General features: G+C 70.9%; 95 protein-coding genes and 2 pseudogenes. 43 read left to right on the top strand and 54 right to left on the bottom strand.

Annotated features, from left to right (window positions below; translation table 11 throughout):
- Positions 1 to 751 precede the first annotated feature (751 nt).
- Genes AB0B33_RS34215 through AB0B33_RS34205 form a run of 3 tightly spaced genes read right to left on the bottom strand, consistent with a single transcriptional unit; the run spans position 752 to position 4,036 of the window.
- Complete coding sequence (locus AB0B33_RS34215) at positions 752 to 2,359, bottom strand: ATP-binding cassette domain-containing protein (protein ID WP_360779488.1); 1,608 nt, start codon at positions 2,357 to 2,359, stop codon at positions 752 to 754.
- Positions 2,356 to 3,426 carry a CbiQ family ECF transporter T component gene (locus tag AB0B33_RS34210; RefSeq protein ID WP_360779485.1) on the bottom strand — a complete coding sequence of 357 codons (1,071 nt, stop codon included), beginning with the start codon at positions 3,424 to 3,426 and terminating at the stop codon, positions 2,356 to 2,358. Before AB0B33_RS34210 ends, AB0B33_RS34215 begins: the two co-directional genes overlap by 4 nt.
- A complete protein-coding gene (locus AB0B33_RS34205; protein ID WP_360779482.1) occupies positions 3,416 to 4,036 on the bottom strand; it encodes a hypothetical protein in 621 nt (206 codons plus the stop codon). Before AB0B33_RS34205 ends, AB0B33_RS34210 begins: the two co-directional genes overlap by 11 nt.
- A 77-nt stretch (positions 4,037 to 4,113) precedes the next feature.
- On the opposite strand from AB0B33_RS34205, the gene AB0B33_RS34200 reads away from it, so the two are divergent.
- The 3 genes from AB0B33_RS34200 (at position 4,114) to AB0B33_RS34190 (ending at position 6,836) form a co-directional block, all read left to right on the top strand.
- Positions 4,114 to 5,019: a Gfo/Idh/MocA family oxidoreductase gene (locus AB0B33_RS34200; protein ID WP_360779479.1), complete on the top strand. Its 906-nt coding sequence runs from the start codon at positions 4,114 to 4,116 to the stop codon at positions 5,017 to 5,019.
- A gap of 239 nt (positions 5,020 to 5,258) precedes the next feature.
- Positions 5,259 to 5,915 (top strand): VanZ family protein, encoded by a 657-nt coding sequence (locus AB0B33_RS34195; protein ID WP_360779476.1) that lies wholly within the window; start codon positions 5,259 to 5,261, stop codon positions 5,913 to 5,915.
- 174 nt (positions 5,916 to 6,089) lie between these two features.
- A complete protein-coding gene (locus AB0B33_RS34190; RefSeq protein ID WP_360779473.1) occupies positions 6,090 to 6,836 on the top strand; it encodes a GNAT family N-acetyltransferase in 747 nt (248 codons plus the stop codon).
- Here AB0B33_RS34190 and arfB read toward each other — a convergent pair.
- The 6 genes from arfB to AB0B33_RS34160 form a co-directional block, all read right to left on the bottom strand.
- Positions 6,833 to 7,264: an alternative ribosome rescue aminoacyl-tRNA hydrolase ArfB gene (arfB, locus tag AB0B33_RS34185; RefSeq protein ID WP_247016902.1), complete on the bottom strand. Its 432-nt coding sequence runs from the start codon at positions 7,262 to 7,264 to the stop codon at positions 6,833 to 6,835. The genes AB0B33_RS34190 and arfB overlap by 4 nt on opposite strands.
- Positions 7,265 to 7,266: 2 nt before the next feature.
- Positions 7,267 to 8,337 carry a phosphoribosylformylglycinamidine cyclo-ligase gene (gene purM / locus AB0B33_RS34180; RefSeq protein ID WP_247016901.1) on the bottom strand — a complete coding sequence of 357 codons (1,071 nt, stop codon included), beginning with the start codon at positions 8,335 to 8,337 and terminating at the stop codon, positions 7,267 to 7,269.
- A gap of 30 nt (positions 8,338 to 8,367) precedes the next feature.
- Positions 8,368 to 9,894 carry an amidophosphoribosyltransferase gene (gene purF, locus AB0B33_RS34175; RefSeq protein WP_247016899.1) on the bottom strand — a complete coding sequence of 509 codons (1,527 nt, stop codon included), beginning with the start codon at positions 9,892 to 9,894 and terminating at the stop codon, positions 8,368 to 8,370.
- Between the two features lie 120 nt (positions 9,895 to 10,014).
- On the bottom strand, positions 10,015 to 10,320 hold the full coding sequence (locus tag AB0B33_RS34170; RefSeq protein WP_247016896.1) for a hypothetical protein: 306 nt from the start codon (positions 10,318 to 10,320) through the stop codon (positions 10,015 to 10,017).
- A complete protein-coding gene (locus tag AB0B33_RS34165) occupies positions 10,307 to 10,546 on the bottom strand; it encodes a DUF397 domain-containing protein (protein WP_247016894.1) in 240 nt (79 codons plus the stop codon). Before AB0B33_RS34165 ends, AB0B33_RS34170 begins: the two co-directional genes overlap by 14 nt.
- 384 nt (positions 10,547 to 10,930) lie before the next feature.
- Positions 10,931 to 11,809, bottom strand: coding sequence for a helix-turn-helix transcriptional regulator (locus AB0B33_RS34160; protein ID WP_247016892.1), 879 nt, complete (start codon positions 11,807 to 11,809; stop codon positions 10,931 to 10,933).
- 200 nt (positions 11,810 to 12,009) lie between these two features.
- On the opposite strand from AB0B33_RS34160, the gene AB0B33_RS34155 reads away from it, so the two are divergent.
- On the top strand, positions 12,010 to 12,807 hold the full coding sequence (locus AB0B33_RS34155) for an SAM-dependent methyltransferase (protein WP_360779467.1): 798 nt from the start codon (positions 12,010 to 12,012) through the stop codon (positions 12,805 to 12,807).
- A 12-nt stretch (positions 12,808 to 12,819) separates the two neighbouring features.
- On the opposite strand, the gene AB0B33_RS34150 is transcribed toward AB0B33_RS34155, so the two are convergent.
- Positions 12,820 to 13,200, bottom strand: coding sequence for a sterol carrier family protein (locus AB0B33_RS34150; protein ID WP_360779464.1), 381 nt, complete (start codon positions 13,198 to 13,200; stop codon positions 12,820 to 12,822).
- A 61-nt stretch (positions 13,201 to 13,261) separates the two neighbouring features.
- Between AB0B33_RS34150 and AB0B33_RS34145 the strand changes: the two genes are divergently transcribed.
- The 5 genes from AB0B33_RS34145 to AB0B33_RS34125 all read left to right on the top strand — a co-directional run bounded on the left by AB0B33_RS34145 (position 13,262) and on the right by AB0B33_RS34125 (position 18,108).
- Complete coding sequence (locus AB0B33_RS34145) at positions 13,262 to 13,951, top strand: type VII secretion system-associated protein (protein ID WP_247016887.1); 690 nt, start codon at positions 13,262 to 13,264, stop codon at positions 13,949 to 13,951.
- 99 nt (positions 13,952 to 14,050) lie between these two features.
- On the top strand, positions 14,051 to 14,866 hold the full coding sequence (locus tag AB0B33_RS34140) for a lysozyme (RefSeq protein ID WP_360779460.1): 816 nt from the start codon (positions 14,051 to 14,053) through the stop codon (positions 14,864 to 14,866).
- A 193-nt stretch (positions 14,867 to 15,059) separates the two neighbouring features.
- Positions 15,060 to 15,929: a lysozyme gene (locus AB0B33_RS34135; protein ID WP_360779457.1), complete on the top strand. Its 870-nt coding sequence runs from the start codon at positions 15,060 to 15,062 to the stop codon at positions 15,927 to 15,929.
- 174 nt (positions 15,930 to 16,103) lie between these two features.
- Entirely contained in the window at positions 16,104 to 17,030 is a 927-nt protein-coding gene (locus AB0B33_RS34130) for a hypothetical protein (protein ID WP_360779454.1), read from the top strand.
- Between the two features lie 4 nt (positions 17,031 to 17,034).
- Positions 17,035 to 18,108 (top strand): pentapeptide repeat-containing protein, encoded by a 1,074-nt coding sequence (locus tag AB0B33_RS34125; protein WP_360779451.1) that lies wholly within the window; start codon positions 17,035 to 17,037, stop codon positions 18,106 to 18,108.
- Between the two features lie 37 nt (positions 18,109 to 18,145).
- Here AB0B33_RS34125 and purL read toward each other — a convergent pair whose 3' ends face one another.
- Positions 18,146 to 20,428 carry a phosphoribosylformylglycinamidine synthase subunit PurL gene (gene purL / locus AB0B33_RS34120; protein ID WP_360779750.1) on the bottom strand — a complete coding sequence of 761 codons (2,283 nt, stop codon included), beginning with the start codon at positions 20,426 to 20,428 and terminating at the stop codon, positions 18,146 to 18,148.
- A 266-nt stretch (positions 20,429 to 20,694) separates the two neighbouring features.
- Here purL and AB0B33_RS34115 point away from each other — a divergent pair, with 266 nt between their 5' ends.
- From AB0B33_RS34115 to AB0B33_RS34105, 3 genes are all read left to right on the top strand, one after another.
- Positions 20,695 to 22,329, top strand: coding sequence for an ABC transporter ATP-binding protein (locus AB0B33_RS34115; protein WP_360779448.1), 1,635 nt, complete (start codon positions 20,695 to 20,697; stop codon positions 22,327 to 22,329).
- The gene (locus AB0B33_RS34110) at positions 22,326 to 24,071 is read left to right on the top strand and encodes an ABC transporter ATP-binding protein (RefSeq protein ID WP_247016875.1); all 1,746 of its coding nucleotides are present in this window, start codon (positions 22,326 to 22,328) and stop codon (positions 24,069 to 24,071) included. The genes AB0B33_RS34115 and AB0B33_RS34110 overlap by 4 nt, the downstream gene beginning before the upstream one ends.
- 84 nt (positions 24,072 to 24,155) lie before the next feature.
- Entirely contained in the window at positions 24,156 to 24,608 is a 453-nt protein-coding gene (locus AB0B33_RS34105; protein WP_360779445.1) for a hypothetical protein, read from the top strand.
- 46 nt (positions 24,609 to 24,654) lie between these two features.
- On the opposite strand, the gene purQ is transcribed toward AB0B33_RS34105, so the two are convergent.
- Together purQ and purS are read right to left on the bottom strand one after the other, a co-directional pair.
- Positions 24,655 to 25,332, bottom strand: a complete 678-nt coding sequence (gene purQ / locus AB0B33_RS34100) for a phosphoribosylformylglycinamidine synthase subunit PurQ (RefSeq protein ID WP_360779442.1) — start codon at positions 25,330 to 25,332, stop codon at positions 24,655 to 24,657.
- Positions 25,329 to 25,568, bottom strand: coding sequence for a phosphoribosylformylglycinamidine synthase subunit PurS (gene purS / locus AB0B33_RS34095; RefSeq protein WP_086861396.1), 240 nt, complete (start codon positions 25,566 to 25,568; stop codon positions 25,329 to 25,331). The genes purQ and purS overlap by 4 nt, the downstream gene beginning before the upstream one ends.
- A gap of 167 nt (positions 25,569 to 25,735) precedes the next feature.
- On the opposite strand from purS, the gene AB0B33_RS34090 reads away from it, so the two are divergent.
- Positions 25,736 to 27,304, top strand: coding sequence for a GMC family oxidoreductase N-terminal domain-containing protein (locus tag AB0B33_RS34090; protein ID WP_360779439.1), 1,569 nt, complete (start codon positions 25,736 to 25,738; stop codon positions 27,302 to 27,304).
- Here AB0B33_RS34090 and AB0B33_RS34085 read toward each other — a convergent pair.
- Together AB0B33_RS34085 and AB0B33_RS34080 are read right to left on the bottom strand one after the other, a co-directional pair.
- Complete coding sequence (locus AB0B33_RS34085) at positions 27,301 to 28,797, bottom strand: aldehyde dehydrogenase family protein (RefSeq protein ID WP_360779436.1); 1,497 nt, start codon at positions 28,795 to 28,797, stop codon at positions 27,301 to 27,303. The genes AB0B33_RS34090 and AB0B33_RS34085 overlap by 4 nt on opposite strands.
- Before the next feature lie 33 nt (positions 28,798 to 28,830).
- Positions 28,831 to 29,976 (bottom strand): MFS transporter, encoded by a 1,146-nt coding sequence (locus AB0B33_RS34080; RefSeq protein ID WP_360779433.1) that lies wholly within the window; start codon positions 29,974 to 29,976, stop codon positions 28,831 to 28,833.
- Between the two features lie 61 nt (positions 29,977 to 30,037).
- Between AB0B33_RS34080 and AB0B33_RS34075 the strand changes: the two genes are divergently transcribed.
- Positions 30,038 to 30,976, top strand: coding sequence for a DUF5937 family protein (locus AB0B33_RS34075; protein WP_360779429.1), 939 nt, complete (start codon positions 30,038 to 30,040; stop codon positions 30,974 to 30,976).
- Positions 30,977 to 30,989: 13 nt separating this feature from the next.
- On the opposite strand, the gene AB0B33_RS34070 is transcribed toward AB0B33_RS34075, so the two are convergent.
- Positions 30,990 to 31,889 (bottom strand): hypothetical protein, encoded by a 900-nt coding sequence (locus tag AB0B33_RS34070; protein ID WP_360779427.1) that lies wholly within the window; start codon positions 31,887 to 31,889, stop codon positions 30,990 to 30,992.
- Positions 31,890 to 32,108: 219 nt separating this feature from the next.
- On the opposite strand from AB0B33_RS34070, the gene AB0B33_RS34065 reads away from it, so the two are divergent.
- Complete coding sequence (locus AB0B33_RS34065) at positions 32,109 to 32,744, top strand: MBL fold metallo-hydrolase (protein ID WP_360779425.1); 636 nt, start codon at positions 32,109 to 32,111, stop codon at positions 32,742 to 32,744.
- Here AB0B33_RS34065 and AB0B33_RS34060 read toward each other — a convergent pair.
- From AB0B33_RS34060 to AB0B33_RS34050, 3 genes are all read right to left on the bottom strand, one after another.
- Positions 32,741 to 33,445 (bottom strand): DUF2334 domain-containing protein, encoded by a 705-nt coding sequence (locus AB0B33_RS34060; RefSeq protein ID WP_360779422.1) that lies wholly within the window; start codon positions 33,443 to 33,445, stop codon positions 32,741 to 32,743. The genes AB0B33_RS34065 and AB0B33_RS34060 overlap by 4 nt on opposite strands.
- Before the next feature lie 66 nt (positions 33,446 to 33,511).
- Positions 33,512 to 33,976 (bottom strand): NAD(P)H-dependent oxidoreductase, encoded by a 465-nt coding sequence (locus tag AB0B33_RS34055; RefSeq protein WP_247016856.1) that lies wholly within the window; start codon positions 33,974 to 33,976, stop codon positions 33,512 to 33,514.
- Positions 33,897 to 34,901, bottom strand: a complete 1,005-nt coding sequence (locus tag AB0B33_RS34050; protein WP_247016854.1) for a phosphoribosylaminoimidazolesuccinocarboxamide synthase — start codon at positions 34,899 to 34,901, stop codon at positions 33,897 to 33,899. Before AB0B33_RS34050 ends, AB0B33_RS34055 begins: the two co-directional genes overlap by 80 nt.
- 47 nt (positions 34,902 to 34,948) lie before the next feature.
- Here AB0B33_RS34050 and AB0B33_RS34045 point away from each other — a divergent pair, with 47 nt between their 5' ends.
- A complete protein-coding gene (locus AB0B33_RS34045) occupies positions 34,949 to 35,755 on the top strand; it encodes an SAM-dependent chlorinase/fluorinase (RefSeq protein ID WP_360779418.1) in 807 nt (268 codons plus the stop codon).
- Here the strand turns inward: AB0B33_RS34045 and AB0B33_RS34040 are convergent.
- The 11 genes from AB0B33_RS34040 to AB0B33_RS33990 form a co-directional block, all read right to left on the bottom strand.
- Positions 35,638 to 36,519 carry an MOSC N-terminal beta barrel domain-containing protein gene (locus tag AB0B33_RS34040; protein ID WP_360779415.1) on the bottom strand — a complete coding sequence of 294 codons (882 nt, stop codon included), beginning with the start codon at positions 36,517 to 36,519 and terminating at the stop codon, positions 35,638 to 35,640. The two genes, AB0B33_RS34045 and AB0B33_RS34040, sit on opposite strands and share 118 nt — an antisense overlap.
- Before the next feature lie 43 nt (positions 36,520 to 36,562).
- The gene (locus tag AB0B33_RS34035; protein WP_281506206.1) at positions 36,563 to 37,306 is read right to left on the bottom strand and encodes an amino acid ABC transporter ATP-binding protein; all 744 of its coding nucleotides are present in this window, start codon (positions 37,304 to 37,306) and stop codon (positions 36,563 to 36,565) included.
- Entirely contained in the window at positions 37,303 to 38,064 is a 762-nt protein-coding gene (locus tag AB0B33_RS34030; protein ID WP_360779411.1) for an amino acid ABC transporter permease, read from the bottom strand. Before AB0B33_RS34030 ends, AB0B33_RS34035 begins: the two co-directional genes overlap by 4 nt.
- A 6-nt stretch (positions 38,065 to 38,070) precedes the next feature.
- Positions 38,071 to 38,850 (bottom strand): ABC transporter substrate-binding protein, encoded by a 780-nt coding sequence (locus AB0B33_RS34025; protein WP_360779408.1) that lies wholly within the window; start codon positions 38,848 to 38,850, stop codon positions 38,071 to 38,073.
- Between the two features lie 7 nt (positions 38,851 to 38,857).
- Entirely contained in the window at positions 38,858 to 39,625 is a 768-nt protein-coding gene (locus tag AB0B33_RS34020) for an ABC transporter substrate-binding protein (protein WP_247016846.1), read from the bottom strand.
- A 1-nt stretch (position 39,626) separates the two neighbouring features.
- Positions 39,627 to 40,445 carry a transporter substrate-binding domain-containing protein gene (locus tag AB0B33_RS34015; protein WP_247016844.1) on the bottom strand — a complete coding sequence of 273 codons (819 nt, stop codon included), beginning with the start codon at positions 40,443 to 40,445 and terminating at the stop codon, positions 39,627 to 39,629.
- A 116-nt stretch (positions 40,446 to 40,561) separates the two neighbouring features.
- Positions 40,562 to 41,989, bottom strand: coding sequence for an adenylosuccinate lyase (purB, locus tag AB0B33_RS34010; RefSeq protein WP_360779404.1), 1,428 nt, complete (start codon positions 41,987 to 41,989; stop codon positions 40,562 to 40,564).
- Positions 41,986 to 42,828, bottom strand: coding sequence for a DUF4380 domain-containing protein (locus tag AB0B33_RS34005; protein ID WP_360779401.1), 843 nt, complete (start codon positions 42,826 to 42,828; stop codon positions 41,986 to 41,988). The genes purB and AB0B33_RS34005 overlap by 4 nt, the downstream gene beginning before the upstream one ends.
- On the bottom strand, positions 42,822 to 43,967 hold the full coding sequence (gene dgoD / locus AB0B33_RS34000; protein ID WP_360779396.1) for a galactonate dehydratase: 1,146 nt from the start codon (positions 43,965 to 43,967) through the stop codon (positions 42,822 to 42,824). Before dgoD ends, AB0B33_RS34005 begins: the two co-directional genes overlap by 7 nt.
- A 13-nt stretch (positions 43,968 to 43,980) precedes the next feature.
- Positions 43,981 to 44,664 (bottom strand): SDR family oxidoreductase, encoded by a 684-nt coding sequence (locus tag AB0B33_RS33995; protein WP_360779393.1) that lies wholly within the window; start codon positions 44,662 to 44,664, stop codon positions 43,981 to 43,983.
- Positions 44,665 to 44,678: 14 nt separating this feature from the next.
- Positions 44,679 to 46,718 (bottom strand): hypothetical protein, encoded by a 2,040-nt coding sequence (locus AB0B33_RS33990; protein WP_360779390.1) that lies wholly within the window; start codon positions 46,716 to 46,718, stop codon positions 44,679 to 44,681.
- 112 nt (positions 46,719 to 46,830) lie between these two features.
- On the opposite strand from AB0B33_RS33990, the gene AB0B33_RS33985 reads away from it, so the two are divergent.
- The gene (locus AB0B33_RS33985; RefSeq protein WP_360779387.1) at positions 46,831 to 47,448 is read left to right on the top strand and encodes a bifunctional 4-hydroxy-2-oxoglutarate aldolase/2-dehydro-3-deoxy-phosphogluconate aldolase; all 618 of its coding nucleotides are present in this window, start codon (positions 46,831 to 46,833) and stop codon (positions 47,446 to 47,448) included.
- Positions 47,441 to 48,442: a beta-propeller fold lactonase family protein gene (locus AB0B33_RS33980; protein ID WP_360779384.1), complete on the top strand. Its 1,002-nt coding sequence runs from the start codon at positions 47,441 to 47,443 to the stop codon at positions 48,440 to 48,442. Before AB0B33_RS33985 ends, AB0B33_RS33980 begins: the two co-directional genes overlap by 8 nt.
- Here AB0B33_RS33980 and AB0B33_RS33975 read toward each other — a convergent pair.
- Genes AB0B33_RS33975 through AB0B33_RS33960 form a run of 4 tightly spaced genes read right to left on the bottom strand, consistent with a single transcriptional unit; the run spans position 48,394 to position 53,474 of the window.
- Entirely contained in the window at positions 48,394 to 50,445 is a 2,052-nt protein-coding gene (locus tag AB0B33_RS33975) for an alpha-galactosidase (RefSeq protein WP_360779381.1), read from the bottom strand. The two genes, AB0B33_RS33980 and AB0B33_RS33975, sit on opposite strands and share 49 nt — an antisense overlap.
- Positions 50,442 to 51,260: a carbohydrate ABC transporter permease gene (locus tag AB0B33_RS33970; RefSeq protein ID WP_360779378.1), complete on the bottom strand. Its 819-nt coding sequence runs from the start codon at positions 51,258 to 51,260 to the stop codon at positions 50,442 to 50,444. The genes AB0B33_RS33975 and AB0B33_RS33970 overlap by 4 nt, the downstream gene beginning before the upstream one ends.
- Positions 51,257 to 52,174 (bottom strand): sugar ABC transporter permease, encoded by a 918-nt coding sequence (locus AB0B33_RS33965; protein WP_360779375.1) that lies wholly within the window; start codon positions 52,172 to 52,174, stop codon positions 51,257 to 51,259. Before AB0B33_RS33965 ends, AB0B33_RS33970 begins: the two co-directional genes overlap by 4 nt.
- A 1-nt stretch (position 52,175) precedes the next feature.
- Positions 52,176 to 53,474 (bottom strand): extracellular solute-binding protein, encoded by a 1,299-nt coding sequence (locus AB0B33_RS33960; RefSeq protein ID WP_360779373.1) that lies wholly within the window; start codon positions 53,472 to 53,474, stop codon positions 52,176 to 52,178.
- 147 nt (positions 53,475 to 53,621) lie between these two features.
- On the opposite strand from AB0B33_RS33960, the gene AB0B33_RS33955 reads away from it, so the two are divergent.
- Positions 53,622 to 54,320, top strand: coding sequence for a FadR/GntR family transcriptional regulator (locus AB0B33_RS33955; RefSeq protein WP_247016822.1), 699 nt, complete (start codon positions 53,622 to 53,624; stop codon positions 54,318 to 54,320).
- A 4-nt stretch (positions 54,321 to 54,324) separates the two neighbouring features.
- On the opposite strand, the gene AB0B33_RS33950 is transcribed toward AB0B33_RS33955, so the two are convergent.
- From AB0B33_RS33950 to AB0B33_RS33940, 3 genes are read right to left on the bottom strand one after another with little or no spacing between them, the layout of a single operon-like run.
- Entirely contained in the window at positions 54,325 to 54,915 is a 591-nt protein-coding gene (locus AB0B33_RS33950) for a TetR family transcriptional regulator (protein ID WP_247016820.1), read from the bottom strand.
- Between the two features lie 34 nt (positions 54,916 to 54,949).
- Positions 54,950 to 55,666, bottom strand: coding sequence for a hypothetical protein (locus AB0B33_RS33945; RefSeq protein WP_247016818.1), 717 nt, complete (start codon positions 55,664 to 55,666; stop codon positions 54,950 to 54,952).
- Complete coding sequence (locus tag AB0B33_RS33940) at positions 55,659 to 56,168, bottom strand: SigE family RNA polymerase sigma factor (protein WP_247016816.1); 510 nt, start codon at positions 56,166 to 56,168, stop codon at positions 55,659 to 55,661. Before AB0B33_RS33940 ends, AB0B33_RS33945 begins: the two co-directional genes overlap by 8 nt.
- Before the next feature lie 136 nt (positions 56,169 to 56,304).
- Between AB0B33_RS33940 and AB0B33_RS33935 the strand changes: the two genes are divergently transcribed.
- The 3 genes from AB0B33_RS33935 (at position 56,305) to AB0B33_RS33925 (ending at position 58,830) form a co-directional block, all read left to right on the top strand.
- On the top strand, positions 56,305 to 57,327 hold the full coding sequence (locus tag AB0B33_RS33935; protein ID WP_360779369.1) for a GntG family PLP-dependent aldolase: 1,023 nt from the start codon (positions 56,305 to 56,307) through the stop codon (positions 57,325 to 57,327).
- 16 nt (positions 57,328 to 57,343) lie between these two features.
- Complete coding sequence (locus tag AB0B33_RS33930) at positions 57,344 to 57,922, top strand: HAD family phosphatase (protein WP_360779366.1); 579 nt, start codon at positions 57,344 to 57,346, stop codon at positions 57,920 to 57,922.
- 92 nt (positions 57,923 to 58,014) lie between these two features.
- The gene (locus AB0B33_RS33925) at positions 58,015 to 58,830 is read left to right on the top strand and encodes an SAM-dependent methyltransferase (RefSeq protein ID WP_360779363.1); all 816 of its coding nucleotides are present in this window, start codon (positions 58,015 to 58,017) and stop codon (positions 58,828 to 58,830) included.
- A 4-nt stretch (positions 58,831 to 58,834) separates the two neighbouring features.
- Here AB0B33_RS33925 and AB0B33_RS33920 read toward each other — a convergent pair whose 3' ends face one another.
- The 5 genes and pseudogenes from AB0B33_RS33920 to AB0B33_RS33900 form a co-directional block, all read right to left on the bottom strand.
- Positions 58,835 to 59,023 carry a hypothetical protein gene (locus AB0B33_RS33920; RefSeq protein WP_247016808.1) on the bottom strand — a complete coding sequence of 63 codons (189 nt, stop codon included), beginning with the start codon at positions 59,021 to 59,023 and terminating at the stop codon, positions 58,835 to 58,837.
- A gap of 101 nt (positions 59,024 to 59,124) precedes the next feature.
- On the bottom strand, positions 59,125 to 60,303 hold the full coding sequence (locus AB0B33_RS33915; protein WP_360779359.1) for a pyridoxal phosphate-dependent aminotransferase: 1,179 nt from the start codon (positions 60,301 to 60,303) through the stop codon (positions 59,125 to 59,127).
- A gap of 15 nt (positions 60,304 to 60,318) precedes the next feature.
- Positions 60,319 to 60,534: pseudogene (locus tag AB0B33_RS33910) on the bottom strand (transglycosylase SLT domain-containing protein); the annotation flags it as partial.
- 1,770 nt (positions 60,535 to 62,304) lie between these two features.
- Positions 62,305 to 62,556, bottom strand: a pseudogene (locus AB0B33_RS33905) (WXG100 family type VII secretion target); the annotation flags it as partial.
- 46 nt (positions 62,557 to 62,602) lie between these two features.
- Positions 62,603 to 62,920 (bottom strand): hypothetical protein, encoded by a 318-nt coding sequence (locus tag AB0B33_RS33900; protein ID WP_360779356.1) that lies wholly within the window; start codon positions 62,918 to 62,920, stop codon positions 62,603 to 62,605.
- Between the two features lie 178 nt (positions 62,921 to 63,098).
- On the opposite strand from AB0B33_RS33900, the gene AB0B33_RS33895 reads away from it, so the two are divergent.
- On the top strand, positions 63,099 to 64,997 hold the full coding sequence (locus tag AB0B33_RS33895; protein WP_360779354.1) for a serine/threonine-protein kinase: 1,899 nt from the start codon (positions 63,099 to 63,101) through the stop codon (positions 64,995 to 64,997).
- Between the two features lies 1 nt (position 64,998).
- Here the strand turns inward: AB0B33_RS33895 and AB0B33_RS33890 are convergent, their stop codons facing one another.
- From AB0B33_RS33890 to purD, 5 genes are all read right to left on the bottom strand, one after another.
- Entirely contained in the window at positions 64,999 to 65,757 is a 759-nt protein-coding gene (locus tag AB0B33_RS33890) for an ESX secretion-associated protein EspG (RefSeq protein ID WP_247016800.1), read from the bottom strand.
- 2 nt (positions 65,758 to 65,759) lie between these two features.
- On the bottom strand, positions 65,760 to 67,343 hold the full coding sequence (locus AB0B33_RS33885; protein ID WP_360779351.1) for a hypothetical protein: 1,584 nt from the start codon (positions 67,341 to 67,343) through the stop codon (positions 65,760 to 65,762).
- Between the two features lie 9 nt (positions 67,344 to 67,352).
- Positions 67,353 to 67,970, bottom strand: a complete 618-nt coding sequence (locus tag AB0B33_RS33880; protein ID WP_360779348.1) for a DUF3558 domain-containing protein — start codon at positions 67,968 to 67,970, stop codon at positions 67,353 to 67,355.
- A complete protein-coding gene (locus AB0B33_RS33875) occupies positions 67,945 to 68,325 on the bottom strand; it encodes a hypothetical protein (RefSeq protein WP_247016793.1) in 381 nt (126 codons plus the stop codon). The genes AB0B33_RS33880 and AB0B33_RS33875 overlap by 26 nt, the downstream gene beginning before the upstream one ends.
- Positions 68,326 to 68,449: 124 nt before the next feature.
- Positions 68,450 to 69,724 (bottom strand): phosphoribosylamine--glycine ligase, encoded by a 1,275-nt coding sequence (purD, locus tag AB0B33_RS33870; protein WP_360779345.1) that lies wholly within the window; start codon positions 69,722 to 69,724, stop codon positions 68,450 to 68,452.
- A gap of 443 nt (positions 69,725 to 70,167) precedes the next feature.
- Here purD and AB0B33_RS33865 point away from each other — a divergent pair, with 443 nt between their 5' ends.
- The 3 genes from AB0B33_RS33865 to AB0B33_RS33855 all read left to right on the top strand — a co-directional run bounded on the left by AB0B33_RS33865 (position 70,168) and on the right by AB0B33_RS33855 (position 73,871).
- Positions 70,168 to 71,304, top strand: a complete 1,137-nt coding sequence (locus tag AB0B33_RS33865; RefSeq protein WP_360779342.1) for a glycerophosphodiester phosphodiesterase — start codon at positions 70,168 to 70,170, stop codon at positions 71,302 to 71,304.
- A gap of 25 nt (positions 71,305 to 71,329) precedes the next feature.
- A complete protein-coding gene (locus tag AB0B33_RS33860) occupies positions 71,330 to 72,259 on the top strand; it encodes a serine hydrolase domain-containing protein (protein ID WP_360779339.1) in 930 nt (309 codons plus the stop codon).
- A gap of 70 nt (positions 72,260 to 72,329) precedes the next feature.
- The gene (locus AB0B33_RS33855; protein ID WP_360779336.1) at positions 72,330 to 73,871 is read left to right on the top strand and encodes an amino acid permease; all 1,542 of its coding nucleotides are present in this window, start codon (positions 72,330 to 72,332) and stop codon (positions 73,869 to 73,871) included.
- A gap of 68 nt (positions 73,872 to 73,939) precedes the next feature.
- Here AB0B33_RS33855 and AB0B33_RS33850 read toward each other — a convergent pair whose 3' ends face one another.
- Positions 73,940 to 75,175 carry an aromatic acid/H+ symport family MFS transporter gene (locus AB0B33_RS33850; protein ID WP_360779333.1) on the bottom strand — a complete coding sequence of 412 codons (1,236 nt, stop codon included), beginning with the start codon at positions 75,173 to 75,175 and terminating at the stop codon, positions 73,940 to 73,942.
- Positions 75,176 to 75,324: 149 nt separating this feature from the next.
- Here AB0B33_RS33850 and AB0B33_RS33845 point away from each other — a divergent pair, with 149 nt between their 5' ends.
- The gene (locus AB0B33_RS33845) at positions 75,325 to 76,959 is read left to right on the top strand and encodes a Na+/H+ antiporter (protein ID WP_360779330.1); all 1,635 of its coding nucleotides are present in this window, start codon (positions 75,325 to 75,327) and stop codon (positions 76,957 to 76,959) included.
- Here AB0B33_RS33845 and AB0B33_RS33840 read toward each other — a convergent pair.
- Complete coding sequence (locus AB0B33_RS33840) at positions 76,940 to 77,842, bottom strand: TIGR03564 family F420-dependent LLM class oxidoreductase (protein WP_360779328.1); 903 nt, start codon at positions 77,840 to 77,842, stop codon at positions 76,940 to 76,942. The two genes, AB0B33_RS33845 and AB0B33_RS33840, sit on opposite strands and share 20 nt — an antisense overlap.
- Before the next feature lie 120 nt (positions 77,843 to 77,962).
- Between AB0B33_RS33840 and AB0B33_RS33835 the strand changes: the two genes are divergently transcribed.
- Entirely contained in the window at positions 77,963 to 78,460 is a 498-nt protein-coding gene (locus AB0B33_RS33835; protein ID WP_360779324.1) for an OsmC family protein, read from the top strand.
- Here the strand turns inward: AB0B33_RS33835 and AB0B33_RS33830 are convergent.
- Complete coding sequence (locus AB0B33_RS33830) at positions 78,457 to 79,743, bottom strand: adenylosuccinate synthase (RefSeq protein WP_247016776.1); 1,287 nt, start codon at positions 79,741 to 79,743, stop codon at positions 78,457 to 78,459. The genes AB0B33_RS33835 and AB0B33_RS33830 overlap by 4 nt on opposite strands.
- Before the next feature lie 112 nt (positions 79,744 to 79,855).
- Here AB0B33_RS33830 and AB0B33_RS33825 point away from each other — a divergent pair, with 112 nt between their 5' ends.
- The 8 genes from AB0B33_RS33825 (at position 79,856) to AB0B33_RS33790 (ending at position 88,805) form a co-directional block, all read left to right on the top strand.
- Positions 79,856 to 80,500: a hypothetical protein gene (locus AB0B33_RS33825; protein WP_360779748.1), complete on the top strand. Its 645-nt coding sequence runs from the start codon at positions 79,856 to 79,858 to the stop codon at positions 80,498 to 80,500.
- 140 nt (positions 80,501 to 80,640) lie between these two features.
- A complete protein-coding gene (locus AB0B33_RS33820; protein WP_247016774.1) occupies positions 80,641 to 81,279 on the top strand; it encodes an HNH endonuclease family protein in 639 nt (212 codons plus the stop codon).
- Between the two features lie 162 nt (positions 81,280 to 81,441).
- On the top strand, positions 81,442 to 83,013 hold the full coding sequence (locus tag AB0B33_RS33815) for an ABC transporter substrate-binding protein (RefSeq protein ID WP_360779321.1): 1,572 nt from the start codon (positions 81,442 to 81,444) through the stop codon (positions 83,011 to 83,013).
- On the top strand, positions 83,010 to 83,963 hold the full coding sequence (locus AB0B33_RS33810) for an ABC transporter permease (protein WP_247025452.1): 954 nt from the start codon (positions 83,010 to 83,012) through the stop codon (positions 83,961 to 83,963). Before AB0B33_RS33815 ends, AB0B33_RS33810 begins: the two co-directional genes overlap by 4 nt.
- Before the next feature lie 43 nt (positions 83,964 to 84,006).
- Positions 84,007 to 84,795 carry an ABC transporter permease gene (locus AB0B33_RS33805; protein WP_360779744.1) on the top strand — a complete coding sequence of 263 codons (789 nt, stop codon included), beginning with the start codon at positions 84,007 to 84,009 and terminating at the stop codon, positions 84,793 to 84,795.
- Positions 84,792 to 86,342 carry an ABC transporter ATP-binding protein gene (locus AB0B33_RS33800; protein WP_360779318.1) on the top strand — a complete coding sequence of 517 codons (1,551 nt, stop codon included), beginning with the start codon at positions 84,792 to 84,794 and terminating at the stop codon, positions 86,340 to 86,342. The genes AB0B33_RS33805 and AB0B33_RS33800 overlap by 4 nt, the downstream gene beginning before the upstream one ends.
- 444 nt (positions 86,343 to 86,786) lie before the next feature.
- Positions 86,787 to 87,680 (top strand): glycosyl hydrolase family 18 protein, encoded by an 894-nt coding sequence (locus tag AB0B33_RS33795; RefSeq protein WP_360779315.1) that lies wholly within the window; start codon positions 86,787 to 86,789, stop codon positions 87,678 to 87,680.
- 18 nt (positions 87,681 to 87,698) lie between these two features.
- A complete protein-coding gene (locus tag AB0B33_RS33790; protein ID WP_360779312.1) occupies positions 87,699 to 88,805 on the top strand; it encodes a glycosyltransferase in 1,107 nt (368 codons plus the stop codon).
- On the opposite strand, the gene AB0B33_RS33785 is transcribed toward AB0B33_RS33790, so the two are convergent.
- Entirely contained in the window at positions 88,789 to 90,675 is a 1,887-nt protein-coding gene (locus tag AB0B33_RS33785) for an FAD/NAD(P)-binding protein (protein WP_360779309.1), read from the bottom strand. The genes AB0B33_RS33790 and AB0B33_RS33785 overlap by 17 nt on opposite strands.
- A gap of 249 nt (positions 90,676 to 90,924) precedes the next feature.
- On the opposite strand from AB0B33_RS33785, the gene AB0B33_RS33780 reads away from it, so the two are divergent.
- The 3 genes from AB0B33_RS33780 (at position 90,925) to AB0B33_RS33770 (ending at position 95,135) form a co-directional block, all read left to right on the top strand.
- On the top strand, positions 90,925 to 92,070 hold the full coding sequence (locus tag AB0B33_RS33780; RefSeq protein ID WP_360779306.1) for an LLM class flavin-dependent oxidoreductase: 1,146 nt from the start codon (positions 90,925 to 90,927) through the stop codon (positions 92,068 to 92,070).
- A 317-nt stretch (positions 92,071 to 92,387) separates the two neighbouring features.
- Positions 92,388 to 93,647: an MFS transporter gene (locus AB0B33_RS33775; RefSeq protein ID WP_360779303.1), complete on the top strand. Its 1,260-nt coding sequence runs from the start codon at positions 92,388 to 92,390 to the stop codon at positions 93,645 to 93,647.
- 321 nt (positions 93,648 to 93,968) lie between these two features.
- On the top strand, positions 93,969 to 95,135 hold the full coding sequence (locus tag AB0B33_RS33770) for a GGDEF domain-containing protein (protein ID WP_360779741.1): 1,167 nt from the start codon (positions 93,969 to 93,971) through the stop codon (positions 95,133 to 95,135).
- Positions 95,136 to 95,147: 12 nt separating this feature from the next.
- Here the strand turns inward: AB0B33_RS33770 and AB0B33_RS33765 are convergent, their stop codons facing one another.
- Positions 95,148 to 95,792: a TetR/AcrR family transcriptional regulator gene (locus AB0B33_RS33765; RefSeq protein WP_360779300.1), complete on the bottom strand. Its 645-nt coding sequence runs from the start codon at positions 95,790 to 95,792 to the stop codon at positions 95,148 to 95,150.
- An 87-nt stretch (positions 95,793 to 95,879) separates the two neighbouring features.
- Between AB0B33_RS33765 and AB0B33_RS33760 the strand changes: the two genes are divergently transcribed.
- A complete protein-coding gene (locus AB0B33_RS33760) occupies positions 95,880 to 97,103 on the top strand; it encodes a lipase family protein (RefSeq protein ID WP_360779296.1) in 1,224 nt (407 codons plus the stop codon).
- A 63-nt stretch (positions 97,104 to 97,166) separates the two neighbouring features.
- Here the strand turns inward: AB0B33_RS33760 and AB0B33_RS33755 are convergent, their stop codons facing one another.
- On the bottom strand, positions 97,167 to 97,577 hold the full coding sequence (locus AB0B33_RS33755; RefSeq protein ID WP_247016754.1) for a DUF3151 domain-containing protein: 411 nt from the start codon (positions 97,575 to 97,577) through the stop codon (positions 97,167 to 97,169).
- Positions 97,578 to 97,797: 220 nt separating this feature from the next.
- On the opposite strand from AB0B33_RS33755, the gene AB0B33_RS33750 reads away from it, so the two are divergent.
- The 3 genes from AB0B33_RS33750 to AB0B33_RS33740 are packed head-to-tail and all read left to right on the top strand — an operon-like array spanning position 97,798 to position 99,668.
- Complete coding sequence (locus AB0B33_RS33750; protein WP_360779292.1) at positions 97,798 to 98,970, top strand: hypothetical protein; 1,173 nt, start codon at positions 97,798 to 97,800, stop codon at positions 98,968 to 98,970.
- Between the two features lie 22 nt (positions 98,971 to 98,992).
- Entirely contained in the window at positions 98,993 to 99,271 is a 279-nt protein-coding gene (locus tag AB0B33_RS33745) for a type II toxin-antitoxin system prevent-host-death family antitoxin (protein WP_360779289.1), read from the top strand.
- Positions 99,264 to 99,668: a type II toxin-antitoxin system VapC family toxin gene (locus AB0B33_RS33740; RefSeq protein ID WP_360779286.1), complete on the top strand. Its 405-nt coding sequence runs from the start codon at positions 99,264 to 99,266 to the stop codon at positions 99,666 to 99,668. Before AB0B33_RS33745 ends, AB0B33_RS33740 begins: the two co-directional genes overlap by 8 nt.
- Before the next feature lie 58 nt (positions 99,669 to 99,726).
- On the opposite strand, the gene AB0B33_RS33735 is transcribed toward AB0B33_RS33740, so the two are convergent.
- A partial coding sequence (locus AB0B33_RS33735) for a class II fructose-bisphosphate aldolase (RefSeq protein ID WP_360779283.1) occupies positions 99,727 to 99,963 on the bottom strand: 237 nt, incomplete at its 5' end.

The following is a 99,963-nucleotide window of genomic DNA, read 5'->3' as shown; positions in this document are numbered from 1 at the left end:
GGCCGCGTTGCCGCGCCGGGCACACGTGGTCGACCCGCCGCGCTCGATCCGCCGGATGGCGCGGGCAACTCCGCGGCAACCCGCACCACAGCACCCGGCCGCGTTGCCGCGCCGGGCACACGTGGTCGACCCGCCGCGCTCGATCCGCCGGATGGCGCGGGCAACTCCGCGGCAACCCGCACCACAGCACCGGCCCGCGTTGCCGCGCCGGGCACACGTGGTCGACCCGCCGCGCTCGATCCGCCGGATGGCGCGGCCAACTCCGCGGCAACCCGCACCACAGCACCGGCCCACGTTGCCGCACCAGGCCCACCCGGACGACCCGCCGCACTCGATCCGCCGGATGGCGCGGCCAACTCCGCGGCAACCCGCACCACAGCACCGGCCCGCGTTGCCGCGCCGAGCCCGCCGGGGTGGCCAGCCGCGCTGAATCGCGCGGGGGTCGGCTGCAGGCCGCCGCTCGGTGCACCGGATGGCGCGGGCCACTCCGCAGGAGTCCGCGCGACGGCACCGGGCCGCGTTGCCGCGCCGAGCACACCTGGATGGGCCGCCGCGCTCCGTCCGCCGGGCGGCGCGGGCCGCGCTGCGGCCCTCGCGGCAGCAGCGAGCCACGTTGTCGCGCCGGATGGCAGGGACCGCTTCGAAGCGACCCTCGGGACCCACCCGAGCCGGGCGGCGGCACCGGGTCGTGCGGGCGGGCGCGAGGCGACCCGCGCGGCTCCGTCAGCCGGCCTCGAAGGTTCGTGTCTCCTCATGCCAGCGCTTCCGCGACCTCGTCCACCGTCAGCCATTGCTCCGGGGCCAGGATCTTCGCCACCTGGGGCGCGAACGCCGGGGAGGCGACGATCACCTCCTTCGTCGGGCCGTCCGCGACTATCTCGCCCTCGGCCATGACCACCACCCGGCTCGCCACCGTTGCCACGAACTCGACGTCGTGCGTGGCCAGCAGCACCGCTCGACCCTGTGAGGCCAGCTCTCGCAGGATCGCCGCGAAGCGTCGTTTTGCGTGGTAGTCCAGGCCGCGGGTGGGCTCGTCGAGGAGGACGACCGGGGGTGCCGCCGCCAGCTGGATCGCCAGGACCAGGGCCAGGCGCTGGCCCTCCGAGAGGTCGCCGGGGTGCGCTTCGCCGGCTATTCCCGGGGCCAGGCGGTCCAGCAGGGCACGTGCCGTCCCCGCCGGTACCTGCGATTCGGTGTCCGCCTGTGCGCACTCGGCTTCCACCGAATCGAGGTACAGCAGGTCCGCCGGTGTCTGCGGGACCAGCCCCACGCGCTGACGGGCCGCTCGTGGCTTGAGCGATGCCGGGTCCGCGCCGCCGACGTCGACCTTCCCCGCCGACCTCGAGCCGCTGCCCTGCACCGCCCAGAGAAGCGACGACTTGCCGGAGCCGTTGCGTCCCATCAGCGCGATCACTTCCCCCGGCCCGGCCCGCAGGTCCACCCCGCGCACCGCCGAGACATCTCCGTAGCGGACCACCACCCCTCTCACGTCCAGTGCTCGACCGGTCACCGAGAGACTAGAACCCACCACCGACAATTTCGGGATCGACGACAGGCGGGACCGCAGCGGACCCGCGACCCGCCGCGCGTCCCGGACCGACAACGGCAGCGGTGACCAGCCCGCGAGCCGGCCCAGCTCGGCGATCGGGGGTGCGATCGGCGACGTCGCCAGGATCTCCGCGGGCGTCCCCGACCGCACCGAGCCGTCGCCCGGCAGGTACAGCAGCCGGTCCGCGTACTGCGCGACGCGCTCCATCCGGTGCTCCGCCACGACCACCGTCGTCCCCAGGTCGTGCACCAGCCGGGTGATCGCCGCGAGGACGTCCTCGGCCGCGGTCGGGTCGAGGGCCGACGTCGGCTCGTCGAGCACCACCACGGACGGGTGGGCCGTCAGCACCGAGCCGATCGCCACCCGCTGCTGCTGGCCGCCGGAAAGTGTCCGGAGTGGACGGTTGCGCAGTTCCGCGATGCCCAGCAGGTCCAGCGTTTCCTCGACCCGCTTGCGCATGACGTCCGGCGGCACCGCCAGCTGCTCCATCGCGTACGCGAGCTCCTCCTCGACGGTGTCCGTCACGAACCCCGCCAGCGGGTCCTGCCCGACGACGCCGACGACCGAAGCCAGTTCACGCGGGGGGTGCGCGGACGTGTCCAGGCCGGCGACGACCACGCGCCCCGCCAGGCGGCCGCCGGTGAAGTGCGGGACGAGCCCGTTCAGCGCACCGAGCAACGTCGACTTCCCCGCCCCGGTCGGCCCCGCGACCAGGCACAACTCGCCTTCCTCGACCTCCAGCGAGACGTCCGAAAGCACCGGCCGCGAGGCGTCCGGGTAGGTCACCGTGACCCTCGAGAACTCGATCACCGGACGACCTCCGACAACGACGGCGGTGGCGGCGCGACGAACGCCGGCAGCACCGCGACCAGCACGGACAACGCGTGCACCCAGGAAACCTCCGGCCAGCGCAACGGGCTCAGCGACGGGAACAGCCGGCCCGGGTCGATCCGCGCGGTCGCGAACAGCAGCGCGCACGACCCGGCCCCGGCCACGACGACCAGCGTCTCCGGCCAGCCCCACGGGTCCGGCCGGTACGCCGTCCGCCGCACGCGCCGCCCGCCGAGGACGAACCCCACGACCGCCGCCGCCAGCCCGGCGGCCAGCAGCGGGACGCCGAGCCACGTCGACGTCCCGTCGAGCACGCCGTAGACGCCGACGCACACCCCGACCAAGCCGGCCAGCACGCAGGTGGCGATCAGCGCGCGCAGGCCAAGGCTCAGGTAGGCCCGGCGCCCGTAGCCCCGGGAATCCATCGCCGCCGCCAGCCGCAGCGAGCGGTCCATCGCGTCCTCCAGCACCGGCACCACGATGCCCTTGACCGCCCGCAGCCCGCGAGTCCGGCCCGCCCGGAGCCGCCGTGCGCGCCGCACGCGTTGCACGCTCTCGACCAGCTGGGGCGCGACCGTCAGCGCCACCGTCACCGCCGTGCCGACCTCGTACAGCGCCCCCGGAACGGCCTTGAGCAGGCGTTTCGGGTTGGCCAGCGCGTTCGCCGCGCCGACGCAGACCACCATCGTCGCCAGCCGCAGGCCGTCGTAGAAGCCGCCGAGCAGCTCCTCCGCCGACGTCGGCCCGAGCAGGGACAAGCCGGCGGCGAGCGGGATCCTCGGCAGCGAGAACAGCACGTGCCCGCCGTCTTCGCCGCCGACCAGGATCCGGAAGAGCACCCGCGAGGCGACGATCAACGCGCCGACGTACGCGTACAGCCGGAACGCCAGCGCCCAGGGCGCGTCACTCCGCCGGTTCGCGACCACGAACCCGGCGACGGCGATGATCAGGCCGAGCAGCAGCGGGTTCGTCGTGCGGCTGGCCGCGACGGCCAGTGCGAGCGCCCACGCCCACCAGGCGCCGGGGTGCAGCGCCCTACTGCGCACGCCGACGGCGGGCGACGACGATCCCGGCGCCGCCGACCACCACGATCACGACCGCGCCGATCACCAGGCCCCACGGGAACGAGCTGCCCTCCTCGGCGGGCGCGGGGGCGTTGGTGGCGGCCTGCCGCACCGGCGCCACCTTCGGCGGCGTCGGCAGGTCGTTCGCCGTCTTCGGCCGCGCGAACGCCCAGCCCTCGAACCCGCCGGCGACCGGCTTCGCGGTCTGCGCGCCCTCCTGGCTCGACGTCCAGCTGCCCCCGGCGGAAGCGTGCCAGTAGCTCCAGTACGCCGTCGCCGACGGCATCCCCGCGCACGACTCGACGTCGGGCCCGGGCTGCCCCGCGATCCGGCAGGCCACGGCCAAGCCGTACTTCTGCGAACCGGCGACCTCGACGCCGGCGTCCTGCAGGGCCGCGATGCCGTTCGCCGGCGTTCCGGGGGCGCAGCGGATCAGCGGCTGCGGGCCCAGGTCGCCGAAGTCGACGACCACCGTGACGCCGCCGCCTTCCGGGCAGGTCCCGGCCGTGCCCGCCGCCGACGCGGGCGCGGCGCCCACGAAGGCGGCGCCGAACAGGAGAGCGCAGACGACGGCGAAACGGGAAGCGATCATGCAGGCACTTTAGCCAGGACGGCACCCGCCGAAGGTGCGGTTCCGGCGCGACGAGCACCACACCTAGACTGCGGGCCGTGGGACAGCTCATCGCGGACGGACAGCTGCGCGTCGGCCTGATCGGTGCCGGCCCGTGGGCGAAAACGGTGCACGCGCCGGGCCTCGCGGATCACCCCGGCACGGCGCTGACCGCGGTCTGGGCCCGGCGGCCGGAGGCGGCGCAAGCGCTTGCGGAGACGCACTGCGCGAACACCGCGGGCAGCGTCCAGGAGCTGTTCGAGCAGGTGGACGCGGTCGCGCTGGCCGTCCCGCCGTCGATCCAGGCCGAACTGGGCGTGCGCGCGGCCGAAGCCGGGAAGCACCTGATCCTCGAGAAGCCGATCGCCGCCGACCTCGAAGGCGCGCGACGGCTGGCCGACGCGGTCGCCGCCGCCGACGTGGCCGCGCTCGTCGTCCTGACGCTGCGGTACTCGGCGCAGACGCAGGAGTGGCTCGCCGGCCTCGCCCAGGCGGGCGGCTGGACGGGCGGCGGCGCGCGCTGGCTCTCCGGTGCCCTGCTCGGCGGCCAGTACGCGGCTTCGGAGTGGCGCCAGGACGACGGCGGCGCGCTGTTCGACATCGGCCCGCACGCGCTCGACCTCCTCGACGCCGCGCTCGGCCCGATCACCGGCGTCGTCGCCGCGCGGCGCAGCCCCGGCGACCTCTGGCACCTGATGCTGGCCCACGACGGCGGCGTTTTCAGCACCGCCACGCTCTCGTTGCGGCTCCCGGTGCAGCCGACCGTCGTCGAACTCGCCGTCTGGGGTCAGCACGGCTACCGGACGCTCGGGCGCAAACCGGGCTCGGCGCAGGAGTCCTACACCGCACTCCTGGACGACTTCGCGGCGATGATCGCCAGCGGTACGACGACCCACCCGTGCGACGTCCGGCGCGGCCTGCACCTGCAGACGCTGCTCGAACAGGCCCGGCAGCTCGCCGAGTAGTACACAGGCCCCTCTCGCGAGTTTCCGTTGTCCGACAACGGTTTCCGTCGGTGTCCCCCATTTCTTCCACAGGGTTGTCCACAATCTCCACTGTGGACAGTGCGCCTCCTGACCGAACCACGGCGGGACAAACTCCGCCACCGGAAAGATCACCGAATAGTGCGGCTCGCTCGGACTGCCGAGTCGATCTTGCGATGCGAAGGTGATTTCGAGTGGAGGGGTTCCGAGAGAGGAGGCGCATGGAAGCCCTGCTTCGCGCCTTCTGGGGGATGATTCCGATTTCGGCGATCGCGCTGCCGTACGCGCTGCTCGGCTGGCCGCTGCTCGCGGCCCGGCGCCGCCGAAGACTCCCAGTCCGCTTCGCGACCGCGACAGCCGGCGTCGACTGCGCCGCGCTGCTCGTTGCCTTTCTGGTGTTCTGCCTGGTCATCATGCCGGTCGGCGGCTCTTCCGAGAGCACGCTCGACCTCGTGCCCGGCTCCGACATCACCGCGGCTTTCGCCGACGGCGGGTCACTCTGGCAGGTGATCGGCAACGTCCTGCTGCTCTGCCCGCTCGGTGCCCTGCTACCGCTTCGGCTGCGCCGGCTGCGCACGCTCTTCCGCATCGCACTGGCCGCGCTGCTCGCGTCCCTACTGGTGGAAGGTACGCAATATCTGATCCACTCCGGCCGGGTCACCTCGGCCGACGACGTCTTGCTGAACACCGTCGGCGCGACGCTCGGCGCGGCCTTGAGCCGCCGCGGGTGGGGTGCGCTCGACCCGCCACCACCGGCGCCGGTGGCCATCCCGGCGCAACGGCGCCGGATCTGCGAGTCGCCCACGCTCCGGATGCGCGTGCCGCGTTCGGTGTGGGACACGCGCTACGCCGCGATCGCCCACCCGGAGCGCCGGTAAACCGGTTGCGGCCGGTGCGAAACTGGGGGCGAAGAGCCCTTCGAGTCGAGGAATGACCGCCTATGCCTGGCGCCGCGTTCGGCGTCGGCCCCCGCTAGGCCCGACGCCCGGCGATCTGCCCGCGTGCCCCGTTCGGCGGCCGCGGTTCCTCGGCGTGCTCTTCGAAAGGCTCGAATGTCTGCCATCCAGACCTATGTCCGCAAGACGGCACCGCACGGCCGTGAGACCGAGCGGGTCGGCCCGTTCCTGGCGACCTACTCGCCCGGTACGGCGCACCCGATGCTCAACTACGCGATCCCGGACGACGGCGCGAAGCCGGCCGCGGCTGAGATCGACGCGCTCACCAGCGCATACCGGCGGCGGGACCTGCTCCCGCGGCTGGAGTACTTCACCGACGTCGCCCCCGACCTGGAGAAACTGCTGGTCGGGGCGGGGTACGCGCTCGAACGACGGGTGCCGCTGATGACCTGCGGCCCGGACGAGCGGGTCGACCGGCCCGTCCCGGCGGGGATCCGGCTGCGCGCGCCGGAGTCGGACGACGACTTCCGGCGGATGCGATCGGCGCAGAACACGGCGTTCGGCGAACCCGCGGAGATCGGCGACGCCGAGGTCGAGCGGCTCAAGGCCGGCACCGGCGTGCGGCACCTCCTGGCGGAGGACGTCGCCACCGGAGCGGTCGTCGGCGGCGGCCTTGCGCTCGCGGTCGTCGACGGCACCACCGAGGTGGCCGGGATCGCCGTGCTCGAGCCGTACCGCGGGCGCGGGATCGCCGCGGCGCTCACCGCGCGGCTGACCGGGGAAGTCCACGAGGCCGGTGCCCACACGGCGTTCCTCACCCCCGGTGACCTGGGGATCGGGAACGTCTACGCCCGGGTCGGCTACCGGCCGGCCGGGGAGTGCGTGCACCTCTCCTTGGGTTAATCGTCGAAGCGGCCGGAGCGGCCTCGTTTCACGTCGCTCCGGCGCTTCTTCGACGCCAGGCGGCGCTCCTTGGAACCGCGGGACGGTTTCGTGGCGCGCCGCTTGGCCGGCGGCGGCGCCGACGCGTCGAGCAGCAGGTTCGCCAGCCGCCCGCGCGCCGCTTCGCGGTTCTGCAGCTGCGAGCGGTGCTCACTCGCCGCGATGGTCAGGACGCCGTCGACCAGCCGGGGACCGAGCGCGGCCAGCACGCGGTCACGCAGGTGCTCCGGGATCGACGGCGACGCGGCGACGTCGAACGACAGCTCGACGCGCGAGTCCGTCGTGTTGACGCCTTGCCCGCCGGGGCCCGACGAGCGCGAAAAGCGTTCGCTGAGCTCGGCTTCCGGGACGACGAACCGGGAGCCGACCACGACGTCCCCGGTCGCCACCGTCAGAACCGCGGGTGGTCGCCCGAGAGCACCGCGCGCGGGCCGTCGACGTCGCCGGCCGGCTGCACGTCGCCCAGGATCCACGCCGGGACGTGCCGCGCGGTCAGCATGGCCAGCGCCCGGTCGACGTCCTCGGCACCGACGATCGCGACCATGCCGACGCCCATGTTGAACGTCTTCTCCAGCTCGGCCCGCTCGACCTTGCCGCGCTGCCCGATCAGGGCGAACACCGGCGCCGGCGTCCAGGTGCCGCGCTCGAGGCGGGCGACCAGGCCGCGCGGCATGACGCGGGCGAGGTTCGCCTCCAGGCCACCGCCGGTGATGTGCGCGAACGTCCGGACCTCGGTCTCGGCGGCGAGCGCCAGGCAGTCCTTCGCGTAGATCCGCGTCGGCTCCAGCATCTCCTCGCCGAGGGTGCGGCCGAACTCCTCGACGTGCCCGTCGAGCGGCATCCGGGCGATGTCCAGCAGCACGTGGCGGGCCAAGGAGTACCCGTTCGAGTGCAATCCGGACGAGCCGAGGGCCAGAACGACGTCACCCGGACGGACCTTTTCCGGCGAAAGCAGTTGCGAAGCCTCGACGACGCCGACGCCGGTAGCCGACATGTCGTAGTCGTGCTCGCCCATCAGGCCCGGGTGCTCCGCGGTTTCGCCGCCGAGCAGGGCGCAGCCGGCCTGCACGCAGCCTTCGGCGATGCCGCCGACCAGCGCGGCGATCTTCTCCGGGTGCACCTTGCCGACGGCGATGTAGTCCTGCAGGAACAGCGGCTCGGCACCGGTCACGACCAGGTCGTCGACCACCATGGCGACCAGGTCGATGCCGACCGTGTCGTGCTTGTCGAGCGCCTGCGCGACCGCGATCTTGGTGCCGACGCCGTCGGTCGAGGACGCGAGCACCGGCTCCTTCCACTTGTCGAGCTTCAGGGAGAAGAGCCCGGCGAAGCCGCCGACACCGCCCATGACCTCGGGCCGCGTGGCCCGTTCGGCGTGCGGCTTGAGCAGCTCGACGGCTTGGTCACCGGCATCGATGCTGACACCGGCGGCGGCGTACGTGGCGCTCGTGGACTCGCTCACGGTGGAAGGACTCCCTACTGGAAGGAACTGCTAGGGACGCCGGACGGCGTCTTCGGCACCGTACCCGGCGGGGCTGACCGGGGTCGCCGCGCCATTGACCGAGTCGAGGCTTTCGAGCAGGTGCTTCCCGATCAGCGCGTCCTCCGGGAGCGCGATCGGGTACTCGCCGGAGAAGCACGCCGTGCACAGCCGCGACTTCGGCTGTTCCGTCGCCGCGACCAGGCCGTCCAGGGAAATGTAGCCCAGGGAGTCGGCGCCGATCGAGCGCCGGATGCCGTCGGTGTCGACGCCGTTCGCGACCAGTTCGGCCCGCGACGCGAAGTCGATGCCGTAGAAGCACGGCCAGCGCACGGGCGGTGACGCGATCCGGACGTGCACCTCGAGCGCGCCGGCCTCCCGCAGCATCCGGACGAGCGCTCGCTGGGTGTTGCCGCGGACGATCGAGTCGTCCACGACGACCAGGCGCTTGCCGCGGATGACGTCGCGCAGCGGGTTCAGCTTGAGGCGGATGCCCAGCTGGCGGATGGTCTGCGACGGCTGGATGAACGTGCGCCCGACGTAGGCGTTCTTCACCAGGCCGGTGCCGTAGGGGATGCCGGAACCCTGCGCGTAACCGATCGCGGCCGGCGTGCCCGACTCCGGCACCGGCATCACGAGGTCGGCCTCGACCGGCTGCTCACCGGCGAGCCGCCGCCCGATCTCGACGCGGGTGGCGTGCACGCCGCGGCCGGCGATCGTGGTGTCGGGGCGCGCGAGGTAGACGTACTCGAAGACGCAGCCCTTGGGGTCGGGGTTCGCGAACCGGGAGGACCGCAGGCCGGCGGCGTCGATCGCGATGAGCTCGCCGGGCTCGACCTCGCGGACGAAGGACGCGCCGACGATGTCGAGGCCCGCCGTCTCGCTGGAGACGACCCAGCCGCGTTCGAGCCGGCCGAGCACCAGCGGGTGCACGCCGTGCGGGTCGCGGGCCGCGTAAAGGGTGTTCTCATCGGCGAACACCAGGCAGAACGCGCCCTTGAGCGTGGGCAGCAGTTCCATCGCCGCGGCCTCGATGCCCTTGTCGGCGGCGTTCGCCGCGAGCAGGCCGCAGACGAGGTCGGAGTCGCTCGACGAGCCGGTCAGCCCCGCGTGCGGCTTGAGCCCGGCGGCGATGGTGCGTTCGCGCAGTTCGGCGGTGTTGACGAGGTTGCCGTTGTGCGCGAAGGAGAGGCCGCTGCCGGTGTCGGTGGTGCGGAAGATCGGCTGCGCGTTCTCCCAGATGGTCGCGCCGGTGGTCGAGTACCGGCAGTGCCCGACGGCGATGTGGCCCTGCAGCGACTGCAGGATCTGCTCGTCGAACACCTGGCTGACCAGGCCGAGGTCCTTGAAGACCACGATCTGCGAGCCGTCGGACACGGAAATACCGGCGGCCTCCTGGCCCCGGTGCTGCAGGGCGTAGAGGCCGTAGTAGGTCAGCTTCGCGACTTCTTCCCCAGGAGCCCAGACGCCGAAGACGCCACACTCCTCACGGGGTTCCGGTTCGGGCTGGTCGGGCACGAGCTGCGGGTCGGAAACCACCGAGTAGCTCCAGGGAAGACGTGGTCAGGCCGGTTTCAGTGTAGACGGTGCGAACATGAGTCAGGCCCCGCCCGGAGTGGTTCTGACCACTTCGGACGGGGCCCGCAAGCTTGGGGTTCTTCAGCACGCATCCGGCAACGCGAGGATCTCGGAGAGCACCTGTGCGCCTTCGCCGCGGCGGCGCCAAAGCCACCGCTCCGGCTCGAAGATGTTGTCTTCGGTGCCGGGCATCCGGGTTGCCACCACGTCGTCCTCGGCGTTGAGCCGGACCACGTCCACCACGTCGTCGTGCACCCGCACGCCGACGACGGCGAGGACCTCGCCACGCTCGTCGGCGGGGTGGACGAACTGGTAACCGCGAGCCACCAGCTCCTGCAGTCCGGTCTCGATGTCGAAGACGGAGGCGACGGCCTCAGCCGAGGACATCGTCGAACTCACCGTCCTTGGCGCCGGCCAGGAAGGCCGCCATCTCCGCGCGCGTGTAGACGAGCGCCGGGCCGGTCGGGAAGCGCGAGTTGCGCATGGCGATCTCGCCGCTGGACAGCGGCGCCACCTCGACACAGTTGCCGTAAGCGCCGCTGTAACTGGCCTTGCGCCACTGCGCACCGGTCAGCAAGGTCGCCGGGATACCGTTTTCGAATCGCTCAGCCACGTTCCCACCTCTCGAAGCGGAATATGCCCCGGGCGCCGCGTCTGCATGTGCATTTGCCCGCGTGTCGAAGGCTAGCACGTGTGCCTGCAATGGTAAATGCACGTGCAGAAGTTCTTGCAAAGTTTTCGGACGGTAAAGAACCACTGGGGGTGGGTTCACCTATCGGGTGGTCGGTAAGTGCTCTTTCGGGTTAACCACTACGAGTAGTTACCGGTGAGAGGGACGGGAATCGGCGGGCGGCTTCGAAGAGTGACGGTGGCGGGCGGCGGATGGGGCGTGCGGGCGATGTCATGAACGAGTCGTTCACCGCGCTGGACGTCATGAACGAGTCGTTCATGACGTGGGCGGGCGCAGGTGAGGCGCGACCGAGGGTGCGCAGCGGCGTCAGATCTCCGCGCGGCGCTTGGCCAGCAGGGCCCGGCTTCGCTCCGGGGTCTCCGAATCGACCGCGAGCATGTCGAGCGCGCGGCTGTACTTTTCGATCTCTTCGCGCTTCTCGATGTAGTGCGCGCCGGTCATGTACTCGACGTACGCGATGTTCGGCAGTTCCGGCTCGCCGAACCGCAGCAGGGAAAACGCGTGTTCCGCGGACAGGCCGCTGCGCGTGTACGGCAGGACCTGGACCGATACGTGCGGCAGTGCGCTCATCTCGAGCAGGAATTCGATCTGCTGCTTGAGGACCTTCACGCCGCCGATCGGCCGGTGCAGGACCGACTCGTCGAGGACCATCCACACGCGGGGCGCGTCCGGCCTGCTGAACATCTTCTGGCGCCGCATCCGCAGCGCGACCAGCTGGTCGACGCGCTCGTCGGCCATCTCCGACCGGCCGTGGCTGAAGATCGCTCGCGCGTACGGCTCGATCTGGAGCAGGCCCGACACGTAGATCGGCTCCCAGATCTGGATTCGCGCGGCGGCTTCTTCGAGGCCGACGAGGTCGGTGAACCAGTTCGGCATCGTGTCGCCGAAGCGGCGCCACCAGCCCGGCTCGTTCGACTGCTTGACCATGTCGAGGAACGTCTGGCGTTCCGTCGAGTCCTCGACGCCGTACATCGTCAGCAGGTCGGTGACGTCGCGTTCCTTGAAACCGACCCGGCCGAGTTCCAGCCGGCTGATCTTCGATTCGGACCCGCGGATGTTGTACCCGGCCTGCTGCCGGGTGATGCCGGCCTCTTCACGGAGCCGCCGCAGCTGGGAGCCCAGGATCATGCGGCGCGCCGTGGGGCCGATGTTCTGTTCTCCTGCGGACGCGTTCACCGCGTTCATTCCCGGACCTTCCGCGCTCACGTCACCAGGGGGTTCTAGCCCGACTACCGAAAGTACACGTTAACCCGTCCTGCGCAAAGAGGTGACCCGGTTTACCCCATGCGCGCGTCGGCCTACTCTACGTAGAGTACGAGACTTTCGACACAGAACTTGCGAGGTTCAAGATGCCCGACGCCGCGACCCGGACCGAACGAGTTCCCGTGGGGGTCGACCCGACCCGAGCGAGCATCGCGCGCGTGTACGACGCCTTCCTGCTCGGGAAGGACAACTACGAGATCGACCGGGAAGTCCTCGGCCAGGTGCAGAAGGCCGCCCCGGAAGCTCAGGACCTGGCGTTCGAGAACCGCGGCTTCCTCATCCGCGCCTGCCGCTTCCTCGCGAGCCAGACCGGCATCACCCAGTTCCTGGACCTCGGATCCGGCCTGCCGACCGCGGAGAACACCCACCAGGTCGTCCAGCGGATCAACCCGGAGACCAAGGTCGTCTACGTCGACGACGACCCCGTGGTCCTCGCCCACGGCCGCGCGTTGCTCGAAGAGAACGAGCACACCCACTTCGTCGCCGAAGACATCTTCGAGCCGGAGCGGATCCTCGAGAACGAGGTCGTCCGCGAGCACATCGACTTCAGCCAGCCGCTCGTGCTGCTGCAGATGGGCACCCTGCACCACTTCAAGGGCGACAAGGACCGGCCGAAGGCGATCATGAAGGAGTACGTCGACGCGCTGCCGTCCGGCTCCTTCGTGGGACTCAGCCACTTCTTCGACCCGCAGAACGAAGACTCCGAGACCGCGCGCCGCATGGAAGACTTCTTCGTGCACAGCCCGATGGGTTCCGGCACCTTCCGGACGCAGCAGGAGATCGAAGAGCTGTTCCCGGGGCTCGAAATGGTCAAGCCCGGCGTGACGCTGTGCGCCGACTGGTGGCCGGACGGCCCGCGGCTCAAGGAGCTCAACGTCGCGCAGCGGACGATCGCCGGCGGCGTCGGCCGCAAGCTCTGAACGCCCCGTCCGTCAGAGGCGGACGAGGGGGAGCCAGTGGGAAAGGTCGGCCCGGGTGCCCGATGCGGACACCCGGCCGTCCGCCACCGCAGTGGTCCAGTCCAGTACCCCGGTGGCCAGTTCGAGCCACGTGCGCGGGTCCGTCTCGATCACGTTCGGCGGCGTGCCGCGGGTGTGCCGCGGCCCTTCCACGCACTGCACCGCCGCGAACGGCGGCACGCGGACTTCGACCGTGCGGCCCGGCGCGTCGGCCGCCAGCGCGCGCAGGCTGAGCCGCACCGCCGCCGCGAGCTCGGGCCGCGCCGGGTCCGGCGCATCGCCCTGCAGCCAAGGGAAAACCGCCACCACCGCCGCACGTAACTGTCCGGGGTCGACCGAACGCGAAGAGGCCATGGGCAAACAGTAGAGTGGCGCACCAAGAGTTTTCAGAGACACCCGAGAACGTGGGGATGAGATGGCGCAGCGGGACGAGGCGGATCGGATGGTTTCGCAGCAGCCCACCGGAAGCGGGCCCGATCGCCCCGGCAAGCACAGCCGCGCGGCGCGGCGCAGCGGCCAGCAGGCCCGGCGTTCCGGGAAGCACGGCACGCCCGAGATCACCGCGGAGATGCGGGCGAACGCCCGCGCCAACCCCGACAGCTGGCTCTACGTCATCGACGAAGCCTTCGACCCCAACGGGCCGGTCCCGTCGTGGGCGGTCGTCGGGGCCTACCCGGTGAACGGCGTCGGCGACGTGGTCGCGGACTTCCACCCCAACGACCGCTACCGGCCTTCGCCGAAGGCGCTGGGTTTCCCGGAGCCGTCGAACGACCTCGAGCAGCTGCTGCAGCTCGTCCGCACCGAGCACCGGCCGCCGTCGGACCTGCCGAAGGTCGTCCTCGACTCGACGCTGTTCGTCTACGCGATGTCGCCGGTGCAGCGCACGGTCATCGGGTTCCACAACACCGACGGCCGCGTGATGGTGCCGGCGTACACCCGCAAGGCGCTGGTGCCGGGCGAGTGGCCGCACGCCCGCGCCGTGCTCGGCCGCGACATCGTCAGCCTGCTCGGCGGTCACCCGGTCGCGATCAACCCGCACGACCTGATCACCGCCGTCGTGCCGGCCGAACACCTCCTGAAGGCGATCGCCGACGAACAGCGCTGACCTGCGGGTTTAACCCCATCGAGTGACCACCCGAGTCGCCGGATCGGCGACTCGGGTGCATCGTGAGGCTGGATGAGACTCACGAGATCGGTGGGGAGCATGAGGGTGCTGCGTCGTTCACCGGAAGTTCGCTCCCTGCTACCCCTCGCCGTCGCGATCTTGCTCCTCGCGGGCCAGACGCCGGCGACGGCCCAGGACGGCTACGCCGGAGCCGAGGAGCACTACGCGGGTTCGCAGATCGCCAAGGTCGAAGGCGTCGGTGCGGTACCCGGCGTGCTCTACGGATCCGACGACCAGCAGCTCGGCCACGACGTCAGCGGGCACCAGGGCCCGGTCGACTGGCGGGGCGCGGCGAGCTCCGGCGCCAAGTTCGTCTACGTCAAGGCGACCGAGGGCACCGGCTTCGTCAACCCGCAGTTCGCCCAGCAGTACACCGGCTCGTACGACGCCGGGCTAATCCGCGGCGCCTACCACTTCGCTCGGCCGGACATCTCCGACGGCGCGTCGCAAGCGCGGTACTTCCTCGCCCACGGCGGCGGCTGGTCGGCCGACGGCCGGACCCTGCCCGGTGCGCTCGACGCGGAGTACAACCCGTACGGCGAAACCTGCTACGGCAAGGACGCCGCCGGGATGGTCCGCTGGATCAGCGACTTCTCCGAGACCTACCGCGCGGCGACCGGCCGCTACCCGACGATCTACACGTCGACGAGCTGGTGGAAGCGCTGCACCGCGAACAACGGCGGGTTCGGCGGCAACCCGCTCTGGATCGCCCGCTACAACACCTACATCGGCGAGCTGCCCGCCGGCTGGGGCGTCCACACGATCTGGCAGTTCGCCGACCGCGGCACGCTACCCGGCGACCAGAACTGGTTCAACGGCTCGGCCGACCGGCTGCGCGCGCTCGCACTGGGCTGAACGGCGCAACACCCACGGTAATAGGTGTTAACCAGTCACCAATTGAAGATCGACTCCCCGAGAAAATCACCCACGCGTATACCCAATTTCACGGAACTGAGTGACAAACCGCCATCTCGTCCTCAACAATCGTGCCCGGGCGGCTACCTGCACATAGCCGCCCTCAGCGAGGGTTCTGTGAAGGGATTCGATCATGTCCACTTCCCGAAGAAGGCGGCTTTTCGCTGCCCTGGTCGTCCCGGCCACGCTGCTCCTGCTCGGCAGCACGGCGCAGGCGGCGACGTTCTCCCCCGAGGCCGACCCGGTCGCCGCGATCAACGCGGACATCGCCCAGCACAACCACGAACTGGGGTCGCAGATCCGGCGAGTCGAAGGCGACAAGTCGACACCGGACACGCAGAAGGCGGCGCAGCAACCGCAGCCCGCCCAGGCGATCCCCAACCAGGTGCTGGCCACCGTCGCCGGCATCGACGTCGCCAGCTACCAGGGCAACGTCGACTGGGCGAGCTGGTGGAACCAGGGCAAGCGGTTCGTCTGGACCAAGGCCACCGAGAGCACCAGCTACACCAACCCGTACTTCGCGCAGCAGTACAACGGGTCGTTCAACCAGGGCTTCATCCGCGGCGCCTACCACTTCGCCACCCCGAACACGGCGAGCGGCGCGGCGCAGGCCCGGTACTTCGTCGCCCACGGCGGCGGCTGGTCGAAGGACGGCAAGACCCTGCCCGGCGCGCTCGACATGGAGTACAACCCGTACGGCGCGACCTGCTACGGGCTGAGCAAGGCCGGGATGACGTCGTGGATCCTCGACTTCCACGACACCTACCACGCGCTGACCGGCCGGTACCCGGTGATCTACACGTCGACGAGCTGGTGGAGCAGCTGCGTGAGCGGTGACTTCTCCAGCACGGCCCCGCTGTGGGTCGCGCGGTACGCGTCGTCGGTGGGCACCCTGCCCTACAACTGGAGCTACTACACCGTCTGGCAGTACACCTCGAGCCCGCTCGACCAGGACACCTTCAACGGTGCCTACGACCGGCTCCAGGCGCTCGCCACCGGCTGACCCGCACCACCCGGCTCCCGGATCGTGACGACTTCGCGTCGGCCCGGCCGGGAGCCGGTTTCATGCCGTACCGTCCGAGCTTGCAGAATGCTGCTCACCACGTCCTGGGGGAACCGCACGGGCCTTGCGGACGTCGGAAGCGCACGAACACCCAGCGCCCGGAAGGCATGAAAGATGACGTACCCGCCTCAGCCGGGCCAGCCCGGTCAGCCCGACCCGTACGGCCAGCAGCCCCAGTCCGGTGGCTTCCAGCAGCCGTACCCGCAGCAGGGTGGGTGGGACCCCAACCAGCAGCAACAGCCGTACCCGACGCAGCAGTACCCGCAGGGCTGGGACCCGAGCCAGCAGCAACAGCAGCAGGGCTGGGACCCGAACCAGCAGCAGCAGGGGTACCCGGCGAGCCCGCAGCCGCAGTGGGGCGACCCGAACGCCCAGCAGCAGCAGTCCGCGTGGGCCGACCCGAACGCGCAGCAGTACGGCCAGCAGGCCTGGGACCCGAACCAGGGTGGCCAGATGTCCGGCTGGGACCCGGCGACCGGCGGGTACGCGCAGGGCTTCGGCGGGCCGCCGGCGCCGCCGAAGAAGAGCAAGACCGGGATGTGGATCGCCGTCGGCGCCACCGTGGTCGTCGTGCTGGCGGCGCTGGGCGTCACCGGCTTCGTCGCGCCCGGGTTCTTCCTTTCCAAGGACGACAACACGAACGTCGCGGCCCCGCCGTCGTCGAGCACGTCCGCGAAGCCGACTTCGCCGAAGACGACCACGCCCAAGAAGTCGACGACGCCGACCTCCAAGGCCCCGACGGGTTCCGGTGCGTCGGACGCCAAGGCGGTCCTGCAGGGCTTCATCGACAAGCTGAACTCCGGCGACAAGACCGGCGCGATCGCGCTGGGCTGCGCCGACTCGAAGGACCTGCTCGGCTCGTGGCTCGACACGTTCCTCAAGCCGCCGCTGAAGCTGGAGCTCGGCGAGGTGCCGGACGACGAGTACCTGGTCGAGGGCCAGGTCACCGGGACATCCGCCGGCAAGAACGTCAAGGGCACGCTGAGCGCGACGAACTTCGACGACAAGGGTTTCTGCGTCAGCACCATGCTGGTTTCCTGAGCGGGTGAAGCTGTGGCGATCACCGCTGGCGTGGACGTTCTTCGCGTCGCTGGTGCTACTGGTGGGGGTCGGCGGCTGGCTGCTGACCGACCCCGCCACCAGCCGCAGTGACGCGCTGAAGACGGGCGGCCTCGCCGGCGGCGCGATCGTGGCGCTGTACGCGCTGTGGCTCAACGACCGGCGCCGCCGGGTCGAGGAACGCCGCCAGGACATCGAGCGACGGCGGCACGAACTCGAGGCGCAACGCGCCGAACAGGACCGCGAGCGGGTGGCGGACGAGCGGTTCGCGAAGGCGGTCGAGCTGCTCGGCCACGCGGCGGACCAGGTGCGGGTGGGCGCGCTGCACGCGTTGGCGGGGCTGGCGCGAAGCCGCCCGGAGTACACGCAGACGGTGCTGGACGTCCTGTGCTCGTACCTGCGGCGGCCGTTTTCCCGCACCCGGCCCACGGGCGCCGATCCCGACCCGGAGCAGGAACGCGAACTCACGGTCCGGCTCACCGCGCAACGGCTGGTCACCGATCTGCTCCCGGCGCGCGACGACGAAGCCCCGGCCTACGACCTGGACCTGACCGGCGCCCGGCTGGAGTACCTCGACCTCTCGGGCAAGCTGATCGGCGGCCTGCTGCTCCGGTACGCGTCGCTGCACAGCAGCACGAACCTGAGCGGCTGCCGCTTCAAAGGCCGGGTGTACTTGACCGCCGCCGGTACCGAAACCGGCCGCCTGGTGGGGTACTTCCGGTGCCGCGGCGCCGTTTTCGAAAGTCACGCGTGGTTCAGCGGAACGGCTTTCGCCGAGGACGCGGACTTCACGGACACGACGTTCGCCGGACCGACCACGTTCAAGGAGGCGGAGTTCGCCAAGGACGCGGTGTTCGCCGGGGCCGTCAGTTCGGGCTCGCTCGACCTGCGGCGGGCTTCCTTCGCCGGGCAGACCGACCTGCGGTTCGCGTCGCTGCCGGAGTCGGTTTCGCTGTACAACACGCGGGTCCAGGCGGAGAAGGACGTGCAGCTGCCGGACGTTTGGGACGTCGAGCAGCTCCGCGACGGGGACCTGCGGATCGTCGCGAAGCACGGCTGAGCGGAGGGCACCGGCCGGAGCCGGCGCCCTCCGGTGCTCAGTCGAACAGCGCCGGCAGGGCGCCTTCCCAGGCTCCGCGCAGCTCGTCCAGCGAGAACTCCGTGATGCCCTGCAGTTCGAGCGTGCCCGATTCCGGGTCCACCACGCCGGTCTTGCGCCACGGGAGGCCGCGCGCGGTCAGCATCTCCGTGAAGCGCAGCTCTTCCGTGCGCGGGACCGCCACCAGGACGCGGCCGGCCGACTCGGAGAAGAGCTGGACGAACGGGTCCTGGTCGCTGTCCAGGAAGACCCGGGCGCCGCACTGTCCGATGAGGACGGTCTCGACCAGGGTCTGGATCAGGCCGCCGTCCGAAAGGTCGTGCGCCGCCGAGATCATGCCGTCGCGGGAGCCCGCCACCAGGATCTCGCCCAGCAGCTTCTCGCGGGCCAGGTCGACCTTCGGGGGCACGCCGCCGAGGTGGCCGTGGAGCTCGCGGGCCCAGGCCGAACCGTCCAGTTCGTCGTGCGTTTCGCCCAGCAGCAGCAGGGTTTCGCCCGCTTCCGCGCCGATGCCGGTCGGGATGCGGCGGGTGACGTCGTCGATCACGCCGAGGACGCCGATCACCGGGGTCGGCAGGATCGCCGTCGAACCGGTCTGGTTGAAGAAGCTCACGTTGCCGCCCGTCACCGGGATGCCGAGCTCGACGCAGCCGTCCGCGAGGCCGTGGACCGCCTGCTCGAACTGCCACATCACGCCCGGGTCGGTGGGAGCGCCGAAGTTCAGGCAGTCCGACACCGCGACCGGGGTCGCGCCGCCCGTGGCCACGTTGCGGTACGCCTCCGCCAGCGCCAGCTGCGCGCCGCGGTACGGGTCGAGGTAGACGAACTTGCTGTTGCAGTCCGTCGCGACCGAGACGCCACGGCCACTCGACTCGTCGATCCGGATCATGCCGGAGTCCGACGGCTGCGAGAGCACGGAGTTGCCGCGCACGTACCGGTCGTACTGCGAGGTCACCCATTCCTTCGACGCCTGGTTCGGCGACGAGATCAGCCGCAGCACGTCCGCGCGCAGTTCGTCCGGAGTGGACGGACGCGGCAGCTTCGCCGACGTGTCCGCGATCAGCGCGTCCTGATCCGACGGTCGCTCGATCGGCCGGTCGTACACCGGGCCCTGGTGGGCGACCGTGTGCGCCGGGACGTCGACGACGACCTCGTCGTTCCAGGTGATCACCAGGTGCTCGCCGTCGGTGACCTCGCCGATGTCGGTGGCGATGACGTCCCACTTGCGGCAGACCGCCATGAACGCCTCGACGTTCTCCGGCGAGACGACCGCGCACATGCGCTCCTGCGACTCGCTCGAGAGCACCTCGGCGGGGGTCATCCCGGTGGCGCGCAACGGAACGCGGTCGAGGTAGATGTGCATGCCGCCGTCGCCGGCCGCGGCCAGCTCGGACGTCGCGCAGGACAGGCCGGCGCCGCCGAGGTCCTGGATGCCGACGACGAGCTTCTGCGCGAACAGCTCGAGGCAGCACTCGATGAGCACCTTCTCGGTGAACGGGTCGCCGACCTGGACGCTCGGCAGCTTCTTGCGGCCGCCCGAGGACTCGTCACCCGAAAAGGTGTCACTCGCCAGGACGGAAACGCCGCCGATGCCGTCGAGGCCGGTGCGCGCGCCGAACAGGATGATCTTGTTGCCGGTGCCGGACGCGAACGCCAGGTGCAGGTCTTCGACGCGCATCGCGCCGACGCACAGGGCGTTCACCAGCGGGTTGCCGGCGTAGGACGGGTCGAAGACGAGCTCGCCGCCGATGTTGGGCAGGCCGAGGCAGTTGCCGTAGCCGCCGACGCCGGCGACGACCCCGGGCAGCACGCGCTTGGTGTCGGGGGCGTCGGCCGGGCCGAAGCGCAGCGCGTCGGCGACCGCGAGCGGCCGCGCGCCCATCGCCATGATGTCGCGGACGATGCCGCCGACGCCGGTCGCGGCGCCCTGGTACGGCTCCACATAGGACGGGTGGTTGTGGCTCTCCACCTTGAAGGTGACCGCCCAGCCCTCGCCGATGTCGACGACGCCCGCGTTTTCGCCGATGCCGGCCAGCATCTTGGCCTTCATCTCGTCGGTGGCGGTCTCCCCGAAGTACCGCAGGTGCTTCTTCGACGACTTGTAGGAGCAGTGCTCGCTCCACATCACCGAGTACATCGCCAGCTCGGCATCGGTGGGCCGGCGGCCGAGGATCTCCCGGATGCGGGCGTACTCGTCGTCGGCGAGGCCCAATTCGCGATACGGCTGGGTGTGCTCCGGGGTCGCCCCGGCGCGCTCGGTGGTGTCAACGGTGCTGGTCACGGTGTCCGTGTCAGGGTTCGCCACGGCCGCCAGGATACGGGCAGGCCGGTGGCGCCCCGGACGGTGGGCCACCGAAATCGGACGGCCCCCGGCGGGTGTGAGCGGCGCGACACCGCGGCCCGGCACGGGGACAACCCGGGGCGCCCCCGAGTGCGCGGGCCCGGAATTGTCGGACCCCGCGAGTAACGTTGAAACCGGGGGCCCCCGAGCCGCGCGGCGCGAAAATCGGTCGCCTTCGCCCGGGTGTCGGCTTACCGTCGACAATCGTGCTTTCCGCCACATACCCCCTTCCGCCGCTGCGGCTTCCCGCACGGCCGAGCGCGAGCCGCTTCCTGCTCGCCGTCTTCCGGGCCCGGCTCGGGACGGTGCTGGGCGCCGCCGCGATCGGTGTCGTCTGGGCGCTTCCCGGCGCGCTGCTGCCGCTGGTCGTCGGCCAGGGCATCGGCGCGATCACCGCGCACGACGGTGCCGCGGTCGGGCGCTGGGCGCTCGTCGCGGCCGTGCTCGGCCTGGTGCAGACGGTCTTCGGGACCTGGCTGCACTTCCTCAACTACGGCCTGTGGCTGCACGGCGCGGGCACCACCCAGCGGACCGTGTCGGCGCACACCACCCGCGTCGGCGCCGGGCTGCGCGAGCAGACGACGACCGGCAACCTGGTCGCCGTCAGCACCACCGACATCAACCACATCGGGAACACGGTCGAGATGACCGGGCGGGCGTTCGGCTCGCTGCTGGCGTTCGTCGTGGTCGCGGTCTGGCTGGTCACGACGTCGCCGCTGCTGGGCGTGGTCGCGCTGGTCGGCGTGCCGGTCGCGGTGCTCGGCATCGGCCCGCTGCTCGCCCCGCTGCAGAAGCGCAAGGCGAAGCAGCGTGAGCAGCGCGGGGACGTCAACGCGCTGGGCGCGGACATCGTGTCCGGCCTGCGGATCCTGCGGGGCATCGGCGGCGAACGGCGGTTCTTCGCCCGCTTCCGGGAGACGAGCCAGCGGGTGCGGCGGGCCGGTATCGAGGTCGGCAAGGCCGAGGCGTGGCTGGCCGCGGCGGAGATCGCGCTGCCCGGCCTGGTCACCGTGGTGATCACCTGGCTGGGCGCGCGGCTGGCCGTGGCCGGCTCGATCGGCGTCGGGCAGCTGGTGGCGTTCTACGGCGTTTCGGCGTTCCTGATCTGGCCGGTCACCGCCGCGACGGAGGCGGTCGGCTCGATCACGTCCGGGCTGGTCGCGTCGCGGAAGGTCGTGGCGCTGCTGGCGATCCACCCGAAGCTGGCGGACCCGGAGACGCCGGAGCCGCTGCCCGACGGGCCGCTGGAGCTGGTGGACACCGAGTCCGGGGTGCGGGTCGCGCCCGGCAGGCTGACGGTCGTCGACTTCGGCGCCGACGGCGAAGCGGTCGCCGACCGGCTGGCCCGGTTCGCCGACCCGGCCGAGGGCGAAGCGGTGCTGGTCGGCGGCGTCCGGGCGGAGCGGGTCGCGCTCGCGGAGCTGCGGCGGCGGATCGTCTACGCGCACAACCAGGACATCTGGTTCTCCGGCGTGCTGCGCGAGCAGCTGGCGCCGGCGCGGACGTCCGGCGTCGACATCACCGAAGCGCTGTACGCGGCCGACGCCGACGACATCGTGGAGGCGCTGCCGGAAGGCGTCGACGAGGTGATCGGCGAACGCGGCCGCGAAGTGTCCGGCGGCCAGCGGCAGCGGCTCAACCTGGCCCGCGCGCTGGCGACCGACGCCGACGTCCTGGTGCTGGACGAGCCGACGTCGGCGGTCGACGCGCACACCGAGGCCCGCATCACCGAGCGCGTCGCGGCACTGCGCCGCGGCCGGACGACGGTGGTGTTCAGTCAGAGTCCGTTGTGGACACATGTGGCGGACGAAGTCTTCACGGCGAAAGTAGTGACGGTATGAAACGGCTTCCCACGGCGTCCCGGCGGGACGTCCGCCGCTGGGCGCGGCGCACGGTGGTGGTCAACAAACGCGAGTTCGGCCTGCTGCTGGGCGCGCTGGCGGTGGCCACGGTGATCGGGCTGGCCGGACCGCAGCTGCTCGGCTCGCTCGTCGACGACGTCGCGGCCGGCACCACCACCGGCCACGTCGACCTGCTCGCGGTGGCGTTCGTCGCGATCATGGCGCTGCAGGCGCTGGCCAGGAAGATCGCGCGGATGCGCGGCGCGGTGTTCGGCGAGCAGGTGCTGGCCAACACCCGCGAGGAGTTCGTCGGGACGGCGCTGCGGCTGCCGCTCGGCACCGTCGAGGCGGCGGGCACCGGCGACCTGCTCAGCCGCGCCACCACCGACCTCGGCCGGATCGACCACGCGGCGCGGTTCGCGGCGCCGGAGATCCTGGTCGCGGCGGTGACCGTGGTGTTCACGGTGATCGCGATGGTGCTCACGTCGCCGCTGCTCTCGCTCGGCCTGCTGGTCGCGGTGCCGCTGCTGGTGCCGGTCAACGTCTGGTACCAGCGGCGGATCCCGGCGGTCATGCAGTGGATGCTGGACCGCTGGGCGGACCTGACCACCAGCGTCCACGAGACGGCGGAGGGCGCGCGCACGGTCGAGGCGCTCGGGCTGACCGAGCGGCGGGTCGGCGCGGCGTACGACGCGCTGGACCGCAGCATCCACGGCGAGCGCCGGATGCGCGCGCTGCAGCTGCGCTGGCTGCCGTCGCTAGAGATCAGCTACGTCGTCCCGCTGGCGGTCATGCTGCCGCTCGGGCTGCTCGCGTACACGCGGGGCTGGGCCGGGCTCGGCGAGATCACCACGATGCTGCTGTACATGCAGGCGATGGCGGCGCCGCTGAACGAGGCGCTGTTCTGGCTGGAGGACCTGCAGGTCGCGGCGGCCGCGGCGCGCCGGATCCTCGGCGTCCACGCGGTGGCCTCCGAGGAGGCGCCGAAGGTGCAGGAGGTGCCGCGCGGGCGCGACATCGACGTGCACGACGTCCGGTTCGCCTACACCGCGGACCGCGAGGTGCTGCACGGCATCGACCTGCGCGTCCCGCGGGGCGAGCGGCTGGCGATCGTCGGCCCGTCCGGCGCGGGCAAGTCGACGCTCGGCCGGCTGCTGGCGGGCATCGCGGCGCCGTCGTCGGGCTCGGTGCGCATCGGCGGCCAGGACGTCTCGGCACTGGCCGACGACGTCCTGCGCGGCGAGGTGCTGCTGCTGACCCAGGAGCACCACGTCTTCTCGGGAACGCTGCGGCAGAACCTGGCGCTGCCGGCCCGTCGCGCGGGTGGCGACTGGACCGACGAGGAGCTGCTGGCGGCGCTGACGTCGGCGGGCGCGTCGGACTGGGTCGCCACGCTGCCGTCCGGGCTGGACACGAAGCTGGGTTCCGGCGAGCACCCGGTGCCGGCGGCGATCGCGCAACAGCTGGCGCTGGCCCGGGTGGTGCTGGCCGACCCGCACACGCTGGTGCTCGACGAGGCGACGTCGCTGCTGGACACGGGCTCGGCGCGAGACCTGGAGCGGTCGTTGAACAGCGTGCTGTCCGGGCGCACGGTGATCGCGATCGCCCACCGCCTGCACACAGCGGCGGCGGCCGACCGGGTGGCGGTGGTCGAGGACGGCCGCATCACGGAGCTCGGCCCGCACTCGGCCCTGCTGGCGGCGGGCGGCTCGTACGCCCGGCTGGTGGCGGCGGCTTCGTAGCCCGGAAGCCGCCTCAACCGCGAGGCCGGGTCGGGCGTGTCCACGGTGCCGGGCACCCCCGGCCCGACCCTGAGGAGAAGCCCGATGACGTCGACAAGCCGAGCCCCACGAGCCGGGGCGGCCGCCGCCGGGATCGCGATCACCGCCGCTGCGATGGCGGCCACGCCGGCCGCGGCGGCGACCTGGCCGAACGACAGCTTCGACCTGTGTCCCACCACTTGCGCCGTCGGCGGCACCCTGGGCGGTGTCGCGTGGGGCAACCGGACCGCGACCGTGCAGGGCACCATGACCGACATCGAGGGGTCCGGCACCACCGTCTACTTCGAGGCCTACGCCGGCTCGGTGAAGATCGACAGCACGACCCGGAGCACGCCCGCCGACAAGACCGAGCCGTTCCACTTCACCATCGGGGACCCGGACCGCGTCGGCGGCTTCGACCGCCTCAAGATCCAGGTGTGCCAAGGCGGGCCCGACTGGTGCAGCAGGCCGGTCAACGCGGACCGCGACGGGGTGGCCGAGGCGCTGTCCAGCCTCTGAACGCTACCAGCCGGGACACCTCAGGAGGTGTCCCGGCTGCTTCGCGTCAGGCCTTGACCAGCGCGTCCACCGCGCTGAAGAACATCCCGAGCCCGTCGTCCGACGGGCCGGTCAGCGCGTCGATCGCGTGCTCCGGGTGCGGCATCAGGCCGACCACGCGGCCGTTTTCGCTGCGGATGCCCGCGATGTCGTTGCGGGAGCCGTTCGGGTTGCCGCCGACGTAGCGGAACACGACGCGGCCCTCGCCCTCCAGCTCGTCCAAAGTGGACTGCTCGGCCATGTAGCAGCCGTCGATGTTCTTCATCGGGATGAGGATCTCGGCGCCCTCTTCGTAGCGCGTGGTCCACGCCGTCGAGGTGTTCTCCACCCGGAGCCACTGGTCGCGGCAGATGAAGTGGAGGCCCTGGTTGCGGATCATCGCGCCCGGCAGGAGCCCCGCCTCGCACAGGATCTGGAAGCCGTTGCAGATGCCGAGGACCGGCATGCCGGCGCGGGCCGCCTCGATCACCGGGGTCATCACCGGGGCGAAGCGGGCGATCACGCCCGCGCGCAGGTAGTCACCGTACGAAAACCCGCCCGGGACGACGACCGCGTCGACGTCGTGAAGGTTCTCGTCCGCGTGCCACAGCGGGACCGCCTCGCCGCCGGCGTAGCGGACCGCGCGGGCCGCGTCGCCGTCGTCCAGGGTGCCCGGGAAGGTGATGACGCCGATGCGGACGCTCACGCCTCCACCCGCTTGATGGTCCACTGCTCGATCACCGGGTTCGCGAGGAAGCCCTCGGCGATCTTCTCGAGCGTCGCGTCGTCGACCGTGTCGTCGACCTCGATCTCGAAGTGCTTGCCCTGGCGGATCTCCTTGATCCCGGTGAAGCCGAGGCGGCCGGCGGCGCCGAGCGCGGCCTGCCCCTGCGGGTCGAGGATTTCGGGCTTCGGCATGACGTCGACGACGACTCGGGCCACGGCAGGCTGCTCCTTATTCACGCAGGTCGTGGGTACCGGGCCAGCATAGTTGACCCCGTTCGCCGCCCTCGCGCCCAGGTGGCGAGGGCCACCGGAAAACCTAGACTGGCCGAGGGCGCGGCGCTGCGCCATGATGAGTCGTTGACATCTCGCCAACAGGAGGCACCGTGGCCGTCCAGGAGTCCTTCGACTACGTCATCGTCGGCGCCGGCAGCGCGGGCTGCGTGCTCGCCAACCGGCTCACCGAGGACCCGTCGGCGCAGGTCCTGCTGCTCGAGGCGGGCGGCGAGGACACCGCGGACGAGATCCACATCCCCGCCGCGTTCCCCTCGCTGTTCAAGACCAAGTGGGACTGGAACTACGAGACCGTCGAGCAGAAGCACACCGGCAAGACGTCCTACTGGCCGCGCGGGAAGGTGCTCGGCGGCTGCTCGTCGATCAACGCGATGATCTACATCCGCGGCAACCGCGCCGACTACGACGGCTGGCGCGATTCCCACGGCGCCGAAGGCTGGGGCTGGGACGACGTCCTGCCCTACTTCAAGCGCGCCGAGGGCAACCAGCGGCTCGGTGACCCGCTGCACGGCACCGACGGCCCGCTGCACGTCGAGGACCGGCGGTTCACCCACGAGCTGTCGCACGCCTGGGTCGACTCCGCCGTCTCGTGGGGCCTCAAGCGCACCGACGACTTCAACGGCGAGAGCCAGGAAGGCGCCGGCGTCTACCAGGTGACCTGCAAGAAGGGCCGCCGCTGGTCCACCGCGGACGCCTACCTGCGCCCGGCGCTCGAGCGGCCGAACCTCACCGTGAAGACGTCCTCGCCCGCGACCCGGATCGTCTTCGAAGGCACCCGCGCGGCCGGGGTGTCCTATTTGGACAACGGTGTCGAGCGCACCGCGCACGCGTCCACCGAGGTGATCCTGAGCGGCGGCGCGGTCAATTCGCCGCAGCTGCTGATGGTCTCCGGCGTCGGCCCGGCCGAGCACCTGCGCGAGCACGGCATCGACGTCGTCGCCGCGCTGCCCGGCGTCGGCGAGAACCTGCACGACCACCCGGCCTGCGGGATCATCTGGTCCACCCGCGGCACGACCGACCTGGTCGACGCGGCGACCCCGCGCGGTCTCGTCCGCTACCAGCTGACCAAGCGCGGCCCGCTGGCGTCGAACATCGGCGAGGCGGGCGCGTTCTTCCCGACCACGGACGGCCTGCCCGCGCCGGACATGCAGATCCACGTGGCGCCGACGTTGTTCTACGACAACGGCATGCGCGAACCGACGGTCCCCGGCTTCACGTCGGCGGCGACGCTGGTGGACGTCGCGAGCCGCGGCCGGCTGCGGCTGAAGTCGGCGAATCCCCTGTGGAAGCCGGAAATCGACCCGGCGTACTACTCGGAGTCGCGGGACATGGAGACGATGATCGCCGGGCTGCGCGCGCTGATCGACATCGGGAAGTCGGGGCCGCTCAAGCGGTTCCTCGACCAGCCCTTCCTGCCCGCGCGGCACGACCTGAGCGACTCCGAGCTGGCCGAGCACGTCCGCGAGAACACGCAGACGCTCTACCACCCGGTCGGGACTTGCTCGATCGGGTCGGTCGTCGACCCGAAGCTGCGCGTGAATGGCGTCGAAGGCCTGCGCGTGGTCGACGCGTCCGTGATGCCCGTGGTGCCGCGGGGCAACACGAACGCGCCGACCATCATGGTCGCGGAAAAGGCGGCGGACCTGATCCGGGGCCGCTAGCGCTTGCCGTGCAGGATGGTCACCAGCTTGGCGACCAGCGCGTCCGTCGAGTCCTTGCGGGTGAACGACGTCAGCGTCAGCGGGGCCGTGAAGCGCTGACGCGCGATCGCCTTCGTGCGGGCGAACTCGCGCAGCCCCTCCGGGCCGTGGATGCGGCCGAAGCCCGAGTCGCCGACGCCGCCGAACGGCAGGGACGCGATGCCCGCGAACGACAGCGGCGCGTTGATCGCCGTCATGCCCGTGCGGAGCTTCTCGGCCAGCTCGACACCGCGGGACTTCGAGAAGACCGTCGAGCCCAGGCCGTACTTCGTGCTGTTCGCCAGCTCGACCGCTTCGTCCATGTCGCGGACCCTCGCGATCGTCACCGTCGGGCCGAAGGTCTCCTCGGTGACCGCTTCGGAGTCCTCCGGGACGTCGATCAGCACCGTCGGCTGCGCGTAGCGGTCGCCGACCGCGTCCTCGCCGCCGAGGACCGCCTTTCCGCCGCGGGCCAGCGCGTCCTGGATGTGGCGCTTGATCACGCCGAGCTGCGAGGGCATCGTCACCGGGCCGTACTGCGCGGCCTCGTCCGAGCCCGCGCGGACGTCCTTCGACTTCTCGACGACCTTCGCGACGAACGCGTCGTGCACCTTCTCGTGGACGTACACGCGCTCGACGCCGATGCAGGTCTGGCCGGAGTTGGAGAACGCGCCCCACACCGTGGCGTCGGCCGCGGCGTCGAGGTCGGCGTCCGCGTCGACGAGCACCGGGTCCTTGCCGCCGGCCTCGATGACCACCGGGGTGAGCGTCTCGGCGGCCGCGGCCATGATGCGCTTGCCCGTCGCGGTCGAGCCGGTGAACGCGATCTTGTCGACGCCGGCGCCGACCAGCGCCGCGCCGGTCTCGCCGAAGCCGGTGATCAGCTGCAGCACCGGCTGCTCCGGGACGATCTCGGCGAACGCGTCGACCAGCCACTTCCCGACGCCGGGGGTGTACTCGCTGGGCTTGAAGACGACGGCGTTGCCCGCGGCGAGCGCGTACGCGATCGAGCCGAGCGGCGTGAAGACCGGGTAGTTCCACGGGCCGATCACGCCGACCACGCCCAGCGGCTGGTACTCGACGGTGGCGGCCTGGTTCGACATCAGCAGCCCGGCCGAGCGCTTCTGCTTGCCGAGGATCTTCTTCGCGTTCTTGCCCGCCCAGGCGATGTGCTCGATGGCCAGGACGCTCTCGAGCTGCGCGTCGGCGATCGGCTTGCCCGTCTCGTCGCGGACCACCTGGCACAGCTGCGGCAGCCGCCGCGTCAGCACGCCCTTCCAGCTCTTCAGCCGCTCCGCGCGCCCGGCGAAGCCGAGGCCTTCCCACCACTTCGCGGCGACGCGCGCCCGCTCGACGGCCGCCTTGACGTCGTCCGCCGAGTGGATCGGGTAGGTTCCGACCACCTCGTCGGTCGCCGGGCTGAGCGAGTCGAAGGTTTCGCCGACCGACGTCGGCTTCGGCTGGACGGCAGTCATCGGCGTCTCCCGTGGGTCGAGGTTCAGCCCAGGTTACGACGTTACTGACACTGTGCCAATAGCTCGCGCGGGCTTCACCACCAGCATTCCACCGGCGATCGCCGCGGCAAAGACACCGAACAGCGGGGCGAGCCACAACGGCAGCACGCCGACCGCCAGCGAGCCCAGCCCGAAGCCGCACGCCTGCACGGTGAAGCTCAGCGAGAACCCCGCTGACCTGCGGTTCTTCGGTAAGAGGCGCTGGAGGTTGACCGACGTCGCGGCGACCAGCGGGCCGGTGCACCCGCCGATGAGCGCGATCGACGCGATCAGCCCCGGCCAGCCGAGGTCGGCGGCGAGCGCGAGCCCGCCGGCGACGAACCCGCCGAGGAACAGCCGCGGGTCGCCGGTCTTGCCGCGCCACGCGTAGAGCGCGCTGCCCAGGATGCTCGCCCCGCTCAGCACGGCGATGACCACCGGCGCGGCCGTTTCCGGCGCGCCGAGGCGCTGCACGAGCGGCAGCGGCGCGACCTCGATCGTCGAGAGCAGCAGCCCGACGGTGAACGCGCAGCACAACCACGGCAGGTAGGTGAAGAGCGTCGCGGGCGGGACGTCGTCAGCGGATTCCACCCGATCGAGCTCACCCGCGCGGCGCGGGACGAGCGCGGCGGCGGCCACGCAGGCCACGGCCATCGCGGCGATCGGGACGAACGTGCCGGCCAGGTCGAGCAGCGCGACCAGCGCCGGACCGCCGATCAGCACGCCTTCGAGGATCATCGCGTCGACGGAGATGGCGCGCGGCAGCAGCTCGTCGTCCACCGCGTCGGCCAGGAGCGTCCGGAAACCGCCGGACAGCGCGCCGGCCGAGATCCCGGGCAGCAGGACCAGGGCGAGCAGCACGGCGTTCGGCGCCCCGCTCGCCGCGGCCGTCGCGAGGGCCGCGAACCCGGCGGCGGTCAGGAGCAGCAGCGCGGGGAGCCCCCTGGCCGGCCCGACGCGGTCGAGCAGCCGCCCGACCGGCACGGCCCCGGCCATCTCGGCCACGACGAAGACCGACATGAGCACGCCACCCAGCCGGTACGACCCGGTCGTGGCCGTCGTGAGCAGGGTGAACGCGAGCGGCGCCATGGTCGCGGGGAGCCGGGCGAACTGAACGCCCGCCGACCAGCGCCAGTAGGCGCGATGGGTGAACAACGACATGCCCACACGCTCTCCTGGCCGGTTCGTGCGGCACACTCATTCGGGTGAGAGCGAATCACCGATGATCGAGCTGGTCCTGACCGCGGCCGGGAGCCAGCGCGTCCGGTTCGCGATTTCGCCGTTGGAGGAGGTGCTCGGCGCCGTCCGGACGCTGCTCGGCGTCCGCACGCACCCGGCGCACCTGCCGTGGCTGTCCGGCGCGCCCGCCGTCGACGTGCCGGAGCTGGCCGCGGTGCTGAGCGCGCGGCACTACATCACCGAGTTCCTGAGCCCGCCGCCCGACGGCCCGGAGACGACGGCGGCGGCCCAGCTGCGGGCCGTGCGCGCGACGCCACCGTCGCAGGTGGCGCTGGAGCTGGGGATGGTCGACGCGGACCTGTCGCTGCTGCCGGCCGATCCGGCGACCGCCCGCGACCTGCTGGCCGACCAGCTGGAGACGGTCTGGCACACGCTGCTCGCCCCGGAGTGGCCCCGCCTGCGCGAACTGCTGGCGGCGGACATCGCGTTCCGCACGCGCCGGCTGGGTTCGGGCGGCATCGCGGCGATGTTCGCGGAGCTGCACCCGCGGGTCCGGCTCGCGGGGACGTCGGTGCTGATCGACGTCCCCGCCCGGGAGCGGCTGTCGATCGACTCACGCGGATTGCTCCTGATCCCCGCGGTGTTCGTGTGGCCCGGGGTCGGCGTGGTGACGGTGCCGCCGTGGCAGATTTCGGTGCTGTACCCGGCACGAGGGGTCGCTTCGCTGTGGACGTCCGAGGTGGCGCTGCCGGAGGCTTTGGCGGAGGTGCTCGGCCGGACGCGGGCGTTGTTGCTGGCTGCGTTGGACCGGCCGGCTGCGACTACTGAGCTGGCCCGGCGGTGTGACTTGGCGCCGGCGACGGTGTCGGCGCACTTGACGGCGCTGCGCGGGGCGGGGTTGCTGGCTTCGGAGCGGCGGGGGCACCGGGTGCTGTACCGGCGGACGGAACTCGGGGACGCCTTGCTCGCCGGGAAGCTTTGAGCAACGGCTGAAGTCAAACCACTCGCACGAGATGGTTTGTTTTACTCTCGAGCTTCAGGACCATGCCCACTCGTTGCCGTTCAGCGATCGAGCGGGCAATCAGCCGCGCCTCGACTTGTTCGACACCGAATCTCTTGACATCGACAACGTAGTCGTCGACACCGTCCCGCAGCCCGACGAGATCACAATGAACGCGATAGCCGACCGGAAGGACAACCGAGCATTCGATTAATTCAATCGGACTCGCGAATGTAACAGCACAAGTGTCGGAGCGACCTTCCTTCATCAGCGGAGCCCATTTACCCGGCCAGCTCTTGTCAAGCGCCAAGCGCATGATGGCTCCACGTCGCAGCGGACGGGCAAAGTGGATGATCACTTCAAGCCTGCCATCGTTGAGCCAGTTGAATGTGGCATCCCACTGCGAAGATCCCAAACCCTCCCCCTCGAACGAACTGACTCCGACCTTCACGCGTCGGCGCCCCACCGCAGCTTGGTCACGCCCCGGACCTGTTCGAATGGCGAAGAAGTCCAGGAAATCCGAATCCACGACCGCCGTCACGACGATCCGCTCGTCAGCATCACCGTTCGGCTTCAACACCGCCGACTCTCGCCATGCGAGGATCTTCCAATCCTGCTCACCGCGAGCCCTCAACGAGACGCAGTACCTGACCAACAGGCGCCGATCCAGTTCCCGCATCCGACGGAATTCGGAACGGCCCGCGAGCAGGGTTCCCAATACGCCCAGCACAGCCAGGATTCCCCCGACGAGAAATCCTGTCTTGATCGCCAGGCTGCCGAGCAACCCACTCAGAAGCGCGCCGAATCCAAGGATGCCCAGAATCCCACGCACAAGATCGACGAGCCCGAGTCGCACAAGTCGACCTTGGAGCCAGCCCAGGAATTCGTCGAACACGCAGACCGACCACCTTCCGGAAGCGGGTGCCGAGAACCAAGGTTAACCACCTATCGGCACCCCGACCGCAGGTCGTTTCGGTCAGCAAGTACAAATGTGACATTTTCGAGATTTTCGAGCACCTACCACGGCCTCACCCGGTCGACTACCAAGCGTGTTGGCGAGGTGACGAGGACCCGGACTAGGCTGGAATCGTCCACGTGTGAAGGAGAACCATCGATGCGTATCGTCCATTTCGGACACGCCTGCCTGCTCCTGGAGACCGGCTCCGAGCGGATCCTGATCGACCCCGGCGCGTTCTCCACCGGGTTCGAGGGCGAGCGGGAGCTGTCCGCCGTGCTGGTGACGCACCAGCACTTCGACCACCTCGACGTCGAGAAGCTGCCGAAGGTCCTGGAAGCGAACCCCGAGGCGAAGCTGATCGTCGATCCCGGGTCCGCCGAAGCCGTCCAGAAGCTCGGCGTGCAGTTCGACGTCGCCAACGTCGGGGATGCCTTCGCCGTCGGGGACACGTCCGTCAAGGCCGTCGGTGGGGAACACGCGGTCATCCACTCCGACATCCCGGTCATCCCGAACATCGGGTACGTCTTCGACGACGGCGCGTTCTTCCACCCCGGCGACTCGTTCTTCGTGCCGGAGCAGAAGATCGACGTGCTGGGGCTGCCGACCGGGGCGCCGTGGCTGAAGGCCGGCGAAGCCGTCGACTACCTGCGGGCCGTCGCGCCGCGGGTGGCCGTGCCGATCCACGAAGCCGTGCTCGCCAACCCCGCCATGCACTACGGGCTGTTCGGGAACCTCGCGCCCGAAGGGACCGAGGTCAAGGTGCTCGAACGGGCCGAACCCGCGAAGTTCTAGGCCGCGACCGTGCGCAGCGAGCCGTAAGTCGCGCCGAACGCGCGGTTCTCCAACGACACGTCGACCGCGTCCAGGAGGGCCTGGCGGAGGCCGGGGCGGGTGAGGTCCGTGGCTTCCACCCCCAGCCGGACCAACCCGCCCCGGCGGGCCGTGCGGGCCGCTGCCAGCACCAAGGCGAAGCAGCGCACCGTTTCCGTGCGGTGTGACTGGCTCGTGAACTCACTCACGCGGGCGCGGCGCACCTCGCCGGTCACGAGGTCGCGCACCGCGCCGAGGTCCGCGCACAGGCGGAAGCCGTGCTCGGCCAGGGCCTGCAGTGTGCCCTGGGACGCGACCCAGCGCGGCGGGGCGAAGCCGTCGACGGCGAGGCCGGCGGTGTCCAGCAACGCCTTCGCCGCGATCAGCCGGAGGCGGGCCTCGTGTGCCGGCAGGGTCGCGAACTCCGCCTTCTTGCCCAGGTACACCGTGCGGTGGGTGGGTGTGACCGTGTGGTCGTAGCCGTGCAGCAGCACCGAATCACCGCGGCGGGCGCGGTTGCGGACCCACTCCGTCACCGGCCCGTCGCCGGTGCGGGCCGCGTACAGCAGCGACAACGGCACCCTGCGGCGGTCGAGTTCGGCCGCGAGGTCGGCGCACCGGTGCAGCGTGCGCGGGGTGATTCCCGACAGCGAAACCAGCAAGCGAGCGTCCACACCACCCATTGGGACGCACGCGTCTGACGTCGTCGTGAACTGCGCAGAACGGGTGGGCGTCCGTTGCCGGAAGGGTCAGACGCCTTCACGCAGGAGCTGCACGGCCATCGCGATCCGGCCACGCAGGTCGGGGTCGGCGACCTGGCCGTCGGCGACGTCCGCGCGCGAGACCGGGATGCGGGCGCACGCCTCGTCGACGATCTTCGCGCCCGCGTACGTCAGCACCTTGCGCAGCGAGTCGTGCGCGTCGCGGCCGCCGGTCGGCGCGGCGATCGAGGACGCGTTGATCCAGGCCACCGGCTTGCCGTAGATCTCGCCGCCGCCGACCGTCCAGTCCAGGAGGTTCTTGAACGAGCCCGGCAGGCCGCCCGCGTACTCCGGGGTGCAGATCAGGATCGCGTCGGCCGCCTTGATCGCTTCCCGGAGCGACGCGACCGCGGGGTGCAGCGGGTCGCGGTCGTCATCGGGGTTGAAGTGCGGCAGTTCGCCGAGACCGGTGTACGTCGTGCTCGTGGTGAGCGTCGCGACGGTCCCCAGCACCGCCGCATTGCCCGAGCCTGCTCGCAGGCTGCCGCAGATCAGCAGGATCACGCGGCCAGTCTGCCAGGGAAAGCCCGGTCACGCGGTGGTACGCCTCGATGTACCGGTCGCGCGTCGCGGTCACCACCGCCGGGGGCAGTGCCGGCAGCGGGGCCACGCAGTTCCAGCCGGACGACGGGCCGACCAGCCAGTCGCGCACGTGCTGCTTGTCGAACGACGGCCGCGGGCGGCCGGGCCGGTGGTCGCCGTCGAGCCAGTAACGCGCCGAGTCCGGGGTCAGCAGCTCGTCCGCGAGGACCAGCCCGCCGTTCGCCCCGATGCCGAACTCGAACTTCGTGTCCGCGAGCAGCAGGCCCTGCTCCGCGGCCCGCGCGGCACCCCGCCGGTACAGCTCCAGCGACGCCTCGCGGACCTCCTCGGCGAGCGCGCGCCCGAGGACCGCCGCGAAGGTGTCGAAGTCGATGTTCTCGTCCGGTTCGCCGGGCCGCGCCTTGGTGGACGGCGTGAAGATCGGCTCGGGCAGCCGGGCCGACTCGGGCAGCCCGGCCGGCAGCGCGAGCCCGCAGACCGCGCCGGAGCGGCGGTAGTCGGCGTACCCGCGCCCGGACAGGTACCCGCGGACGACCGCCTCCACCGGCAGCATGTCGAGCCGCTCGACCAGCAGCCCGCGGCCGCGGAAGGACGCGGGGATCAGCGGCCCTTCGCAGGCCACCAGGTGGTTCGGGAGGACGTCGGCGAGCTCGCGGAACCAGAACGCGCTCATCGCGGTGAGCACCCGGCCCTTGTCCGGGACGGGGGTGGGGAACACGCGCTCGAAGGCGGAAATGCGGTCGGACGCGACGATCAGCAAGTGGTCGTCGCCCACGGCGTAGAGGTCGCGGACCTTGCCGGAGGCGAGCCGCTCGGGGGTGGGGAGGGGTGTCACGCACTGAACCCTAACCGGCACCCTCCGCCACCATGGATGATGCTGGCATGGCGTACGACTGGATCTCGGTGACCACCGACTACGGCCTGCGCGACGGCTTCGTGGCGGCCTGCCACGGCGTGATCGCGCGGCTCGCGCCCGCGGTGCGCGTGCTCGACGTGACGCACGAGGTGCCGCCCCAGGACATCCGGCACGGGGCCATGGCACTGGCCCAGACGGCACCGTTCCTGCCGGAGTCGGTGCACGTCGCCGTCGTCGACCCCGGCGTGGGCACGACCCGGCTCGGCGTGGTCGTCGTCGCCGGGGACGGGCTGCTGGTCGGGCCGGACAACGGCCTCCTGCTGCCGGCCGCGCAGGCGCTGGGCGGGGTCCGGGCGGCGTACGAGCTGGCCGAGCCGTCGCTGCGGCTGCCGGTCACGTCGGCGACGTTCCACGGCCGGGACGTCTTCGCGCCCGCGGCCGCGCACCTGGCGCTGGGGGTCGCGCCCTCGGCGTTCGGCGACCCGGTCACCGACCTGGTGTCGATGCCGGAGCCGTTCGTCGCGGCCTTCCCCGGGAAGCTGGTGTCGGAGGTGCTGACGGTCGACCACTTCGGCAACGTCCAGCTGGCCGCGACGCCGGCCGACCTCGAGCTGTCCGGGCTGACCGGCGCGGTTTCCGTGCACAGCGAGCGGGTCGCGGTGACGACGGTGGTCGGCCGGACGTTCGCGGACGTCCCGGCCGGGGCCAGCGTCCTCTACACGGACTCGGCCGGGCGGCTCGCGGTCGCCGTCAACGGCGGTTCGGCGTCGGCGGTGCTGGGGCTCGGGCCCGCCCAGGAGTGCACGATCACCTCGTCGCCGACCGCCACCTGACCCGGGCGCAGCACGGCGGCCTTCATCCCGAAGACCACACCGCCGTCGGGGTGCCGCCGGTAGGACGCCAGCGTGCGGATCGGCTCGGGGCCGGCCTTTTCGCCGGTCTCCTGGTCGACCATCGGCACGGTGCAGCGCACGCACTGCTTGGCGTAGCCGAATTCCGCGGTGCCTGCCCGCATCTCGCGGACCTCGTCTTCGGTGTGCGCTTCCGGCCAGCCGGAGATGACGACGTTGGGGCGGAAGCGATCCATCGGCACGGGCTCGCCGCCGCGTTCGAGGATGCGCGCGTTCAGGGCGTCCAAAGAGGACTCCGAGGCGACGAGCAGCGCGTGCCCGTCGGCGAAGGCGGCCGTGCCCGGGTGCTCGCCGCCGGTGACGCGTTCGTGGTCCGGCGCGACCCGGATCAGCACCGACGGCAGGCCGAGCAGGTCCGAGAACCACTCGGCGGCGGCTTCTCCTTGGTGGACGCCTTCGCCGTGCCAGGAGAACGTCGAGCCGGGGTGGCGGGGGCCGTCGCGGCGGACGTCGATCGTGCGGTCGTCCCGGCCGGGCGCGGACAGCGTGAGCGTTCCGTCCAGCACCCGCGGCCGGACGGCGGCCAGCGCCGGGTAACGGCGCTGGCTGCGGAAGTCACCGTCCGGCGCGACGACCTGGAAGACCCGGTCGTGCGCCAGCCCGGCGGGCCCGACCTCGGCGGCCGGTACCGAAGTGCCGGCACACCCCTTGACCGGGTAGTACGTCAGCCGCGCGATCCTCGCCATGCCCGCAGGTTACCCGCGGGCACGGCGAGCACGCGTGCCGTTTTCAGAGCACCTGTGACAGGAATCGCTGCAGGCGTGGGCTCTGCGGCTCGTCGAAGACCCGGGCCGGTGGGCCCTGCTCCACGATCTTCCCCGCGTCCATGAACGCGACCTCGTCGGCGACGCTGCGGGCGAACCCCATCTCGTGCGTCACCACGATCAGCGTGAGTCCTCGCGAAGCCAGCCCGGCCATCAGGTCCAGCACGCCCTTGACCAGCTCGGGGTCGAGCGCGCTGGTGGCCTCGTCGAAGAGCATCACCTCGGGGTCCATGGCCAGCGCCCGTGCGATCGCGACGCGCTGCTGCTGACCGCCCGAAAGCGCGCTCGGCCGGTACGGCGCCTTGTCCGCCAGGCCGACCTCGGCGAGCCGGGCGCGGGCGATCTCCGCCGCTTCCTCCTTGCCGATCTTCTTCACGCTGCGCAAGGGCAGCACGATGTTGTCCAGCACGCTCCGGTGACCGAAGAGGTTGAAGTGCTGGAACACCATGCCGACCCGCTGGCGCAGCGCGTCCGGGTCGGACCTGATCACCGACTCGCCGTCGAGCAGGAGGTCGCCGGAATCGGGCTCCTGCAAGCGGTTCACGCAGCGCAGGAGCGTCGACTTGCCCGAACCGGACGGCCCGATCACGCACGTCGTCCTGCCGCTTTCGACCTTGAGGTCGACGCCGCGGAGGACTTCGAGCGTGCCGAAGCTGACGTGGATGTCGCGCAGCTCCACACTGGACGAACGCACCCGGGTCGCGGTCACGACGTCACCTTCCCGCTGGCGACCAGGTCCAGCTCGTCGTCACCCGGCTCGTCCGCGCGCACCTTGCGCCCGGTCCGGAGCTTCTTGTCGATGTAGTTGACCAGGTGCGTCAGCGGCACGGTGATCACCAGGAAGAACACGCCCGCGGCGACCAGCGGCGAGAGGTTCCCGGTGTTGGCCGCGAGGTCCTGGCCGATCCGGAACAGCTCGCGCTGGCCGGACAGCAGCCCGAGGACGTAGACGAGGCTGGAGTCCTTGACCAGCGCGATGAACTGGTTCACCAGCGCGGGCAGCACCCGACGGACGCCCTGCGGGATGATCACCAGCAGCATCGACCTGGTGTAGCTCATCCCGAGCGCCCGGCTGGCCTCCATCTGCCCCTTGTCGACGCTCTGGATGCCGGACCGGAAGATCTCGCCGATGTACGCGGCCGCGATCAGCGACAGCGCCAGGATCCCCATCGGGTACGGGTTCGTCCCGACGACGTCCCGCGCGAGCGTGCCGAGCCCCTGGCCGATCAGCAGGATCGTCAGGATGGCCGGCAGCCCGCGGAAGACGTCGGTGTAGATCCGGGCCGGCCAGCGCAGCCACCACTTCGTGGACAGGCCCATGACGGCGAGCAGCATGCCGAGCACGGTGCCGATCAGCGCCGAGGACACCGATAGGACGAGCGTGTTCAGCAGACCGGTCTTCAGCAGGTCGGGCAGGACCTGGGAGATGTAGTCCCAGTCCAGAAAAGTGTTGACGAAGTCGTCCATTGTGGACTACTGCCCCGCCTTGAATTCCGCCGGCACCGGCGCGGTGGGCTCGAACTGGTCGTGCACCTTGACCCAGGTGCCGTCCGCGATGACCTTCTTCAGGCCGTCGTTGATCTTGCCGATCAGGTCGGTGTTGCCCTTCTTGAAGGCGAACCCGTGCGGGATGGTCGTGGTGATCGCCTTGGTCACCTTGAGCTTCGCGTCGGCGTTGTTCTTCGCGTAGTCCTCGGCCGTGGCCTGGTCGAACACCGCGCCGTCGATCGCGCCGGTCTTGAGGGCGTTGAGGGTGGCCGCGTCGTTCGGGAAGCGGACGGCCTGCGCGGTCGGTGCGTTCGAGCCGAGCCAGGTGTCGGAGACCGTGCCCTGGACGACGCCGATCCGCTTGCCCGCCAACGAGTTCTCGTCGGTGATGCCGGCGGTCTCCTTGGCCTCGATGCCGAGGGACTGGTAGTTGTACGGCGCGGAGAAGTCGACGGTCTTCTTGCGGGCGTCGGTCTGGGAGATCGCCGAGCTGCCGATGTCGAAGGTGCCGTTCGCGACCTGGCCGAGCAGCGCCGAGAACTCCGTCGCGGCGAACTCCAGCTTCAGGCCCTCCTTGGCCGCGATGGCCTTGAGCAGCTCGTTGTCGAAGCCCGTGTAGTTGCCGTTCTCCTGGTAGGCGTTCGGCTTCGAGTCGCTCAGCGTGCCGACCCGGAGGGTCTTGCCGTCGCCGCTGTCCGAGCCGCCGCACGCGGTGAGCGCCGCCAGCAAGGTCGCGGTGAGCGCCGTGACCAGTGACTTCTTCATGCTTCTCCTAACCCTGGAACCCGGCCGGCACCGGAGCGGTCGGCAGGAACTGCTGGTGCAGCTTAAGCCAGGTCCCGTCGGAGATCACCTGCTTGAGCCCGTCGTCGACCTTCTTGAGCAGATCGGCGTTGCCCTTCTTGACGGCGAAGCCGTGCGGCACGTCGGTGACGAAGCTCTTCACGACGACGAGCTTGGCGTCGGCGTTGTCGGTGACGTTCTTCTCCGCGATGCTCTGGTCGAGGATGTACGCGTCGACCGAGCCGGTCTTCAACGCGGTCAGCGCGGCGGCGTAGTCGGGGAAGCGCACGGCCTGCGCGGTCGGAACGGTGCTGGTCAGCCAGTGGTCGCCGACGGTCGCCTGGATCACGGCGACCCGCTTGCCCGCCAAGCCCTTCTCGTCGGTCACCGGAGTGCCCTGCTTGGCCTGGATGCTCATCGTTTCGAAGTCGTAGGCCGCGGAGAAGTCGACCGTCTTCTTGCGCTCGTCGGTCTGCGCGATCGCCGAGCTGGCGATGTCGAAGCGGCCGGACGCGACCTGCCCGAGCAGCGCCGAGAAGTCGGTCGCGGCGAACTCCAGCTTCAGGTTCTGCTTGGCCGCGATGGCCTTGAGCAGCTCGTTGTCGAAGCCGGTGTAGTTGCCGTCCTTCAGGTAGATGTTGGGCGGCGCGTCGCTCAGCGTCCCGACGCGCAACGTCGAGGAAGCGCTCTCGGAACCCCCGCCGCACGCGGTGAGCGTGAGGGCCGCGGCCAGCACGGTGACGATCAGCTTCTTCATGTCACGCACCCACGTTCTTGACCGGCAGCCCGGGGCCGCCCTGCTGGAGTTCCTTCGACAGCGGCGTGTTCTTGTAGAACTGCCCGTAGATCCGGGCGACCGTACCGTCGGCGACGGCCTTCCGCAGCCCGTCGTTGAGCTTGTTCAGCAGATCGGTGTTCGTCTTGGCGACGGCGAACGCCGACGGGGTGTCCTTGTCCTCGACCGTGTAGCCGAGCTCCAGCGGCACGCCCGGGTTCTGGTCCAGGTACTTCTGCCCGATGTCCTGCGGCACGACCCAGCCGTCGAGGGTGCCGTTCTTCAGCTGCGCGAAGCCCGCGTTGTAGTCGGGGAAGCGAACGACCTGCGCACCGGCGGTCTTGCCGGCGAGCTCGTCCTGCACCGAACCCTGGACCACGCCGAGGCGCTTGCCCGACAGCGCGGCGACGTCCTTGAGGTTGGCGCCCTTCGCCGTGACGACGGTGGTGAAGCCGGTGTTGTAGCCGTTGGAGAAGGCGACCGTCTTCTTGCGCGCCTCGGTGCTCGAGATCGTCGAGCTGCCGATGTCGAACTTGCCGGTCGCGACGCCGGCCAGCAGGCTGGAGAACTCGGTGCCGACGAACTCGACCTCGAAGCCCTCACGCTTGGCGATGTCGCGCAGCAGTTCGTTGTCGTAGCCGGTGAACCGGCCGTTCTCCAGGTAGATGGACGGCGGGGCGTCGCTGAGCGTCCCGACGCGCAGGGTGGTCGTCCCCGCGTCGGAACCACCGCAGGCGGCGAGGGTCAACGTCAGCGCGCCCGCGGTCAGGGCGGCGGCGATCTTGGACAGCGTGGATCTCATCGCTTCTTCCATGGTGAGGACCGGCGCTTCGCAGCGCCGGCGTGGGTCAGCGATCGAGATTAGGGATTTCGCCCGTTCGAGTGGATTCGTTCCATTCTGTGGACGGGTGCGTCAGCTCACAAGATCGGCTGCGGCGCGTAGCCCGCCGCTTCGGGGAACCGCTCGAGCAGCTGCGTGACGCGCTCGGCCACCTGTGCCACCTGGCGCCCGGCCGTCCCGGTGAACGAGATCCGGTCGGCGAGGAGTTTGTCCAGCTCACCGCGGTCGAGCGGGATGCGCTCGTCCGCGGCGAAGCGGTCGAGGAGGTCGTTGTCGGCGCGGCCTTCGCGCATCTCGAGCGCGACGGCGACCGCGTGCTCCTTGATCGCTTCGTGGGCCGTCTCACGTCCGACGCCGCCGCGGACCGCCGCCATCAGCACCTTCGTCGTGGTCAGGAACGGCAGGTAGCGATCCAGCTCACGCTCGATCACCGCCGGGAAGGCGCCGAACTCGGTGAGCACCGTGAGGAACGTCTCGAGCAGGCCGTCGAGCGCGAAGAACGCGTCCGGCAGCGCCACGCGGCGGACGACCGAGTCGGAGACGTCGCCCTCGTTCCACTGGTCGCCGGCCAGCTCGCCGATCATCGACAGGTAGCCGCGCAGCACGACGGCGAGGCCGTTCACGCGCTCGCACGAGCGGGTGTTCATCTTGTGCGGCATGGCCGACGAGCCGACCTGGCCGGGCTTGAAGCCCTCGGTGACCAGCTCGTGGCCCGCCATCAGCCGGATCGTCTTGGCCAGGCTGGACGGCGCCGCGGCGAGCTGGACCACGGTGGACAGCACGTCGAAGTCGAGCGAGCGCGGGTAGACCTGGCCGACGCTGGTGAACCGGCGGTTGAAGCCGAGGTGCTGCATCACGCGGTCTTCGAGCTGGTCCAAAGTAGACTCGTCGCCGAGCAGGTCGAGCATGTCCTGCGCGGTGCCGACCGGGCCCTTGATGCCGCGCAGCGGGTACCGCTCGATGAGGTTGTCGAGCCGCTCGAAGGCGACCAGCAGCTCGTCGGCCGTGGTCGCGAACCGCTTGCCCAGCGTGGTGGCCTGCGCGGCGACGTTGTGCGAGCGCCCGGCCATGACGGTGTCCGCGTGCTCGACGGCCAGCGCGGCCAGCCGCGCCAGCACCGCGGCGACGCGCGTGCGGACCAGCTCGAGCGAACGGAGCAGCTGCAGCTGCTCGACGTTCTCGGTGAGGTCGCGCGAGGTCATGCCCTTGTGGACGTGTTCCTGGCCGGCGAGGTCGCTGAACTCCTCGATCCGCGCCTTGACGTCGTGGCGGGTAACGCGCTCCCGCTCGGCGATCGAGTCCAGGTCAACGGTGTCGACGACCCGCTCGTACGCCTCGACCACGCCGTCCGGCACCTCGACGCCTAGGTCCTTCTGCGCCTTGAGCACGGCGAGCCAGAGCTGCCGCTCCAGCACGACCTTCTGCTCCGGCGACCAGAGCGAGACCAGCTCCGCCGAGGCGTAGCGGGCGGCGAGCACGTTCGGAATGCGGGGCTTGTCCGTCACGCCCTCACGATACCTGTGCAGGTCAGGGACATCGACGCGCCCGGGTCCAGCGTGGTCAGCGGGCCGAGCACCTCCAGCTCGACGATCCGCGCGGGCGGGTCCAGGTCGCCCAGCTCCGCGAGCGGCGAGGGCAGCGGGTGCTCCAGCCAGATCTCCAGCGGCGAGCCCTCGTCCGGGTACTCCCCGGCCGGATCCACGGCGAAGGAGAGCGTCAACGCCCCGTACGTCACCCACCCCGCCGAGCCCGGCACGCCCAGCTTGCCGACGACGTCCTGCGCGGGGACGACCAGCCGGTCACCGTCCACTGTGTACATCGGCGAGCCGGTACCCGCCACCAGCGCGACGACCTCGGGACGGCGGAGCCCGGCGGTGACCGAGCCACCGCCGGGAAGCTGGGTCACGTTCCACAGCGCCCAGCGCACCGGCCGCTCGGACACGTTCTCCGCGCGCAGGTCCAGCCGGTAGCCGTCGTCGAGGATCGTGATCGCGCGCGTGAACCGAAGGCCGGTGCGCGGGTCCGGCGCGCTGGTCATGGTGGCCGTGTCGCCGTCGAGGACCAGGGCGTACGGGCCGGAGTCGAGGACCGGGTCGGGCGGCCCGGGCCACTGGTCCGGACCAGCCCAGCCCTGCGGTGCGGGCCACGTCTTGTCGCCGCCGTAGTTGACCCAGTCGCCCATCCGGCCGGCGTTCGGGGCGTACTCGCCGCGCAGGTCGTCGTCGAGCAGCGCCGGGTTGCGCCAGAGCAGTTCGGCGCCACGGTGGCGCACCGACAGGAGCCGGCCGCCCAGCTCCGGGACCAGGCCGAGCCGCAGGTCGCCGCGCTCGAGCCAGGTCACCATTCGGCGAGGCTCCCGTCGTCGTGGCGCCACACCGGCGAGCGCCACGCGTGCCCGGTTTCGTCGGCGCGGCGGACGGCTTCTTCGTCGACCTCGATGCCGAGACCGGGCTTCGGCGGCCGGCTCGCGTAGCCGTCCCGGAAAGCGAAGAGCGACGCGTCCACGAGGTACTGGTGTTCGCGGCCTTCGTGGTAGTGCATGCCCACGCTTTGTTCCTGGATCAGGAAGTTCGGCGTCGCGAACGCCACCTGCAGCGACGCCGCCAGCGAGATCGGGCCGAGCGGGCAGTGCGGCGCGAGCGAAGCGCCGTACACCTCCGCGAGCGCGCCGATCCGCCGCAGCTCGGAGATGCCGCCCGCGTGCGAGGGGTCCGGCTGGACCACGGCGACGCCGGCGTCGAGCACCGGCTTGAACTCCCAGCGCGAGTAGAGCCGTTCGCCGACCGCGATGGGCACGGTGGACGCCTCGACGACCGAGCGCAGCGCGTCGCCCTGGGTCTCCGGCAGGATCGGCTCCTCGACGAACATCGGCTGGACGTCTTCGAGCAGCTTGACCAGCCGCCGCGCCATCGCGGGCGAGACGCGGCCGTGGAAGTCGATCGCGAGGTCGCGGTGCGGGCCGAGCACCTCCCGCGCCTCCCACGCGCGCGCCACGGCGGCGTCGGCTTCGGCGGGGGACGCGATCGCCGCCAGCGGGCCGGCGACGTTCATCTTCACCGCGGTGAACCCGGCTTCGACCTGCGCGGACACGGCTTCGCGGATGCCGGACGGCCGGTCGCCGCCGACCCAGCTGTAGACGCGGACGCGGTCGCGGACCGGGCCGCCGAGCAGCTCGTGCACCGGCGCGTCGCGGACCTTGCCCGCGATGTCCCACAGCGCGTGGTCGTAGCCGGCGAGCGCGCTGGAGAGCACCGGCCCGCCGCGGTAGAAGCCGCCGCGGCGCAGCACCTGCCAGTGGTCCTCGATGCGCAGCGGGTCCTGGCCGATCAGCAGCTCGGACAGCTCGTGCACGGCCGCGCGCACGGTCTCCGCGCGGCCCTCGACCACGGGCTCGCCCCAGCCGCAGACGCCCTCGTCCGTGCTGAGCTTGAGGAACAGCCAGCGCGGCGCGACCAGAAACGTTTCAACCCCGGTGATCTTCACCCGTGTCCCCCATCTACGCGGAATCCTTGGCGGCGGACCAGCCGCCGTCGACGGTCAGCTCGGCGCCGGTGACGAACGACGCGGCGGCCGAGAGCAGGAAGGCGATCACGTTCGCCACTTCGGCCGGGTCGCCGAGGCGGCCCGCCGGCGTCGCCTGTGCGCTGCGTTCGCGGTCTTCCGGCGAGATGCGGTCCCAGGCTTCGGTGCGGACCGGTCCGGGCAGCACGGAGTTGACGCGCACGTCGGGGGCGTATTCCACGGCCAGCTGGCGGGCCAGCGCGACGAGCGCGCCCTTGCTCGCGGCGTACGCGGGGTGGCCCGGCAGCCCGAAGTGCGCGTGCACCGAGGAGACCAGCACGACCGCGCCACGCCGTTCCCGCAGCGACGGCAAGCAGGCCTTCAGGCCGAGGTAGGTCCCGGTCAGGTTGACGTCGAGCTGCCGCTGCCACTCGGCGCGGTCGATCTCGTGCAGCGGCCCGGTGCTGGGGACGTAGGCGTTGCTGACCAGGGCGTCCACCTCACCGATGGCGGCCCAGGTCGTTTCGTCGGTGACGCTGCCCCGGATCGGGACGACGCCGTCGGGGAGTTCGGCGATGTCCACGCCCAGCACGCGGTAGCCGTCTTCCAGGAGCTTCCGGGCGGTCGCTTTCCCGATCCCGGACGCCGCTCCCGTCACCACCGCCGTGCGCGTGGACATCGCCTACCCCTTCGTCAGAACTTCGCTACGTGGACATGGTCGTCCGGACCGCGCGCCGCGAACCACAGCGACGCGCCGTCGGATGCCGCGCCCAGGGTGCCCACGATGCTCCCGCTCGGGTACTCCGGCCGGTTGAACCAGCCGGCCCAGGAGCCGGACCACGTGTCGGCCCACAGCGAGTAGTCGCTCGCGGACGCGGTGAGCGCGACCTTCGCACCGACCGCGACCAGCGTCGGGCTGCTGCTGACCGTGCCGCCGAGGGACGTCCAGTCCGACCAGGTGTCCCCGGTCCTGGTGCGGGCCCAGACGCTGTCGTCGGCGGTCCGGACGGCGACGACCGTGCCGCTGGTGGCCGTCGCGGCGCCGGGCCGGCCGTAGATCGGCTTGCCACCGGGTGCGCCGAGACCGGACCACTGACCGGCACCGGTCCGCTGCCAGACCTGGCCGTCGGCACCGCGCACGAAGACCGTTCCGTCGCCGGTGACGGACGGCGAATCGGTGAGCGTCCCGCCGAGCCGTTTCCAGTCGCCCCACTTCGTCGTGAAACTGCGCTGGTAGAGGGCGTTGTCGACGCCGCGGGCGTAGACGTCGATGCCCTTGGTGGTCGCGACCGCGGCCGGCTGGCCGAGGAACTTCCCGCCGACCTGGCGCGGCCCGTCGAGGCCGGTCTGCTGGAGGTTCCCCGCGCGGTCGCGGAAGAACGTGACGGTCTTCCCGCCGGCGCGGACCACCGCGGGACTGGCCGACGCGGGCCCGGCGACGTCGTCGCCCGGGACGAGGTCGGTGCCGTGCAGGCGCAGGAACGCCGTCCCGTGCGCGGGCACGGTGACCGAGTACGCCCCGGTGGCGCTGCCGCGGTCGGCGCGGGCGCGGAGATCGCGAACGGACACCCGCCCCTTCAGGCCTGCGTCGGCGAAGTCCAGCGTCATCTGCGTCGGAGTCTCACCGCGGTTGAGCAGCACGACCGCGCGGTCGCCGGTGCGGGAGAGGACCTTGCTGTAGGTGTCGGTGGTGCCGGTCGTCGCGACGCGGACGCCCTGGGTGCCGAGGCGGTCCTGGTTGACCCCGACGATCTCCGGGTTCTTCAGCGTCTTCAGCATCGACGCGGGCAGCGTGCGCGGGTCGGAGCCGAGGATCAGCGGGGAGGCCATCTCCGCCCACATGACGAACTGGGTGGTCGACTCCTCCTCGTTCAGCTCGTAGGTGCCCTGCTCGGTCTTGCGCATCGGGATGAGGTAGTCGGGGTCGTTGTAGTGCCCGGGCCCGTTCGCCTCGGGGTGCGCGGCGTTGGCGTCCATGTTGCGCAGGACGTCTTTCCAGATGCCCTCGTACGGCGTGCCGAACGCGATGTCGGTGCTGGTGCGCCAGGAGTCGGCGACGAGCGGGCCGTAGCTGTAGGCGATGCCGGCGACCTGGTCCGGGCCGTGCGGCACGCCCCACTCGTCGGTGACCGGGTTGCAGATGTTCAGCACCATCGGGCGGCCCGCCTTGGCGAGGGCCTTGCTGAACTGCGTGAACGCGTCGGCGGGCTTGAGGTTCTGGGCGATGCCGCAGAGGAAGTCGACCTTGACGGCGTCGAACTTCCAGCTCGCGAAGCGCTTGGTGTCCTGCTCGTAGTACCCGCCGGAGCCGGCCGCGCAGTTCTTGCCGTCGGAGGCGCCCGCGTCGGTGTAGATGCCGGCCTCGAGGCCCTTGCCGTGCAGGTAGCCGACCAAAGTGGACAGTCCACTGGGGAACTTGGCGGGGTCCTCGTGGAGGTTGCCGGCCTGGTCACGGGGATCGGGCGCGGTCCAGCCGCCGTCGATCCAGACGTAGCGGTAGCCGGCGTCGCGCAGGCCGCTGGAGACGAGGAAGTCCGCGACGGACTTGACCGACGCCTCGCTGGGCGCGCCGAGGCCGTAGTAGGTGTTCCAGCCCATGTACGGGGTCTTCGCGACGCCGCTGTCGTAGTAGTCGGGAGCGCCTTGATCTGCCGCCGGGGTCGCGTAAGCGGGTACCGCCGTGAGGGTGGCGGCGACCGCGGCGGCCACCGCGAGGGTTCTCTTCAGGAGCATGTGCCGGACGCCTTTCTCCGGTGAACTGCGAGCCGGGAGCAGCATGCCGGGACGCGTCGGGACACGTCAAGAATAAATCCTAAATTAAGATTTCACGGGGTAGGCTCGGGTGATGAGCTATCGATGGGAGATCACCGCGAACGCACTGCGCCAGGGCGTCGTCGGGATCGTGCGCACGCGTGACGCGGAGTCGGCGGTCGCCGCGGCCCGCGCGGTGCTGGAGGCCGGGCTGCGGTCGGTCGAACTGCCGCTCACCAACCCGGGCGCGCTGGACGCGATCTCGGGTCTCTCGGCGGCCTACCCGGACGCGACGATCGGCGCCGGCACCGTCCTCGACGAGGCTTCGGCGGTGCTCGCGATCCGCGCGGGGGCGCGGTTCCTGGTGTCGCCCTCGGTGGACGCGGCGGTGATCCGCACCGCTCACCGGTACGGCGCGGCGGCCTTCCCCGGCGCCGGTTCGGTGACCGAAATCGTGCGCGCGCTGGAGGAAGGCGCCGACGCGGTGAAGGTGTTCCCGGCTTCCGCGCTGACGCCGTCGTGGATCGCCGACGTGCGGGCCGCGCTGCCGCAGGCGCCGCTGGTACCCACCGGCGGCATCGCGCCGGAAGACGTGCCAGGCTGGCTCTCGGCGGGTGCGGTGGCGTGCGGGGTCGGTTCGGCGCTGACCCGCGGCACCGCGGCGGAGATCGCCGTCCGGGTCGAGACGCTGTTGAGGAGCGCGCATGGCTGAACTGGTCTTCGTCGGGTGCTACACCGGGGAAGCGGGGAACGGCACGGGGATCACGACGTTCTCCCGGTCCGCCTCCGGTTCGCTGACGGAAGTGGCTTCGCTGCCACTGGAGTGTCCTTCGTGGCTGGTGCGGCACCCGTCGCTGCCGGTGCTGTACGCGGTGAACGAGACCGCGACCGGGTCCGTGACGGCGTTGTCCTTCGACGCTTCCGGCTCGTTGTCCGTGCTGGGCACCCTGGAGACGGGCGGCGCACACCCGTGCCACCTGGCGGTGACCCCGGACGGCCGGTTCCTGCTGTGCGCCAACTACACCGGCGGCAGCCTCGCGGTGTTCTCGCTGTCTTCGTCCGGTGCGCTGGAATCCCGGACCGCGCTGGCGCAGCACTCCGGCAGCGGACCGCACACCGACCGCCAGGAGGCGGCACACGTCCACATGGCGGTCCCCGGCCCGGGCATCGTGAGCGCGGTCGACCTGGGAACGGACGAAATCCGCAGCTACACACTCACGCCGTCAGGCGGCTTGGAGCCGTTGGCGGTGTCTTCGCTGCCGCCGGGCACGGGCCCGCGCCAGCTGGTCCGCCGGCCGGGGACGGACCTCGCGTACGTCGTCGGGGAGCTGGCCGGAACGCTCGTGACGGTCCGGGAGACGTCCCCGGGCGCGTTTTCGGTGGTCGCTTCGACGGCGTCCACGGTGACCCCGCCGTCGGTGCCGAACCTGGTGGCGCACGTGGAGCTGACCGGAACGCGCTTGTACCTGTCGAACCGCGGCCCGGACTGCGTGACGGAGTTCGCCCTCGACGAGGCAGCCGCGGTGGCGGACCAGCCGTGCGGCGCGAACCCGCGGCACTTCGCTTTGGTGGACGGGACCTGTTACGTGGCGGCGCAGTCGGAGGACGCGATCACGGCGTTCACGCTGACCGCGTCCGGGGAGTCGGAACTGCGGTACTACCCGACGGGGTCGCCGACGTTCGTGCTGCCGGTTTCCCTGCCCTGACGCCGCAGGACCACGACGTCGGCGTCGTGGTCCGCCGTCCAGTCGAACGGGAGGCCCGCGTACTTCAGGTGCGCACCCGAGTACCGGGCCCCTTCCCCGTCCACGTAGGACGAATCCGGGTGCACGTCGAGGCGCACTCGCGACGAGCGGCCCGGTACCAGCGGTGCGCCCGTCAGCTCGCCGGTGTTCCACGCCAGCACCACCACGGTGTCGCCGTCTTCGGCGGTGTACTGGATCGCGCCCTCCCGGACCCGGGCGACGCCTTGGTGGATGACGTCGCGGACCGACTTGTACAGCGCCACCAGTGAGGCCGCTTCCGCGTGCCGGGCAGGCGTCCACCGCGAAAGGTCCGCGCCGATTCCCAGCACGCCCGCCATCGCCGTCACGAAGCGGAAGCGCAACGAACGCGGGCGCGGGTCGAACACGCCCGGGGAATCCGTCACCCAGGAACTCATCAGGTGCGGTGCGTGCATCAGCAGGAAGCCGTCCTGGATCGCGAGGCGGTCCAACGGCCCGGTGTTGTCGCTCGGCCAGACCACGTCCGCGCGGGCCACCGTCGCCAGGTCGGTCCGGCCGCCGCCGCCCGCGCACGCCTCCACCGTCACGTGCGGGTGGAACACGCGCAGGTGGTCCAGCACCGACAGGTACCCGGCCACGTGCTCGGCGTCCAGGTCCGCCGCCGGGGCACCCGGGCGGCCTCGTTCGGTCGGGGGGCGGTTCATGTCCCACTTCAGGTACGAGATCGGGTACGTCGTCAGCAAGGAGTCCAGAGTGGACTTGATGAACTCCACCACCGGCGGCAGGCCCAGGTCCAGCAGCAGCTGGTTCCGGATCAACGTCAGCGGGCGGCCGTCGATCCGGTACACCCAGTCCGGGTGCGACGCGTACAGCTGCGACTTCGGGCTGACCGCCTCCGGCTCGACCCACAGCCCGAACTCCAGGCCCAGCTCCCGGACCGAGTCGACGAACTCGCCGAACGTCGGCTCCGCCGGCGTCCAGTCGCCCAGACCGCCCGTGTCGTCGTCGCGGCCCACGAACCAGCCGTCGTCCACCACGAACAGCTCGACACCCAGGTCCGCCGCCCGCTTCGCCAGCTCCAGCTGGTGCGCGGCACGGACGTCGAAGCCGGTCGCCTCCCACGAGTTGTACAACACCGGACGCGGCCGCTGCCACCGCGGACCCGCCAGGACGCGGTCGTGTTCGTGCCACACCGACGCCAGTCCCGCCAGTCCATCCACACTGGACGCCAGAGCGACGCGCGGGGTTACCAGGGTGGCACCCGGCGCCAAGAGAACAGGGCCCGGCGAAGGCAGCCGCCCGGCCCGGACGCGGGTCAGGCCCGACGGCTCGACGTCCGCCTCGATGGACCACGAACCCGGCCACTCCAGCGAGACGCCGAAAGCGGGCCCGCCGGACACGTCCTGCACCGCCAGCCACGGCACGTGCGCGTGACCCGGGACGCCGAAGCGGCTTTCCATACGGAAGCCGCCCGCGGGCAGGTCCAGCGAGCGGCGGGTGAACTCCTGCGACCACTGCCCGGTCAAGTACGTGAGCCGGGCGCCGGACACCGTCGGCACGCAGACGCCCGCCGAGCCGAGCCGGTCGAACTCCAAAGTAGACGATCCCGTGTTCTCGAATTCGACCCAGCGCGTCAGGACGTCGGTCTCGGGGACCGGGTGGTAGCACAGCGCCGCGCGCAACCCGGCTACTTCGTCCACAAAGGTCAGTCGCAGGTCAGCGCCCGAAGACGCCGAATCGAACCGCCACCAGGAACCGCCGCGCACCGAGACGTCCGCACCGGAGAACGGGCGCAGGCCCAGCGGGGCGTACTCCACCGGCGCCGCGTCGGCCTCGGTGATGAAGTGCACCTCGCCGCGGTTGGCGAACACCGACGGCCCGTCCTCGACACCCGAAGGTCCCCACGCGACGAGTTCCGCCCAGCGCCGGGACGGATCCAGCGCCACGGTGTACGAGGTGGTCGCGAGCCGAACCGTCCACGTCACTTGATCGCCCCGATCGCCAGCCCCGAAATGAAGTGCTTCTGGAACCGCAGGAACACGGCCACGGTCGGGACGGCCGCGATGACCGAACCCGCCGCGATCACGTTCCAGTCGGACACGTACTGCCCCTGCAGGCCGAGCAGCGCCGGCGTCACCGGCATCACGGTCCCGGTGCGCAGCACGGTGATCGACCACAGCAGGTCGTTGAACGTCCAGGTGAACGCCAGCGCGCCGAGCGCGGCCAGCGCCGGGCGGGTCATCGGCAGGATGATCCGCCAGAAGATCTGGACGACGCCGGCGCCGTCGATCAGCGCGGCCTGCTGGACCTCGTCCGGGATGGACCGCATGAACCCCTGCAGCACGAACGTGTAGAAGCCCAGCCCGAAGCCGACCTGCACGACGATCAGCGCGGTCAGCGTGTCGTAGATGCCGAGCAGCTCGGCCAGCTTCGCCACCGGCACCAGCAGGATCTGCGGCGGCAGCAGGTTGCCGGACAGCATCACCAGGATCAGCGTGCGGCGGAACGGGATCGCGTACCGGCTCAGCGCGAACGCCGCCGCCGAGCTCAGCAGCAGCGCGAGCAGCACCGTCGGGACGGTCACCAGCAGGCTGTTCAGCATCGCGTGCCCGCCGCCGCCCTCACCCCACGCCTGGCCGAAGCCGTCGAGTGAGAACGACGACGGGAGCGCGCCGAGGCCGTTCGCCGCGATGTCCGAAAAGGACCGGACGCTCGTGGTCAGCACGAGCAGGATCGGCAGCAGCCACAGCACCGAGAGGCCACCGGCGAGCAGGTGGAAGCCGAAGGTCCGCGTCTTCACGAGTCCTCCCGGAAGGCCCGCACGAGGTAGGTCACGATCACGCCGAACGCCAGCACGAAGATCACCACGGCCAGCGCGGACGCGTAGCCGAGCCGCAGCGACTGGAACGCCGTCGCGTACATGTACGTGCTGAGCAGCTCGGACGAGTGGTACGGGCCGCCCTTCGTCATCGACCAGACGACGTCGAAGGAGCGCAGCGAGTCGATGATGATCACCGACAGGACCACGGAGTTGACGCTGCGCAGCTGCGGCCACGTCACGGTGCGGAACTGCTGCCACGCGGTGGCACCGTCCAATTCGGCCGCTTCGTACAACACCGGGTCGATGCCCTTGAGGCCGGCCAGGTACAGCACCATCACGTACCCGAGCTGCCGCCACAGCGCCGGGACGAGCACCGCGTACAGCGCGGTCTCCGGGTCGGCCAGCCACGAGTGCTGCCAGCTCTCCAGCCCGATGGCGCCGAGCACGTTGTTGAAGACGCCGTCCGGCTGGTAGACCACCTGCCAGATCAGCGACGTCGCGACCAGCGAGAACACCACCGGCGTGAACAGCGCGGCCCGGTAGAACCCGACGCCGCGCCGCTCGCGCTGGAGCAACGTCGCCAGCGCGAGACCGCCGGCCGCCGAGAGGCCACCGAAGAGCACCAGCCAGATCACCGTGTCCAGCGCGGCGGTCTTGAAGATGTCGTCGGAGAACATCTCGGCGAAGTTCCGCAAACCCACGAACGACGGCGCCGAGACGCCGTCCCAGTCCGTCAGGGCCAGGTAAAACCCCTGCAGCGCGGGCCAGAACACCCAGAACCCCTCGACCAGGAGGGGTACCAGGACGAACGCCAGCAGCGCGGGCGAGACGCGGCGACGGCGTTTCGGCGCCCGCGCCGCGGTCTTCGGCCGTTCGGCGGTCAGCACCGCCATGTCAGGACCGCCAGACCTTCTGCGCGGCGGTCTGCCAGTCGGCCAGGATCGAGTCGAGCTCGTTCGGCTTCTGGATGAACCGGATCAGCGCGGCGTCGGCGGTCGGCTGCAGCGCGTCGGAGGAGTCGCGGTTGAAGAACTGCGTGATCTCCTTGGCGTCGGCGAGCATCTTCCGTCCCTTTTGGACCAACGGTGTCCCGGTGTCCTTGGCCGACGGGTTGGTCGGCAGCACCGTGCCGGAGGAGTTCTTGATGTAGAGCTCCTGCGCCTCGGCCGTGGCGACGTAGGAGAACCACTCCTTGACCTCGGCGACGTGCGGCGTGCGCGCGCTGGCGAAGAAGCCGTCGGTCGGGCCTTCTTCGGCGACCGGCACGGCGGGGTCGAGGATCGGGAACTGGAAGAAGTCGAGGTCGTCGAGCGCGTCCTTCGGGGCGGCGTCGGCGAAGAACGTGCCGGTCAGCACCATGCCGGTGCGGCCCTGCAGCAGCACGGTGGTGGCGTCCTGGAACGCGATCGCGGTGCCGTTCGGGTCGAAGTACGGCAGGGCCTGGCGCCACGGGTCGAAGATCTTCTTGACGCGCGGGTCGTCGAAGCGCTGCTTGCCCGCCAGCAGCTCGCGGTGGAAGGGTGCGCCGTTGATCCGGATGTTCAGGTAGTCGAACCACGCCGACGCGGTCCACGGCGTGGTGCCACCGGCGCCGAGGCCGATCGGCGCGATTCCCTTGCCCTTCAAGGTTTCGCACAGCGCGAGGAACTCGGTCCAGGTCGTCGGCGGCCGCACACCCCACTTCGCGAAGTTCGACTTCCGGTAGAAGAAGCCCCACCAGTAGTAGGACGTCGGGATGAAGACCTGGTGGCCGGCGCCGTCGCCGGAGAGCGCGCGGAAGGCCGCGGTGTAGTCGCCCATGGTCTGCCAGACGTCGCCGACGTCGAGGAGCAGGCCCTTGCGCGCGTAGCCGGACAGCAGCGAGCCCGGGTACCACGTGAACGTGTCGGGCGGGGTGGCCGCGGTGAGGTAGCTGGGTAGCTGGGTGCGGAAGGTTTCCGACGCCACCGTGTTCACGGTCGCCGTGGCGCCGCCCTTGTCGCCGAACGCCTTGGCCAGCGCCTCGATCGCCTTCTTCGCCTCGGGCGAGGACAGGTTCGACTGGACGGTGACCGCGCCGGCGGCCTGCTTGACCGGGCCGCTGGAGGCGGAAGTGGCGCAGGCGGCGAGGAAGCTGCCCGAGCCGACGGCCCCCAGCCCGGCGAGGCTCGCGTTGCGCAGGAAACGACGGCGGGACAGGCCGGCACTCGTCATGTCGTGACCCCTTTGTCTTGGCGCGTGACTGCTGCCAAAGAGTGCAACCGGGCGCCGTCGCTGTCAAGATGTATTCATAATTTATGACGACTTCGGCGGCAGCGTAGGATGACCTTCCGCCAGTCCGCCAGCTGAGAGGGCCCTCCATTGACCGAACACCGGCCACGCGGGTTGCACGGCCAGACCGTGGAGGCACTGGCCAGCCGGATCCTCGCCGACGAGTGGGGCGAGGGCACCGTCCTCGACCTGCCCGGCCTGCGCGAAGAGCTCGACATCAGCCTGACCGCGCTGCGCGAAGCGCTCAAAGTGCTGGCCGCGAAGGGCATGATCGACGCCCGGCAGAAGCGCGGCACGTTCGTCCAGCCGCGCGAGAAGTGGAACATGCTCGACGCCGACGTCATGCGCTGGCAGACCGCGGCCGCCGACGACCCGGGCCTGCTCGACGAGCTCACCGAGGTCCGCGCGGTCGTGGAGCCGGCTGCGGCCCGGATCGCCGCCGGGCGCGCGTCGGAGGAAGACGTCGAGGGACTGCGGGAAGCGCTGGCCGACATGGCCGCGGCCACCGACCCGGAGGCGAGCGTCCAGGCCGACCTCGCCTTTCACCGGCGGCTGATGGCCGCCACCCACAACAACTTCCTGATGCGGATGGAGCGGGTGATCGCGATCGGGCTGGCCGAGCGCGACAAGCTGGTGCACGGCGCGTCGTCGGCGGAGGACCCGGTACCGAGCCACCGGAAGGTGTTGGACGCGATCGTCTCCGGCGACCCGGCCGCGGCGGAGCAGGCGATGCTGGCACTGGTCACCAAGTCCCGCGACGACCTGGAGAAGGCACAGCGCAAGTCGTGAGTGTTCAGGCGAGTGCGTTTTGGAGCATGCGGGCCGCGGCCGCGCGGGGTTCGGGGTCGATTTCGATCAGGGCGTTCACGACCGCGCCGTCGACCAGGGCGATCAGCCGCTCGAGTTCGGCGTCGGAGACCGGCGTGCCCGAGCGGGCGAAGATCTCCGTCAGCAGCTCGGTGAGCTGGGCCGACAGCGTCCGCATCAGCGGCCGCAGGTACGGGCGGCGGCCGGTCGCGACCAGCCGCTCGTACCGCAGGAGCACCGCTTCGGCGTCCGCCTCCGGGTCGCCGCTCTCCGGGCCCAGCAGCATCTCCAGCACCAGCTCGACCGTCGCCTGCACGCCGCGGTTGCGGGTCGCCAGCTCCTCCAGCCGCTGCCGGCCGGCCGCCAGCTCCGCGTTCGAGTGGTGCTCGACGGCCGCCGTGACCAGCTCCTCGAGCGAGTCGAAGTAGTACGTCGTCGACGCGAGCGGCAGGCCGGCCCGCTCGGCGACCGCCCGGTGCCGGACGGCGTCGAACCCGCCCTCGACGAGCAGCTTCGCGGCGGCCTCGACGAGCGCGGCGCGGCGTCGCTCCCCCTTCGGGGTGGTCGCTCCGGTCATGGCCGGTCATTCTGCCAACCGGGCGAACCCGGGTTCAGAAGCGGGGCGCGAGTGCGCGCGCGAACTGGTCCACTTGGCCCGCGTACGGCGCTGTTCCGCCGGCCGAAGGCACGCTGACCAGCAGGAGCTGTCCACCGGACGCCGTCGGGACCTGCGCCGTGACCGTGCCGGCGGGCTGGGACTTGAAGACCACCGGGAGACCCTTGGGGTACACCGCCGCGGCCACCTCGCCGCCCGGCACCGGGAACCCGGCGGAGCGCGCCGCCGTCGAACAGGCGCCGCCCGGGGACGCCTGGGAAGTGGCGACGGGGACGGGGAGCTCGCCAGCGAGGGCGATGGCGAGCTCCCCGTCCACCAGTTCGCACCCGGAGGCGCCTTCGGCCAGATGGCCGGTCTTCCCGTCCCCGTCACCCCCCTGCTGGGGCGGCTGGGCCGGGAAGTTCGGTGACTCCCCACCGACTTGAGGACGCATCGAGCCGTCGCCGGGTTGCGCGGAGCCGGCATCCGATTGCGCCGACACGGCGTTGCCGTTCGCCGCGGTCATCTCCTTCGAAGTACCCCCGGAGAGCACTCCGTACGCACCGAACCCGACGACGACCAGTGCCGCGGCGCTCACCCCGGTCGTGATCCGGTTGCGGCGGCGCACGGTCTGGCGGCGGGATTCGCGGACGACGTCGTCCTGGGAGAACGTGGCCGCGGGTGCTTCCGGCGGCGCGGCGGAGAACAACGAGCGCAGCTCCTGCTCATCCATTGGTCTCCACCTCCCGTTCCAGCACCTGCTTGAGGTTCGCCAGCCCGCGTGCGGTCTGGCTCTTCACGTTGCCTTCGCTGCAGCCCAGCGCCTTCGCCGCGCTGGTGACGTCGAGCCCTTCGAAGTACCGCATGACCAGCACCGCCCGCTGCTTGGGCGGCACCTCCTTCAGCGCCGCGAGCAGGTCTTCCCTGGTCGCGACGAGGTCGTCGAGGCCCGGCGAGTCGTCGGCCGGTTCCGGCAGCGTCTCGGTCTGCCACTCGCGCCGCCACGGACGCCGCGATTCGTCGATCGACGCCCGCACGAGCGTCTTGCGGACGTACGCGTCGGTCGCCGCGCGATCCCTGATCTTCGTCCACCTCCGGTGCAGTGCGACGAACGCCGTCTGCGCGAGGTCGTCCGCCCGGTGCCAGTCGCCGCAGAGCATGTACGCGGTCCGGCGCACGGCGTCCCGCCTGGCGGCGAAGTACTCCGCGAACTCCTCCTCGTCGCGCTGGTCCACGCGCAGTCGTGCTCCGCTCTGTTGTCGTTCGCCCATGAGGACGGAATCAGGGGCGTCCACGGTTGCACGGACCGAGGGGGTTCGACCACCCGAGGGTTGATTGATCCCCGCGAGGTGGGTGTGATGTGATCGCTCCGTGACCTTCACCCTGCCGCCGCTGGACTTCCGCTCCGACACCGTCACCCGTCCGGATGAAACGATGCGCGCGGCGATGGCGTCGGCCGAGGTCGGCGACAACGTCCTCGAGCACGACCCGACGGTCGCCGCCCTGGAAGAACGGGCCGCGCACGTCCTGGGCATGGCGGCCGCGCTCTGGGTGCCGAGCGGGACGATGGCCAACCTGATCGCGCTGAGCCTGCACCTGCAGCGCGGCGACCGGTTCCTGGCCACCCGGGGCGCGCACGTGCTGTCCAACGAGCTGGGCTCGGCCGCCTGGCTGGCCGGCGGCATGCCGGACATCCTGGAGCACGACGGCGGCCCGGGCCGCCCTTCGCCTGACGCCCTCGCGGCCGCGATCGGACAACCCGGGCCGTACTTCACATTACGGACGTCGCTGCTCTGCCTCGAGAACACCCACAACGCGGCCGGTGGCGCCGTGACCCCGCCGGACGAGCACGCGCAGCTGCTGTCCGTCGCGAAGGAAGCCGGCCTGGCCGTGCACCTCGACGGCGCCCGGCTCTGGCAGGCCGCGGTCGCGCTGGAGGTGCCGCCCGCCGCGCTGACCGTCGGCGTCGACACCGTGTCGGCCTGCTTCAGCAAAGGCCTCGGCGCGCCGGTCGGCTCGGTCGTCGCCGGCAGCACGGCGTTCGTGGAACGCGCCCGCCGGATGCGCCAGATGCTCGGCGGCGGCGTCCGGCAGGGCGGCATCCTGGCCGCGGCCTGCCTGGTCGCGCTGGGCCGCGTCCCGGACCTGGCCGACTCGCACGAAAACGCCGCGCGCCTCGCCGACGGCCTGCGCGAGCACGGCTGGCCGACGAACACGCCGGACACCAACATCGTGCTGGCCGAGGTGCCTGACATCCCGACCGCGCTGAACTGGCTCGACTCGCTCGGGATCCGCGCCGTGCCGATGGCGGGCAAGGTCCGGTTCGTCACGCACCGGGACCTCAGCGCGACCGACGTCGAAGAAGCCCTGCGCCGGATCAAGACCGGCGCTTGACGCACTGGGGGACCCCGTGAACTGGATCGTGTTCGACTACGGCGACGTGCTGAGCAAGCCGAGCGCCGCCCGCCCCGACCTGGCCGCCGCGCTGGGCGCCCCGCTGCCGGAGTTCGAAAAGGCGTACTGGGACCTGCGGCTCCCGTACGACGCCGGCAGCACCCCGCTGGAGTACTGGCAGTCCGTCGGCGAGGCACTCGGCGTGCCGGTCGACGAAGCGCTGTCGGCCGAGCTGACCCGCATCGACATCGACGGCTGGGGCTACCTCGAGCCGTCGTCGGAAGCCCTGCTCGAGGCGCTTTCCGAAGCCGGCGCGGCGCTGGCGCTGCTCTCGAACGCGCCTTCGGTGTTCGGCGAATGGGCCCGCGCGCAGGACTGGATCCGGCACTTCCGCGTGACGCTGTTCTCGGGCGACGTCCGGTGCGTCAAACCGGACGCGAAGATCTTCCGGCTGCTGCTCGACGAACTCGGCGCGGAGCCGGCGGACTGCCTGTTCTTCGACGACCGCCAGTCCAATGTGGACGGCGCGCGGGAAGCCGGGCTGAAGGCCCAGCTGTGGAACGGCGCCGACGCGGCCAAGGCCTGGCTGGACTGACGGACTCACCCACCCCGCACGGCCGCCTACCCGCCGTGATCCCCGTGTCCTAGGCTGGGCGCGTCCACCGCCGACTTCCCCGGTAGGTACCCATGGCGACGAGCGAACGACCCTCGGCCCGCGTCGACTTCGACCGGCCGAGCCTCGCTCGTGTCCGGGACGCGTTGCTCGGCGGGCAGAACCACTACGAGGCCGACCGAGTCCTCCTGCGTGAGCTCCTGGACATCGCGCCGGCCGCCCCGGCGATGGCGCGCGAGACGCGGCAGTGGCTGGTCCGCGCCGTCCGGTACCTGACCGAGCGGCTCGGCGTCGACCAGTTCGTCGACCTGGGCTCGGGCTTCCCGACGGTGGAGAACACCCACCAGGTGGCGCAGAAGTACGACCCGGAAGCGCACGTCGTCTACGTCGACGACGACCCGGTGGTGGAGGCGCACGGACGGGCGTTGCTCGTCGACAACGACTTCACGCACATCTGCGGCACCGACCCGCTGAACCCCGGCGAGACACTCGCCGGGGTGGCCCGGTTCATCGACCTCGACCGGCCGGCCGGGCTCGTGCTGTGCGGGGTCGTCGACCACATCGCCGACCTCCAGCAGGCGCAGCAGGTGGTCAAGTCCTACGCCGGCGCGCTCGCCCCGGGCTCGTACCTGCTCCTGCTGCACCGCCACAACCCGCTCGACGCCACCGAAGCGGCCGTCGTCGCGGCCTCGCTGCAGGACCGGCTCGCCCGCGAGGGGCTCGACACGCGTTACCGCTCGCGTGCCGAGATCGCGTCCTTCTTCGACGGGCTCGAGCTGCTCGAACCCGGCCTGACCGAGCCACACCTGTGGTGGCCGGACGGGCCGCGCCTGGCGCCGCTGACGCCGGTCAACCGGACGGCGCTGGGCGGCGTGGCGCGGATCCCCTGAGTTCTCAGTAGCGGTTGATGCGCTTGCTGTCCTTGTTGCCGGTGATCGCCTTGTAGCCGGCCGCGCCGAGGAAGGCGATGCCGCCGATGATGGCGATCCACAGGACGGCCTTGAACACGAACCCGATCACGGCACCCAGCACCATGAACGCCACCCAGGCGACGATCAGGGCGCCGACGATCTTCCAGAACATGGTTCCTCCGCTGTGTCCCCGTGGCCCCACCGGCCCGGTCACTCCAATGTGCCATCCCCGGCGGGGAAACTCCCTCTCATCGCCCAACGTTCGGGGTTAAATCAGGGTTCCCCCTGGCCGAGCCACGCGCCGAGCCGCCGGACGCCTTCGTCGATGTCCTCGGCGCTGCCGGCGAAGGAGAACCGCACGTACTTGCCGCCGTCGACCGGGTCGAAGTCGACGCCGGGGGTGATCGCGAGGCCGGTGTCGGCGAGCAGCCGCTGGCACCAGCTCAGGCTGTCTCCGGTGTAAGCGCTGACGTCGGCGTACGCGTAGAAGGCGCCGTCCGCGGGCGCGAGCTCGGTCAGGCCGATGCGCCGCAGGCCGGCGAAGAGCCGGTCGCGGTTGGCGCGGTACCGCTCGACGTGCGCGTCGGCCTCCGCGTACGCCTCGGGCGTGAAGGCGGCCAGCGCCGCGTACTGCGAGACGGCGGGCGGGCAGATGGTGAAGTTGCCGGTCAGGACGTCGATCGCGCGGTGGAGGCGCTGCGGCGCGAGCAGCCACCCGAGCCGCCAGCCGGTCATCGCGAAGTACTTGGAGAAGCTGCCGAGCACGATCGGCTCGCGCCCGTACTGCCACGCGCAGTCGAGCTCGGCGCCGTAGGAGATGCCGTGGTAGATCTCGTCGCTGATCAGCTGCACGCCGTGCGACGCGCACCACCCGGTGATGGCGGCGAGCTCCCCGGGCGGCAGCACGGTCCCGGTCGGGTTGCTCGGGCTGGCGACGATCAGGCCGTCGATCGGACCGAGCTCGTCGAGCAGGCCGACGGTGGGCTGGAAGTTCGTCTCCGCGGTGGTGGCGAACTCGACGACCTCGCAGCCCAGGACGGAGAGCAGGTTGCGGTAGGCCGGGTAGCCGGGCCGCGCCATCGCGACCTTGGCGCCGGGGTCGAACGCGCTGAGGAAGGCGAGCAGGAAGCCCCCGGAGGACCCGGTGGTCAGGACGACGTCGTGCGCCTGGACGTCGACGTCGTACCGCTGCCGGTAGTGCCCGGCCACGGCCTCGCGCAGCTCGGGGATGCCGAGCTGTTCGGTGTAGCCGAGGGTGCTCTTCGCCAGCGCCTCCCGGGCCGCCTCGAGGACGGCCTTCGGCGCGGGCGCGGACGGCTGCCCGGCCGCGAGCGACACGAGGTCACCGTGACTCCGCTGCCGCGCACCGGCCGCGGAGAGGACGTCCATGACGTGGAAGGGCGGCACACCGGCCCGCAGCGCGGGACCGGCGAAGGCTCCGAGGTCGACCATGCGGCCAGGCTAGTTCTAGTAGCCCTGGTAGGCACCGCCGTGGGCCATGGCCTTGATGCCGGGCACGTTCCCGAGGCCGCCGTAGCGGTCGTAGGAGTACCGGACACCCGCGATGATGTTGTCGACCGGGTTGTAGATGTTGTCGTGCCCGGGCAGCTTGTGCGCGTTGAACGTCGAGTCGATGCACTGCATGAGCCCCTTGGACGGGTGCCCGGCAGCGGCGTTGGAGTTGCCCGTCAGGAAGAGGTGATCACCCTCCTGAGCAGTCCACGTGCCCAGTTCGGTCGTCACGCACCACACGTCGGCCCGCCCGGCGGCTTCCTTCCGCAGGAAGGCTCCCGTGACGATCGGGTTGTTGAGGTGCACGGAGAATTCCCGGCGCCAGGTTTCCGGCTGATCGGCTCGTTCGACCGGGAGCACCCGGGGCCGCGATCCGGACAGGTAACCGGCCAGCGCGATCGCCTCGAGCACGGCACCCGGCGCCTGGTAGACGACCACCTGCGGCCGGGTGTAACCGGGCCGCATGTATCGGCTGCCCTCGGCGTCGATGATCGCTTCGAGCCACGCCGCACGCTGCCCGGTGGACATCGCCAGCACCTGGGCGACCGCGTCGGACTTCGGATTGCCCGCTCGGTCCAGCAGGTCCCGGGCGTAGTCGTGGTCCAGCCGGAACTGGTGCCGGGGTCCGCACCCACCGCGGTCGTCGACGTACACCGCGTGCGGCACGCCGTCGAGGAGCAGGCGGAGCTTCTCCACCATTTCGGGTTTCGACTGCGCGATGGACATGGTCGGGCGGTGCTGCCTGGTCTCGATATGGCCGTCACCGGCGATCCACCCGAGGATGGCCGCTTCCCGCTCACTGATGTCCAGCGACGAGCCGGTCGCGGCCGGCGCCGTCAGGAGGATCCGGTCGCGCGAGCGGACCTCGCCCGTGGTCACGAACCGCGTCTCGGACTCGTACCGGTTCTCCTGCTTCGGCGACACGAAGCCGTGCTTCTTGCGCCGGTGAACCGCAACGCCGTTCTCCGGCTGCCCGACCGCACGCGGCTCCCACCCGCATTCCGGGCAGACCACCGGCAGGTCGGCACGCCTGACAGCGACCCGCGGCAGGGTGAGCCAGCGGTGGTTCGGCGTCGTGGTCGCCTGCCACCGGGAGTTGCTCATCCGGACCAGCTCGGCGTCTTCGTGGTGGACGACCCGGGTGATCCGCGTCCACTCGCTCCGCCCGGTGGCCGGGTTGAAGCCGATCGTCTCGTCGCCGACCTCGACCGCGTCGTGCTTCAGGACGCCGCGCCTGGTCAGGATCTGCGTGTCCAGCGGCACGCAGTCCCAGTTGTTGATGGCGTTGGGATTCCCGCCCGACTCGTGCTGGATGATCGCCCAGATGTTGGGGATGTCGGCGTCCGTGACCGGCACCCCGGCGGCCTGCAGGGCCTTGATGGCTTCCTGGATCCACTGCTGGACGTTGCCCGGGGGCGGCGAGGAGGGCGGGCCACCGCTGGGGCCGAGGCCACCACCGCCACCGCCACCGCCTCCGCCGCCACCACCGCCACCGCCACCACCGCTGTGGTGGGAGGAGCCGTTGCTGTGGATGCCGCCGGTGCTCTGCGGGACGGTGCCGTCGCTGTTGGGCAGTGGAACCTTCGAATAGCCGCCCTCAATCTGGGTCTTCATCAGTGCCTGGGACTTCTTGACCAGGTCGTCCGCGCTCGAGAGCAGCGGGTCGATCTTCCCGAGCGCGGTGGTGGCGTCGTTCAGGTTCGCCTTGTTGGCGTTGTCGACGATCTCCTTCGACGACGGGCTCGGCGCGGGCTTGTGCTCGTCCCTCGCGTGTTCGGCCTCGGCATTCATCGCGGCCTGCGCCTTGGGGGTCTCCGCGTTGATGCGGTTCTGGATCGCCGTCTTCGCGGTTTCGCAGGCGTCGTTGACCTTGCCCTTGATGTCGCTCAACTGCGACGACAGCGCGCTGAGGTCGTTGCCGACGTCGGTGAGGTGCGTCTGCACCTTGTCACCCGCGGTGGTGATCTGCTTCACGTAGCCGACGAAGGCGTCGGCGGCCGGCCCTTTCCAGACGCCGGCGGAGAGCGAGTCCGTAGCCGACTTCAGGGCAGCGCCGTGGTCACCGGCCTGCGTCGCGGCGGTCTTGAACTGCTGGGCCGCCTTTTCGATCGACTCCGGCTTGATGCCGTCGACCTGCTTCTTCTTGGCTTCGATGTCCGGCCAGTTCGGCGGAAAGTCGATCAGCCCAGCCACTGTGCCGCCCCCTTGTCATCCCGGCCCCACGAGGCCGTCCACGCACTCACTGGTTCCCGTGTTCGTGCAGCTTGAGGTCGCTCGCCCCGACCTGATCGGTTTCGGCGATCAGGCCCGCGGCCTTTTTCAAGATGAAACCGGTCGCCTCCATCAGCTTCCCAGCCGCGTCGAATTCGGAGTGCACGCCGTGCTTGAACTCGCCGACCGCGCCGTGCACGTCCTGGGAACCGCCCATCGTGCCGAAGGGGCTTTCCTTCTCGTCGTCGACCCCGGTGAGATGCTTCTTCGACTTCTCGAACTCGTCCTTCAGCTTCTCCACGTTGCGGGCCGCGATGGCCATCGAGTCCGGGTCGTAGACAGGCACGGTTCGTCATCCCCTTCGGAAACTTGTCTCCGCCCGATCAGACGTCGCCATGACCAGGACGGTTCCCGCGCTTACTTTATGACTTCACCCGGGCCGCGCGTACGGATCTCCGCCAACTTCCACCCCAGCGGGCCCCCGGACACGCTTTGTAGCATGTCCGGCGGGGAGGTAAGCGATCATGAAACCACTGAACCCGGGCGAATCCCGACATGTCGGGCGGTACCGCCTGGTCGCGGCGCTCGGCGAAGGCGGAATGGGACGGGTGCTGCTCGGGGTGTCCCCGGACGGCAGGCTCGTGGCGGTCAAACAGGTGCACCCGGGCTTCGCGCACGACGACGGGTTCCGATCCAGGTTCCGCCGCGAGGTCCAAGCGTCCCGGATGGTCTCGGGCGCTTACACGGCGGCGATCATGGACGCGGAACCGGACGCCCCGACGCCGTGGCTGGCCTCGGTGTTCGTCGCCGGGCCATCGCTGAAGGAAGCCGTCGAGGCGGCGGGGCCCCTCCCACTGGCGGCCATCCGGATCCTCGCGGTCGGGCTGGCGTCGGCGCTCACCGACATCCACCGGGCCGGCTTGATCCACCGCGACCTCAAACCGAGCAACGTGCTGCTCACCGACGACGGCGCCCGGGTCATCGACTTCGGCATCGCCCGCGCCGCCGAGGGCGACTCCGAGCTGACGCACACCGGCTCGATCATCGGCTCACCCGGCTTCATGTCCCCGGAGCAGGCCGACGGGCGGACTGTCACGCCGGCGAGTGACGTCTTCTCACTGGGCGGCCTCTTGGTCATGGCGGCCACCGGCCAGGCCCCGTTCGGCGGCGGGTCGACCCCGCAGGTGCTCTACAACGTCGTCCACAGGCGGCCGGACCTCGGTTCACTCGCCCCGGTGCTGCGACGGCTGGTCGAGCCGTGCCTCGCGAAGGATCCGGCGCAGCGGCCGACGCCGGCCCAGATCCTCGACCACCTGGGGCCGATCCCACCGAGCAGCACCCCCTGGCCGCCGGCGGTACAGGCGCTGATCGGTGTCCAGAAAGAGCAGGTCGGCCGCGTCTTGGCGCTACCTCGACCGCCGGTGGCCGAGGCGCCGGCGACACCCGGAAAACGGCGAAGGCGACTATGGCCCGCGGTAGCGCTGACTTTGGCGATCGTGCTGGGAGCGGCGACCGTGGTCGCGGTGAAGCTGAGCTCCGCGGATCAGCGCGCCGGCAGCGATGCGGGTCCCGGCACCGGTCGCCCGCGCCCCGCCGCGTTCACCGTGGAAGACCTTCGCGAAATCGATCCCTGCAAGCTTTTCAAACGAGACTCCCTACCCGCGACTGGGCCGATGGAGCAAGCGGACGGCAAGCGCATCCACTTCGAACGATGCGATTTCTCGTTCGGCGACGGACCGGACAAAACCGCGAGCACTACGCTGGTCGTCAATCTGTACGAAATGCTCTCGGAGCCAAAAGGCACGCCGATATCGATCGGTGGGCTCAGTGGTTTCGCGAAGGTCGACGGCATCTACTGCGTCGTCTCGATCGCGAACCCGTACAGCCAGGGCTTCGCGATGACCGCCTCGTCGGGTCGGGAGACCGGTGATCCCTGCGCCACCCCGACCGAAGCGATGAACGTCCTGGTCCCGCAGATCCGGTACGGCACCGACGCGCGCTACCCACTGACCGCCGGCTCCGCGCTTTCCTCCGACCTGTGCGCCACGACCGATTCACCACCGGTACCGCCGGGAAACCCGAACAAGTTCAGCTTCAACGTCCAAGGCCTGCACGAGTGCTTGTGGTCTGGGCAGAAGGATCTCGGGGTGTATTCCGTCAGCTTGCTGTCCGCGCCGAGCGAGCCGGGCAAAGGCGAGCAGCGCGACCTGGACGGAGCCACGGTCGCCGAGGCGACCTTGCCCACCCAGTACGGGCCGGTCTGCGAGATCACCTGGGCGCACCACAGGATCGACGACGCGAGCACCGAGGATGTCCAGCTCACCTACACCAACTTCGACAAGAAGCTGAGCAACGAAGAACTGTGCGCCAATGCCGAGCAGTACGCGCGCCGGGTACTGGCGAAGCTCCCGCCGGGAAGCTAGCTCAGGCCTCCGCCACCAGTTCCCGGATCCTCGTCGCGAGCAGCGCGTTGTCCGCCGGGGTCACCGTCGCCCACTCGCGGCCTTCGCGGTCGGTCTCCACCTGGAACAGGTAGCGGCCGGAGTCCGTGTCGAAGAAGGCCACCACCCGGTTCGCGCGGTGGACCACGCCGTCGCGGCCCACGCGCTCCGCGCCGAACTGGCCTCTCGCCTCCTGGCCGAGCAGCATGCCCGAGAGCTCCTGGGCCTGGAACAGTGGCACGCCGCGGTCCTCCAGCGCCGTCACCAGTGCCTTCGGGTCGCCCTTGGCGGCCGCGTCCGCGGCCTTCAGCGTCGGGTACGGGATGCTCACCGTCTGGCCGATGCCCGGGGCCAGGTCGCCCGCCACCGAGACCGCCGCCTCCGCGAGGGCGTCCTCCGTGGCCGGGATCAGCCACACCTCCGCGTTGTCCACCACCGCCAGCACCGCCTGGCTGCGGTGGCTGACCGCGCGGCCGCGGATCTCACGTTCGGCCCACACCCAGACGTCGACGCCGAACTGGGGGCGGGCCAGCAGGTGGAGCAGGTCGGCCAGCTCGCCGGACGCCCGGCGGTTGCGGGCCAGGCGCCGCTCGCTCAGCGACGCCCACGCCGACTCCACCAGCGCCGACCGCTCGGTGCGGGTGGTTCCCCCGCTCGGCACGTCGATCGCGACGTGCCGCCGAGGCAGTTCGAACGACTCCCAGAGCACGTCGAACTCCGACGCGGACAGCACCAAGGACACGGTCAGCGACCGTCCGAGCCGTGGTCGCCGATCACGTCGGGGGAAACCATCCGCTGGTCGGCGAACAGGTCCTGGTCGTCGACGCCGAAGCGGCGGACGTGCTCGGCGTCCTCCTCCTGCGGGGCCGCCTCCGACAGGAACCGCGCCTCGCCGCGCTGCTGCTTCGGGCTGATCTGCTCGGACTTCCGCAGCGCGACGGCTTCCTCCTCGGGCAGTTCGCCGACCGGCAGCGGCCGCACCGGGCCCTTCGGCTGGCCCTTCTCGCGCCGCTGGCGTTCCTTGTCGCCGCTGAGCGCGCCACCGGCGGCACCCGCGCCGACCGCCGCCGCGCCCGCGCCGATTTCGCCCGGGGTCGCGCCCGGCTTCGCCACGAAGCCGCGTTCGGCCGTGTACTGGCCCGGCGCGAGCGGGGCCTGCGGCATCGAGCCGACCGTGCGGCCCTTGGCCAGCAGGCCGTCGGGGCCACGGCTGAGCGAGCTGTCGACGGCGCCGGAGCCGGAGCCGGTGGACGTGCCACCGCCGCCCCCGAGGGACTTGATCGGCGCCGTCGCCGGGTTCGAGCCGGGCGGCAGGGAGCCGGGCGCGCCCGGCGGGACGAACTGCTCGCCCGCGCCGCCGACGGCCAGGCCGGGCGAAAAGTGGGTGGAGTCGCCGCCGGACGTGCCGCGGCCCGGGGTGGTGACCCAGCCGGGCCCGGGCGTCGACGTCGGGGGCTTCACGCCCGACGGCGTCGTCGTCGAACTCGGCGTCGTGTGCTGCGCGGCGGGCGCGGTCACCGAGCCGGTCTGCCGCGACGACCCGACGGGCCGGGACGGCTGTTGCTGCTGCGCCGCGACGCCGTAGACCGGGGTCGGCGCGTCGGCGTGCACCTGGTGCGCCACCGGCTGCACCACCGGCGGGTCGACGTGCACCGACCGGACCTTGTCCGACGCGGGCCGCACGCCGCCGTCCGGCGTCACCGCGACCGCCGCGCCGGCGACGTCGAGCACGCCGGGCGTGACCCCCGGAGCGGCCAGCTTCAGCGACTCGGGGTCGGACAGCGACTGCGTCGAGAGCAGGTTCGTGCCGCTCTCCTGCGCGTACTCGTTCAGCGCCTGCTGCGCCTGCTCCTTGGCGTTGTTCGCCGCCTCGACCTGCCGGGCGTGGTCGGTCTCGAACCCGATGAGGGACAGCAGCAGCCCGTCGGTCAGCGTGTAGCCGCCCGCGCCCTTCCGGACCGTCTCGGCGTCCGGGAGCTTGTACTTGGTGCGGTTGAAGGACTCGCCCTGCGCGAAGACCATTTCCGCGGCGTGCGCGACCTTCGTGGTGGCGTCCTGGGAGAACCCGGCCTGCTCGGTCAGCACCTGGCCGGCCGCGCCCCCGGCCTGGCTCTGCCACTCGACGCCGAGCTTCAGCAGCTGCGCGCGCAACGTCTGGTCGGTGTGGGCGAGCGCGGTCGCGACGGCCTTCAGCGCGTCGACGGCGGTGCCGATGCTGCCGGTGCCGTCGCCGGTGATCATCCGCGTGATCTGGTCGGCGATCGCGGTGTTGGTCCAGCCGTCGAACCGGTGGTTCCGGATCCCGGCCGCGAGCTCGGAGAATTCCACGCGCCCTCCCTAGTTGCGTGACTTCAAGGACTGCAGCGCCAGGTCGGCGGCGTGCACCGACATCTCGCACAGCTGCGGCTGGGTGAGCTTGCCGCGGGTGATGGGGAACGTCCGGATGGTCAGCGTCCGGCCCTTCGCGACGCCGACGAGGGTGCTGCAGTCGGCCGGGTCGGCGGCCGCGCGGTAGCTCGTCAGCGCCGGGTAGCCGGCGATGGCCTTCGGTTCGGTGGTCATGCTGTTCTTGCGGCGGGCGCCGGTGATCCACTCGGCGAGGTCCGCGGTCACCGAGCCCACCTGGTAGCCGTGGAACGGCTCCTCGCGGTCGGCGTCGAGCACGCAGACCGGCCCGTCGGCGCTGTCGGCCTGCCGGGGCGTGCTGCTGATCTTCATCGCGTCGAGCTGCACCTGCGGGAACAGGTCGCAGACGTCGACGCCCTGCATCGGCAGGTCGGCCGGGCGCTGGGGCAGCTGGGCGGCCTTCGCGCTCTGCGACGCCGCGGTGGCGGCCGTCTCGATCGGGTACGGGGTGCCGTCCTTGTCCGCGGAGCAGCCGGCGAGCGCCGCTGTCGCGAGCACGCCGCCGGTGATCAGCACCGCGCTGTTACGCACCGTGCTTGCCGCGGTCACCGAACACCGCCGCCTTTTCCTCGTCGCTGACCTTGTAGTCCTTCGCGGCGGCGCGCAGCTGCGACACCAGGCGCTTGAGGCCCGCGACGTACTCGCGGACCTGGCCGGCGTAGGACCGGTCGCCGTCGGCGATCAGGTGGTTCCACGCTTCGATCGACTGCGTGCTGACGACGTCCGCCGAGGGCGCGTCGACCCGCAGCTGGTCCAGGCGGGTGATCAGCTGGTCTTCGAGCGCGTTGGCCTGCTCTTCGACGATCCGGGCGACGTCGAGCAGCTTGTCCGGGCGGACCAGGACGTCCGCCACGGCCGGCGCCACCGGGACGGCCGGGCTCAGGTCGTACGAGGGTCCTGACATGCTCTCCCCTGACGTCATACGGACAGTGACCGGCCGGCTCCTCGTCGAGGCTACCAACGCAAGTGTGGCAGCAGCCCGGGTTTGGACGAAGTTCGTGCCCGGCCGGTTCCCCGGTCCCGTGAAATCAGGCGCGCTGCTTCGCGGCCGGAGCGCCGATCTCGCCGTTCGCCGCCTTCAGCGCGATGTCCGTGCGGTGGTGCGACCCGGCGAGGTGCACCTTTTCGACGGTTTCGTACGCGTGCTTGCGGGCCGACTTGAGCGTCTTGCCGGTGCCGACGACCGACAGCACCCGGCCACCGGAGGAGACGACGGCGCCGTCGTCGCGGCGGCGCGTGCCGGCGTGCAGCACGCCTTCCAGCTCGGCGCCGGTGATGATGTCGCCGGTGCGCGGCTTGCCGGGGTAGCCGTCGGCGGCGACCACGACGGTGACCGCGGTGCCGCCCGCCCACTCCAGCGGCGGGTGCTCGGCGAGCTTGCCGGTGGCGGTGGCGTGCATCAGCCCGGCGATCGGGGTGCGCAGCAGCGCCAGCACGACCTGGGTTTCCGGGTCGCCGAAGCGGCAGTTGAACTCGATGACCTGCGGCCCGTCGGAGGTCAGCGCGAGCCCGGCGTAGAGCAGGCCGGAGAACGGCGCACCGCGGTTCACCAGCTCGTCCGCGACCGGCTGGACGACCTTCTCGACCAGGTCGTCGACCAGGTTCTCGGGCGCCCAGGGCAGCGGCGCGTACGCGCCCATGCCGCCGGTGTTCGGGCCCGCGTCGTCGTCGCCGACGCGTTTGAAGTCCTGCGCGGGCAGCAGCGGCACGACGGTGGTGCCGTCGACGAAGCAGAACAGCGACGCTTCCGGACCGTCCAAAAAGGACTCCAAGAGCACCGGGTGGCCGCCGTCGAGGAGCATGATCGCGTGCTTGCGCGCGACGTCGTAGTCGGTCGTGACGACGACGCCCTTGCCGGCGGCGAGCCCGTCGTCCTTGACCACCCAGGTCGGGCCGAAGCGGGCGAGCGCGGCGTCGAGGCGGGCCGGGTTGTCGACCACCTCGCTGCGCGCGGTCGGCACGTTCGCCGCGGCCATGACGTCCTTCGCGAACGCCTTCGAGCCTTCGATGCGAGCCGCCGCGGCCGACGGCCCGAAGCAGGCGATGCCCACCTTCCGGACGGCGTCGGCGACGCCGGCGACGAGCGGGACCTCGGGCCCGACCACGACGAGGTCGGCCTGCCAGCTCTTCGCGAGCCCGGCGACCGCCTCGGGATCGGCCGCTTCGACGCCGAGCTGCTCGGCCACCGCGGCGGTCCCGGCGTTGCCGGGAGCGCAGGCCAGCGCCGTGACGGTGGGGTCGCCGGAAGCCGCGAGGACGAGGGCGTGCTCACGAGCGCCGGAGCCGATTACCAGTACGCGCACGCGGCACAGCGTATCCGGCCGGGTTCGCGCCGGACATTTCGCCGCCCCCGGGCACCGCGGGTGAGGGCCGTGCCGCCCTGGGTGACGGGAGGTGGCGGAGGGTGCTGCTGAATCGAGGTGACCGCTGCAAAGAAAGCGGGGGGGCGGCGCTCCGGCCGCCGGACACCACGGGCGGGCGGCGCTCCGGCCGCGGGAACCGGAGGTGGCGGGCAGTCCGCGACGACCAGTTGACGTGGGCCCGCGCCGGCAGCCCCGCCCGGCAGTGGTCCGGCCACCCGCCGCGGGGTCGAGCGCCCCCAGCCGTGCCGCGGACCACACCGTCGCGAGCAGGAGTCCACGCGTAGTTCACCGCCGCTTTTGCCCGGATACCCCCGCGCGACGCTTGCGGCATCGAGGGTGGCGCGAGTAGTCAGGGTCAACCCTGTGTGAAAAGAGGTCACCAGATGAAGCGCAAACGTGTCGGTGTGCTGGCGCTCGCCGGACTGGCGTTGCTGAGCGTCACCGGACTGGCCGTCGGGTCGGCCAACGCATCCGAAGCCGGGTCCGCCGATGCGGCCGCGCACGGGCGGGGCCACGATGACCCCGTGATCATCGGACACCGCGGCGCGCCCGGGTACCGGCCGGAGCACACGCTCGCCTCGTACGAGCTCGCCTACCGGATGGGCGTCGACTGGGTCGACGTCGATCTCGTGCCCACCAAGGACGGCCAGCTCGTCGCGCGGCACGAGCCCGAGATCGGCGGGACCACCGACGTCGCGAAGCACCCCGAGTTCGCGAACCGGAAGAAGACCGTCGTGCTCGACGGGGTCAGCACGACCGGGTGGTTCACCCAGGACTTCACCCTCGCCGAGCTGAAGACGCTGCGCGCGGTCGAGCGGATCCCGGCCAACCGCCCGCACAACACGCTGTACAACGGCCGCTACCAGATCGCCACCTTCCAGGAGGTGCTCGACCTGACCAAGCGGCTCGGCCGGGAACTGCACCGGACGCTGGGCACCTACCCCGAGGTCAAGCACTCGACGTTCTTCCAGTCCATCGGCAACCCGACCGAGCCGAAGCTGGTGTCGATCCTCAAGCGCAACGGCCTCGACCGGCCGGACGCGCCGGCGATCATCCAGTCGTTCGAGGTGTCGAACCTGATCGCGCTGCACAAGCAGGTCCGCACGCCGCTGCTGCAGCTGACCTCGGCCACCGGCGCTCCGGCGGACTTCGTCGCGAAGGGCGACAAGCGGACGTACGCGGACCTCGTGACGCCGCAGGGGCTGCGTGACATCTCGAAGTACGCGAAGTACCTCGGGCCGGAGAAGGGGCAGATCATCCCGCTGGACGCCGCCGGGAACCTGACCAAGCCGACCGCTCTCGTCGCCGACGCGCACAAGGCGGGCCTGAAGGTGCAGCCGTACACGTTCCGGAACGAGAACCCGTTCCTGCCGGCGAACCTGCGCTCCTCGGCCGAGCCGGACGCCTACGGTGACGTCTTCACCGAGGAGGCGGCGTTCCTCCAGGCCGGCGTCGACGGCTTCTTCGCCGACCAGCCGGACACCGCGCTCGAGTCGCTGCACGCCTTCCTGGGCCGGTAATCGCGTTGCCGCGAAGGGCGCTTCCGTGGACGCTGAGTCCGTGGAAGCGCCCTTTTCCGGTGTGGTGCTGGTCAACCGCGGCGACGAGACGCTGCTCGCCGAGGCGTCCGGCTACGCGCACCGCGCCAACGGTGTCGAGAACACCGTCGACACGCGGTTCGCGATCGCCAGCGGTACCAAGGGTTTCACCGCGCTGGTCGTCGTCGGCCTGATCGCCGAGGGCCGCCTCGAACTGTCGACGAGAGCGCGTGCCGTCCTCGGCGACGACCTGCCGCTGATCGACGACCGCGTGACCGTCGAGCACCTCCTGACGCACACTTCGGGCATCGGCGACTACTGCGATGACGAAAACCCGCCCGAGACACCGCCGGGACTCGTCACGTCGGCCGACTACCTCGCCGCCCTCGACGGCTACCCGCAGCAGTTCCCGCCGGGCGAACGCTTCCACTACCACAACGGAGCCTTCGCGGTCCTGGCCCTGATCGCCGAACGGGTCGCGGGCGTACCTTTCGCCGACCTCGTCCGGACCCGCGTGACCGAGCCCGCCGGGATGGCGGACACGGCATTCCTCCGCTCGGACGCGCTGCCCGCCCGGACGGCCACCGGGTACCTGGAAGACGGCCGCACCAACGTGTTCAGCCTGCCGGTCGTCGGCTTCGGCGACGGCGGGATCTACAGCTCAGCGCCGGACTTCCGGAAGTTCTGGCCCGCGTTCCTCGACGGCAGGCTCGTCCCGGGCGAGTGGGTGGACCGGATGCTGCGCGGAGCCGGCTACGGGCTCGGCTTCCGGCTGCCGCGGCCCGGCGTCGTCCGGCTGGAGGGCGGCGACCACGGCGTCACGTTCGTGAGCCTGCACCAGCCGTCGTCCGGCGTCACCGCGACCCTGATCTCGAACGACCACCGAGGTGGCGGGCCCCTGCTCAGGCAGCTGGACGAGTTCTTGACGAAGGCTTGACACCCCCTGGTGGCGGGGCTACCTTCGGCGAATTCAATGGTCTGGCCGCATACCTTTCAAGAGGTGCCCGATGGACGTTTCCGACCAGCAGACCACTCCCGACCACGCTGACGAAGACAGCGCCCGCCTGCACCAGCTGGGGTACGCGCAGGAGCTCAAACGGACGATGTCGGCGTTCTCGAACTTCGCCGTCTCCTTCACGATCATTTCGATCCTCTCCGGCTGCCTGACGCTCTACGGCTTCGGCATGAAGACCGGCGGCCCGGCCGCGATGATCTGGGGCTGGCCACTGGTCGGGGTGTTCGTCATCCTGGTCGGCCTCGGCATGGCCGAGGTCTGCTCCAGCTACCCGACCGCGGGCGGCCTCTACTACTGGGCGGCACGGCTGGCGCGCAAGAACGGCGCCGCCTGGTCGTGGTTCACCGGCTGGTTCAACCTCATCGGTCAGATCGCCGTCACCGCGGGCATCGACTTCGGCGCGGCGCTGTTCCTCAACGCCTTCCTCGACCTGCAGTGGGGCTTCACCGCGACGCCGGGCCACACAATCCTGCTGCTCGCGATCATCCTCGTGGTCCACGGCCTGCTGAACACCTTCGGCGTTCGGATCGTCGCGATCCTCAACAACGTCAGCGTGTGGTGGCACCTCATCGGCGTCTTGGTGATCGTCGGCGTACTGGTCTTCGTGCCCGCCAAGCACCAGGACGCGTCATTCGTCTTCGGCAGTTTCGTGAACCAAACAGGCTGGGGCTCGACCTTCTACGTCTTCGCGCTCGGGCTACTGGTCGCGCAGTACACGCTGACCGGCTACGACGCCTCGGCGCACATGACCGAGGAAACGAAGAGCGCGGCGACGGCCGGGCCGCGCGGCATCGTGATGTCGATCGTCGTCTCGCTGGTCGCGGGCTGGATCCTGCTGATCGGCCTGACGTTCGCGATCCAGGACTACGCGGGCGAGGTCGGCTCGACCACCGGCGTCCCGCCCGCGCAGATCTTCATCGACGCGACCGGCGCTGTCACCGGCAAATTCCTGCTGCTGATCTGCATCGGGGCTCAGCTGTTCTGCGGGATGGCCTCGGTCACGGCAAATTCGCGGATGATCTACGCGTTCGCCCGCGACGGCGCGATCCCCGGGTCGGGCTTCTGGCACAAGATCAACAAGCGCACGCAGACGCCGACGAACGCGGTCTGGCTCGCGGCAGGCGGCGCGCTGGTCCTGGCCCTGCCGTACCTGTGGAGCTACACGGCCTACAGCGCGGTGACGTCGATCGCCGTCGTCGGCCTTTACGTCGCGTATGTGATTCCGGTGTTCCTTCGCGTGCGTCAGGGTGACGAATTCGAGCGCGGGCCGTGGCACCTCGGTCGCTGGGGCAAGCCGGTCGGCATCATCGCGACGACGTGGGTCGTGCTGATCTTCATCCTGTTCATGCTGCCGCAGGCGTCGCCGGTGACGGTGGACTCGTTCAACTACACGCCGATCGCGTTCCTGGTGGTGCTCGGCGGCGCGGCGCTGTGGTGGGTGCTCTCGGCCCGGAAGTGGTTCACCGGCCCGAAGGTCCAGGGTTCGGAAGCCGAACTCGCGGCGGTGGAACAGGAACTGAAGGAGCTCGGCTGACGTTCGGCGCAAGTGGTCGTGAGTGAGGAACAGTGTTCTAACCCTCACTCACGACCCGCGCGGCACACTCAGGGAGTCGCGTGGCTTTCCGGGGCGGGGACGGGGTCGGGCGCCGGGGACTGGCGGCCGGGGCGGACCACCGTGACCGCGGCCGCGCCCAGTGCGCCGACGCCGGCGAACGCGTAGAAGCCCCACGGGTACGCGATTCCGGCCGTCAGCAGGGCGCCGCCGAGGAGCGGGCCCGAGATCGCGCCGATGCGGCCGATGCCGGCGGACCAGCCGAGGCCGGTCGCGCGGATCGCGTCCGGGTAGACGCGGCCGATGTACGCGTACACCAGCACCTGGGCGCTGAACACGAAGCAGCCGGTCAGGAACACCGCCGCGTACAGCCCGACGGCCGGCAGCTTGACGCTCAGCAGCGCCAGGAACACCGCGCCGAAGCAGAACCAGACGATGGCCGACGGGCGGATGCCGACGCGGTCGGCGACCCGGCCCGCCACGAGCAGCCCGGCGATGCCGCCGACGTTCAGCGTCAGCAACAGGCTCAGCGCCGCACCGAGCGGGTAACCGGCCTGGCGCATGATCTCCGGCAGCCACGTGTTGAGCCCGTACACCAGCAGCAGGCCCATGAACGACGTCACCCAGAACGCGATCGTCGCGCGCAGCAGGCCGCCGCGGAACAGGCCGGCGACGGCGTGCCCGGCCGACCGCTCGGTCTCGCGGACCCGCTGGAACGACTCGGACTCCGGCAGGAACTTCAGCATCAGCGGGATCAGCACCACGGCGGGGATCGCGCCGGCGACGAACATCGCGCGCCAGCCCAGCGGCGAGATGAGCACGATGCCCAGCAGCGCCGTCAGCACCGCGCCGACGTGGTAGCCGGTCATCACCGTGGTCGTCGCGCTGCCGGCCCTGCCCCGGCGCGCGTACTCCGTGACCAGCGTGATCGCCGTCGGCAGGCAGCCGCCGAGGCCCAGCCCGGCGACGAACCGCAGCAGGGCGAAGACGAACGTCGATGGCGCGAACGCGCAGAGCAGCGTGCAAAGGGAGAACAGCGTCACGGAGATGATCAGGGACTTCCGGCGCCCGATGACGTCGGTGATCGTGCCGATCGCCAGCCCGCCCAGCATCATCCCGGCCAGCCCGACCGTCGACACGACCGACGCCGTGCCGGGCGTCAGGCCCCAGACGTGGTCGCGGAGCAGCACGGGCAGCACGGTGCCGAGCACGACCAGGTCGAACCCGTCGAGCAGGACGGCGGTCCAGGCCAGGGGCACGACCCAGGAGCGAGTGCCAGGGGACATGGAGAACCTCCGGATGTGCGTCGGTGCACGTGATCCGCACAAGTGTGCGTAGTGCGCACAAGTATGCATAGCGGGTGCGGCGTAAGCCAGGTCACTTCCATTGGACGGAAGCCGAGCGCAGGGCTCTCACCTGCGGGAAGATCACGCGCGTGGAGATCCTGACGCTGATGGCCGTGCTCGCGGGCTCCCTCGCGCTGACCGCCCTCGCCCGGCGCTACAACCTGTCCGCGCCACTGCTGGTGGTCGTCGTCGCGCTCGGGATCGCGCTGATCCCCGGCGTGCCGCGGTTCGAGCTCGAACCGGAACTGGTGCTCACCGTCGTGCTGCCGCCGTTGCTCTACTCGACGTCGCTGGAAAGCTCGCTGACGCACTTCAAGCGGGCGCTGCGGCCGATCGTCGCGCTCGGCGTGGTGCTGGTGGCCCTGACCGCCGTGGTCGTCGCCGTCGTCGTGCACCTGCTGCTGCCGGACGTGCCCTTCGCCTCCGCGCTGGTCCTGGGCGCGGTCGTGGCGCCGCCGGACGCGGTGACCGCGGTCGCGATCGGGCGCAAGCTCGGCCTGCCGCGGCGGGTGATGACCGTGCTGACCGGCGAGAGCCTGGTCAACGACGCCGCCGCGCTGACGCTGTACAAGGTCGCGCTCGCCGCCGTCGCGGGCACCGCGGGTTCGGCCGGGCACGGGTTCGCGGTGTTCGGCGTCGCGACCGTGCTGGGCATCGGGGTCGGCCTGGCGATCGGCGCGCTCGTCGTGCTGATCCGCCGCCAGCTCGACGACCCGCTGATGGAGTCGGCGTTCGGCATCATCGTGCCGTTCGCCGCGTACGTCACCGCCGAGCACCTGCACCCCTTCAGCGAAGACTTCAGCGGCTCCGGCGTGCTCGCCGTCGTCGCGGCGGGCCTGCTCCTGGGCCATCGCGCGCTGTACGCGTCCCCCGCGACGCGCATGCAGGACAGATCCGTCTGGGCCTCCATCGACGTCCTGCTGGAAGCGCTGGTGTTCGCGCTGATGGGGCTGCAGCTGCCGTTCGTGCTCGAAGGCGCGCAGCACGCGGCCCGCGACAACGGGACGCTCGCGCTGGTCGCGGTGATCGTGCTCGGGGTGACGATGTTCGTGCGGGTGCCGGCGGTGTTCGTTTCCGCGTACCTGCCGCAGACCGTCCGGCTCTTCGGCCGGGACCGCGCGACGCCGTCGTGGCGGACGCTGGCGGTCGTTTCGTGGACCGGCATGCGCGGCGTGGTCACGCTCGCCGCGGCGGCCGGCGTCCCGGCCGCGACCCCGGGCCGCGAGGAGATCCAGCTGTTCGCGTTCACCGTGGCGATCGGGACGGTGCTGATCCAGGGGCTGACGCTGCCGCCGCTGATCCGGCTGCTGAAGGTGGAGGACCCGGCGGAGGCGTCGCGGGACGAGGCCGAAGAACTCGCCGCGCGCGAGGTCGCGAAGAAGGCGGCGCAGGACCGGCTGCGCGAAATCAGCCACGAGCGGCTGGCTTCGCTGGACCTGCCCCAGGAGAAGGTCGACCGGCTGAAGGAGCGGCTCCAGCGGCTGATCGACACGCGCTACCGCTTCGCCAAGGCCGCGATCACGCTGTCCGGCGAAGACCGGTCCGGCAGCCCGCAGGCCCAGTTCGCGAAGGCCCGGCGCGAGCTCCTGATCACCCAGCGCAAGGCGATGATCGAGGAGAACCGCGCCGGGCGGCTCGACGACGAGGTCCTGCGGCGGGTGCTGCGGGAGCTCGACCTGGAGGAGCTTTCGGTGTCGGCGACCCTCACGAACCGGCTGAGCTGATCACTTCCCACGTCCGCAGCCGCTCTTCGGCGGAGCGGATGCCGGTCTGCGAGACGAGGACGTCGGTCGCGCCGGCGTCGTAGTAGCGCCGGAGTCCTTCGAGGACGGTCTTCTCGTCCCCGATGATCGCCAGCTCGGCCGCGTGCTCGACGCCTTCCGCGGCCAGGATCCGCTGGTAGGACGGGATCTGGCCGTAGAAGGACATCTGCTCGTAGGCCAGCGCGCGCACGGCGTCGGGTTCGTCGGTGACGATCGCCGGCACGGCCGCGAGGATCCGCTTGCCCGCGGGCAGGTGCGGCACGATCTGCTCGGAAAGCGCTCTCGGCCCGGCGAGGAACGGCAGCGTCCCGTCGGCGAGTTCACCGGTGACGCGCAGCGCCTGCGGCCCCATCGCGGCGACGACGATCCGCACGTCACCGCCCACAGTGGACGGTCCGGGCGGGTGCGCTTCGAGCGTCTCGCCGCGGAAGTCGACGGTTTCGCCGTCGAAGACCTGCCGCAGCACGGTGAGGTACTCGCGCAGGTGCCGGATCGGCGGCGGGTACTCGACGCCGTAGACGGGCCCGAGGAACCCCTTCGACCCGAGCCCGATCCCGAGCGTGAACCGGCCCCCGGTGGCGGCCTGCGCGGTCTGCGCCGCGCTCGCGACCAGCAGCGGGTGCCGCGGGTAGGTGGGCACGACGGACGTCCCGACCTCGATACCGGGGACTTCGCGCCCCGCGAGCGCGGCGACGGTGATGGCGTCCTGGCTCAGCGGCAGCTGCGAAAACCAGACGGACTTCAGCCCGGCATCGGCGGCTTGACGGGTCTGGGCGAGGAGCTCGTCGACGAGGTTCGCGGCGGATCCGGTGTCACCGGCCGGCAGCGTGACTCCGATGGTCATGGTCCCAAGCTAGCGAGCGGCGCCACTCATTTCCGGCTTCCCAGGACTTGAGAACCCGAGCGGGCCCGCCGGGATTCGCCCACCCTGTGGCACATCCCTCACGATCTTCAGGAGAGCCCCATGTCGCTGACCGAAGTCATCGAAGGCACCCGCAAGGCCGTCGACGCCGATCCGCACAACGCCGCCGTTTCCTTCAGCGTCGACCACACCCTCAAGCCCGGTACCAGGACCGAGGTCGAGGTCAAGGTGCGGGACCACGCCTTCACCGTCGACGAGCCGCCCGCGCTCGGCGGGACGGACCAGGCCGCCAACCCCGTCGAGTACGCGCTCGCCGCGCTCGGGTCGTGCCAGGTCGTCACCTACCAGTTCTGGGCGGCGAAGCGCGGGATCCCCATCGACTCGATCAAGGTCACCGTCGACGGCGACCTCGACCTGCACGGCTTCTTCGGGTTCGCCTTCAACACCCGCCCCGGGTTCGGGGACGTCCGGGTGTCGGTCGAGCTGGAAGGCCCGGCGAGCCGGGAGCGCTACGAAGACCTCAAGCGCGAGGTCGACGAGCACTGCCCGGTGCTCGACCTGTTCCGCAACGAGACGCCGGTGACGACGAAGCTGACCTAGACGAATTCGTGCCGGACGATGGTCTGCTCGCGGCCCGGGCCGACGCCGATCGCCGAGATCCGGGCGCCCGACAGCTCTTCCAGGCGCTCGACGTACGCGCGCGCGTTCGCCGGCAGCTCCTCGAACGTGCGGCACGCCGAGATGTCCTCGAACCAGCCCGGGAGCTCTTCGTAGATCGGGATCGCGTGGTGCACGTCGGTCTGCGTCATCGGCATGTCCTGCGTGCGGAAGCCGTCGACCTCGTAACCCACGCACACCGGCACCTTCTCCAGGCCGGACAACACGTCCAGCTTGGTGAGGAAGTAGTCGGTGATGCCGTTGACGCGGACCGCGTACCGCGCGATCACCGCGTCGAACCAGCCGGTGCGGCGTGAGCGGCCGGTGGTGACGCCGAACTCGCCGCCCTGCTTGCGGAGGTACTCGCCGGACTCGTCGTGCAGCTCGGTCGGGAACGGGCCCGAGCCGACGCGGGTGGTGTAGGCCTTGAGGATGCCGAGCACCGTGGTGATCCGGCCCGGGCCGATGCCCGAACCCGCGCTCGCGCCGCCGGACGTCGGGTTCGACGACGTCACGAACGGGTAGGTGCCGTGGTCGACGTCGAGCAGCGTGCCCTGCGAACCCTCCAGCAGCACGGTTTCGCCGCGCTCGAGGGCCTGGTTGAGCTGCAGCCGCGTGTCGGCGATGCGGTGCGAGAACTTCTCGCCCGCCGCGAGCACCTCGTCGGCGACCTGATCGGCGTCGAGGGCCTTGCGGTTGTAGACCTTCACCAGCACCTGGTTCTTGAACTCCAGCGCCGCTTCGACCTTCTGGCGGAAGATCTTCTCGTCGAGCAGGTCCTGCACGCGGACGCCGACGCGGGCGATCTTGTCCTGGTAGCACGGGCCGATGCCGCGGCCGGTGGTGCCGATCTTGCGGCTGCCGAGGTACCGCTCGGTGACCTTGTCGATGGCCACGTGGTACGGCATGATCAAGTGCGCGTCGGCCGAAATCAGCAGCTTGGACGTGTCCACGTCCCGCGCTTCGAGGCCGGAGAGCTCATCGAGCAGCACACCCGGGTCGACCACCACGCCGTTGCCGATGACGTTGGTCACGCCGGGGGTGAGGATGCCGGACGGGATCAGGTGCAGGGCGAAGTTCTCACCGTTCGGCAGGACGACCGTGTGACCGGCGTTGTTGCCGCCCTGGTACCGGACGACCCACTGGACGCGGTCCCCCATCAGGTCGGTGGCCTTGCCCTTGCCTTCGTCTCCCCATTGGGCACCGATGAGCACGATGGCCGGCATGTGACACTCCAGGTGTTCGACGACTGAGGTTAAGTGTCCCGGACGGACACCGGTGGCGCTGACGAAATGCCGGTGCATGACTTTAACGGAGGACCTGCGGGTGCGCGGAATCGTGGTGGCCTGTGGTGACGGCGCGGCGGGCTTCGAAGAAGTCGACGACGTCGAGTCGATCCGCGTCCCGGGTCGCCCCGGCAAGGCGGAAATCGACCCCTTGCTGGGCGAACACGATCACCTGGTGGTGTCGGGCACGGACGCCGACCTCGCCGCCGTCGTGCTCCGGCTGCTCCGCAAGGACGCGCTCTCCGGCGTGTCGGTCGGGTTCGTCCCCGCGGACCCGGCCTCGTCGGTCGCCGCGCTCTGGGGACTGCCGAAGACACCGCTGCAGGCCCTCGCGCTGGCGCTGCGCGGCGAAGTCGACCCGGTGCCGCTGATCCGCGACGACGTCGGCGGCGTGCTCGTCGGGCGCGGGCTGCTGCGGCTGGTCCGCGGGGTGGCCTACGCCGACGAGCAGGTGGCGCTGCGCGGGCCGGCCGCGTCGATCGAGGTGACGCCGGACCCGGACGGCCCGGGCATGGCGGTCCGCGTGGTGAAGGGCACCCTCTTCAAGCGGCCGGCCACGCTGTACTCGCGGGCCTTCCAGATCGGCTGCATCCCGACCCGGCCGGTGCGCGACGACGTCGTCTTCGAGCGCGCGGTGAACAAGTGGACCTGGTACCGGCACACGGAAGACCTTCGCCTGGTCCGCGGGGCCGTCTGACCTGCTATTTTCACGGTCGGGTGAGCTTGTGGCCACAGTGTGTTCACCGACGGACAGCAACATGTCACCTATACGTGTTGCACTCGCCACTCCCGTGTATCAGGGTTAGCTGTCCCCGCACCTGACACGGAGGCAGCAAAATGCCAACCAGGCGTGCTGTTCGTCATTCGTTCACCATTCTCGCGGCCACCGCCGTGCTCTCCGGGACGCTGGTCAGCGTCGCGGAAGCCACCCCGCCGGGCATCCCCTCGGCGACCACGGCGAAGTCCGAGCTCGCGTCCCTCACGGTCAAGGCCGACGGTTCGCAGACCGGCTACAGCCGGGACAAGTTCCCGCACTGGATCGACCAGGGCAACAGCTGCAACACCCGCGAAGTGGTGCTGAAGCGCGACGGCACGAACGTGGTCACCGGCTCCGACTGCGCGGCGACGTCCGGCAGCTGGTTCAGCCCGTACGACGGCGAGACCTGGACCGCCGCGTCCGATGTGGACATCGACCACGTCGTGCCGCTGGCCGACGCGTGGCGCACCGGCGCGTCGTCGTGGACCACCGCGCAGCGCCAAGCGTACGCGAACGACCTCACCGACCCGCAGCTGATCGCCGTGACGGACAACGTCAACCAGGAGAAGGGCGACAAGTCGCCCGACCAGTGGAAGCCGCCGCTCACGTCGTACTGGTGCACCTACGCGAAGATGTGGGTCGCGGTGAAGTACAAGTTCAAGCTGACGATCAACACCGCGGAGAAGAGCGCGCTGACGGACATGCTCGGCCGCTGCTGATCGCTGTCAAGGGCGAATCCCCGTGGTGCCAGGGAATGGGACCGCGGTTCGCCTGCTGGGACGGCCTCCAGCGCGAGATTAGCGTCGCCGGTTGAAGACGCAACCACTCCCGCTGGAGGCCGTCCGGTGTCCCCATCCCCCCGTGCCCGCACTACCGCGGCCTTGCTCGCCCTTCCCCTGCTGCTGACCGCGTGCTCCGCGGCGGGCACCGAACAAGCCGCGTCCGGCCCGCCGAAACCCGGCGGCACGCTCCGGCTCGGCATCTCGTCCGCGCCCGACTGCATCGACCCGCAGCAGACGTCCACCAACGCCTCGATCAACGTGTCCCGGCAGCTGGCGGACTCGCTCACCGACCAGGACCCGAAGTCCGGCGAGATCAAGCCGTGGCTGGCCGAAAAGTGGGAGAGCACCGCCGATTCGACGGCGTTCACCTTCCACCTGCGCGCCGGCGCGACCTTCTCCGACGGCACCCCGGTCGACGCCGCCGCGGTCAAAACCAGCTTCGACGGCCTCAAGGCGCTGGGTACGAAAGCGCCCCTCGGCTACGGCTACCTCGCCGGGTACAAGGGCACCACCGTCGTCGACCCGCGGACCGCGCGGATCGAGTTTTCCGCGCCCAGCGCCCAGTTCCTGCAGGCCAGTTCGACGGTTTCGCTCGCCGTCCTGGCGCCGGCGGCGTTCAAGAAGACGCCGGAACAGCGCTGCCAGGGCGACGGCCTGATCGCGTCCGGCCCCTTCGTCTTCAAGAGCCTCAAGCAGAACCAGGAGATCGTCCTGGTCAAGCGCACGGGCTACGCCTGGGGCTCGTCGCTGTTCAAGCACCAGGGCGAGGCTTACCTCGACGGGATCGACTACAAGATCGTGCCGGAGCCGGGCGTCCGCACCGGCAGCCTGGCGTCGGGCCAGCTCGACGCGAGCACCGACGTGCAGCCGGTCGACGAGCCGCAGTTCACCGGGAACGGCTTCAGCGAGAACGTCCGGCCGAACCCGGGTGTCGTGTTCAACCTGCACGCCAACACGACCCGCGGGGTGCTCACCGACGAGAAGGTGCGCCAGGCCGTGCTCAAGGGCGTCGACCGCACCGAGGTCGTGAACACCGTGCTGACGCCGAACTACAAGGCCGCCACGAGCATCCTGGGCTCGGCGACGCCGCTGGTCAGCGACCTGTCCGCGCAGCTCGCGTACGACGCGAAGGGCGCGGCGGCGCTCCTCGACGGCGACGGCTGGGTGCCCGGCGCCGACGGGATCCGCACCAAGAACGGGCAGCGGCTGAGCGCGGCCGTGGTGTTCTCGCCCGTGTTCAACCAGAACCGCAGCGTGCTGGAGCTGATCCAGCAGCAGCTGCGCAAGATCGGCTTCGACCTGAAGATCGAGCAGCACACCAACGCCGAGACCACGCAGCTCCAGCTGGCCGGGAACTACGACTTCCTCTGGTACAACGTCACCCGCGCCGACCCGGACATCCTGCGCGGCCAGTTCTCGACGAAGGCGGGCAACCGCAGCAAGCTCACGCCGGGCAACCCGCTCGACGTCGCGCTCGACGCGCAGTCGTCCACTGTGGACAAGACCAAGCGCGAGCCGGCGGCCGAGGAAGCCCAGAAGCTGATCATCGAACACGCCTACGCGGTCCCGGTGTTCGAACTGACCCAGGTGGTCGCGCTGAGCTCGAAGGCGCACGGCGTCGACTTCGAAGCGTCGTCACGGCTGCAGCTGTTCGACGCGTGGCTCTCGTGAGGCGCTACCTGCTCCGCCGCGTCGGGCAGGCGGTGTTCGTGCTGTGGGCGGCGTTCACGCTGTCGTTCCTGATCCTCTACCTGCTGCCGGGCGACGCCGTTTCGGCGAAGCTCGCCGGTGGGGAGGCCGGGGCGTCGATGACGGCGGAGCAGGTCGCCGCGGCCCGCGCGGAGTACGGCCTCGACTCGCCGTTGCCGGTCCAGTACCTGAACCGGCTGGTCTCGGCGCTGCACGGCGACTTCGGGCGCAGCGTCGCGACCGGCGACGACGCGACGCACATGGTCGTCACGGCGTTGCCGCCGACGCTCGCGGTGACCGGGCTGGCGCTCGTGTTCGCGGTGCTGTTCGGCGGGGGCGCGGCGCTCCTCGGCACGTTCACGCGGTTCCGCTGGCTGCGGCAGGCGCTGCTGTCCCTGCCGTCGCTGGCGATCTCGCTGCCGCCGTTCTGGGTCGGGTTGCTGCTGATCCAGTTCTTCTCGTTCCGCCTGCGGCTGCTGCCCGCGCTCGGCACGCAGGGCTTCGCGGCGCTGATCCTGCCGGCGCTCACGCTGGCCCTGCCGACCGGCGCGATCATCGGCCAGGTACTGGCCAAGAGCCTGGCGACGCAACAGGAAGAGCCGTACGCCGAGATCGCGGCGGCCAAGGGCGCGAGCCGCTGGCGCGTCCACTTCGGACACCTGCTGCGCAACGCGGCCGTGCCGACGCTCACCGTCGCCGGGGTCGTCGCGGGCAACCTGGTCGCGGGTTCGGTGATCACCGAGACGGTGTTCTCGCGCGACGGCGTCGGCCGGGTCACCGCGTCCGCCGTCACCGCGCAGGACGTCCCGGTGGTGCAGGCGGTGATCGTGCTGGCCGCGCTGGTGTTCGTGGTGCTCAACCTGATCGTCGACCTGCTCTACCCGCTGCTCGACCCGCGCATCGCCCGGACGCCGGAGGTGGCCCGTGGTTGACCTCGCCCCGGCCCCCAAGCCGCACTTTCACGTGAAAGTGCGGATCCGACCCGGGCTCGTGCTCGCGGTGGCGGTGCTGGCGTTCGTGCTGCTCGCGGCCTTCGTGCCGGGGCTGCTGACCGGCTACGACCCGATCACCGGCGTCCCGGCCGAGCGCTTGCAAGGCCCTTCGCCGCACCACCTGTTCGGCACCGACGAGACCGGCCGGGACGTCTACGCGCGGGTGGTCCACGGCGCGTCGCTCTCGTTGCGGGCCACCGCGATCGCCGTGCTCGTGGCACTGGTCGCGGGCTCGGCGCTCGGCCTGCTGGCCGGGTTCCGCGGCGGCTGGGCGGACACGGTGATCATGCGGGTCGTCGACGTCTTCCTGGCCATCCCGCCGATCCTGCTTTCGCTGGCCCTGGTCACGGCGCTGGGCTTCGGCACGACGAACGTCGCGATCGCCGTCGGCATCGCGAACCTGGCGTCGTTCGCGCGGGTCATGCGCGCGGAGGTGCTGCGCGTGCGCAACGGCGTGTTCGTCGAGGCCGCGCGGGCTTCCGGGGTGCGCTGGACGGGCGTGCTGCTGCGGCACGTCCTGCCGAACGCGGCGGGCCCGGTGCTCGCGCTGGCGACGTTGACGCTCGGCACGGCGGTGCTCGAGGTGTCGGCGCTGAGCTTCCTGGGCTTCGGCGCGACCCCGCCGACGCCGGAGTGGGGCGCGCTGGTCGCGGGCGGCCGCAGCTTCCTGGCCACCGCCTGGTGGATGACGACGTTCCCGGGACTGACGGTGGCGGCGGTGGTCCTCGCCGCGAACCGGCTGTCCCGCGCGCTGGACGGAGGAGACCGATGACCCTGCTGCGGATCTCGGAACTGGCGGTGTCGTACCGGGCGGTCCCGGCCGTTCACGACGTCGGCCTGCACGTCGACGCGGGCGAAGTGGTCGCCGTCGTCGGCGAATCCGGCTCGGGCAAGTCGACGACGGCGCACGCGGCGATCGGCCTGCTGCCCCGCGGCGGCCGCGTCACCGGCGGCTCGATCACCTTCGACGGCCGGGACCTGCTGGCGTTGCCGGAGAAGCGGTGGCGCGGGGTGCGCGGCCGCGAGATCGCACTGGTCCCGCAGGACCCGGCGGTGTCGCTGAACCCGGTGCACCGGGTCGGTGACCAGGTCGCCGAGGTGCTGAAGATCCACGGCCTCGCGGACCGCCGATCGGCTTCGCTGCAGGCGATCGAGCTGCTGGAACGCGCCGGCGTCCCTTCGCCGGAGTTGCGGGCTCGGCAGTACCCGCACCAGCTGTCGGGCGGGTTGCGCCAGCGGGTGCTGATCGCGTCGGCGCTGGCCGGCCGGCCGAAGCTGATCATCGCGGACGAGCCGACGTCGGCGCTGGACGTGACGGTCCAGCGCCGGATCCTCGACCACCTGACGTCGCTGGCCGCGGAGTCCGGGACGGCGATCCTGCTGATCACGCACGACCTGGGCGTCGCGGCCGATCGCGCGTCGCGGATCGTGGTGCTTTCGCAGGGGACGGTCGTCGAGGAGGGCTCTTCGGTCGTCAGCGCGCCGACGCACCCCTATACGCAGCAGCTGATCGCGGCCGCGCCGAGCTTGTCGAGCCCTTCACGCCCACCCGCGCCCGCCGCCGAGCCCCTGGTGTCGGTGCGCGACCTGGCGAAGACGTTCGACGGCGGCATCCGCGCGGTCGACGGCGTTTCGTTCGACATCCCCCGCGGCCAGACCCAGGCGTTGGTGGGCGAGTCGGGCTCTGGCAAGTCGACGACGGCCCGGCTGCTGCTGCGGCTGGAGACCCCCTCGGCGGGCTCGATTTCCTTCGACGGCCAGGACATCACCGCGTTGAGCGGCCCCGAGCTACGCCGGCTGCGGCGGCGGATGCAGATCGTGTACCAGAACCCGTACGCGTCGCTGAACCCGAAGTTCTCGATCGAGGACGTCGTCGCGGAGCCGCTGCGGGCGTTCGGCCTGCCGCGTACCTCGGTGCCGTCGCTGCTCGATCAGGTGGCGTTGCCGGCATCGGTGGCCCGCCGCAAGCCGTCGGAACTGTCGGGAGGACAGCGCCAGCGGGTGGCGATCGCGCGGGCGCTGGCGCTGCGCCCGGACCTGGTGGTGTGCGACGAACCGGTGTCGGCGCTCGATGTTTCGGTGCAGGCCCAGATCCTGGCGTTGCTGGCGGAGCTGCAGTCTTCGCTGGGGTTGTCGTACTTGTTCATCTCGCACGACCTGGCGGTGGTGCGGCAGCTGGCGGACCGGGTGGGCGTCCTGCGCGATGGTGTTTTGGTGGAGCTGGGGCCGGCTTCCCGGGTGCTGGCGGAGCCGGAGGCGGAGTACACGAAGGAACTGCTGGCGGCGATCCCGGGCCGTTCGGTGCAGGGGGTGGGCTGAGACAGGAACCGGTTACCCCACCATCCCGGAATGCCGCGGGTGACTACATCCGCCGCGGGGCCGGCTTCTGCAGCCACGCCGCCTCGTTCGCGATTTTCCGGACCGGCGCGGGGAAGTCGCAGATCACCGGCCAAACCTCGGCTGGGCGGTAGCTCTTCGAAGGCCGGCCGGTCGCCCGCCGGAACCCCTCCGAGGTAGCGAGCTCGCACCCACGAGGGCTTGGCCTCCAGCACCTCGGCTTTGCGTCACCCACGACATCCGGAATTGCGCCGCTCCGCCCATGACCTGGTACTCGTCGGGAGTCATGAACGGCTCGACGACGAACGGATCCCACCGCGAGTCACGCCTCACGAGATGTACGTCTTTCGCGTAGGAGACAAGAAACCGGACAGGATCGACGGTGCGTGTTCCCGCCGCCACCCACCGCGACGTATGGTCTGGACCATGCGGAGGATCGGTGTGGCCTTCGTGGCCTTGGTGCTGATGATTTCGGGTGCGGTGCCGGCTTCGGCCGCCGCCGGGCGCAGGGTTGTCGTCTACTACCAGACCATCTACAACGGCTCGGCCTACGTCTCGCCGCTCACCCTCCGCGGCACCGGGGTCACCGATGTCGTCGTCGGCGCGATCCACCTCGACACCAACAGTGTCGTGCACCTCAACGACGATCCGCCGAACGCCGCCAAGTTCACCCGGATGTGGCAAGACCTCGCCACGCTCCGGAACAGCGGTGTGCACGTGCTCGCGTTCGTCGGCGGGGCCGCCGCGGGGAGCTTCCAGCGGCTCGAGACGCAGTTCGACACCTACTACCCGTTGCTGCGCAACCTGATCCGGACCTACTCGCTCTCCGGCATCGACCTCGACGTCGAAGAGCACATGTCCAACGCCGCCCTCAACAGGCTCATCGACGCCCTGCGCGCCGACTTCGGCAGCTCGTTCCTCGTCACGCTCGCCCCGGTCGCGACCGAGCTCAGCGGCGGGGGCGGCCTCTCCGGGCTGAACTACGACACCCTCTACCGCGAGCGCGGCGCGCAGATCTCCTGGTTCAACGCGCAGTTCTACTGCGGCTGGGGCTCGCTGAGCACCACCACCGGCTACGACAACATCGTCCGCCGCGGGGTCGTGCCGGCGAGCAAGGTCGTCGCCGGGACCGTGACCAACCCCGCCAACTGCAGTGGTTACGTCGCCATGTCGACCCTCCAGTCGACCGTGCGCAGCCTCGTCTCCAAGTACCCCGACTTCGGCGGCGTCGACGGCTGGGAGTACTTCAACTCCCTGCCCGGCGGGACGTCGGCGCCGCAGCAGTGGGTGCAGCAAATCGCTCCCGTCGTCAAGGGCTGACCCAGTACGCTCGGCGCGGTGCGGATCCTCTTCACGTGCCGCCCGGCGTACGGCCACCTGTTCCCCTTGCTGCCGCTCGCGAACGCGGCCGCGAAAGCCGGGCACGACGTCGTCTTCGCCACCGGCGAGGCGTTCGTGCCGAAGGTGCGCGACCTCGGCTTCGAGGTCCACCGCGCCGGCATCGGCATCGGCGAAGCGGAGGCCGAAGCCAAAAAGCGCCACGGCGAGGACGCGGGTTTCCTCGACGTCGGCGTCACGATGTTCGCCGAGCTGCTGCCGCGTTCCCTGCTCGGCGACCTGATGCCGCTGCTGCCCGAACTGCGCCCCGACCTGGTCGTCTACGAGATGAGCGACGTCGGCACCGCGATCGCCGCGCGCCGGGCGGAGATCCCGGCCGTCTCGGTCGTGATCGGGCGGTCCATGCCGCCGGAGGTGCTGGCCGTCGCCGCCGAACGGCTGCGGCCGCTCTGGGGGACGCTGCCCGCGGACGCGCTGCTCGGCGACGCCTGCGTCGACGTCTGGCCCGACCGCGTCCGCGACCCGGGCACCGCCGGCGTGCCGAAGGTGTTCCGGATGCGCCCGACGCCGTACGACCCCGACGTCCCGCTGCCGCCGCTGCCTGCCGACGGCTTCGTCTACCTCACGCTGGGCACGGTCGTCTTCGGCGCGACCGACGTGCTGCGCGGCGCGATCCGCGCGCTGGAGCGCCTCGACGTCGACGTGCTGGTGGCACTGGGCCCCGGCGACCCGGCCGCGCTCGGGCCGCTGCCGGAGCGGGTGCGCGCCACCGGGTTCGTCCCGCAGGCCCAGGTCCTCGAGCACGCCGGCCTGGTCGTCCACCACGGCGGCACCGGCACGGTGCTCGCCTCGCTCGCCGCCGGGCTGCCGCAGCTGGTGCTGCCCCAGGGCGCCGACCAGTTCGCGAACGCCGAAACCCTCGAAGCGCTCGGCGCGGCGAAGGCGCTGGTGGGCGACGCGATCCGGATCCCCGCGCTCGAGACGGCGGCCCGTGCGCTGCTCACCGACCCGAAGCCGCGCGAAATCGCCCGGGGCATCGCGGCCGAGATCGCGGAAATGCCGCCGCCGGAACAGGTTCTCGACGAACTGGTCAGCTGGGCGGGTTGACCAGCGCCAGGATTTCGCGCGCGACGGCGTCGTTCTGGCGGAAGGACAGGGCGTTCGTCCGCGGCCGCGTGAAGGCCGCCGCCGAGCGCGCGCTCGTGTGCGGACCCACGGCGAAGCGGTGCGGGTGGGCCTGTCCGGTGCCGTCGAGCAGGCGGGAATCCGAGACGCGCGTGTGGATCCGGCCGGACGGCAGGCGCGCGCCGGACACCGGGTCCGCCACCGTTTCCTCGGCCAGCTCGCCGCTGTCGCGCAGCTGGCGCAGCAGCCCGTCGGCCGCGCGGGTCACGCTCGGGCCCGGCAGCCGCGCCTCGACGAGCGTCCGGGCCTCGACGGTCCCCGGGAAGCTCGCGCTGGACGCGACGAACGCGTCGCGCTCCGCCGTCACCGCCATCTCCGCGCCGGCGAAGGAGACGATCCCCGCGTCGTGCAGCGCGAGCAGTTCCTCCAGGCGCCGCGGCGGCGGACCGCTGGCGTAGTAGGAGAAGAACCCGTGGAACCAGCCGTCCATATCGGACACCTGCGAGGCCGCGTCCAGCCGTCCTTTTTGGACCAAGGCGGGCAGCTGGCTGTACACCGAGAGCAACGCCGAGAACGCGCCGAGGTCGGCGCTGAACTCCTGGCTCGCGCGGCGCGCCAGGTCGCCCTCGACGTATTCGCGCAGCTCCTTGCCGAACTCCTCGGGCGTGCCGAACACGCGGCCCGCCATCGGGCGGTCGATCCGGTCGAGGTCGAGCCGGTCCGCCTCGGCGGGCACCGCCCGCGCGACGAGGTCGTGCATGCCCGGCGAATCCCAGTCCAGGTCGGCGAAGGTGTCGGCGAACACCACGAAGTCCAGGCGCACGCGGTCCGGGTGGCCGGTGAACAGCTCGGTGTAGTAACCCCAGGCCAGTTCCTTCGCGATCAGCGGCCAGACGTCGGTGCGGAAGTCCAGCGCGCCGGGAGCGCCGGCCAGCGCATCGATGGCGTAGGCGTCGAAGAACCGGGGCAGCCGCGCCGGTTTCCCGCGCGGCCGGTAGCCGATCTTCGCGTGGTAGGGCACCCCGCGCCGCGAGCCGACGTGCAGCACCGGCTCGGCGCCGCTCGGGTGGTAGCGGAGGCCGCCGCAGGCCAGCTCCTCGAACCGGCCGCCGCGGCCCTCGGTGAGCAGCAGCATCAGGTCGACGAACGCGAGCCCGAAACCCCGCACCAGCACCGTTTCCCCGGGTGCGATGGCGGAGTAGTCGACGTCGGCGGTGTAGCCGGCCGGGTAGTAGGCGAGCCCGTGCCGCGCGGCGAACGACACCAGCTCGCGCTCGCGGTCGTCCGGTTCCGCGTCGAGGTGCCCGACGGTGAACACGACGGCGTCCGCCCGCACCGCCGTCCCGTCGGAGAGGCTGACGGTGTACCCGTCCACGCCGACCGCCCGCGCGGCGTGCTCGACGACGTCGACGCCATCGGGCAGGCCCTCGACGACGTGCCGGTAGACCCAGGTCAGGTAGGCGCTCTGCAGGCGCCGGGTGGGGAAGTCGAAGGGGTCCAGCGCGGTCAGCTCGGCGACGACGTCGGGCGGGACCTCGGCGTCGAGGCCGCCGTCACGGACCTTGCGCGCCCAGTCGAGCAACGTCGGACCCGGGCGGACCGGGCCGGACATCTTCACCGACTCGTCGGTGTACATCGTGACGTCTTCGGGCATGGAGTTCATCCGCAGCAGCGGTGACTGGTCGTAGCGCCACACCCGGCCGGGGCCGGGCGGGAAGGGGTCGATCAGGTGCACCTCGAGCCGGCGGCCGCCCAGCAGTTCCGCGGCGTTGGCACCGAGCCGTTCGAGGACGCCGACCCCGCGGGGTCCGGCGCCGACGACGGCGAGGGTGAACGGCGGGGAATCGGCCACGAAACCGAAGCTACGCCGGGGTTGTCGCGGGGAAGTGCCTTCCCACAGAGCGGAACCGACCCGCGTGCTCCCGCGCCGGTCGCTGCCCGTCGTGTTCGACCGGCGCGGCAGCCGGGGTCCCGGCAAAGCCGGATCGGCGCGGTCGGCTCGTCCCGGCCCCGGTGCGCCGTTCCACCCTGCGGACGTCGTTGCCGCTCCCGGTGCGCCGGGCGTAGCCGTTGCAGTAGCTACGGGAGAGAAGGTGACGGCATGCCGGTGGAATTCCTGGGCATCGGGGGCACGCACGACGGGTCCGAAACGCACGCCCGCACGGGCGGGGTGTTCGACAAGGAGTACACGCTGCGCCTGGCCCGCGCGCACGAAGACTTCGGCTGGGACCGGGTGCTCTTCGCCTACGGCTCCGGCTCGCCGGACCCCGCGCAGGCGGCCGCGTACGTCGCCACGAAGCTCGACAAGCTGCAGATCCTGCTCGCCCACCGCGCCAACGTCTCGTACCCGACGTTCGCGGCGAAGACGTTCGCGACGCTCGACCGGATCTCCGACGGCCGCCTCACGGTCCACTTCATCACCGGCGGCAACGACCACGAGCAGCAGCGCGAAGGCGACTACCTCAGCAAGGACGACCGCTACGGGCGCACCCGCGAGGCGATCCAGATCATCAAGCGGGCCTGGACGTCCGACGAACCCTTCGACTTCGACGGGCGCTACTACCGCTTCGCGGACTACGTCAGCGACGTGAAGCCGGTCCAGCAGCCCCGGCCCGGTGTGTCGTTCGGCGGGTCGTCGCCGGCCGCGTACGCCGCCGGGGGCGCCGAAGCGGACATCTACTGCCTCTGGGGAGAGCCGCTGGCCCAGACCGCGCAGCAGATCGAGGCGGTCGCGGCCGCCGCCCGGACCGCCGGCCGCACCGACGTGCCGCGGATCCAGGTCGCGTTCCGGCCGATCATCGCACCGACCGAGGAGCTGGCCTGGGAAAAGGCGTACGCGACGGTGGGCGCGATCAAGGACCGCACTAAGGGCGGCCAGCCGCTGACCCGCCGCCACAAGCTCACCGAGCCGGAGAACACGGGCTCGCAGCGCCTGCTGGAGATCGCGGCGAACGGCGAGCGCTTCGACCGTGCGCTGTGGACCCCGACGGCGGCCGCGACCGGCGGCGCGGGCAATTCGAACGCGCTGGTCGGCACGCCGGAGACGGTCGCGCAGGCGTTGCTCGACTACTACGACCTCGGCGTGGAGATCCTGTCGGCGCGGGGCTACGACATGCTCGGCGACACGATCGACTTCGGGCGGTACGTGATCCCGATCGTCCGGGAAGAGGTCGCGAAGCGGGATGCCGCGCGGGCGGCGATCGCGGCCGGCCGGCCGGTGGCGGACGCCCTCACGATCGACGGCTGAGCACAGTTCCCCCCAGGTAGCCACCTCGCGAACGCGAGGTGGCTACTTTTGCCTCTGGTCCTCCGGCCATCGGGTACGGAATGATCCATTGGTGACTCCTGAGCCACCGGTCAGACACTGCGGGCTATCGTCTGACCCGTTCGGGAAAGCTCCGTGACACCTTGGATACCAGCGAAAGAACCTAGAGATTTACCAACAGTCACGGGACACTGACTGGGGTAACTCACGTACCGTGACTGCCCCATGACCGACTGGTCGTCTCGTCACCGGCGGTCGTGGGACTGACGCGGTCTGCACAAGAGGTCGGGAGAAAACGCATGGCAGCACCGCCGGATCGAGTCACGTTCCGCGAGGTGTTCGGGATCGCCGAGTTCCGGGCGCTGTGGTTCGGGGAACTGCTGTCGATCGCCGGCGACCAGCTGGCCAGGGTCGCGCTGTCCATCCTCGTCTTCACCGGCACCAACTCCGCGACCCTGACCGGCCTGACGTACGCCCTGACCTACGCCCCGTCGCTGTTCGGCGGCATCTTCCTGACCGGCTTCGCCGACCGCTTCCCCCGCCGCACCGTGATGGTGGTCGTCGACCTGCTGCGGGCCGGGCTGATCCTGCTCGTCGCGCTGCCCGGCATGCCGTTCTGGCTGATGTGCGTGCTGGTCGGCGGCGTCTCCCTGGTCAACCCGCCGTTCAAGGCGTCCCAGCTGGCACTGCTGCCGCAGGTGCTCACCGGCGACCGGTTCGTCGTCGGCATGGGCATCCGCAGCATGACCGTGCAGAGCGCGCAGCTGCTCGGCTTCGCCGGCGGTGGCGCGCTGCTGATCGCCCTCGACCCGCACGTCGCCCTCGCCATCGACGCCGCCACCTTCCTGCTCTCGGCCGCCTTCGTCCGCTTCGGCCTCCAGGCCCGGCCGGCCGCGGCGAGCGGCGAGCAGCGCAAGTCCTTCTTCGCGACGCTCGGCGGTGGTGGCCGGACGGCGTTCGCCAGCTCGTCGCTGCGGACGCTCGTGCTCTTCACCTGGCTGATGGGGCTGCTGCCGGTCTACGAGGGGATCGCGGCGCCGTACGTCTCGGCGGCCGGCGGCGGGCCCGAAGCGATCGGCCTGCTGCTGGCCGCCGACCCGATCGGCAGCGTCATCGCGACCTTCGCCTACACCCGCTGGGTGCCCGCGCGGCTGCGGCCGCGGCTGATCGGCCCGCTGGCGGCGCTGTGCGCGGTCCCGCTCGTGCTCTGCTTCCTGAACCCCGGCCCGGTGGCCTCGATCGTCCTGTTCATCGTGTCCGGCGGGTTCGGCACGGTCTGCCTGCTGCAGGCGACCGCGTCGCTGACCCTGGCCGTGCCCGACGAGCAGCGCGCGCAGGTGATGGGCCTGTCCAACACCGGCCTGACCACGATGATGGGCGTCAGCCCGCTCATCGGCGGCGTGCTGGCGGATCAGCTGACCCCGCACGGCACGGTCGGCATCTTCGGCGTCGTGGGCGTGGTGCTCACCGTGGCGCTGGCGGTGCTGTGGGCCCGATCGTTATCGAGCGAGCCGGGACGCTGGCACGACAAAGAAGCCGCACGCGCCGAACATGCATGACATGCCCCGCGCGTGGGCCCGACCTGCGCGACCTTGCGGTGCGCTGTGCGGTCACTGTTCTTTGCCGCGCATCGCTGGCCACCTCTCGTTCCGGTGTCACAGAAAAAGTACACACCGAAAGCCCTTGTGGACAGCGGGCGAACGGTCTGAAACTGTCCGTGAGTACTTTGTCACCGTACATTCACGCAAGGGTCTGGGGGAAAAATGGTCACATCGGGGGAACAGCGCGGCCAAGACTTGATTTCTCGCGCGCGGGGCTGGGCACTGTGGACACGCCCCCGCGACTGGATCATCGCGACGCTGACCGCCATCGCGGTCATGCTGAGCTGGACGGCCGTTTCGCTGTTGACCGTGCCGGTCACCGTCGCCCAGCTGGGCACGTTTCTGCTGCTCACCGCCCTGGCGGTGGCGCAGACGGAGGTCAGCAGGCGGCTCGAGCGGCAGCGCCGCATCCTCAGCAACGGGCCCTACATCTCGATGACTTCGGTGTGGTTGCTGCCCGCCGGCCTGCTGCTGCCGGCCCAGCTGATCGCCGCCCTTGGTGTCGTTCTGTACGTGTACTTGGCCTTCCGGAGTTGGTCCGGCACCCGTCCGGGTGAATTTCACCGGGTGGCCGCGAACGCGACCACGATGATCCTCTCGGCCTTCTCCGCGGGTGTCGTCGGTCACATGACGATCGGCAGCGGCGTCGCGACCGTGACGCTGGCCGCCCTGGCCTTCTTCACCGTGAACACCGCGCTGACCGGGCTCGGCCTCTACCTGGCCGACCCGGAGAGCGCGACACCGGTGTCCTGCCTGGGGAACATGGACGACAACCTGCTCGAACTGTCCACCTTGTGCGTCGGCGCGCTGCTGGTGATGGTGCTCAACGAGGAGCCGCTGCTGTCGGTGCTGGTCATCCTGCCGCTCTACGTGCTGCAGCGGTCGGTGCTGATCAAGCGGCTCGAGGAGCTCGCCACGACCGACCAGAAGACGCAGCTGCTCAACGCCACCACCTGGCAGGACGGCGCGCAGCGCGAGATCTCGCGCGCGGAGCGGGAAAACGGCAGCTTCGGCGCGATGATGATCGACCTCGACCACTTCAAGCGGATCAACGACACCTACGGGCACCTCGCGGGGGACGACGTGCTCAAGGCGGTGGCCGCGGTGGTCAAGCAGGAGACGAGGGCGCACGACCTGGTCGGGCGCTTCGGCGGCGAGGAGTTCGTCGCGCTGCTGCCGTCGACGTCCAAAGAGGACGCGATCGTGACGGCCGAGCGGATCCGGCAACGGGTCAGCGAGCTGATCATCAGCACCAAGACCAACGAGGGCGCCGCCGTCGACATCGAGCGGCAGACGGCGTCCATCGGCGTCGCCGCGTACCCGCTGGACGGGTCGTCGATCGAGGAAGTGATGTCGTCCGCGGACGCGGCCGTCTACGCGGCCAAGCACGGCGGGCGGAACCGGGTGGTCGGCTCCGTCTCGCTCCCGGAGATGGCCGTCGCTTAGCTGCCCCCCGGGTCAGCGCAGCCGGTCGATGACGTCGCTCGCCTTGGTCTGGAGGCGGGCGACGCCGCCGACGGTGAACTCGGTCAGCAAGTCGATCAAGGCCTCCTGGTCGGGCGGCTCGCCGTCCCAGGTGGCCTGGACCAGTGACTCGGTCATCGCGAAGAAGAGCGTGACGAGCGCGCGGTCCGCGCGGCCGGAGTCGATGCCGTGCGCGGCCCACCGCTTGCGGCTGGCTTCGGCGTAGACGACGGCCAGCCGCTCCCTCAACCGGGTGAGAGCGGGGTCGCCCGCGCGCTCGGCCGCGCGGAGCACGCCGTAGCCCTCGGGGTGGTCGGCGACGAAGGTGACCATGTTGGCGTAGTTGGCCCGCGCCCAGGCCCGCAGACCGGGCTGCTCGTCGGCCACCGAAGGGCCCGCGATGGCGGCGAAGGCGCTTTCCTCGGTAGCGGCCACGACCTCGGCGAACAGGGTCGCGCGGTCGCCGAACTGCTCGTAGACGGCCTGCCGCGAGACGCCGGCTTCGCGCGCGATCTGCTCGATCGTCGCGCCCTGCATCCCGTGCTGCGCGACGACCCTCGCGGTCGCGCCCAGCACGCGGGCGCGCTGCTCCCCGACCGGGAGCTTGCGCGGCCGCCCGCGCGGAGCGGGGCTTGACATGGTGGTCCACCTCACGTGATTCTTTTTCCGACACCTCTGTCTGAAAAGGTGTTCCCCGCGCACTCGTCTGCTCAACGAGGAGCAAGCATGCGTATCTTCCCCCGTCGCGCCCGCTTCGCGGCCGTCGCCACGGTTTCCGTGCTGGCGTTGACGACGCTCGGCCCGCCGCAGGCCTCCGCCGCGTCCTTCTACGACCCGCCGTCACCGCTTCCCGCGGGCAGCAACGGCGACGTCATCCGGCACGAGGCGTCGACGTTCTACATCGACCCGATCAAGCTGATCAAGGCCGACGCGGCCGTGCAGCGGATCATGTACCGCAGCACCGACACCCACGGCTCGCCGATCGCCGTCACCGGCACGGTGCTGACGCCGCGGTCGGCGTGGCACGGCGCCGGCGCGCGCCCGATCGTCTCCTACGCCGTCGGCACGCAGGGCGAGGGCGACGACTGCGCGCCCTCGAAAGCGCTTGCCGCCGGCTTCGAGTACGAAGGCCCGTTCATCGCCGGGCTCCTGACGCGCGGCTACGGCGTCGTCGTCACCGACTACGAAGGGCTCGGCACGCCGGGCGACCACACGTACGTCAACCGCGCTTCGGAGGGGCACGCGGTGCTCGACGCGGTCCGCGCGGCGCAGCGGCTGCCGGAGGCGGGCCTCCCGGACGACGGGCCGGTCGCGATCGCGGGTTACTCCCAGGGCGGCGGCGCGTCGGCCGCGGCGGCGGAGCTCCAGCCGAGCTACGCGCCCGAGCTGAAGCTGAAGGGCGCGTACGCGGGCGCGGTGCCGGCGGACCTGGCTTCGGTGGCGAAGAACCTCGACGGCCACTACGCGGTCGGCTTCCTCGGCTTCGCGCTGGTGAGCATGAACTACGCGTACCCGGAGCTGAACATCCCGGCGCTGCTCAACGCGCGCGGCAAGCAGCTGTTCGAGCAGGTCCGGACCGAGTGCACCGTGGAGGCGATCGCGGCGCACGCGTTCACGCAGTCCTCGACGCTGACCACCGACGGCCGCTCGCTGACCGCGTACCTCGGCGAGGAGCCGTACGCGTCACGGGTGGCGGAGCAGAAGATCGGGACGCTGAAGCCGGCGGCGCCGGTGCTGATCGTCCACAGCGCGCTCGACGACATCGTGCCCTACGCGCAGGACCGCGACCTGGGGCGGACGTGGTGCGGCAAGGGCGTGAAGGTGCAGTTCAGCACCTCGCTGGTGCCCACGCACGTGCTCACGGCGGTGCGGGCGTTCCCGGAGGCGTTCGCGTGGCTCGAAGGCCGCTTCGCCGGCCTCCCGGCCCTCTCCAACTGCGGCCTGTTCTGAGGTCTGCCGCGGCTCTCGTGAGTGTTCAGGGCGGCCGGAACCGCCCTGAACACTCACGAGGCGTCACTTCAGGCCGGTGGCCTCGGAAGCGGCGGGGTCGGAGTCGGCGAGGAACGTGCGGCAGCGGTCGTACTCCTCGGTCTCGCCGATCTTGCCCGCGGCCTTGCCCAGCACGGCGAGGGCGCGCAGGAAGCCCTGGTTGGGGCGGTGCGCCCACGGCACCGGGCCGAAGCCCTTCCAGCCCGCGCGGCGCAGCTGGTCAAGACCGCGGTGGTAGCCGGTGCGGGCGTACGCGTACGCGGCGACGGTCTCGCCCGCGTCGAAGGCCTTCTCGGCCAGCGACGCCCACGCCTCGCTGTAGTCGGGGTGTTCGGCCGCGACGGTGGCCGGGTCGCTCCCGGCGTCGAGCGCGGCCTGGGCGGCGGTGTGCTCGGGCAGCAGCGTCGGCTCGGGGCCGAGCAGGTTGTGCGTCATGCCGCCCATTCTGCCCTCAGAAGAGGAGCGCCCCGAGCACCCCGCCACCGGCCAGCACCAGCGCGCCGATCAGGACGGCGGCCACAACTCGTTTCGGCATCATGGCGGCACACCATGCCAACCGGCGCGCGCCGGAGGCAAATCCACCACCCCTACGGGTGAACCCCGGTTTTTGGCGGTCTTAGCCCGCTCGTGACCATGACCGGCCATGATGTCCGGCATGGCCAAGGCAGTCGACGTCCCCGTGGACGTGATCCCGCGCAGCCCCGTCGGCAAGACGCGGCTGTTCTTCACGCGGCACTGGCACCGCGGCGCCCCCGGGCAGCCGACGCCGGACTGGGTGCTCCGGTTCTGCTACGGGATGTGGCTGGCGGCGTTCGCGTTCAAGCTGGTCGGCTCGTCGTGGGACATGTCGTGGCACTTCATGTGGCTGCGCGACGACCTGGCGCCCCCGCACCTGATCAACACCGTGGGCACGGTGATCATCGTGGTGCTGGTGGCGATCCACAGCTACACGGGCCTGGGCGCCGATCGCCGCTCCCTGCGCCTGATGCAGATCGGCCTGCTGGTGTTCCTGGTGGCGGCACCGCTGGACGTCATCAACCACCGCGTCAACGGCCTGGACCTGACGGCGTGGAGTCCGTCACACATGATGCTGTACCTGGGCACGGGCATCATGCAGGCGGGCGTGCTGCTGGGCTGGCTCCGAGCCGCGCCCCCGGGAAGGTTCCGGACGGGCGTGCTGCTGGCGCTGTGGGCGTTCTTCCTGGAGAACACGTTCTTCCCGAACGGCCAGCAGGAGTACGGCATCCTGGGCCTGCGCGCGTGGGAGCGCGGCACCCCGGAGGCCGAGCCTTCGCTGCTCTCGTTCGCGGCCAACCAGATCGGCCACCCGGTCGACCGGACGGCGATCCTGCACTTCACGATGCCGATCCCGGAGTGGGTGTACCCGCTGTGGGGCATCGGCGTGATGGCGCTGATCCTGGCCCTGGCGCGCCGGACGTTGGGCTTCCGCTGGGCGGCGACTTCGGTGGCTCTCGCTTACGTCGCGTACCGGTCGGTGATGTGGCCACTGCTGCTGGGAATGGGCTTCCCGGTGTCGACAGTGCCGTTCTACCTGCTGTTCGTCGGGCTGGCGGTGGACCTGGCGTTCACGATGGGCGCGGGTGTCCTGCAGGCCGGCGCGGGGGCGCTGCTGGTGACGGCGTTCGGGTACGGGGCGCTGTGGGTGCAGTCACAGTTCCGGCCGTGGGTACTGGGCGACGCGCACACGGAGTCGGCCCCACCACTGGCGTACTGGACGGCGGCGGTGGTGCTGGCGGGGGTGTTCGTGCTGTGGGCAGCGGCGGGCCCGGCTTCGCGGCGGTGGTCCGCAAAGCGGGTAACGGTGTAGCACGCGGTGCTACACTTGGCTGGTGAACGTCATCAGCCAGCGCGAATTCCGGAACAACTCCGCCGCGATCATGGACGCGGTCGAAGCCGGCGAGACGTATCACGTCACCCGCAACGGCGTGGAGATCGCCGAACTGCGGCCGGTGTCCCGCCGGCAGCGGTTCACCGCGGCAGAGCTGGTCGAACGGCACAAGCGGCTGCCCAAGGTCGACGCGGCCGAACTGCGGCGTGATGCCGACGAGTTCTTCGGCGACGATCGCATCAGCGCCGACGACAACCCGTGGGAGCGCGCGCGTGGCTGACCGGCACGCCACCGGCGTCCTCGACACCTGCACCTACATCGAGCTCGGCAGCCTGGACCCGGCGGTGCTCCCGGACTTCCCGGAGATCACCGCGGTGACCATGGCCGAACTCCACCAGGGCGTCGTCATGACCGCGGACCCGGCCGCGAAGGCCATGCGGAACGAGCAACTGGGCGCGGCCATCGTCGAATTCACCCCGCTGCCGTTCGACGGTGAAGCCGCCGCGCGATACGGCACGCTGGTCGCGCTGACCATCGCCGCGGGCCGGTCACCACGACCGCGCCGGCTGGATCTGATGATCGCCGCTATCGCGTCCGTCCACGGCCTTCCGCTGTACACCCGCAACGCGAAAGACTTCAAAGGCCTCGAAAACCTGCTCGAAGTCGTCGAGGTCTGAACACGACGAAGGGGCGGCACTTTCCCTATGAAAGTGCCGCCCCTTCGCGCGAAACGACTTACTTGAGCTTCGTGCCTGCCGAGCCCAGGGCCTGGCAAGCCTCCACCACGCGCTGCGCCATCCCGGCCTCGGCGGCCTTCAGGTACGAGCGCGGGTCGTAGACCTTCTTGTTGCCGACCTCGCCGTCGATCTTCAGGACACCGTCGTAGTTCTTGAAGAAGTGGTCCACGATCGGGCGGGTGAACGCGTACTGGGTGTCGGTGTCGACGTTCATCTTCACCACGCCGTAGGACAC

This window comes from Amycolatopsis sp. NPDC049159 (genome assembly GCF_040648295.1).
Taxonomy (GTDB): Bacteria; Actinomycetota; Actinomycetes; order Mycobacteriales; family Pseudonocardiaceae; genus Amycolatopsis; species Amycolatopsis pretoriensis_A.
Note: the sequence above shows the minus strand (reverse complement) of the source record. Positions and strands in the feature narration are given on the sequence as shown.

Excerpts from the sequence above, each read along its gene's own strand:
- AB0B33_RS34205 (WP_360779482.1), bottom strand. The coding sequence starts at position 4,036 with ATGATCGCTTCCCGTTTCGCCGTCGTCTGCGCTCTCCTGTTCGGCGCC.
- AB0B33_RS34195 (WP_360779476.1), top strand. The coding sequence starts at position 5,259 with ATGGAAGCCCTGCTTCGCGCCTTCTGGGGGATGATTCCGATTTCGGCG.
- AB0B33_RS34190 (WP_360779473.1), top strand. The coding sequence starts at position 6,090 with ATGTCTGCCATCCAGACCTATGTCCGCAAGACGGCACCGCACGGCCGT.
- AB0B33_RS34170 (WP_247016896.1), bottom strand. The coding sequence starts at position 10,320 with ATGTCCTCGGCTGAGGCCGTCGCCTCCGTCTTCGACATCGAGACCGGA.
- AB0B33_RS34160 (WP_247016892.1), bottom strand. The coding sequence starts at position 11,809 with ATGAACGCGGTGAACGCGTCCGCAGGAGAACAGAACATCGGCCCCACG.
- AB0B33_RS34150 (WP_360779464.1), bottom strand. The coding sequence starts at position 13,200 with ATGGCCTCTTCGCGTTCGGTCGACCCCGGACAGTTACGTGCGGCGGTG.
- AB0B33_RS34145 (WP_247016887.1), top strand. The coding sequence starts at position 13,262 with ATGGCGCAGCGGGACGAGGCGGATCGGATGGTTTCGCAGCAGCCCACC.
- AB0B33_RS34140 (WP_360779460.1), top strand. The coding sequence starts at position 14,051 with ATGAGGGTGCTGCGTCGTTCACCGGAAGTTCGCTCCCTGCTACCCCTC.
- AB0B33_RS34135 (WP_360779457.1), top strand. The coding sequence starts at position 15,060 with ATGTCCACTTCCCGAAGAAGGCGGCTTTTCGCTGCCCTGGTCGTCCCG.
- AB0B33_RS34130 (WP_360779454.1), top strand. The coding sequence starts at position 16,104 with ATGACGTACCCGCCTCAGCCGGGCCAGCCCGGTCAGCCCGACCCGTAC.
- AB0B33_RS34110 (WP_247016875.1), top strand. The coding sequence starts at position 22,326 with ATGAAACGGCTTCCCACGGCGTCCCGGCGGGACGTCCGCCGCTGGGCG.
- AB0B33_RS34105 (WP_360779445.1), top strand. The coding sequence starts at position 24,156 with ATGACGTCGACAAGCCGAGCCCCACGAGCCGGGGCGGCCGCCGCCGGG.
- AB0B33_RS34085 (WP_360779436.1), bottom strand. The coding sequence starts at position 28,797 with ATGACTGCCGTCCAGCCGAAGCCGACGTCGGTCGGCGAAACCTTCGAC.
- AB0B33_RS34080 (WP_360779433.1), bottom strand. The coding sequence starts at position 29,976 with ATGTCGTTGTTCACCCATCGCGCCTACTGGCGCTGGTCGGCGGGCGTT.
- AB0B33_RS34075 (WP_360779429.1), top strand. The coding sequence starts at position 30,038 with ATGATCGAGCTGGTCCTGACCGCGGCCGGGAGCCAGCGCGTCCGGTTC.
- AB0B33_RS34065 (WP_360779425.1), top strand. The coding sequence starts at position 32,109 with ATGCGTATCGTCCATTTCGGACACGCCTGCCTGCTCCTGGAGACCGGC.
- AB0B33_RS34060 (WP_360779422.1), bottom strand. The coding sequence starts at position 33,445 with ATGGGTGGTGTGGACGCTCGCTTGCTGGTTTCGCTGTCGGGAATCACC.
- AB0B33_RS34045 (WP_360779418.1), top strand. The coding sequence starts at position 34,949 with ATGGCGTACGACTGGATCTCGGTGACCACCGACTACGGCCTGCGCGAC.
- AB0B33_RS34040 (WP_360779415.1), bottom strand. The coding sequence starts at position 36,519 with ATGGCGAGGATCGCGCGGCTGACGTACTACCCGGTCAAGGGGTGTGCC.
- AB0B33_RS34030 (WP_360779411.1), bottom strand. The coding sequence starts at position 38,064 with ATGGACGACTTCGTCAACACTTTTCTGGACTGGGACTACATCTCCCAG.
- AB0B33_RS34025 (WP_360779408.1), bottom strand. The coding sequence starts at position 38,850 with ATGAAGAAGTCACTGGTCACGGCGCTCACCGCGACCTTGCTGGCGGCG.
- AB0B33_RS34020 (WP_247016846.1), bottom strand. The coding sequence starts at position 39,625 with ATGAAGAAGCTGATCGTCACCGTGCTGGCCGCGGCCCTCACGCTCACC.
- AB0B33_RS34015 (WP_247016844.1), bottom strand. The coding sequence starts at position 40,445 with ATGAGATCCACGCTGTCCAAGATCGCCGCCGCCCTGACCGCGGGCGCG.
- AB0B33_RS34005 (WP_360779401.1), bottom strand. The coding sequence starts at position 42,828 with ATGGTGACCTGGCTCGAGCGCGGCGACCTGCGGCTCGGCCTGGTCCCG.
- AB0B33_RS33995 (WP_360779393.1), bottom strand. The coding sequence starts at position 44,664 with ATGTCCACGCGCACGGCGGTGGTGACGGGAGCGGCGTCCGGGATCGGG.
- AB0B33_RS33990 (WP_360779390.1), bottom strand. The coding sequence starts at position 46,718 with ATGCTCCTGAAGAGAACCCTCGCGGTGGCCGCCGCGGTCGCCGCCACC.
- AB0B33_RS33985 (WP_360779387.1), top strand. The coding sequence starts at position 46,831 with ATGAGCTATCGATGGGAGATCACCGCGAACGCACTGCGCCAGGGCGTC.
- AB0B33_RS33980 (WP_360779384.1), top strand. The coding sequence starts at position 47,441 with ATGGCTGAACTGGTCTTCGTCGGGTGCTACACCGGGGAAGCGGGGAAC.
- AB0B33_RS33965 (WP_360779375.1), bottom strand. The coding sequence starts at position 52,174 with ATGGCGGTGCTGACCGCCGAACGGCCGAAGACCGCGGCGCGGGCGCCG.
- AB0B33_RS33960 (WP_360779373.1), bottom strand. The coding sequence starts at position 53,474 with ATGACGAGTGCCGGCCTGTCCCGCCGTCGTTTCCTGCGCAACGCGAGC.
- AB0B33_RS33950 (WP_247016820.1), bottom strand. The coding sequence starts at position 54,915 with ATGACCGGAGCGACCACCCCGAAGGGGGAGCGACGCCGCGCCGCGCTC.
- AB0B33_RS33945 (WP_247016818.1), bottom strand. The coding sequence starts at position 55,666 with ATGGATGAGCAGGAGCTGCGCTCGTTGTTCTCCGCCGCGCCGCCGGAA.
- AB0B33_RS33925 (WP_360779363.1), top strand. The coding sequence starts at position 58,015 with ATGGCGACGAGCGAACGACCCTCGGCCCGCGTCGACTTCGACCGGCCG.
- AB0B33_RS33920 (WP_247016808.1), bottom strand. The coding sequence starts at position 59,023 with ATGTTCTGGAAGATCGTCGGCGCCCTGATCGTCGCCTGGGTGGCGTTC.
- AB0B33_RS33915 (WP_360779359.1), bottom strand. The coding sequence starts at position 60,303 with ATGGTCGACCTCGGAGCCTTCGCCGGTCCCGCGCTGCGGGCCGGTGTG.
- AB0B33_RS33895 (WP_360779354.1), top strand. The coding sequence starts at position 63,099 with ATGAAACCACTGAACCCGGGCGAATCCCGACATGTCGGGCGGTACCGC.
- AB0B33_RS33875 (WP_247016793.1), bottom strand. The coding sequence starts at position 68,325 with ATGTCAGGACCCTCGTACGACCTGAGCCCGGCCGTCCCGGTGGCGCCG.
- AB0B33_RS33865 (WP_360779342.1), top strand. The coding sequence starts at position 70,168 with ATGAAGCGCAAACGTGTCGGTGTGCTGGCGCTCGCCGGACTGGCGTTG.
- AB0B33_RS33855 (WP_360779336.1), top strand. The coding sequence starts at position 72,330 with ATGGACGTTTCCGACCAGCAGACCACTCCCGACCACGCTGACGAAGAC.
- AB0B33_RS33850 (WP_360779333.1), bottom strand. The coding sequence starts at position 75,175 with ATGTCCCCTGGCACTCGCTCCTGGGTCGTGCCCCTGGCCTGGACCGCC.
- AB0B33_RS33840 (WP_360779328.1), bottom strand. The coding sequence starts at position 77,842 with ATGACCATCGGAGTCACGCTGCCGGCCGGTGACACCGGATCCGCCGCG.
- AB0B33_RS33835 (WP_360779324.1), top strand. The coding sequence starts at position 77,963 with ATGTCGCTGACCGAAGTCATCGAAGGCACCCGCAAGGCCGTCGACGCC.
- AB0B33_RS33830 (WP_247016776.1), bottom strand. The coding sequence starts at position 79,743 with ATGCCGGCCATCGTGCTCATCGGTGCCCAATGGGGAGACGAAGGCAAG.
- AB0B33_RS33820 (WP_247016774.1), top strand. The coding sequence starts at position 80,641 with ATGCCAACCAGGCGTGCTGTTCGTCATTCGTTCACCATTCTCGCGGCC.
- AB0B33_RS33800 (WP_360779318.1), top strand. The coding sequence starts at position 84,792 with ATGACCCTGCTGCGGATCTCGGAACTGGCGGTGTCGTACCGGGCGGTC.
- AB0B33_RS33795 (WP_360779315.1), top strand. The coding sequence starts at position 86,787 with ATGCGGAGGATCGGTGTGGCCTTCGTGGCCTTGGTGCTGATGATTTCG.
- AB0B33_RS33780 (WP_360779306.1), top strand. The coding sequence starts at position 90,925 with ATGCCGGTGGAATTCCTGGGCATCGGGGGCACGCACGACGGGTCCGAA.
- AB0B33_RS33775 (WP_360779303.1), top strand. The coding sequence starts at position 92,388 with ATGGCAGCACCGCCGGATCGAGTCACGTTCCGCGAGGTGTTCGGGATC.
- AB0B33_RS33765 (WP_360779300.1), bottom strand. The coding sequence starts at position 95,792 with ATGTCAAGCCCCGCTCCGCGCGGGCGGCCGCGCAAGCTCCCGGTCGGG.
- AB0B33_RS33760 (WP_360779296.1), top strand. The coding sequence starts at position 95,880 with ATGCGTATCTTCCCCCGTCGCGCCCGCTTCGCGGCCGTCGCCACGGTT.
- AB0B33_RS33755 (WP_247016754.1), bottom strand. The coding sequence starts at position 97,577 with ATGACGCACAACCTGCTCGGCCCCGAGCCGACGCTGCTGCCCGAGCAC.
- AB0B33_RS33750 (WP_360779292.1), top strand. The coding sequence starts at position 97,798 with ATGGCCAAGGCAGTCGACGTCCCCGTGGACGTGATCCCGCGCAGCCCC.